Here is a 115,343-nt window from a genome sequence, read left to right as displayed (position 1 = left end):
GCGAACATCCAGGGCGTCTGGGCGGCGCTCGCCTCGATGGCGCCGAAGTAGACGTCCCACACGTACGGATTGAACTTGTCGAAGCCGTGCGCGAGTTTCGCGCCGTGCGAGACGAATTGGTTCGGCCTGCCCATGCCGGACGGATCCGCGTAGGCGATATCACCGGCCAAGATGTGGAAATCCGGTTGGGCGGCGACGATTTGGCGCAGCACGTTGCTGGCGTGCGGGGTGTTCGGATCGTTGTCGGCCGCGTAGTACTTGTCGTCGTAATCGCCGGGCGCGACACCCGCGGGCAGCGCCGGTGTTTCGTCGGTGCCCTGGTCGCCCATCATGGTGAAGCGGAACGGTACGAGCGCCGCCCGGGTGGTCGGCATCGCGGTCGCGGCGGCGCGGATGTCGCCGACGAATCCGTCGCCGGTGCGCCAGCGATAGAAATGCCGCACCCGGCCTGGCAGCCCGTCCACCGGCGCGTGCACATAGAACTGTTCGGCCGAAAGCACGCCGCCGCCGCTGCTCGGCACCTGGGTCAGCAGATTGCGCACCTCGCCCTCCACCGTCGCGCCGAGCGCGGGGGTCGGGCCATGATCGAGAAACACCTTGGTGCCCGCGGGCCGCCTGGACAACTGCGCCGCGAACCGCAGCTGACTGGTCGAATCGGGACCGAACCCCACATGCCGCCCGCCGACCGCGAGCTGCGCGTCCTGGGCATACGCGCGCCGACCGAACGGCGAGGTACCCACCGCAGCCACGGCCGCCGCAGCCGCGGCCCCGCGCAAAACGTTGCGCCGCGACACCGCATGCCCCCGCAAATAGTCGCGATGCCAATCATGCTGTTCAGCTATGGTCATGTCGGCCGAAAGACCACCCGGAATTCCGGTATCCGGAACATCGCCTGCGGGATTCAGCGGATTGGACGACATACCGCCCGATGCTGTACGACCCGAGCACCCCCACCCCCTCAACCTCGCAAGCCGAATACGAACACTGAATGAACACTGTCGATACAACCCCCATCGATCCGGTCAACCCCGGCAAACCACCCACCGCAAGCTAGCATTTCGCTTTACATTGATCGAACATATTTTCGAATCTCGAGGTACCGTCGTCGGCATGGTCGGTTCCCAGCACGAGGCGATGCACCGGATCTTCCAGCACGACCCAGGGATGTTCGCGCGCGCGTTCCGCGCGTTGCACGTGCCACTGGAGGACCCGCTCGAAGTGGCTTTGCTGCCAACCGATCTCACCGAAGTCAGGCCGCTGGAGCGGCGCGTGGACACTCTGCTGCGGATCACCACGGCGGCGGGCCGGTTCCTGCTGCTGGTCGAGGCACAAGGTGAGGACGATCCGGACAAGCCATCGGCGTGGGCGTACTACCTGGCGCACGCGCACGCGAAGTATCGGCTGCCCGCGCTGCTGCTGATCGTGTGTCACGACCGCGTCACCGCGCTGTGGGCGGCCCGGCCCGCCGCCATCGGTCAACCGTTCTGGCCCAGTCTCACCATGCGGCCCCTTGTCCTCGGCCCGCACAACGTGCCTGCGGTGACCGATCCCGATACCGCCGCCGCAGACATTCCCTTGGCTGCTCTCTCCGCGATCACCCACGCCAAGGACCCGCGCATCGGTGCGATACTGAAGACACTCGCCACCGTGTTGCAAGAGATCGACGAGAAAGACGCCCATATCGTCGCCGAACTCACCGAACTCGGCTTGGGCAACAGCCCGGCCGCCCAGACCTGGAGGCACCTGATGTCGATCGATCTGTCGTTCTTCCGCTCCGAGACCTCGCAGCGGTTACGGGCTGAGGGAGTGATCGACAGCATCCTTCGAATCCTGGACCGACGTGGAATCGTTGTTGGAGAGGATGTTCGAGATCGGGTCACATCGTGCACCGATCGTCGTGTGCTCGAAGGGTGGCTCGATCGATCGCTCACAATAACTACTGCCGCTGAGCTTTTCGTTGACGAGTCCGCGCCATGAATCGGCCGGGGGCCGGAGCCGCCTACGAGGCGGCGCGGAACCGTTTCGAGCTCGGCTTCGAGGTCTTTGACCTGGACTTGATGGTTCTTACGGAACCGATCGGGCACGATCGGGGGCATGGATCAGCTGGTGAGCGAGATTGTGGGGGACGAGCCGATGGTGGCGCGGGTGGTGGAGTGGGCTCGGGGGCGGGCGGACATTCGGGTGGTGCTGCGGACGGGGTCGCGGGCTCGGGGTGATGGTGCGGTCGACGCGTTGTCGGACCATGACATCGAGCTGTACACGACGGAGCCGGATAAGTATTCGGGGGACGACGAGTGGGTGCACGAGCTCGGGGCGGTGTGGGTGAATGTGGAGTTGGAGGGGCCTTATGACAATCCGGCGCATCTGGTGTTCTTCGAAGGTGGGGTGAAGGTCGACTTCCAGGTTGTTTCGGTGGACCGGTTGGCGGAGATGGTCGAGGACGGTCTGGACGAGTTGCATGAGCGTGGGTATCAGGTGCTGTTCGATCGCGAGGGGGTGGCGGCGCGGCTGCCTGTTGCGGGCGGGTCCGCACCCGTTGCCGAGCTGCCCGATCAGGAGGAGTTCCGGGCGCATTGCGCGGAGTTCTGGTTCGAAATCGCGCATCTGCCACGGTATTTGGCGCGCGGCGAGCTGTGGGTGGTCAAGTCTCGGGACTGGGAGACCAAGGAACTACTCCTGACGATGATCGAATGGCATGCGCTCGCGCGGCACGGCTCCGGCCACGACGTCTGGCATGGCGGCACCAAGATGCGGGAGTGGGCGGCGGCGGGGGTGTGGGAGCGCATCGAACGGATCTTCGCGATCGGCGATCCGTTGCGGCAGGCGCAGGCGACGGCCGATCTGTTCGCGGAACTGGCCAGGGAGGTCGCCGCGGCCCGGGGTCTCGACTACCCGGAGGACGCCGAGAAGGCGATCCGCCCGTACCTCGACCAGCTGCCTCATCGCTGAAATCCCTGGTCAGCCCGGTTACGAAAAATTCTTCCAGAAATTCTGGGAGATAGGTCGAAGTGGTGACGGCGGCTCCGACCAGAGGGTGACAGCAACTCACCCACCATCGGCAAGGAGCACATCATGTCCGTCAACACCTTCTTCTGGTTCGACAACAAGGCCGAGGAGGCCGCCACCTTCTACACCTCGGTGGTACCGAACTCGCGGATCGTCGACGTCACCCGCAACTCCGACGGGGCGGCGTTCATCGTCTCGATCGACCTCGACGGCCAGGCCGTCACGCTGATGAACGGCGGCCCCGGCCACCCGCTCACCGACGCGGCCTCGCTGCAGGTGGTCGTCGAGACCCAGGACGAGGTGGACCAGCTGTGGGCCGCCCTCACCGACGGCGGCGAACCGGGCCCGTGCGGCTGGCTGACCGACCGCTACGGCCTGTCCTGGCAGGTTGTGCCCGCCGCGCTGCTGCAGCTGATGGACGGAAGCAACCCCGCCAAGACCATCGCCGTCGGCACCGCCCTGCGCAGCATGTCCAAGCTCGACATCAAGACCCTCCAGGACGCATACGACAACGCCTGAGCACCCCGACCGACACCCGCCTCCACCTCGAGGCGGGTGTTTTTGCTCGTCAGTATCCGCCGGCGACAGCCGGGACCATGCGGCCTGCCGCCTGGGTGCGACGGCGATGGACTCGCGCGAGCAGGCAGGCAAGCAACGCCGTTCCGAACAGGACGAACAGCCCGGTATCACCTGCCAGGTACTCCCCGAACACCACCGGATGGGTGGTCGTGACGATCCCGGTCACCACCGCGAAGGCCCAGTTGTGCGCGAAGTGCGCCAGCACCGCGGGCCATACGCTGCCCGACTCGAGCCGCAGATATCCGAGAAAGAAGGAGAACGCGAGAACACTGCCGGTGAACAGCGGCAGCGTCAGCCAGCGGTTGCCTTCGTCGTGATAGTAGGGCGTGAGCAGGATGTACGGCAGATGCCAAGCCGCCCACACCACGCCGACGACCAGCATCGCCCGCCGCTCACCGAGCCAGCTCAGGCGCGGGAGAAGGTAACCGCGCCAACCGATTTCCTCGGTGAACGCGAGGATAGGCCCGGTGATCGCGAGCACCAGCGCATTTGCCCAGAAGTCACTGCCAGGCAGGGTGAACGCGGCGTAGCCGAGGAACACCACCAGCGCCGTGGCTACCGCGGACACCGCGACACTCCCGCCGACGGCCACCGGCCACTGCCGAATCCCGCTGCGGGACAGTCCAACTCGGGCCAAGCCCGCGCGACCCTCCCCGGTCAGCACCAGCAGCAGCACCGTGACCAGCATCGGCGACAACGCGAGAATCAGCCCACCCGCGACACCGGCCGTCGTCACCGCGATCGCCAGTACCAGCACGATGAAGACGCCCGCCGCGGACCGATCCGAAAGCTGACGCCGCACATTTCCTCCACCGTTGACCGACCGGTGCTCACCGTAGGCCGAACCCGGACGGCCCTGGTATCGGGGAACACCCTGAAACTCGAGGTAGGCGCAGCTCAGGCGGTTCAGGGGTGGGGTTAAGGTCGGACCATGCGGCGATTCGAAGCGAGGATCGAGTCCGGCGCCGGTGGCGGCGCGTACGTCGCGGTGCCCGCCGAGGTGGTGGCGGCGCTGGGCGGCGGTGGCCGTGTCCCGGTCGAGGCCCGTTTCGATGGCATCGAGTACCGAGGTTCCATCGTCGACATGGGTTCCGGGCCGTGTCTCGGCGTCTTGAAGTCGATCCGCACCGAGCTGGGTAAGGGACCCGGCGACCGGGTCTCGGTCACGGTGGCCCGCGACGACGCCGAGCGAACTGTCGAGGTCCCGGACGACTTGGCCGCCGCACTGCGAAACGCCGACCTCCGCGCCACTTTCGACGCGCTGTCCTTCTCCCGGCGGCGCGAACATGTCACCGCCGTCACTGGAGCCAAGCGTCCGGATACCCGTGCTCGGCGGATAGCGAAGGTTGTCGAGTCGTTGCGCTGAGGCTGCTTACTCGGCCTTAGGGTCGATGTCGGCGAACGTATCGACCCAACGGTGCGGTGGGCGCGGCGGATTGGGCTCACCGGGTCTAGCGAGCCCGATGGCGTGCCAGCCCGCCGCCACGGCCGCGTCGAGCTCGTCCGGGTGGTCGGACAGGAACAGGATCCCGTCGGCGGGGATGCCGATCGCGCCCGCGATCTTCTCGTACGACGCGGGTTCGCGTTTGCCACCTGCGGTGGACAGGTCGAAGTATCCGCTGATCACCGAGGACAATTCACCGCCACGCGCGAACGCGAACCAATCCTGTTGATTACGAACAGATCCAGACGAGTACACGTACAGCGCGAGACCGTCCGTGTGCCAAGCCCGCAGTGCCGGTGGGACATCGGCGAAGAACTCGCCGTGCAGCGCGCCATTGCGAAAGCCCTCCGCGCAGATCAGGCCCTGGGCCGCTTTGAGCGGTTCCGCCTTGACGTCGGAGTCCAGCCAGCCGCGCAGGATCGCCGCGATCTCGTCGGTGCCCGCATCGGGCCGCTCGGCTTGCTCCCGGGTGGCCGCGATGACGGGAGCGGCCGCGTCCGTGCGGTTTTCGGCCAACCATGCCGGAAGACGTTCGCGGGTATAGCCATAGAGATCTTCGCGCACCGAACTGGTCGGGCTGGTGGTTCCCTCGATATCGACGACTACTGCCGTGATCATGAGGCGGCGAGCAGTTCGTCCAGGGTCGGAAACCCTTCGCTGATCCGGTCGCCGGTGAAATCGCCGATCCAGCCGTCTTCCTCCTCGAAGAAGCGGATGGCGATGAAGTCCGGCCTGCTGCCCATGTCGAACCAGTGCAGGGTGCCCGCGGGCACCGAGAGCAGGTCGCCGCCCTCGCACACCACGGCCAGCACTTCGTGCCCGAGGTGCAAATAGAAGCAGCCGCGCCCGGCGGCGAAGTAGCGGACCTCGTCCTCGGCGTGCCGATGTTCGGCGAGGAACTTCTCCCGCGCCCCCTTGGCGATCTTCGGCCACTCCGGGTTGGTGTCGTCCGGGTGGATGCGGGCGATGTCGATGTGCTTATAGCGCCCGGACTCGTTCAGTTCGGCGACATTGTCGGTGTAGTGCGCGAGCAACTCGTCCGAGCCGATCGCCGCGGCGTTGTCCACCACCGGCCAGCGGCCGAAAGTGATGCCGTGCTTGGCCAATTCGGTGCCGATCACCTCGTCGTCGGTGGTCCGCACCCGCACGTCGGCCGCGTTGTCGGCGGCCATCACCTGGAGCAGGGTCATGTCAATCCAATCTCGAGAGTCTCCTCGCGCGGACCGAAGGCCTGGCGGCGGCCGGTGCGGGCCACCAGCTCGCACAGCGCCTCCAGACATTCGGCGCGATCGCGCGCCTGGGAAAGATTGTCCCCCCATGCGGTGATCCCGTGGCCCGCGATGCACAGGACCGGGGGCGCGGCGGGGTGGTCGGCGAGATAGCGCTCGATGTCGGCGCCGATGCGCGGCACGTCGGGCCAGTTGGGGAACACCGGGATGTCGATGGCCGCGGGGTCGGCGCCGCCGAGGCCCTTGATGAGCTCGTAGTCGGTGAGGCGCAGCGTGGTCAGCTCGCCCGGTGCACCGGAGCGCGTCGCCAGCGCGGTGGCGTAGGGCGGGTGGATGTGCACGACGGCCTGTGCCGCGGTTGCTCGATAGGCGGCGGTGTGAATCGTGGTCTCCGCCGAGGGTTTCCGGCCGTCGGCCGCGACCGGCGCCGAATCCGTCACCCGGACGGTCACCATGTCGTGTTCGGTGAGTTCACCTTTGGACAAGCCGCTTCCGGTGATCACGGCGGTGTCGCCGGTCCGCACCGAAATATTGCCCGCCGTCCCCGGCATCCAGCCGCGCTGATACAGCTCGCGGGCGATACCGGCAATTGCCTTGCCCGGCAGTGGATTCGCGTCGGCCTCGACACCGCCGGTCGATACCTGCGGCGTGAACGTGACCGGCGGCGTGAACGCGCCACCGCCAGATCGGTTCGACACCGGGTTTCCCGTGCTCTGGTCCGCGCGGTGCACCACGCCGAACTCCGTGACCACCGCCGTCACCAGCTCACCGGGCGTCACATCGAACGCCGGGTTGAACACCTCGGTCCCGTCGGGAGCTGTTGCGACGCCGCCGAATCCGGTCACCTCGGCGGCGGCGCGCTCCTCTACCACGATGTCGCGCCCGGTGGCCATCCTCGGGTCGCGGGTGGATTCCGGCGCGACCACGATGAACGGGATGCCGTGCTGGCGGGCCGCCAGGGCGAGCGAATACGTGCCGATCTTGTTGGCGACGTCGCCGTTCACGGTGACCCGGTCGGCCCCGACCAGCACGCAGTCGACCTGCCCGGTCGCCATGGCCCATGCCGCCGCGGCATCGACGGTGAGCCGATGCGGGATACCCGCCTCGGCCAGTTCCCAGGTGGTCAGTCGCGCGCCCTGCAACAGCGGGCGGGTCTCGTCGACCAGGACGTTCTCGATCGCGCCGCGCTCGGCCAGCACCCGCAGCGCGCCGATCGCGGTGCCGAACGCGCTCGTCGCGAGCCGTCCGGTGTTGCAGTGGGTGAGCACCCGCAGCGGCCGGTCCGGGCAGAGTTCCCGGACCAGGTCGGCGGCGTGCGTCGCCGCGGCCCGATTGGTCCGGCCGTCCTCGGCGAGCATGTCGAGGGTCTCGGCGAGCACGGCATCGGCACCCTGCGCGACCTTGGCGCGCACCCGCTGCACCGCCCACGCCAGGTTGACCGCGGTCGGCCGGGCGGCCGCGATGCGATCCGCGTCGTCCTGCACCCGAGCCTCGTCGACCACGCCGTCGACGGTGTGCGCGGCGGTCGCGATGACCACGCCGAACGCCCCCGCGATGCCGATGGCCGGTGCGCCACGAATGGCGAGCGCCCGGATGGCGTCGATGACTTCGTCGACCGTGCGGAGCCGCAGTTCGCGGACTTCGTGCGGCAGTCCACGCTGGTCGATGGTGACCAACGCACCGTCGTCCCAGCTCAGGGAACTGTCGTCCATCAGGCGCATCCTTCGTCGCGGCGACCATGTTGTGCCTGGTCAACGGTATCGGACGGGAGCTGCCTGAAGAAAGCCGACCGTGCCCGCGCGCAACCGCGTGCCGCCGGTTCGGCACTGAACCGGCGGCACGCGGTGCAGATCAGTTAGTTGTGGCCCATCCTGCGCTGCTCGTCATCGCGCCGGTCGTTCATATCCGACTGGCGCTGGTTCGGCATGCGCTGGCCTTCTGAATTTCCGCCGCGGTTCATGCCTTGCTGGCTCTGATCCTGGCGCTGTTGCTGTTGCTGCCGATCCATCTGCCTCGGCATTTTTTTAGGCGTTTTCTTCGACTTTTCAGCCATCTCCACTCGGTCCTTTCCGGGGATTGTTATTCGCCTAACAGCACTCACGATAGCGAGCTCGCAGCAATTCCGGAAGGGAAAGTGAAAAATGCGGGTTATACCGGCGATCCGAGGCATATCCCCTGGTGAGAGCGCTTTAGGCGGGTTAAGGCTTGCGTGCTTCGATTAGGAATCGGGTCGAGTGGGCGACGAACGGACCATTTGCTTCGATCTCCTCGTGCAGCGCCGAGAGCCGGTCGCGGTACCGGTCGACCGTGAAGTCCGGAACCATCCACTGCACCTTCCGCAGGAAGTACACGACCGCGCCGATATCCCCGAACTCGATGCGCAACCGTTCGTATCGAAGATCGACGATGTCGAGTCCGGCGGCTTCCGCCGCGGCTCGATCGTCATTCGGATTGCGGCGCTTACGTATTTCCTCGGGCTGCGCGCCGAGGAAATACTCGACGAGTTCGAAAACGCTTGCCTCGCCGACATGTTGAGCCAGATAAGTGCCGGACGGCCGCAGCACCCTGGCGATCTCCGCCCACCAGACGGTCACCGGATGCCTGCTGACCACCAGATCGAACGCATTGTCCCCGAACGGCAATGGCGGTTCATCCGGGTCCGCGACCAGCACCACCCCGAGCGGATGCAGCAATCGCGTCGCCTCGGCGATGTTCGGCGGCCACGACTCGGTCGCCGCCATCAGCGGCGGAAAGTTCCCCGCACCGGCCAGCACCTCGCCGCCGCCGGTCTGGATATCCAGTGCCGCGGCCACTTTTCCGAGCCGCTCGCCGAGCAGCCGCTGATATCCCCAGGACGGCCGCTGCTCACTGGCTCGCCCGTCGAGCCAGCCGAAATCCCAACCGGCCACCGACACCGCGTCGGCTTCGGTCACCAGGTCCTCGAAGCTGCGTCCCATGCCGCGATTGTTGCCGAGCGGTTGCTTGACCGGCAACCGGTTTTGCCTGCCTAGCCAAGCAGCGGCAGGAACTCGACCGTCGCGCCGTCGGTGGCATCGGCCGGGACGATGACCAGGCCGTCCCTATCGACGAGACCGCCGAGGTGGGCGGTGCGGATGTGCGGGTCGCCGAGCCAGCCGCCCGGCGGGGCGTAGCGCGCGGGGACGATGCGGGGGACCGGGCCGGAAATCTCGGCGGCGTTGTGCAGTGGGCCGAGCAGCGTGCGGCGGGCAGAACTGCCGGTGCGGCCTTCGACCACGGCGGGTGCCAGCGCCATGAGGGTGGCGACGGCGGCGAACGGATTGCCGGGTAGCCCGAGAACGGTTGTGCCGGTTACCAGTTCGGCGACAATCGTGGAACCGCCGGGCCGTAGCCGTAGCCGCCGCACCAGGATTCGTGCGGAGGTGCGGGCCACCGCGGCGCGCAACTGGTCGGCCGCGCCGCCGCCGGTCGCGCCGACGATCACCAGCAGATCGCACTCGGTCGCCGCGGTGAGTACTTCATCGAAGCCGTTCGGCGTGTCCCGTAGATGCACCCGGTCGGCGGTGCGAATCCCGTACCAGGACAGCAGGTCCGGCAGGATCGGCCCGATCGAGTCGCGGGTCTGGCCCGCGTGCAGCGGCCCCTCGCTGCGGATCTCGTCGCCGGTCATGACGATGCGGGCCCGCACCGGCCCGCGCACTGAGCCCGCGGTCACCTCTACGCTCGCCGCTGCGGAAATCAACGCGGCGGTCACCGGAGCCCCCTGCGGCGCAACGAGATCGCCGGGGTTGCGATCTTCGCCGCGGCGCCGTACATCATCCCGGATCGGGGTGTCCGGCAGGCGGTGCAGGATGTCATCCGGTGCCACCCGGACGAATTCGTCGCGGACCACGCTGGTGGTGCCGTCCGGCACGTGCGCGCCGGTGGCGATGCGCACCGCCTCGCCGGGCAGCAACCCGACCGGGCGCTGGCCGCCCGCGAACCCGATATCGCGGCGCAACCGCCACGGCCCGTCGCCCGCCACCGCGTAACCGTCCATCGCCGAGACATCGAAGCGCGGCAGCGGCCCGACGGCCGCCAACGGCGCAGCGAGCGCCGCGCCCCGCACCAACCGCAGGTCCGCCTCGTAGGACGTGAGCCGGGAGAGGTTGTCGCGCAGAATCTTCCGTGCCTCGTCCAGGGCAAGCGCGGGCGCCGGGTCGGCGGCAACCGACTCGCGCGCCTTGCGCACCTCCTCCTCGGTATCGCAGTCGGCGACACCGGGCAGCGCGATGATCGCGGAATCGGCGGGGATCAGCGCCTTCATCGGCTGATTGATCAGTGAATCCAGATTGTCGAGCGCCGCCGCCAACGCGGTGCGCCGCCACACCCCGATCAGGTACTGCGGTCGTCCCGATTCGTCCGCCGCGAATACCGCGTCGGCACCGGATTCACAGATATGCCTGGTCAATTCGGTGACCGACCAGGCGGACAGGAACGGCAGGTCGGCCGCGAGCACCACCACGAGCGGCGCCGCCGAGCCGAGCGCGCCCAGCCCGGCGCCGATCGCCGCCACCGGCCCTGACCCCGGCGGCACCTCACGTACCTGCTTTATCTCCGGCGCCAGCTCGGGCCGATGGGGTCCGACCACGACCGTGTGCGCACACGAGGCGACGGCGGCCAAGGCCGCGTCGAGCATGGACCGACCACCGATGACGATCGCGGGTTTGTCGACACCGCCCATGCGGCTGGCCCGCCCGCCCGCGAGCACGATCGCGTCCGCGGCGGTCAATCAGCACAACCTTGAACGAGGTACAACATGGCGGACATGCTAATTCGTCGCCGCCGGGAAGCCGGGAGGCGAGCACCGATGATTACACCGTCGAACAGTCGCGGGCGGGTCGCAGCAGGCAGAACTCATTGGTTTCGGGGTCGGCCAGGGTGAGGCCGAGCGCCTTTCCCGGATTCACGTCGGCCTGATCGATCGGGGTGGCACCGGCGGCACGCAGCCGGGCCACCTCGGCCGCCTGGTCGTCGAACGAGGCCACATTCAGATGCAGCAGGTTGCGGCCCGACTTCTCGTCGGGGGTGCGCACGAACTCAAGCCACGAGCCGAGTCCGGTCGCCGATCGCAGCCCGGCGATCTGCTCGCCGCCGTGCGCGACCGGCCAGCCGGAGGCGGTCGACCAGAATTCGGCCAGCCGCACCGGATCTCGGGTGTCCACCACAATGGCCGCGACGGCGCCGGTGTCCACGTACTCTTCCCGCGGCTCCAGCACACAGAATTCGTTGCCCTCGGGATCGGCGAGCACCACCCACGGCACCGCGCCCTGTCCGATGTCGATGCGGCGGGCACCGAGCGACAGCGCACGATCGACCTGCACGCGTTGATGGTCGATCGAGCGGCTGGCCAGGTCGAGGTGAATGCGGTTCTTGCCGTTCTTCGCTCGCGCCGCGGGCAGGAAGGTGAGGGCGAGATCGACGCCGTCGGGGTCGGGCGCCGCCACGTCGACTTCATCGGGACGGTCGATGGTCACACCCCAGCCGAGCAGCTCGGCCCAGAAGTCCGCGATGAACCGCGGCCGGTCTGCATCGAACACGACACACGCCAGGCGGGTGGACATGTTTCAACGGTAGCCGTCGAACAGCTCGCTCCGGGCGCGTTTACCGATTCGGGTCCGGCTTTATCGATGCGAGGGTCAAGAAAGCGGAAAACGCGCTGCCCGCAGGTGTACTCGACCCTCGCGGATCGGCACCCCCTCGGCGGCGAGCAGGCGCAGCTGGCGGTCGGCCAGATGCGCGGCTGGCTTGCCGCCCGCGCCGATCACCCGATGCCATGGCAGGTCGGCAGCGTCGGTGCGCATGATCCAGCCGACCGTGCGCGGCGTGGACAGTCCGGCGGCCGCGGCGATGTCACCGTAGGTCGCCACCCGGCCGGGTGGGATGGACGCCACCAGCGCGCGCACCCGCTCGACCTGAGCGTCCGAGGTAGCCATCGGGCTCAGAGCACCGATCGGATGAGCGCGGCCGTCTCGGCCGGAAGAGCCTGCGGGACCATGTGATCGCATTCCCAGTCGTGCACGGTGAGCTGGTCGCCGAGATGTTCGGTCAGCGCCGCGCGGAACGCGGGCATGACGAACGGCGGCTGCACCTTCATCGCCTGCACCAGCACCGTCGGCAGGTTCGCTGGCGGCAGCACGAAGGGCCGCGCCAGCTGCCCCCAATAGGAAGTGATGGCGGGCAGGCTCATCCGCCAGCCGACGCGGCCGTGCGCGGTGGGCACCAGGTGCTCGGTGAGTTCGGCCTCGATCAGCTCCGGTGCCACGTCACCCCATGCGGAGGCCAGCTTGTCTTCGCGCGCTCTGGCAACGGACTCGTAGTCGGGGGCGGCCAGCAGCGATTCGGCGATGGCGTCGATCCGCTCCGGGTCGACCGCGATGGCCGGATCGATCAGCATCAGCCTGCGCACCAAGTCCGGGTGGCGGTTGGCGAGATGAAGCGCACACGCGCCGCCGAACGAGTGCCCGACCACCGTGACCGGTGCCGCTGACTCCGCGGCGAGCAGTTCGACCAGATCCTCGACGACGGACTCGAAGGTCCACGGCGGCAACGAGCTCGACCGCCCGTGTCCGCGCAGGTCAGGTGCGATAACTCGGACATCGGGGAGATGGTTGGTTGCCAGGTGTTCCCAGCGTTTGCCGTGGCCGGTCACGCCGTGCAAGGCGAGCACGGTCGGTCCGGCGGCAGGGCCGAATCGGTAGACATGGAGAGCAGACACTGGTCCATTTTGACTTGTGCCTTCGACCGCCGCTGGGCGAGTCGCGCGAGGGGCGCGTCGGCGTGTCGGTCGTGTCTGTTGCAATAGCCCGCGTGGTGCGATCGGATAGCGCGGTGCGACTTGTTCGCCGGAACGTGGCGGCGCCCCGGCCGCGGGCCTGGGGTGCCGACGTTCGCGCGCTGTTGGATGCCGCGGCCGCGGCCGGACCGACGCGCCCGGGGTGGCGACCCTGGCAGGTGCTCGGCGGACCCGGCACGGGCAAGACGGCCCTGCTCGTCGATCTTGCCGCCGAGCGCATCGCGGCCGGGGCCGATCCGGAATCCGTGCTGGTCCTTGCCCATTCGAAGCAGGCGGCGAGCGCGGTACGCGACGCCATCACCGCCCGCCTGGCCGGCCCCGACGCCGAGGGTGGGGTGCCCGGCGCCACCAGGGAGCCGCTGGCTCGTACGTTGCACTCCTACGCCTTCTCGGTGCTGCGTAGACACGCCGCCACCCACGGCAACCCACCGCCACGTTTGCTGACCGGTGCCGAGCAGGATGCGGTGCTGCGCGAGATGCTGCGCGGCGACCTGACCGACATCGCCCAGGGTGCGGACGGGCTGTGGCCGGAACGCCTGCAGCCCGCGCTCGCGCTCGGCGGGTTCGCTGAACAGTTGCGCGATCTGATGTTGCGGGCCACCGAGCGCGGTCTCGGCCCGGAGGATCTGGTGCGCCTCGGACGCGAGCACAGTAAACCGGAGTGGGTGGCAGCGGGCAAGTTCGCGGTGCGCTATGAGCAGACAATGCTGTTGCGCTGGTCGGTAGGCGTGGAGGCACCGGAGGCGACGGCGCCCGCATTGGACGCCGCCGAACTGATCGGCGCCGCGCTGGACGCGCTGGCCGGCGACGCGAATCTGCTTGCCGCCGAACGGGCGCGCATTCGATACCTGCTGGTCGACGACGCCCAGCAGCTCGATCCGCAAGCCGCGATCCTGGTCAAGGCGATCGGGCACAGCGCGCACACCACCGTCATCGCGGGCGACCCGGATCAGGCGATCTTCGCCTTCCGTGGCGCGGACGCGCGGTTCGTCGCCGATCTGGCCGCACCGGACGGACAGCGAATCGTCTTGCGCGACAACCATCGTTCCGGCGGGCCGGTGCACCTGGCCGTCGCCAGGGTCGCGGCCAAGTTGCCGGGCAGTGCGCCGCAACGCTTTTCGCTGCCGAAGCGGGCCGATCAACCGGCCGACGACGGCACCGAGGTGCGGGTGCGGGTACTCGCCACCCCGGCGAAGGAAGCCGCGCTCATCGCCGATCACCTGCGGCGAGCGCACCTGACCGGGGGAGTGCCGTGGTCGCGGATGGCGGTGATCGTCCGATCGGTGCCGCTGTCACTGCCGCCGCTGCGTCGCGCGTTACTGGCGGCGGGCGTACCGGTGCAGCAGCCCGCGCTCGATACGCCGCTGGCCCGGCGGCGGGGCGCGGCCTGGATGTTGCTGTCATTGCGGGCAGTGCTCGCAGGCGAGAAGAAGGACAAGGAGTCGGCCTTCACGCCGGAGGACGCGTTGGATTTGCTCGCGGGTCCGCTCGGCGGCGCCGATCAGATCACGTTGCGGCGGTTGCGCCGTGGTGTGCGGCGCAGCGTGCTGGAGTCCGAGCGCAATCGGGCCAGGTCGGCCCGGGGCGCGGAGGGGGCCGAGGATTCGGCAGCGGAGTACTCCGAGGGGAGCAGCGGGGATCCTGATCGGACGATAGAAAGCTCGGAACGGAACTCAGGGCTTCCGGAACCAACTCCTGGAAACCTCGAGCGGGCTGCCGACGACGCCGATTGGTACGGCGTAGATCCTGAATGGAATCCAGAAGACTCCGAATGGCATGGTAGCGAGGTCGAACAGCCGGAGGAGAGCGCCGAGCGGGCCGTTGCGGATTCGAGCGAGCCGGGGCCCGACAGCGCCGAACGGGGTGCTGCGAACCAGTCCGGGGAATCCTCGGAGAGCCCCGCGGAGACCGGCGAGATCCTGCGGCATGGCATCGATCAATCATCCGCGGAGGTACTGCGTGATCTGCTGATCGGTGTCGGCGACCCCCGGATCCTGGACCGGTTGACCGACGTCGAGGCCGCGCCGCTGCGGCGGGTGCTCGACGCGCTGGAACGGGCCCGCAAGGCGCGCCGTCGCGGAGCGGGCCTGGAGGACGTGCTGTGGGCGCTGTGGACCGGCTCGCGACTGGAGCGGCGCTGGGTCGCGCAGTCCGAACGCGGCGGCGCGGTCGGCATGCAGGCCGATCGAGATCTCGACGCCGCCGTCGGGTTGTTCGACGCGGCCGCGGGCTATGTGGACCGGCTGCCCCGCGCGAGCATCGAAGGCTTCGTGGAATACCTACTGCAACAGGAGATTCCGAACGGGTCGGGACCGCGCACCGCACCCAAGGAGGCCGTCGCGCTGCTCAGTGCGCACGCCGCCGCGGGGCGCGAGTGGGACGTCGTCGCGGTCGCCGCTGTGCAGGAAGGGATTTGGCCCAACCCGCGTCCGCGCGGCACCCTGCTGAACACCGAGGACCTGGTGGACTTGACCGCGGGTGTCATCGATGGCGGCGAACAGGTGAGCCGTGCGGCGCCGATCCTCGCCGAGGAGCGCAGACTGCTGCTGGTCGCGTGCAGCAGGGCCCGGCGTTCGCTGCTGGTCACCGCGGTGGAATCGGTGTCGGGGGAACGGGATCTGGTTCCGTCGCGATTCCTTGCCGAGCTGCTCGGACACGACGAGGACGGTGAACCCGGCGCACTGCCGATCGCCGACCCGGGCCGTGCCCTGGTCATGCACTCGCTGGTGGCCGAATTGCGGGGCGTGGTCTGCGATCCCGAGTCCGACCCGGACCGCAGGCAACGGGCGGCGCACCAGCTGGCTCGGCTGGCTCGTGCGGGCGTGCCTGGCACGCATCCCGACGACTGGTACGGCACAGCGGAATTGAGCTCACAACGCTCGCTGTGGGACGAGGACGAGATCGGCCTCTCGCCGTCCACCGTCGAGCTGCTGCGCACCTGCCCGCTGCGCTGGGCTCTGGAACGGCACGGCGGCACCGACGGCGACAACCCGCACGCCGTCAAGGGCAACCTGGTGCACACGCTGGTGCAGGCGCTGGCCGGCAAGGTGCCAGAGGCACAGGTGCGGGCCGCGCTCGACAAGGCTTGGCAGTCGGTCGATCCCGGCTCCGGCTGGCATTCCCGGCAGGAACTGCGCCGCACCGAGGCCATGCTGGAAACCTTCATGGCGTGGGTGCGCAACACCCGCGGCGAACTCACCCAGGCCGGTGTCGAGGTGCCGGTCGACTGTGTGCTGCCGCCGCGGACCGAAGACGAACGGCCGGTGCGGATTCGCGGCCGGGTGGACCGGCTGGAGCGGGACGCGCAGGGCCGCTTCGTGATCGTGGACGTGAAGACCGGAAAGTCGCCGGTCACCAAGCAGGCGGCGGTCGATCACGCGCAGCTGGCGACGTACCAGGTGGCGGCGGCGATGGGTGCGCTCGACGCGACCGCCGAGGAAGCGCGCGCGGAGGCAGGCGAATCAGCTGCTGCCGAAGGCACATCCGACGACTCCGGAGCAGCTCCCGGTGCGATGGGTGAGCCGGGTGGCGCGCGGCTGGTGTACGTCGCCAAGCCGAGCAGCAAGGAGGGCGCCACCCAGCGCATGCAACCGCCGCTGGACCCCGAGGCACTCGACAAGTGGCGCAACACCATTCACGATGCCGCAGCCGCCACCGAGGGGCCGAGCTACCTCGCCATGCGTAATGACGGCTGTCGCCACTGCCCCGTCGCGGGCAGCTGCCCCGTCCAGGACACCGGGAGGCAGGTGACCGACGAGTGAGCGAAAAACGCATCCGAGCACCGCTGCCGATCTGTGGTGTCGAATGTCCTTGCTGCACGGTCACCCCGGTGTGTCAGCACCGACCGGCCCATGTCACGTCGCTATCCAAGGCCAGCGGCAGGCGTCGCCGCGACGTAGCCACCGGTGGCCGCCGTGCGCGAAACGTCGGGCCCGTGCCCCCGGCGTGTGACACCGATGCGGGCCAGCCGTGACCGGCGGACGGGTAACGCCGCATCAGTTGGCCGACGCGCTCGGCCTGCCGCCGCCGACCGAGGAACAGGCGGCGGTGATCGCCGCACCGCCGGGGCCGACGCTGGTGGTGGCCGGTGCCGGGGCGGGCAAGACCGAGACGATGGCCGCGCGGGTGGTGTGGATGGTGGCCAATCGGCTCGTGCTACCCGACGAGGTGCTCGGGCTGACCTTCACCCGAAAAGCCGCGCAGCAGTTGACCGCTCGCATCCGGACCCGGCTGGCCCGGTTGGCCGGTGCGCCGCTGTTGCGGGAGCTGGATCCGTCCGGGCAGTTGCGGGCGCAGCTGTCCGGGGCCGAGCCGGAGATCAGCACCTACCACTCGTACGCGGGCAGGCTGCTCACCGAACACGGGCTGTTGCTGCCCGTGGAGCCCTCCGCGACGCTGCTCACCCAGACCCAGCTCTGGCAGCTCGCGCATCAGGTGGTGCGCACCTGGGACGGCGACCTGGACACCGATCGCACGCCGGTCTCGGTGACCGAGGCGATCCTCGCGCTGTCCGGGCAGCTCGCCGAGCATCTGGTCGAGCCGGAACAGCTGGCCGAGGCGCACACCGAGCTGGAAAAGCTGGTGCACACCCTGCCGCCGGGCCCGCGTCAGCGCGGCGGACCCAGCCAGACGCTGCTGAGCATCCTCCAGGTCCAGCGCGAACGCGTCGCCTTGCTGCCACTCGTGCAGCAGCTGGCCGACGCGTTACGCCGTCGTGGCGCACTGGATTTCGGTGCCCAGATGTCGCTGGCCGCTCGGCTCGCCGCCGAACATCCCGAGGTCGCCGCCGCCGAACGCACTCGCTTCCGCCTGGTCCTGCTCGACGAGTACCAGGACACCGGCCACGCCCAACGAGTTCTGCTCGCCGCACTGTTCGGCGGTGCTCAATACGCCGAATCGCCTCCTAGTACGCGATCGACGGAACCCGAGCAGCGGCAACCGAGTAGGCAGCAGGGTTCCGGACGGCGGTCGGTTACCGAGGAGCAGCGCGAGTCACCTGGTGCCGGACAACGGTTGGCGGTGACCGCCGTCGGTGACCCGATGCAATCCATCTACGGGTGGCGCGGTGCCTCCGCCGCGAACCTGCCCCGCTTCGCCACCGACTTCCCCAGCGCGCCCGGCGTTCCCGCACCGACGCTGCCGCTGCTGACCAGCTGGCGCAATCCGCCGGAAGCGTTGGCGCTGGCGAATCTGGTCGCGGAACCGTTGCGCCGCAAGGCCATCGAGGGCGGCGGCGTGACGGTCGATGCCTTGCGTGCGAAGCCCGACGCGGGGCCGGGCGTGGTGGCGCTCGCGTTGACCGAGACCGTCGCCGAGGAACGCGAATGGCTGGCCGCCCGGATCGCCGAGGAATGGGCGGCCCGTCGTGCCGCGGGCGAGCCACCGCCCACCTCCGCGGTGCTGGTGCGCCGCAACGCCGATGCGTCGCCGCTCGCGGAAGCCCTTCGCGCGCAAGGCTTGCCGGTCGAGATCGTCGGGCTCGGCGGCCTGCTCGCCACGCCCGAGGTCGCCGATATCGTCGCCACCCTGCGGCTGATCGCCGAACCCGGTTCGGGTAGCGCCGCGATGCGCGTGCTCACCGGCGCGCGCTGGCGCATCGGGGTCGCCGACATCGCCGCCCTGGCCCGTCGTGCGCGCACGCTGTCGATCAGCCGTTTCCACAGTGGTGACGCGCCGGAGATCACCGACGGGAGCACGCTGGCCGCCGCATTGCGTGAGGTGGCACCGGAGCCCGCCGAGCAGGCGGGGCTGGCCGACGCCATCGCCGATCCTGGTCCGCGCGAACAGTATTCGGAATCGGGCTTCGCCCGTATCGAGGCATTGAGCCGCGAGCTCGCCGCACTGCGCGAACGCAGCGGGCAGTTGCTGACCGAGTTGGTCGCCGATGTAGAGCGCACCATCGGCGTCGGCGTGGAGACACAGGCGCGCCGGGCCATGTCGGGTGCGGGCGCGGGGCGGGAGCACCTGGACGCGTTCGCCGAGGTGGTCGCCGGGTATGCCGCCGACTCCGGCGCGTCGCTCGGCGGCTTGCTGTCCTTCCTCGCCGCCGCCGAGTCGGTCGAAAACGGTTTGGAGCCGGGCGAAGTCGAGGTCGCGAAGGACCGCGTGCAGGTGTTGACCGTGCACGCGGCGAAGGGCCTGGAGTGGGAGATCGTCGCCGTGCCGCACGTGGTGCGCGGTGTGTTCCCGTCGGGGACCGCGTCGGGCACCTGGCTCGGCGCCCTCGCCGAACTCCCGACAAAGCTGCGTGGTGACCGCCGACAGGACGACGCGGCCGAAGGCGTCCCCGTCCTCGACCTGGCCGACCTGTACGACCGCGCCGACCTGGAACGCGCCATCAAGTCACACAAGGAGGCGCTGGAGCGCCGCCGGATCGACGAGGAGCGCCGCCTCTTCTACGTCGCTCTCACCAGAACCGAACGCGTCCTGCTTGTTTCGTCGCACCACTGGGCCGAGACCGGAAGCTCGCCCAAGGGACCGTCCGACTTTCTGCTCGAACTGAAGCACGCCAGCGAATCCCCCGACAGTCCCGCCAACGGCGTCGTCGACATCGCCCGCTGGGACGATCCACCCGCGCACGACGCGGTGAACCCATTCACCGACAACCCGGCCACCGCCGAATGGCCCCGCGACCCCCTCGGCAACCGCCGCGATCCGATCGAACAGGGTGCCGCGCTGGTCCGCGCCGCGCTGGACGAACTCCGCGCCCAACCCGCCGCGCCGCGCGAGACGGCGAACGTGCCAGAGCCGGACGCCACCCCGCCCACGGTGCCAGAGGCAGACACACTTTTCGAGGTCGGTGAGCCATACCCTGTCGAGGCGCCCGACGACATCGACATGCTGCCGCCGGACCCGATGGACGACCTCGCGTCGTCGGTCGACCGCACGGGCGCCGCAGCCGAACTCGCCGACGCCACAGCCGGATCGCGGGCGGGCGACATTCCGCCCGATCCGCTGGACGAGCTCATCTCGGCCGACGATATCGCTTTCGCCGCAGCGGAATTCGATCAGGAATACCCATTCGACCCGACGGGCCCGGTCGGCCCGCTGCCCGACCAGGACGACCCCGACGGCTGGGCCGCCGACGTCGACGCGCTACTCGCCGAATTCGAGGCCGAGCAGGCCGCCGCCGAGGAGGTCGAACTCCCCGGCCAGATCGCCGCGACCGCCCTGGTGGAAATGCGGGCCGACCCCGCGAAACTCGCTGCGCGCCTGCGCCGCCCGCTCCCGTTCCCGCCGAACCCGCTGGCCCGCCGCGGCACCGCGTTCCACGCCTGGGTGCAGCGCTGGTTCGGCTCGACCCGCCTGCTCGGTCTCGACGAACTGCCCGGTGCCGCCGACAGCGCCGCCGCCGACGCGGCCGTCGACGACGAGCTGACCGCGATGCAGGACGCGTTCCTCAATTCCTCGTGGGCCAACCGCAGCCCACTCGATGTGGAGGTCCCGTTCGAAACCTCCATTGCGGGCACCGTGATTCGCGGCCGGATGGACGCGGTGTTCGCCGAGCCCGGCGGCGGCTGGATCGTGGTCGACTGGAAGACCGGCGCCGAGCCGACTCCCACCGAGGAACCCGCGGTCGCCATGCAGCTGGCCGTCTATCGGCTGGCCTGGGCCAGACTGATGGCATCCAGGGAAGGCAGACCCGAGCAGGAGATGCTCGAACGGATCAGCGCCGCTTTCCACTACGTGCGCACTGGGCGCACCATCGCGCCCGCGACGCTGGCCGGTCCCGACGAACTGGCCGAGCTGATCAGGAATTCCGCGCCGACCGGCTCACCTTCAGCGCCTGGATGATCAGCGGGACCTGCAGCGGCAGGCGCAGCACGGTCCCGATCTTGACCAGCTGCGACGCCTTCTTGTTGCCGAGCATGTCGACGGCCATCTGCACGTTGGCCGGGAAAACCGCGATGAACAGCAGCGCGGCCAGCCGCCCGCCGAGGCTGCGGGTCCGGGGGATGGCCAGCGCGGTGGCGACGCCGAGCTCGGCGACTCCCGAGGCGTAGGTGTAAGTGCGCGCCTCGCCCGGCAATGACTTGGGCACGATCGCATCGAAGGGCTTCGGCATGACGAAGTGCAGCACCCCCATCGGGAACAGCAGGGCGGCGAGGGCCAGTGCGGGCCGTCGCCCGGCATTGCGGACGGGCGCGAGAGCGTTATCTGCCATGAGGCAGCTTTACATTCATCAGGTGTTCGCGTCGAGACCGGGTGGTATCGCGGACAACGGGTAGGCTCCCGTGCTGTGCCGGAGGGACAAGCAATGCCGGAGACATCCGACGCGATGATTACCAGGGCGGGTGAGTCCGGTGTTCGGTGATCGAGCGCGCACGCTCGGGCTGTCGAATCGCCCACATTTCGCCCTGGTCGGTGTGCTGCGTATCCCGGAAGTCCAGACGAGTCCGTGGATTTCACTGACCCGCAGGGTGCTGTTCGCGATCGGGCTGCTTTTCACCGCGGCCCTGGTGGTGTTCATCGGCCGGGACGGCTATCGCGACAATTCGGGTGACGCGCTGTCGTTCCTCGACGCGTTCTATTACGCCACGGTGTCCCTGTCGACCACCGGCTACGGCGATATCGCCCCGATCACCCCCCAGGCGCGGCTGGCCAACATCATCATCATCACGCCGCTGCGCGTCCTCTTCCTCATCGTCCTCGTCGGAACCACCCTCGGCGTGCTGACGGAACGGTCCCGGCAGGCTTTCAAGATTCAGCGATGGAGGCACAGCGTGCGCAATCACACCGTGGTCGTCGGTTACGGCACGAAGGGACGCACCGCGATCGATGCCATGCTCGGCGACGGAATACAGCCCGCCGACATCGTCGTGGTGGACACCGACGTCATCGCACTGGAGGCGGCCGCGAACGCGGGCCTGGTGACGGTGCACGGCTCGGCGACCCAGTCCGATGTGCAGCGGCTGGCCGGCGTGCAGAACGCGTCCTCGGTGATCGTCGCGACCAATCGGGACGACACCGCGGTGCTGGTCACGCTGACCGCCAGGGAGCTCACTAAGAGCGCCAAGATCGTGGTCGCGATCCGGGAGGCGGAGAACACCCACCTGGTCCGGCAGTCCGGGGCCGACTCGGTGGTGGTGTCCTCGGAGACGGCGGGCCGGTTGCTCGGCGTCGCGACGACTACGCCGTCGGTGGTCGAGATGATGGAAGACCTGCTCACCCCCGAGGAGGGTTTCGCGATCGCCGAGCGCGAGGTGGAGCCCTCGGAGATCGGCGGCTCGCCGCGGCACCTGAGCGACATCGTGCTCGGGGTGGTGCGCGCGGGCGTCCTTTCCCGGGTGGGTGAGCCGGAAGTGGACTCGCTCGAGATGGGCGACAAGCTGCTCTACATCCGGCGCACGGCCAAGTAAGGCCGCGCCGGGGCGGCGGGCGTTCGGCGCGATAGTCTCGATGGGTGCCGGTCTTTCAACTCAATGGTGTTCCGCTGCTCTCCCGTTCCGTGCTCGATCGCGCCGAGGAGACGCGCGCCGATGAGCAGGCATTGAAGGAGGGGTGGCGCGACGCCAAGCTGCTGCGGGTGAATGCCCGCGGCCAGGTCCGGTTCGAGAACGGCGCGCTCGTGCTGGACAAGGCGATCGATCTGTCGGCCGAGCCGAGTCCCGCGGCGGTGTTCCTCGGCATCGATGGCGGCATCCATTTGTGGGCCGTGCGTGATCCGAGCCTGCAAGGGTCGCTGACCGACCTGCGCGGCATGTCCAACACCGTCGACGATCTCACCGCCGGGGTGCTCTCCACCGCGGTGGCCCTGCTGAACTGGCATGACAAGGCCGGATTCAACGGTGCCGACGGCACGGTGACCACGTCGAGCAAGGGCGGCTGGTCCCGGATCACCGAGAGCGGTTACGAGGAGTTCCCGCGGATCGACCCCGCGGTCATCTGCCTGATCCACGACGGCGCCGACCAGGTGCTGCTCGCGCGCCAGCACAGCTGGCCGCAATCGCTGTTCTCGCTGCTCGCCGGGTTCGTCGAGGCGGGCGAGTCGCTGGAGCGGTGCGTCGAGCGGGAGGTGAAGGAGGAGGTCGGCGTCGATGTCCACGACATCCACTACCTTGGCAGCCAGCCGTGGCCGTTCCCTCGGTCGCTGATGCTCGGGTTCGCCGCGGTCGGTGACCCCGCGCAGCCGCTGGTCTTCTCCGACGGCGAGATCGCCGAGGCACACTGGTTCACCCGCGCCGAGGTGCGCGAGGCATTGGCCGTCGGCGATTGGTCGGCGCAGGGCACCGGCGCGCGGCTGCTGCTGCCGGGGTCGATCTCCATCGCCCGCACCATCATGGAATCCTGGGCCGCGCTCGACTGACCAGGGAAAATCCGCGACGGGCCGGTGCGGCCCGCGCGGATGCGGTGCTCGAGACCGCGTATGCGGTACTCAGGACAGGGTGGCGAGGGCCTGCTTGACGGCGGCCAGCGAGGGATTGGTCGCGGTCGAGCCGTCCGCGAACTTCACCGTCGGAACCACATGGTTGCCGCCGTTGACGCTGCCGACGAACTCGGCCGACGCCGGATCTTGCTCGATGTCGATCTCGAGATAGCTGATACCGGCCTCTTCCAGCTGCTTCTTCAGCCTGCGGCAGTAGCCGCACCACGTGGTCGAGTACATCGTCAGGTCGGGAGTCGCATCAGTCACGGACGGTTCAACGCCGCTCGGGCCGTCCCTGTTCCACCCAGCCGCACAGGCGGCGCTCCGGTCCGCGCGTTCACCGCGATACCGGACCGGGGAGAAGGAGGTGGGCGATCGACCAGCTGCGCGGCGAACTGGATCTCACCAGCGTGCCGAACTGGGGAATCATGTTGCGGCGCGGCCTGATAGAACTCACCACACACGACCACGCGTGATCGCGAAGGCCATGGCGGGTGAGTGAAGGAGTCCGATGATCGAACATGACGGGCTACGCAACGAGTTCGAGCACGCCGACGAGAGTCCCGGCTTGCTGCTCTGGCAGGTGACCAACCGATGGCAGGCGGCGCAGCGGGCGGCACTCGCGCCGTTCGACCTGACCCACGTGCAGTTCGTGCTGCTGGCCTCGCTCACCTACCTGGCGGTCACCGACGATCCGGTCCGGCAGCGCGACCTCGCCGCACACGCCGCCACCGACCCGATGATGACCTCCCAGGTGCTGCGCGCGCTCGAACAGAAGGGGCTGATCGAGCGCCGCGACCATCCGAGCGATCGGCGAGCGAAGTCGCTGGTGGCGACGGAAGCCGGTGCGGCACTGGCGAATCGGGCGGTGGTCGCGGTGGAAGCCTGTGACCGCGAGTTCTTCGGCCCGCTCGATGGCCGGACCCGGCAGTTCGCTGGCGAACTGCGCAGCTTGCGCGACCGCCTATAAGACCTCATCGATGCCAAGGCCATGGTCCGGCCGCCGCCACGGCTTCCGGCGCGGGCGGTCGGGGCCCGATCCGGTGCGCCACTTGCCCGAGGCGTAGGTCTGGAACAGCAGCGCAACGAGGAAAATGGCCACGACTCCATACACCAACCCGAGCGCACCGATGTGTGGACCGAACGCGCCGAGCAGCACCGCGAGCACCGCACAGGGCAGCGGCCAGGTCAGGATCCAGCGCCACCCCGCACCACTGCGCATCCCGCCGAGCCCGGTGATCACGAAATACGCCGCCGCACCGCCGCACAGCGACCAGCCGATGCCGGTGGACACATGCCCCTTCGCGTGTTCGACGGCCAGCCCGAGACCGGCCGCGATGGTGGCGATCGCGCCGGTGATCCAGCAGTGCATCGCCATCACGTACTGCCTCGGTATCGAACCTTCCGGATCCTCGCCCGCCATCAGGCGCGGTATGAAGCCGTACATCAGGGTCAGTGCCCACAGGACCGCGAGGACGACGAAGGCGCCGAAACCCAAGGCGAGCACCCGCGCGTTCCACGGCACGCCACCGACCGCGCCGATCACCGCGATGACGCCCTCGCCGAGCACGATGATCACGTACAGGCCGAGACGTTCGCCGAGGTGCGGCGAATCGGCGTGCACCGCACGGATTTTCGGCGGCTCGATGTCCTTGAAGCGGCGTGAGGTGCGGAACCTGCGATCGATCGCGTCCTGGGCGCCCGCCATCATCCGTTCGCCGGTCATCCCGAACATCAGCCACAGATCCAGTGCCAGGCCGAGCGCCCACAGCCAGTACTTCCACGGTTCGGGCACCCACAGCGAGACGATCCACGGCAGCACCCCGATGGACAGTTGCGCGATCGGCCAGTCGACCACCAGCGTGCCGCGGCCCCAGACCTGTGCCGCGACGGCGCGCACGAGCACATAGACCGCGGCGAACGTGGTCGCGTGCCGGTCCGGGATGCCCGCGACCGCACCCGCCATCAGTCCGAGGCCGAGCATCGTCGCGAGCATCAGCGGGATCCGGGTCTGGTCGCGAGCGATGTTCCCGTACAGCATCATGCACGCCCATGCCGTCCAGAAGGCCAGGTAGAGCAGCAGATACAGGCCGAAATCGGCGAGCGAGGGGCCACGGTGCAGCAGATGGGTGAGCTGGCCGATCCCGGCGACCGCGACGAGGTCGAAGAACAACTCCATCCACGTTGCGTGCCGGTCGGTCGGGCGGGCGTCAGCTGACGGCGTGTCGGGGGCCACGAGGCGACAGTATTGCGCGGGCGGCGTGAGTTGTCGGCGGTCACTGTCATGATGGGTGCCGTGTCGTCAACCAGTACACACCAACCAGCCGGCCTCGAGCTGGATGCGCTCGACCCCGAACAGGCCGCCGCGGTGCGCGCGCCGCGGGGTCCGGTGTGTGTACTCGCGGGGGCGGGTACCGGCAAGACCAGGACCATCACTCATCGCATCGCGCATCTGGTGTCCGCTGGCCACGTGAAGGCCGACCAGGTGCTCGCGGTGACCTTCACCGCGCGGGCGGCAGGGGAGCTGCGCAACCGGTTGCGCGCGCTCGGCCTCGGCGGCGACGCGAACCAGGTGCAGGCGCGCACCTTCCACGCTGCCGCGCTGCGCCAGCTCAAGTACTTCTGGCCGCAGATCGTCGGCGACGTGCCGTGGCGGCTGATCGACGGCAAGTTCCCGATCGTCGCGCAGGCGGCGAACCGGGCCGGGCTCTCCTCGGCCACCGACAGCGTCCGCGACCTGCTGAGCGAGATCGAATGGGCGAAGGCATCGCTCATCGCGCCCGAGGACTATCCGGCGGCGGTGGCCAAGCAGCGCCGCGAGACGCCGTACGACGCGCTGCGGGTGGCCGAGGTCTACGCGGGCTACGAGAAACTCAAGGCCACCCCGGACGGCCTGCTGCTGGACTTCGACGATCTGCTGCTGCACACCGCGGCGGCACTGGAGGACTATCCGGCGGTCGCCGACGAATTCCGCGGTCGCTATCGCAGCTTCGTGGTCGACGAGTACCAGGACGTCACCCCGTTGCAGCAGCGGGTGCTCGATGCCTGGCTCGGCGACCGCGACGACCTGACCGTGGTCGGCGACGCCAACCAGACGATCTACTCGTTCACCGGGGCGACCCCCGGCTACCTGCTCGACTTCTCCCGCCGCTTCCCCGACGCCACCGTGGTCCGGCTGGAACGCGACTATCGCTCGACCCCGCAGGTCGTCTCGCTGGCCAACCGGGTGATCGGCGTCGCGCGCGGTCGCATCGCCGGCACCCGGCTGCAGCTCATCGGCCAGCGGCCGGACGGCCCGGAGCCGGTCTTCGCCGAATACGACGACGGCCCGGCCGAGGCCGCCGCGGTCGCCAAGTCGATCAAGCGGCTGATCGATGCGGGCACGCCCGCCGCCGAGATCGCCGTGCTGTACCGGATCAACGCGCAGTCCGAGAGCTACGAGCAGGCGCTGACCGAGCGTGGCATCGCCTATCAGGTGCGTGGTGGCGAGGGGTTCTTCTCGCGCCCCGAGGTCCGGCAGGCCGTGTCGGCGTTGCGTCAGGCCGCCTCGCGCGAGGACCTGCCCGGCGCGGCGCGTAGCGGCCCCGCGCTGGTCACGTTGGTCCGGGCGGTGCTGGCGCCGGTCGGCCTGACCACGGCCGAACCCGTCGGCGCCCAGGCGCGGGAGAAATGGGCCTCGCTGGTCGCGCTGGTCAACCTCACCGAGGAATTGGTCGCGCACGACGAGGAACTCGACCTGCCCGGTCTGCTGCGCGAGCTGGCCGCGCGCACCGAGGCGCGGCACCCACCGACCGTGCAGGGCGTCACGCTTGCCTCGCTGCATGCCGCCAAGGGCCTGGAGTGGGACGCGGTCTTCCTGGTCGGGCTGACTGACGGCACGCTGCCGATCGCGCACGTGCTCGCCGACGACGGCTCGGTCGGTGACGAGGCGAAGCTGGAGGAGGAGCGGCGGCTGCTCTACGTCGGCGTGACCAGGGCGCGCGAACATCTGCAGCTGTCCTGGGCGCTGGCGCGCGGCGAGGGCAAGCGGCGCACGCGACGACGCTCCCGGTTCCTCAATGGCCTGGTACCGGACGACTCGCCCGCCTCCAGGATCGCGGCACCGGTCACGGAGGCCAAGGGTGTCCGTCCCACCTGCCGAGTGTGTGCCAAACCACTGATCGGCACCTATGCGACTATGCTTGGCCGCTGTCGTCGCTGCCCGGCGGAGCTCGACGCCGAACTGCTGGTGGCTCTGCAGGAGTGGCGCGCGGAGAAGGCACAGGCACTACAGGTGCGCGAGTTCGTGGTGTTCACCGACACCACGCTCACCGCCATCGCCGAACAACTCCCAGGTGACGACGCCGCGCTGGCCGCGATCGCGGGGATCGGCGCGAAGAAGCTCGACCAGTACGGCGCCGAGGTGCTTGCGATCATCGCTTCGCGGCTGCGCGCAAGACCCCAAAACCGCAGGTAGAAAATAGGTTGTACGGTTCGGCGAACTTGCCTATGGTTGGATTCACGCACCGGGAGGTCATCCCGGCGCGCACAGTCGTCAGACAGATAACGAGTAAGGAGGGAGGCAGACCGATGAACACCACGTACTTCAACGCCATCGACGTTGCGGTGAACTCACCCATGTCGGCCTCCCGGGGGATCCTCGCCTTGCAGGGGATCGGTCTGTCCGAAATCGGTGCGTTCGGCACGCAAGCGCAACTCGCGCCCATGCATGCCCTGTGCACCGTCATGCAGGACAAGCCCAACGCGGGTAGCTGGCACCCGTCTGCCGTCAACACGGCAGACGACGTTGTCGTCATCGCAGCAGAAGCCGGTTATGAGCCGGCGGATCTGCAGGCAGCACGCCTCCGCCCCGCAAACCAAGCGATCGTGATCAGGACTCGACAGAGATGTCGAATACCTAGGTAGGGGAATCTCCCTCCCAGACCTCCTGGCCACGGATCGCACGAAGCGAAACCGTGGCCAATCTTTTTCGGCCCTTCAGCCAGCCGGCACCGGTTTCGCGGACAACGTAACGAACCGCTGCAACGAGCTGAAGGAGAACGACGTGTTCACCGCCCAGGAATGGCCGACGGCCACTACTGACGTGACATGCCGAACCGTGGCGCCGACTACCCGGCCCAGGGAGGTCAACAAGGTTCTGCCTTGCCGTGCCGGAGACCCCGATCTCTGGTTCGCCGAGAGCCCTAACCAGTTGGAGCAGGCCAAGGCGCTGTGCGCCAGCTGCCCCATCCGTAAGGGCTGCTTGAGCGCGGCCATGGATCGGCGTGAGCCGTGGGGTGTCTGGGGTGGTGAGATCTTCGAACAGGGGGTCGTCATCGCTCGCAAGCGCCCGCGCGGTCGCCCGCGCAAGGTCGCGGTCCCGGCATGAAACCGGGAGTGACTTCCCTCCCTCCGGTCGATGTGCTCGATTCGGTTGGTCCTGACACGGGCCGAGCCAACGAACGAGAAAGCAGACGAACCGCTCACCGTTGCCCGGTGGGCGGCTCGTTTGCGTTGTATCAGGTGCGCCGTGGCCGGTGGGGTGCCCGGCGGACGGTCCGCCCGTCGGCGACGGCGAGCACGAGTGTTGTGGTGTCGTCGGCGTGCGCCCACCAGCGGTGGCGCACGCCCGACGGGCAGTAATAGGAGTCTCCGGTGGACAAGGTCACTTCCTCGCCGTTGGCGACGACCGTGATCGTCCCGGTGACCACGTAGATCAATTCGTCATTGGGGTGGGTGAATTCGCGCTCGCCGCGTTCGGTTCCTCCGATGAACTCGAGTGCGCGCAGGTCCCTGCTGCCGTGGACCAGCGAGCGCACCGAGCCGTCGGTGTTCGGGTCTGCTTGATCGAGACGGCCTTCGTCCGCACGGACGACCACCGCACCGGGCGTGCTGTCGGCCGCCGCGAGTAATTCGGTCGCCGTGGTGTCGAGCGCGTCGGCGATGCGTTGCAGCGAGCGCAGACTCGTATTGGTTCGCCCGTTTTCCAATTGGCTCAGGAATGATTGCGACAGTTCGGTTTTCGCGGCCAGCGTGGCCAGCGTCAGCCGTGCCGCACGCCTGCGATCGTGCACAACGGCGCCGAGCCCGGGCCAGCGCGCCCGGTCGTCGCTGTCGTTCCGCACTTGCTCGGCCTTCCTTGTCTGCTCCGCACACTTTCAGCCGAATGGTGTGAAATCCCCGTATTTACATCACGGTGATCGGAACCCTTCCCACATAGTGGAGAAAAGCCACGGTAGGGGAACGGATCGCCGCGCAAGAAGCCGCCCACAATGCGGCGACCACGGGACCGACATCCTGGGAGCAGAGCGGCGGAATAGTGAAGTCGGCGAGCCCACCGATGCCGCCGTCGGCGGCAATCAGCGTCACCGGGCCGAGAATCACCGCGGGGCGCGAGCGCCCGGCGCGTCAGCTGACGGTGCGCTCCTCGCGGAACCCGGGCATCCAGGTGCGGACCAGTTCCATGAAGGGAAGTTCGGCGTCGAGTTGGGCGAGGATGCCCACCGAGCCGCCGAGTACTCGGAAGATCATCACGTATTCGGCCGGAAGTTGCAGGGCGCGTGCGGTTTTCATCTCCTGGCTGGTGATGTCGGAGGCTTTGCCCGCGACCCGCTGCATCCACTTGCGGGTGAAGTGGAACGAGTCGGACCGGATCGGGTCGGTGAAGGGGCGCAGGTAGTCGGCGATCTCTTTGTGGGTGACGGTGCGGCCGGGGATGACCCAGCCGTTGTCGTACATGAGCTCGGTGAGTTCCTCGAAGCGCTCCTCCACCGCGAGCGCGAGCATGCGGCCGAGCACGGGGGGAAACCCGTTCGGCATCGGCGCGCAGGCGCCGAAGTCGATCACCGCGAGCTTGCCGTCGGCGAGCATCATGAAATTGCCGGGATGCGGGTCGGCGTGCAGCAGGCCGACGGTTTCCGGGGAGGAGAAGTGAAAGCGGCCCATCAGGCCCGCGACGCGGTTGCGCAGGGCGCGGGTGCCCTCGGGGTCGGCGGCGCCCGCCTGGATGATCGAAGAGACCGCGGTGCCGTCGAGCCATTCGGTGACGATCACCTTCGGCGAGCTGGCCACCACCTTGGGCACCACGATCTCCGGGTGCCCGTCGAAACCCTTGGCGAAGGCGCGCTGGTTCGTCGCCTCGTTGCGGTAGTCGAGCTCTTCCTCGGTGCGTTCGGTGATCTCGGCGAGGATCGGCTTCACGTCGGCGCCGGGGATGACCGACGCGAGCAGCCCGGTCATCCGGTTCAGCGTCTTGAGGTCCGCGCGCAGCGCCTCGTCGGCACCGGGGTACTGCACCTTCACCGCGACGACGCGGCCGTCCGACCAGATCGCCTTGTGCACCTGACCGATGCTGGCCGATGCGGCGGGGACGTCGTCGAACTCCGTGAACCGCTGCCGCCACTGGGTGCCGAGCTGCTGGTCCAACACCCGGTGCACGGTCTCCGCAGGCATCGGCGGCGCGGCGGCCTGCAGCTTGGTCAGCGCCTCGCGGTAGTGCTCGCCGAACTCCTCGGGGACGGCGGCCTCCATCACACTGAGTGCCTGCCCGAACTTCATCGCACCGCCCTTGAGCTCACCGAGCACGGTGAACAGCTGCTCGGCGGCCTTCTGGTTCAGGTTCGCGTTGATTTCGGACTTGTCGCCCCCGGCCAGCTTCTTACCGAACCCCACAGCGGCCCGCCCGGCGATGCCGAGCGGAATCTTGGCCAACTTGGCGTTGCGGGACGAGCGACGGCGCACGATCTCAGACACGTACCCATCATGGCGGAAGGACCCGCTACTTAGCCATGGCAATCTTGATTCGATACCGTCGACGGCAGTGACCCCGATCACTCCGATGCCGCGTCGCCCGGTCGGCTCGCGTGTTCTCGACACCCGCTGAGGCCAGCGGGAATTCGGCGACACGAGCAGTCGGCATGGCGCGGCCAGCGCCGTCGGTCGAGCAGGTGCGAGTCCAGATCCAGTTCGAGTGTGGCGTCCAGGGTGGCCGGTGCGCGTCTGGTCGTCATGGCCAGCACGGCCTCGACTTCGCTGACCGCGAGGGCCGCGGTGGCCGCGATCCGGGCCGGGGACGCGTGCCCGACCCGGCCCAGCAACTGCGCGGCAAGATGCGGCCAGTCCGCGTCGTTGTCGGCGCGCAGGAGGTCGGCGCAGCGCAGGCAACTGGTCGCACCGGGCAGCACGAGCGGGCCGACCACCCCTCGGCCGTCCCGGATCCGCACCGGAAGGTGGGCGATCCGGTGCCGCACCAGATCCTCCACGAGACGCGGGTCGGCCACCAGGGTGTCGGTCAACACCACCAGGTCGACCCGCCAGGTGGACGCCGGGGCCGTGTGTGGCCGGTAGTCGCGCGAACGGCTCGGTCGCACACCGAGTTTGCGCAGGCCCGCGGCGACCGCGTCCGACACCGGCCCGAGCCCGTGCACGCGCACCGATCTGATCCGACCGCCGCGGTCTTCGGGATGCTCGAGCAGCCCGGCCTCGTCCAGCACGTCGAGCAGGGCCAGCGCGTGGTCGGGCTCGATACCGCATTCACCGGCGCGCCAGACGATTTGCGGCCGCGTCTGCATGCCGTCCAGCAGGCGTAGGAAGGCCAGCACCGTATCGGCGTCGAGCCCGGCGGCATCCAGTACCAGCGCGGTCTCCGGATGCCAGCCGAGTTGCACGACGCCGGACGGGCGCACCAGCACGGCGATCTGCGGGGGCAGCAGCGGACCACGACACAGTGATGTCATGCCGAGCAGTATGCGGATCCCGACAGACCCGCCTAGCCACGAAACCCGAAGTTATCCACAGGGATTCGTGGCTACCAACAGGGCACTCAAGCGGACGGGCCGCTGTCCTTACCCAGGTCAGGGCCGGACTCGCCGCCGTCCGCGCGCCGTTCGTCGTCGTCGGACTTCTGCCGTTCGGCCTTTTCCTTGGCCTCGGTCTCCGCCAACTGGGCAAGCGGATCGTCGAAGGCGGTGGTGCCGCCGCCGATCACCGAATCGATGAATCCAGCGGGGGAGTCCAGATCATTGGAGTCGGGCAGCAGGTCGGGGTGCGCCCAGACACCGTCTCGCTTCTCCATTCCCGCGTCGCTGGTCAGCCTGCGCCACAGGGCCGCGGCCTCGCGCAGCTTGCGTGGCCGCAGTTCCAGCCCGACCAGCGTCGCGAACGTCTGCTCGGCCGGACCACCGGTGGCCCGCCGCCTGCGCAGGGTCTCGGCCAGCGCGCCCGCGCCGGGCAGTCGATCGCCGACGGCATCGGTGACCACGACCTCGACCCAGCCCTCGATCAAGGCGAGCAAGGTCTCCAGCCGCTCCAGTGCCTGCTTCTGCTCCGGTGTGGTCTGCGGTTCGAAGGCGCCCTGCGACAGGATTTCCTCGAGCTTGGCGGGATCGGTCAACGCCATCGGGTCGATGCCCTGGGCGGCCTCCTCCAATGCGGAGAAGTCCATCCGGATGCCACGCGCGTAGTCCTCGACGGCGGCGAGCACCTGCTGCCGCAGCCACGGCACATGGCCGAAAAGCCGCTGATGCGCCGCTTCGCGTGCGGCGAGGAACACCATGATCTCGCTCTCCGGCTGCTCCAGGCCCGCGCTGAAGTCCGCGATGGCCGAGGGCAGCAGGGCGGCGGTACCGGTCGGGCCGAGCGGCAGACCGATGTCGGTCGAGGTCAGCACCTCCTTGGCGAGCTGGCCGAGGGCCTGGCCGAGCTGCGAGCCGAAGGCGAGGCCACCCATCTGACCGAGCATGCCGACCATCGGCGCCGCGAATTCCTTGGCCTCTTCCGGCAGCGAGGCGGTCCACATGCCGGAAATCTGCTGGGCCACCGGGTCGCACAGTCGCTGCCAGGTGGACAGCGTCTCCTCGATCCAGTCGTTGGCGGTCCAGGCAACAGTCTTGCTCGCGCCTGCGGGCAGCGTGGTCGCGCCGTCGAGCCACAGTTCGGCCAGGTGCGCGGCGTCGGCGATGGCGTTAGCGGTGCTCGCCGATACCGGGGTCACGTTCGAGCCGAGCTGCTGGCGAGCCAGTCGCTTGGCGACGTCGTAATTCACCGGGCCGGACTGCGCCGAGCCGGGCTGACCCATGCCGCTGAGCATCTGGCCGAGCGAGGTCAGCATCTGGCCGAGCTGCGACGGATCGAAACCGCCACCGGGTCCACCCACTCCGAACGGGTTGTTCGACTCGGGACCGCCCGGTTCGTCACCGCGGTTGCGGTCGTCGTCGTCGCGGTTCGAAAATCCGAAGGGGACGTCACTCATATGCCTAACGTTACGCGTGTAGTGCAGGCAGTTGACGTTCGCGCGGCGCGAAACCGGGGACGCGCGGCAACGCCGAATGTCCGCCTCTACCGTCCTTCGACGGCGGCGATCACTACTGTGGTCCAGGTGAATCGTCGGATCCTCACCCTGGTGGCCGCTCTGATCCCGGTGCTCGTGCTCGGCGCGCTCGGCACTGTGCTCACTGTGCCGTTCGTCGCACTCGGCCCCGGCCCCACCTTCAACACGCTCGGCAAGGTGGACGGCAAAGAGGTGGTCGACGTCCGCGGCACCGAGGTGGACCCGACCACCGGGCACCTCAACATGACCACGGTGTCGGTGCGCGACGGGCTGAGCATCTTCGAGGCGTTCGGCTTCTGGGCGAGCGGCAAGCACGGGCTGGTGCCGCGCGCGGAGGTCTACCCACCCGGGGTGTCGCGCGACGAGATCGACAAGTCCAACCAGCAGGACTTCAAGGATTCCGAGGGCAATGCCGAGGTGGCGGCCCTGCACTTCCTGAACCTGCCGACGGTGGTGCTGCTGCGCAAGGTGGCCGACGACGGCCCGGCCAAGGACGTGCTGCGAGCGGGCGACGAGATCGTCAGCATCAACGGCGCGCCGATGAACGAGCCGAAGGACGTGGTGGACGCGGTGTCGTCACAGCCGCCGGGCGCGCAACTGACCGTGCAGCTGCGCCGCGAGAACGCCGAGCAGACCGTCCAGGTGACCCTCGGCGCCCGCCCGGACGACAAGGACAAGGGCTACCTCGGCGTGACACCGGGGGAGGGCGCCCGCCCGCCGGTGCAGGTGGACTTCAACCTCGCCGACATCGGTGGCCCGTCGGCCGGACTGATGTTCAGTCTCGCGCTGATCGACAAGCTCACCCCCGGCGAGCTGGACGGCGGCAAGTTCGTCGCGGGCACCGGCACCATCGATCAGGACGGCAAGGTCGGCCCGATCGGCGGCATCCCGTACAAGATGATGGCCGCCCGCGACGCGGGCGCCGAGACCTTCCTGGTCCCCGCCGCGAACTGCAACGAGGCAAAGCAGCGAACACCCGACGGCCTACGCCTGGTCAAGGTCGAAACCCTGACCGGCGCAGTGCAATCCCTCAACGACCTGAACGCGGGCAAGACCACCGTCGGCTGTAGCTGAGCGGTCAGTCGAACGGCTCGTTCTCCATCGTGGCGTGCAGCGCGTCGATGAGGTTGGGCGCGAGGTTGGGGTAGGTGCGCAGGTCCATGTCGGCGAATTCGTCGGCGTCGTCCTCCGGACGCACCTGCAACAGGCACAGCGACGCGCCCTCGCGCAGCACCGCGGCGAACAGCCGGGCCTCCCTGCGGTCCGGATGCGCTTCGGCCGCGGCGCGCGCGGCGGCGTCGGCCGCCTCGTGGTCGGCGAGTAGCGGCACCAGCGCCTCGTCCAGCGTCGATTCGGCATCCGGCGGCAGCACCACGATTTCCTGAACCAGCACGCAGCCCTGCACGGCGGGCGGCCAGCTGGTGGTCGCGAGGAACTCGTCCAGAGCCATCGACCCGCCCGTCACGTCGTCCGGAAACGATTCCTGGGCAACGGGAGTGAGCTCGGCCGCCTCATCGACCTCGTCGAGCAGCTCCGGCTGCGCCGCGACCAGCTCAGCGGTAGGCACCAGGGCGAACATCTGCGGCGGTCTGCCCCAGCCTTCGGCGTCGACGAATTCGGCCACCTCCCGGACAGAGCGGGCGAGGAGCAGTTCGGCGTGCAGATCTGCGGGAGTCACGGGAACATCCAACCAAACCGACTGAAAAGGCAATCCACAAACCCGCAGGTTCACGCTCGATCGACCACCACGCGCGAGTTTTGCGAGCGCCGCGACAGATGCACTACGTGTGATCTGTGTCCGATTCCGTAGAGTAGGCCGAGACGGTCCGAAAGGACCACCCCGCAACATCGGACTGCGGCGTTTCGGCCTGCTGTATCGGCGCGAGCGCCGCCGGACCTTGGAGAGTGGCATCGTGGGCATGCGGCCCCCCACCGGCTTACCTTCGCTTTCCCGACGCAGCCGCGCGCTGCTGCTGGCGGCCATCGCCCTTGCGGCGTTGCTGTTGCTAGGTCCACGACTGACGGACACCTATACCAATTGGTTGTGGTTCGGCGAGGTCGGTTTCCGCAGTGTGTATCTCACCGTGCTGTGGACTCGGATCCTGCTGTTCGTCGGCGTCGCGCTGTTCGTCGGCCTGATCGTCTGGCTGGCATTGCTGCTGGCGTATCGATCCCGGCCGGTGTTCGTGCCGGTGGCCGGGCCGAACGATCCGATCGCGCGCTACCGCACCACCGTGATGAGCCGGCTGCGGCTGTTCGGCGTCGGCATCCCGGTGTTGCTCGGGCTGCTGTCCGGCCTGGTGGCGCAATCGAATTGGGTCACCGTGCAGCTGTTCCTGAACAGCAGCACGTTCAACCAGACGGACCCGCAGTTCCATCTCGACGTCAGCTTCTACGCCTTCGAGCTGCCGCTGTATCGGATGGTGCTGAACTGGTTGTTCGTCGCCGTGGTCATCGCGTTCTTTGCCAGCCTGGTGACGCACTACGTCTTCGGCGGCCTGCGGCTGAGCGGTCGCGAGGGCACGCTGACCCGTGCCGCGCGCATCCAATTGGCCGTGATCGCGGGCCTTTTCGTGCTGCTCAAGGCGATCGCGTACTGGTTCGATCGCTATGAGCTGCTGATGAGCAGTCGTAAGGAGCCCACCTTCACCGGTGGTTCCTTCACCGATATCAACGCGGTGCTGCCCGCCAAGCTGATCCTGTTGTCCATCGCGGTGATCTGCGCGCTCGCCTTCTTCGCCGGCATCGTGCTTCGCGATCTGCGGCTGCCCGCCATGGCGGCCGCGCTGCTGGTGCTGTCCTCGATCTTGGTCGGCGCGGTCTGGCCGCTGGTGGTCGAGCAGTTCTCGGTGCGCCCGAACGCCGCGGACAAGGAAAGCGAATACATCGAACGCAATATCGCCGCGACCAGGCAGGCGTTCGGCATTACCGACGACAAGATCGATTACATCGACTACAAGGGCGAGAGCAAGAAGACGCCAGGGGAGGTGCCGGTCGATGCCGCGACGATCGGTAATGCCCGGCTGCTCGATCCGAACATCTTGTCGCCCACCTTCACCCAGCTGCGGCAGCTGAAGAACTTCTACGGCTTCCCGGAGTCGCTGGACATCGACCGCTACAACCTCGACGGCGATGTGCAGGACTACATCGTCGCCGCGCGCGAGCTGTCCCCGGCGGCGTTGAGCGGTAACCAGAAGGACTGGATCAACCAGCACACCGTCTACACCCATGGCAACGGCTTCGTCGCCGCGCCGGCGAACCGGGTGAACAAGCCACAGTCCGAGGACCCGAACGCGACCGGCGGCAGCAGCGACAGCGGCTACCCGATCTTCATGGTCAGCGACCTGTTCACGCCGACGGACAAGCAGCGGATCAAGGTCGACCAGCCGCGCATCTACTACGGCGAGGTGATTTCGCAGGCCAGTCCGGACTACGCGATCGTCGGCGGGACCGACGGCCAGCGCGCCCGCGAATACGATTCCGACACCGCGCAATTCACTTATGACGGCAAGGGTGGGGTGCCGATCGGCAACTGGTTCAACCGGCTTGCCTTCGCCGCCAAGTACGCCGAGCGCAATATTCTCTTCTCCTCGGCCATCGGCGACGACTCCAAGATCATCTTCAACCGCGCGCCGCGCGAGCGGGTGCAGAAGGTGGCGCCATGGCTGACCACCGACGGCAACGCCTACCCGGCGGTCGTCGGCGGCCGGATCCAGTGGATCGTCGACGCTTACACCACCCTCGACAACTACCCCTACGCACAGACCACCTCGCTGGACGGTGCGCTCGAGGACAGCATCGACAAGAAGACCGGCAGGCTGATTCCGCGCAAGGAGGTCAGCTACATCCGCAACTCGGTGAAGGCCACCGTCGACGCCTACGACGGCACGGTGACCCTGTACGAGACGGACTCGACCGATCCGGTGCTCAAGGCGTGGCGCGGTGTGTTCCCCGGCGCGGTGAAGCCGGAGAGCGAGATCTCGCCGGAACTGCGGGCGCACTTCCGGTATCCGGAGGACTTCTTCAAGGTGCAGCGCGAGATGCTGACCAAGTATCACGTGGACGACCCGCGAGAGTTCTTCACCAACAACGCGTTCTGGTCGGTGCCGAGCGATCCGACGATCGAGGGCGGCACGCTCAACCAGCCGCCGTACTACGTGCTGCTCGGCGATCAGCAGACGAACAAGCCGGTGTTCAACCTGACCAGCGCCATGGTCGGCTACAACCGGCAGTTCCTGTCCGCGTATATCTCGGTGCGCTCGGATCCGGACGGCTACGGCAAGTTCACGATTCGACGATTGCCGACCGATACGCAGACGCAGGGTCCGCAGCAGACGCAGAACACGATGACGACCGCACCCGAGGTCTCGCGTGAGCGGACCTTGCTGTCCAACTCGAACAAGATCAAATACGGCAATCTGCTGACGCTGCCGATCGCCGACGGCGGCATCTTGTATGTGGAGCCGTTCTACAACGAACGCAATACCGGGCCGAACACCTCGACCTTCCCGCAGTTGCTGCGCGTCCTCGTGAGTTATCGCGATGAGGCGGGCAGTGTGAAGGTCGGCTATGCGTCCACCTTGGCGGAGGCGCTGAACCAGGTGCTGCCGGGAGCAGGTTCGCTGGCGACACCGTTCGGTGGCGACCCGGCGACCAGGCCGAAACCCGGCACGCCACCGCCACCGGCCGAGAGCACTACGCCGCCGCCCAATACCGGTGGCACCCCGGCGCCGCCGCCGGGCGGGGCCACCCCGCCACCCGGCTCGTCGCCCGCGAAGGACGCCGCCGCCGCCGAGTTGAACAGGAAGATCGAGGCCGTGCGCAATGCCATGCGCACCGGGAACTTCCAGGACTTCGGCAAGGCGCTGGATGAGCTGGATGCCGCGGCGAAGGCGTACCAGGACGCCGGTCGCTGAGATAGGACCGAACACGAAGCGGCGCTGCCGTCCCCAGGGACGGCAGCGCCGCTTTCGTTATGCGGTACCGGTGCTCAGTTGCCGGCGATCGCCTGGATCAGCGAGCCGTTCTGCGCCAGGATCTGCTGGTATTGGGCCTCCAGGCCGTGCTGCTTGGCCAGGTCGCTGCCCACGGCCACGGCCTGGTCGACGAGGGCCTTTTGGCTGCCGGGCAGCGGGAGAGCGGGCGCGGCGGCCTCGGGGGCGGGCTCCGGCTCCACGACGGCCTCCGGCTCCGGCTCGGAGGTGCCGGGGCGCAGGTACTGGCCGCAGTGCGGCCAGGCGCCGACGCCCTGGGTGGCGAGCACGTTCTCCGCGACGCGGATCTGCTCTTCCTTGCTTGCGGTGTGGGCGGAGCCCTGGCCACCGTTGGCCGCCCAGGTGCTCGGCGAGAACTGCAGGCCGCCGTAGTAGCCGTTGCCGGTGGCGATCCCCCAGTTGCCACCGCTCTCGCACTGCGCGACGCCGTCCCAGTTGTGGGCAGGCGCGGCGGAGGCGGTCGCGGTGGAGAGTGCGAACGGGACGGCAACAAGGGCGCCGGTGACAGCGGCAAAGCCGAGGGCGCGGGCGTTGAACTTCCGGTTCTCAGTCATGTGTGTTTTTCCCTCCCTGCGCCTACCAACACGACGATCGAGCTGCCGTGTCCCTGCCCCCAGGTCGTCGGGGATCCTCGAACCGCGGGGCAGGGTCGCCGGTATTCGTCGGTTCGAGTTCGAGCCCATCACGGATGATCCGGGCCGTGAACGCACGGTAACGAAGAAATCTCGGCAGATCACGTCTTGATAACAGTCGAATTGCATGAAGCGAATAACCCGAATATCGTCCTTTGTGCAGGTGGGAAATAACATCAACACGCATTCTGGACGGTCTGTTATAGCACCGTTATGTGATCGAGATCACCACGATATAGTGAGCCAGATCACGTTTAACGAGTTGCCGCCGCCGGTGATAGCCCCATCCGCATTGTTCGCCGGGGTGTCGCGAGTTCGCGCGGCGGAGCCGTAAGGCGTGTGATCCCCGACTCTCCGGTCCGCTTCGTCGCCGCTCGGGTATGTCTCGCCACTCGCCCTTGGCCCGGCAAATACCCCCGCTGACCAGACGATTTGCTGTCTCCGTGAACCCGTGTGTAATGTTGTGTTTACCGACGCGGGGTGGAGCAGCTCGGTAGCTCGCTGGGCTCATAACCCAGAGGTCGCAGGTTCAAATCCTGTCCCCGCTACAAACGGCCCAGGCCAGAGAGATTTTGAATCTCTCTGGCCTGGGTCATTTTTCGGTCTTCTCGATCCTTACTCGACCTTTTGGTCGGGGAACAGCGCGTTCTGGATCGCAGCGGCCATCGCTCCGTTGGGACGGCGACGCCGCGAGGCGTAGGTGTTGAGGGTCTGAGTCGGGTTGACGTGACCCACCAGATCGGCCACCAGCGCTGCCGACAGCTTCGCATCGAGGCCGACGTCGACGACGAATTTGCGGAAGGAATGGCCGCTCATACGGTCCGGTAGACCGAGCGCTGCCCGGACCCTGCGCATCTGGTCGTTGAAGTTCGTCGGGTCACGCAACGTCCCCGCGGCCGACTGAAACAGCGGTGTCGTTCCGTCCTTCATCGGCCGCAGCGTCGGAATCCGCAGATCCAGCATCGCCATACCGTACGGTGCGAGCTGGATCGAGCGACGCAGGTTCTTGGGGTTGTCGGGGTCGTCCTCATTGGACACCCGGATCAGACCGACGCCCCGGACCCTGACCACGTGGCCAGTGACATCGATGATGCCCGTCTCCTGGTCGTAATCTTCGAGCAGGAACGCCAGCAGTTCCGAGATTCGCCCACCCGTGGTGGAGAACATGGTGAACGGGTCTGCGAGATCGCCCCGTTTGCAGAACTCGGCCACGGTCGGCACTCGATACTTCGGGTCAGGCGGGACGAGCACGCCGTTCTTCATCTTCGGTAGGGGTGGGCACGGCACTTGGCTTGTGCGGAGGTCGAGGAGCAGTTGCCGAACCTGTTCGGGCTCAAGGGCGATCGCGCCCTTCCCCTTCTTGCTTTTGATTGGCTCGGTCTCGCGCATCGGATTGTGGGTCCATACGTCGTACCGTGTCGCCAGTGCGCACATTCCGGTGAGAACGATGCGCACGCCTTTTGCGTCAGTTCCACCGCGCTGCTTGTATTCGGTGATGAAGCGCTCGAACCTTTGGGTGCTGCACTCTCGGAGGCGAACGAGGCGCAGCGCGTTGAGGATTGCGACGGCGACACGATCGTAACGGGCCAAGGTGTTGTCAGTGCGCTTCTTGACCTCGACCAGGTATTTCCGATAGGCGATCCACAGGGCTTCGACGGTCGTCTCGCGGTTGATTTCGTCGCTGCCCGAATGGGCGCGGTCTCGAAGGTGTTCGAGCAGACGGCGTTCGGCGACGGCTCCGGTACGGTCCGCGGTTCCTTCGGGTGTCCAGCGGTAGGCGCGGCGGGTTACTCCGTCGTGGTCACGGACCTTGCAATATGCGTACCAGTAGTTGGGTTTGATCTGTTTGCGGGTGATCTTGCCCCAGGTGCCGATGGGTAGCGGTGGACGCGCCATCAGCACACCCCAGCGATCAAGGCATGCGCGTATTTCATTGTTACTCCCGTGTTGTGCAATGACCGGTGCTAGCCGGTGTTGAACAACTCCAATTCTACGGGGGCAGAATAGATTTACGTGCCGCCGCTCGGAGTGAGTATCGAAATATGTTCTACAGCTTCTATTTCGACGCTTCACCGGACAGAACGACCACGCCGGTCGTCTGAATCTTCAACGGGGGCCGGGGATGTCGATTGTTGGCAGCCAGCGCACGGATGAGGTCCGATACGAGTTTGCGCTGATCGCGGTCAAGGATCGCGGCCTCCGGCGGCGGGTTGTAGGGCTCGTCGAGTTCGAGCGCGATACCCGACCAGTGCGCCACGTCGCGGATGTCGAGCTTGAGCGTGGCGGCAACGGCGCGGACGGTCTCCAGCGACGCCGGATGCTCGGGGTTGTCGATCAGGCGAGCGATGGTGGTGCCGTGCACGCCCGCTCGGTCGGCGAGCTGGTTGCGGCTGTTGATACCGACCGCGGACATTGCCGAGGCCCACGGTTCGGGTACCGGGCGGGTTCGTGCCATGTCCACAAGGGTAAGGCATATGTCCACACTCACTGTCCATACGATAGCGATTTCGTTGATTCAGTGCAGACAGAGGTCGGTCAATAGCACTTCTAGCTGCTACGACTATCTATACCGTGTTCAAGTTCAGTAGACACGTATGTCTTCTGTTGTTACTGTCTGTAGCAGGGGGAGGCAGCACAGAGGGAGGGAACTTTGATGGCGAACGGCACGCAGTTGAGCACCCGGACCGCCTTGCGAGATGCCATGACCGCCGAAGGCTTGTCGGTGCGGCAACTGGCCAAGCGAGCAGGGTGCGGCAAGAGCATCATCGGACTGCTGCGTTCAGGAGCCCGAAGGTCCTGTAGCCCGGAGCTGGCAGCGAAAATCGCTGCGGCGCTGGATATCCCGATTCACGAGCTGTTCCCCGACGAGAAGGACGGAGGTACGGACTGAGCGACGCTCAACAGATCTACGGGAGAGAAATAGTTGACCCGGTGGGCTAGCACTCCACCGGGTCGGTGCACATCTACGGGAGTAGTTATGCGAATCCAGTTTAACCCGTCGGCCGCCAAGCCGTCAGGCGGGCACATCGCGTTGCCGTTGAACAGGCGGTCATGATGGCGATCGAGTTCAAACCCGCCGTGCGACGCAAGTCTCCGGCACGGCTGGCGCTTGCTGGCCCTTCTGGTTCCGGCAAGACCTACACCGCATTGGCGATGGGCTGGGCGTGGGCCCAGCGCGAGAAGTCGGTGATCGGGATGGTCGACACCGAACACGGCCGCGCCAGCATGTACGAGGGACTCAACGGCTGGCACTGGGAAACCCTTCACCCCGACCGCTTCTCACCGCTGGGGTTGGTCGAGATCCTCGGGGCCGCTGCAGGGCGCGGGTTCAACCCGTTCATCATCGACTCGTGGTCGCACTATTGGTTCGGCCCGGACGGGATGATCGAACAGGCCGACCGCCGCAAATCAGGGTCCAACAGCTTCTCGGGCTGGAAGGAAGTCTCCGGCGACGAACGCAAGATGATAGAAGCGATGCTCACCTACCCAGGGCATCTGATCGTCACCTTGCGGACCAAGACCGAATACCTCGTCGAAGAAGACACCAAAGGCCGAGCGGTCCCACGCAAGGTCGGCACCAAACCGGTGCAACGTGACGGACTCGAGTACGAGTTCGACATCGTCGGCGACCTCGATCTGCGCAACAACCTGCACATCTCCAAGACTCGACTGCCATTTCTGGCAGGTGAGGTCATCGCCCAACCCGGAGCCGAACTCGCTACCCAGATCGCAGACTGGCTCGACGCCGGACACGCGGCACCGACGGTCGCGGAGTTCCGGCAGCGGATTCTCGATGTCGAACAGATGACGCAGTTGCGCGAGATCTACCTCGAGATCGACTCCTACCGGATGCTCGGCGCACCCACCGTCGACCACGAGGGAACACCTACCACGCTGCGCGAACTGATCGTGGCCATCAAAGAGGCCATGGAGGCCGTGGAAAGGCAGCAGGCCGCACAACGCGCCGCCGCCGAAGCGGCCGACAAGCAGGCAGAGGGAAGGGGGTGAGAACAGATGGCAATAAGGAAATGCGAAGCACCAGGCTGCACGCACGGACTGATCAACCGCACCGAGATCGCCGAACGGCTGCGTGTCACCGAGCAGTTGGTGTTGCAATGGCGATCCCAATCGAAACCACACCTGCTGGCCGACAAAGGGTTTCGACTCAACGGGGATTCCGGGCCGCTGCGGTGGGTCGAATGCGACTACTGGGCCTACCTGGCCGGGCTGGCTGAACCGAGGTCGGCGTGAGCAGCCGCGGGCGTCCTTCCCTCGACTCGGTCACGAGGTCGAAGGAGGACGCCAAGCGGGTGTTCGTGGCCGAGTACCGGTTCCTGCGCGAGGCGAACATGACCCACGATGCAATCGCGCAGCGCCTCGGCCTGACCGTGGCCACGCTGCGTACCCGCATCCTGCGCTACGACTGCCTGATCTTGTCCCAGGCCGAGCAACGGATCGCCGATCGACTCGACGGGCTCATCGACGCCGGTGAACCGTTCACCCTCGAACAGCTGCACACCCTCGACGACGGAATCGCGTCGATGCTGGTACAGATCGCGCTCAAACGCGGCCGCATCCGCTCGTCACAGTCACGGGCGCAGCGACCCAGACGTGCGCCGGTTTACACACCGGTCGGTGTCGAGTCGTGAGCACGGCCGACCCGTTCGGCGATGGCCAAGACTGGCTGGTCATCGACGAAATCAACGACGAGCTCCGTCATCTCACCCGCGTGCTGTGGGAGTGCCGCTACATCGTGGAAAGCGGTGGCGGGCGCGCGGCAGTGACCGAGCGCCGCTGGGATGACGGCCAACACGAGTCCCGTGAGGTCGAACCACTGACCTGACCAACCGCCATGTCGACCCCACGCCGCACCTAGCAGCTCGATGTCGCGCACTCGCGGCATCGAGCCATGCTGGCGCGCAACGACTTCGGAGTACCCGCATGCCCGTAGAAGCCCGCGAGGCCACCAGAGACACCCGCGGATACATCAAACTCGCCCTGGACTTCCTCGAGAACCCCAAGACCGGCCCGATGTCGCCGGTGACCAAACTCAAGCTGATCGAGCTGTGGATCTACTGTGCCCGCAACCGCACCGGCGGCACGGTTACCGCTACCCAGGCACGACGGCTGGTGCCGGGCCGCATCCGCGAGATCTTCACTCTCGCGCGCTGCTGGCATCACCACGACTGCACCGTGGCGACGCCGTGCCAGCACGGTGCGTGCACACCGTCGACGCCGTGCGGGCGCGACTTCTTCACGATGCACGACTACGAGCGCCACCAGACCTTCCACGGCCCGGCTTCGGCCAGGCGCAAGGACACACGCGGCTACCTCAAGCTCAGCGTCGACTTCCTGGAGAACCGCAAGACCGGTCCGCTGACGCCGGTCACGAAGCTGAAGCTGATCGAGCTGTGGATCTATTGCGCCCGCAACCGCACCAACGGTGTCATCGCCGCCAGCCAAGCGCGCAAGATCGCGCCACCACGCATCCGTGAGGCACTCACCACGGCCGGATCATGGAAGCACCACGCATGCACCACGGCGACACCGTGTCGGCACGGTGCATGCACAGCGAACGCGCCATGCGGTCACGGTTTCTTCACCATGCACGACTATCAACGCCACCAAAACCACTACCTCGAACCGACCACAAGGACCGAACAGGCCAGGTCAGCCGGTAGAAAAGGTGGGCTCGCCAAAGCCGCGAACCGGCGAGAAGCGGCTAGCGAAACCACTAGCGTGCCTGCCCGAGCTCCTTCTACCAACGCGGGCGCGTCTCACAATTCACAAGTCATAAATACCTCTACTCCAGTAAGTCCCCTCCCTTACGACAGTGACGCGTGGGAGGAAAAACCGCTCCCACCACCACGACCCGCGCCGCGTCCACGCCACGGCGGCGACGACGTCGCTGATCGGCTCAACGCCGCCGCACCCGAAATCCCGGCAACCTCGGCGATGCGCCGCCGCGTCCTGGCCCGCCTGGCCCCCGATGCCATCGCAGTGCTGGCCGACCCGGATGCCGGCGCGATCCGCCACGCCCAAGCCCAAGCCGAACTCGACCGCGCCGAGGCGGTGATCGACGCCAGAGCCGAATACCTTGCCACCACCAACGTGGCCGAAAACCCCGACATCGACAGGCTTTTCGACCCGCACGGCCCCCACGGCTACGCCCGCCGCATGGCGGCCGCGCACACCCCGCTGCCCATACCGGACCCGGTGAGCCCTGGCGAGGTCCGGGCGATGGCCTACCGGCTCGCCCGCGACCACATCGACGCCATCGGCCGCCAGGGTGGCACCCCGCCAGGCCCGGCCCGCGAAGCCCTGCGCGCAGAACTGGAAACCCTGCTCGGTGAGGGAATCCACCAAGACCGGCTGCGCACCGAGCTGCGCGCCATGCGCGAGACCGGGATGTGGGCGGCGTCCAAATTGCGTGAGCGCCTGGCGAAGGTCCCAGCGTGAACGGCCCGGAGTGGGAGCAGCCGGAGATGTGCGACATCGAAGCCGAACAACAGATCCTCGGCGCGGCGCTCTACACCGAGGACAACGCCGAGGTCGCGGCGATGGTCGCAGACGTCCCGACCGAGGCGTTCTACCGGCCTGCCCATCAGCTGCTGCACAGCACGCTGGTCGAGCTGGTGCGTGCCGGACAACCCGCCGACCCCGTCGTCGTCTTGGAAAAGGCCTCCAGCCGAGGCGAACTCGGAGCCGACACCGGCCGCCTGCGCATAATCACCCTCGAACTCCTCGGCAAAGGCGTGCCTGGATCGGTGCCGTACTTCGCTGACCGCATCATCACGCTGTGGCACGCGCGCACCGCAGTCGGTGAAGCCACCCGCCTGATCCAGAAACTGCACGTCTTGGCCCGCAACGGCGACTTGGCGTTAACTGGTCAGGTCGTCGCCCGCGCGCGCGAGGCTCTTGACATGGATTTCACCGACCCTGTCTCACCCGGCGAGGTGGCGCTGCCGCCCTCGGTCGCCGAACTGCTGGCCGGAAGCGACTCCTACGACTGGCTGATCCCGCAGTTGTTCGAGTACGGCGACCGGATGATCCTCACCGGTATCGAAGGTCTCGGGAAGTCGACGCTGCTGGCTCAGATCGCGTGCGCTGTCACCGCGGGCTTGCACCCGTTCCTCGCCGCTCCGATCATCGGCGCCGGAGCGCCACGCACGAGCTCTCATCGGGTGCTGGTCATCGACGCGGAGAACCTGCCCGGTCAGCTGCGCCGCCGTTACCGCGATCTCGTCGATCGCGTCGACGTGGTCTGCGCCCAACAGAATCACCCGCGCCCGGACTGGAACGACGAACTGCGCATCGAGGCGCGCCCGGACGGTGTGCGGCTGGAAGATCCGCGCGAGCTGCGCCGCATCGAAGCCGCGATCGCCGCGCACCGGCCCGCGCTCGTCGTCGCAGGCCCGCTGTACCGGCTCAACGCCCTGGACACCGAAGCCGCCGACGGTGCACGAGAACTGGTGCGAATCCTGGACCGGCTGCGGGTGAAATACCGGTTCGCGCTGCTGCTGGAAGGCCACATCCCGCACGCGGCAGACGGGCGTTCCCGCTCGGTGCGCCCGATCGGGTCCTCACTGCTGCTGCGCTGGCCCGAGTTCGGCTACGGCATCGTCCCGGCCCGCGGGCACGAGGATGACGAACATCCGAACGTGGTGAACCTGCGCCAATGGCGTTACGCACGCGACGAACGACTGTTCCCGCACGAGCTCTACCACTCCACCTTCGGGCTGCCCTGGACCCCGGCCGACGCCTATTTCCGGGTATGCCGAAGCCGGGGCATATTCGCGTGATCGATCGGTGAAAATTGTTGTAAATCAATCGAATTGAGGTATTGAGTCTGAATTTTCGATGAAATAGTATGGAGTGCAGGGGATTTCATGTGGCTAGCACCACTTATCCCCTGGGAATTGAATACCGCATCTACGGGAGAAGCGATGAAAATCGTCATGGAATTGCACTGCCCGGACAAGCACGACAGTGCTGAAACCCGGCATACGCCAGCGCGACCGAACAGGGCGCGTCTCGCAGGACAACCTGTCGAGCACTACTGCCCGGTCTGCGCGCCGATGACCCTGGAACCGGGCCTGACCATCGTCGGCGGCGCATCCACCCCCACGGGCTATTGCCCGTGCTGCCACGCCACCTGGCTATCAGGCCAGCCTATTGAGCTCCTGGCGGCCGGACGGCTCGTAGGCGTCGAAGCTGCTGCCGGAGAAGAGGTTCGGTCATGATCCGTCGCGCGGTCCCAGATCTAGGTTTCGCGCGCCGCGTCATCGACACCATCGTGGCCCTGCCCGACCAGGCCCGCCACCCTGGCCTCGAATGGAACCAGGACGTCTACCGAGCCGTCGACATCGACGCCGTCATCTACGCCGACACCGGCACACCGGTCTGCCGGACCGCACTGTGTGTCGCCGGATGGGTCGTTCAACTCGACCCCGATGTGGCATGGGCCTATGACTCGATGACCTTGCGCACCGCCGGTCTCACCGATGACACGACTCAGCCTCCGGTGCAGTTAGCGGCCGATCTGACCACCGCGCGGGATCTGACCACCGGTGAGCAGCTGCCTGCACGCGAGTACGCCAAACGACGTCTCGGGCTCACCGAACTTCAGGCAGGTCAGCTTTTCTTGGGAACCAACACCCTCGACGACCTCACCGAGATCATCGAGGCCATCGACAAGGGGCGACTGTGAACACCGCCATCACCGCGACCGCACTGGTCGGCAAGGTCCGGGAACTGGTCACCGCCAATCCCGACGCCATCACACCCACCGCCACCAACCACCCGCACGGCAACCGCTACGTCGTGCGTGCCACTGACGGCCGATGGCGTGGTTCACGCCTGATCGGTCGCGCACTGCTCGAACTAGGTGCCGATCCCGACGCGCTCGCCGAACACGACGCAGGGGCGTTGAGCGCCGCGAGCACCGTCATGCACTTCGTGCGCTTCGGTGTATGGGGCCAAGAGCTGTTGTGGCTCAACATCGTTCAATCCGAAGAAGGCAAGGGTCACCCCTGGCAGTGGGCCCTCACCTTCGCCGACCTGCGCATCAAGGGTGTCACCGGGAGCCCGCGATGAATCACCAGTCCTCGCCGATGGTTCCGAACCGCATCACCGTGACCCGGCTGCCAGCCCGCAACGGCAGGCCCGATTTGTGGAGAGTCCGAGTCGATTACCGCGACGCTGACGGGCGACGCTGCCGCAAATCGGCCATACGCCGCAACCAAGACGACGCCATCGAAGCAATGATCGACTGGCTCGAAAATTGGGGCGTGGCAGGCGCTGTCGTCGACCGGTTGCTCAGCGAGCTGGAGATCCGGGAATGAACCATCGAACCCCCGACCGCAAAGTTGTCGATGATATCGACGCCCTGGTTGACGAACAACTAGCCCAAAGACCGGACAGCGGCACCGCCGAAGGCTGTCCCCACTGTCCCAGCGAATGGCACGCACTGCCGATCCGTATGCAACTGCTGGTCCTCCGGCTGCGGTACTGCGGGTGCGAAGACTGCGAGGCAGCCCTAGACGCCTACGACTATGCCAGTGACGACAGTCCCGTGTTCTGTCCCGGTTCCCAGTTCTATGGCCCCTTGCAGCCGCTACACCAGCGCCTTCGGGGCTTGCGAGGACTTATTCCCATCCGGATCGAGATCATCGATGTGGCCGACATCGACGCAGCCCAGGCCGATCCGCCGCCTGGCCCCGTGCCACCCGACGGCTGCGCCTACCGCATCCCGTTTCCCGCGAGTGCGGACTACCGCGCCCAGGTCTGGGCTTACCGGCTCTCACGGCCGTGGCGAGAGGCGAACTACGTGTTCGTGTCCCACGCCAAGCGCAGCTTCGACGACGACGGGCCGGAGTTCGAGACCGCCATCTTCCGCTACCACCCGCCCGGAACCCCTCAACCCCGCGTCACCGAACGTTTCTACGTCGACGGGCACTGGCACGGCGTCCTCGCGGGCGAGGACATCAGCCACTACCAGGCGGCGATTGACCACAACGGTGTCATCGTCGAAGTCGACCCCAGCCTCCGAGCCCGCTTCCACGCAGACGGACGCGTCGATCCAGACCTGTTCGTCCAGCAGGTCACCGGGCAGATGGTCGTGGCGATAGTCGAATGAGGCGATAGCCAGGCGATTGTGGCTCCGGCTCCGGTGCGTCTGGTGGCCTTGCCGGTGCACGGTTGGCCGGACAAGGAAGGTTCACCACTGCACTGGGGACGGCCTGTTTATCAGCTCAGGATCGGAATCGAGCGGCAGTTGATCCATCTGGTCGCCAGGTACCGGGCGACCGGATGCTGCTGAATAGCTCAACGGTTCCGCGTCGAATCCCACTGCGTGGGTTGCGCTTCGGGGATGAAGCCGTCGATACACAAGTTCACCCTTCTGCGTTAGCGTGAGCTGTATGCATGGGGAGTGGCTATTAATCGAGTGCATCCGTGAGGAACCGACCGTGATGGCGATCGGTCGCAAGCCGGTCGACCTCAAGCCCTTCGACAAAGTCTTGCGTCTGCAAGCGCTGCGTACCGCTCGGCGTGCGGTGGCGCATGTTCGTGAGACCGGTCAACGGTGGGAGGAGTTCTCGCGTACCCGCGACGAGCATGTCATCGCCGAGCCGATTTTGAACGTGCTCAAGATGGTCCACGGCGTACGCCTGTGGATAGGCCACCTGGAGCAGGATGTGCCGCTGCGGACCCGCTCCGGTGCCTGGGATTGGGATCTGGACAAGATGACCGCGTTGGCGACCTCTGAGATGCACGACATCTACGCTGTTCCCCTGGAGCGTCGGATGCCGGAGATCTCGCGGGTGTCCTCGCTTCGGCATGTCTCTTCCGCCGACGATCAAGCCGAAGCGCTGGCCAAGGCCCTTGTCGCCGACGAATCCACCGTCTTCCATACGACCACTTGGCAAATCACTCGCGATGACGGAGTGCGTCGCGACATCAACTGGTGTGCGCGCGGTGCCCTGGTCGAGGGTCGCCGGTTCATTCACGGCATCACCCACGACATCACCGAGGGTGATGACGAGCACGCACCGTTGCCTCCGCATACCTTCGCCCAAGCGTTGATCGATGCCGAACTGAACGCCGAGCCCGGCGTCTACCACGCACTGGTCGACCTGAAGACTCTCACGGCCTACCGGTGGCTCACCCGTGAAATGCCCGGTGTCGCCTGGGAACTCACCGGCAACCCCGAGCGGGATCCGGCCCTGCATCCCGACGACGTGGTCCTTGCCCGTCAGATCGCGCGCGCTCTGCGTTTCGGCCCCGCTACAGGTTCCCTGCGGGTTCGCGACACCAAGGGGGAGTGGACGGTGGTCAATGTGGATGCCAAGCGAGTCCTGCTCACTCGGGAGTCCGAAGTGGCTGCTGCGCTGGTGAAAGTGTCCCACGCCACGCACGCGGATTCCCCGGAAAACGTTCCTCTGTAATGGATTCCACGTTTATACTTCAATGTTTGGGGTAAGGCCCCGCCATTCGCGCATCTGGCCTCACCCCCCGCGGCATTCGTTTGGAAGTTCCGAATAGTGCTCGCGGTGCCGACTCGGGGGGCGCCGACGGGTCAACTGACCACGGCCGACCCGACTCGGCCAGTTGGAGGTTCACGATGTCGTCAGCCCGGAGGTGCCGGTGCCTGCCCTGCTGAATTTGCCCCTCGCAGCACTGGTCCTGCACACCTTGCGCACCAAACCTCACCTGCACGACCACACCGTCTGGGCCGATGCGCGCCCAGAAGGCGTGGCCCACAGCGTTGCTGGATGGACTGTCACCCTCGTGGGCGCGGCGTGGGTCCCCGTCTGCGGATTCGTCTCCTGGCGAGGCAAGCTGCGTTCGGTCCCAGTCCTCGCCCGCGAGCTGCTGGGACTCAGTCCGGCCGATGCGCAGATGCTCATCTATCACTGCAACGAAGAACAAGCGGTCAGCCTCCTCGCCCAGTGGGTCGATGACGCCTGCGCCCAGCAATACCATCGACTTGCCGCCATGGAAGCCGAACTCGAAAAAGCAAGCTGAGCAAGCCAATCGCTGTTGGGGACTGCTCTTCGGTCGGCCGGGTCCACCGCGAAGGATCAATGACGATCGCTTCGCGGTACGCCCCCGCCCTGCATTCGCTGCCCTCCGAAACGAACGCTCTGTCTCTACCGAAGCGCGATACAGTAGAGACATGGTGACCGCCGCTGCGACACAACAGGATTCACGACCATGACCACCACCGCTCCACGAACGGCCGTATCCAACGAGCTCGATGACGCGGTCCACGCCCTCATCGGCCATCGGCTGCGTAGCCACACCGACACCGACGGGGAAACCCGCAGCGGCTATAGCGAATCGGTCTACGACGAAATTCGCGCCGAGCTTGCCGCCCGCCAAGGCGGCGGCGGAACACTGCGGCCACGCAGCCTTCCCCCCGCTTGGGTCGAAGGACTCGACTGGCTCACGGACATCGACACCACCGTCGCCGTTTGGCGCCCCGATGCCGGCCACGACAACGGACAAACCGAGACCGTGCGCCGCCTCAACCTCCTCGCCGCGGCCGCCTGGGCGCCGGAGTATCACGGACTCGTGGGCGAGTGGATCGCCCAGCTGTGGCGGTGGGCCGAAGCCGGAAAGGGACTGCTCGAACCTGTGCACCGGTGGGAGCTGGTCGCAGCCTGCCCGGCCTGCGAGGTCCGCACCGTCCACCGCCCCGACGCCGCCGGAGAGCTTGTTCGCCAAGCCGCCCTCCAGATCACCGCCGACGGCTGCATCTGCCAAGCCTGCCGCACCAGCTGGGCACCCACCCACTACCGGCTCCTGGCTGCCGCGCTTGGATGCCAACTTCCGCACGGGGTCCTGGAATAACCGGCCCGTCACCGCGATCCTGGTGGAAGCATTGCTGCTCATGAACGACGACCCCAAACCTGAGCCTCAATCCCTGCCGCACGCCTCAGGCCGGACTACCTGGTACTGCCAGTGCGGGGGCAAGGCGAGCACGAACGGTCCTAGCCCGGCACGCCTCACATGCCGCCGTTGCGGTGCCATTTTCTACCTCAACGACCCGGCGCATCGAGGCATGTGGGCTTAAGAACGGCAAAGTCTTGCGCTCAGACCCGTCGTTCGCGGACAGCGTTGAGTCGCGGCCGCCGTAGACCGCCTCCGCCCTCGCCTGCGCAATTACCGGCTACGCGCCGAACCCTCAGACTGTCGATGATCTAGGCGTCGACGGCCGATACTGATCTACTAATGAAGTCTGACGGTATCCGGACGCGGCGATGTGGCGGCGATGATATGTTCCCCGGCATGTCTCGCCGCGATGAGAAGTCCGTCGGCCTGGTCCTGGTTACTTACGGAAGTGCCGAGGATCTGCCGCCGTTTCTGGAGTCGTTGCCCGCGGCGGTCGAGCCGTTAGCACTCGAGGTGGTCGGCGTCGACAATGCATCCACCGATGAGAGTGTGGAGATTCTCGAAAAGTTCGGTGCGCGGGTGGTGCGCAACCGGGAGAATGTGGGGCTCACCCGGGCGATCAATCAGGGTGCGGCCGAGCTGGATACAGAGTGGCTGTTGATCGCGAATCCGGACACGCGGCTGGATCCGGGTGCAATTGCCGCTCTGGTGGAGACGGCGCGATCCGAGGACCGGATCGGGTTGATCGGGCCTAGGGTGTCTCGACTGGATGGCTCTCCCTACCCGACGGGGCGTCGATTCCCGTCGATCGGCATCGGCATCGCACACGCCGTCCTCGGCTCGGTGTGGCCGTCCAACCCGGCGACGCGTGCCTACTTTGGCAATCCGGTGACCTCGGTGAGCGATGTGGACTGGATCTCTGGATGTTGCATGTTGTTCCGCCGCACGGCTTTTGATGCTGTGGGTGGATACGACGAGCGGTACTTTATGTACTTCGAGGAAACGAAGATCGCTCTGGACATGCACCGTGCCGGGTACCGAGTGGTGCTCGACCCCGCGGTCGAGATTCGGCATCGGGAGGGCGGCAGTACTCGGCACGCGCCGTTCCGGAAGCTTCGTAACCACCATCGCAGTGCCCTGCGGTTCTATATCGACTACAACCGCAGGACACCGTGGATCTTGTTCACGCCGCTGGTTGCGGCCGGTCTAGTCGTGCGCGGTGCGCTGTCAGTGCTGCGCCCCGCGCTGGCGCGTAATCGCTAGTCAAACGGTGGGCTACGACGCGACCGCTATAGGGAGGAGTGTCTGCGGCACAACACCACGCCACAGGTCCGGATCCCCTAGAGAACACCGAGCTATTGGGGCAGGTTCCTCGATGCGATGGGCGTGTCCTCAGGTTGTCCGCTTTGGCACAAACCACGCCGAAGCCAGGCTGCGGTGAATGATGACCAGTTCGTCCACGCCGCGCACCCAGTCGTGGGACATGGTCGAAGGCCGACTCCGTGTCGGAGGAGGCGCTGCTGGCCTCGATGATGGTGAGCCCGTCAGTTCGCCGTAGCCGCGCGTACCCTGCGACCCCACCGTGCGCGCCCGCCGCCCCGTGGGTCGGCACGCGCCTCGGCGAAAGTTACGGCGTGGCGCTGCTGCTCGCTACCGCTGCTGGTGGACATTGCTACCTTCGACTTGTGAGCCGAACCCAGTGGACTATTCATGGCGAACGCCTGGTTGATGAGAACCGACACATCCGACTGTCCACCGTTGATGTCGAACTGCCCGACGGCGTGAGATTCACACAGTACGTCGCCCGAATGCCACGATGTGCTATGACCCTCGTGCTCAACGAGAGCCGTGAGGCGCTGCTGATGTACCGGCATCGGTTCATCATCGACCGATGGGTGTGGGAACTACCCGGAGGCTATGTCGATGGCGCCGAGGACATTTCGCTCGCTGCCGCCCGTGAGGTCGAGGAAGAGACCGGCTGGCGTCCGCGCACAATCGAACACCTCGTCACGTATCAGCCAGCGATCGGAACGCTCGACCAGCCGCAAGAAATTTATCTGGCCCGCGGTGCCGATCTGACCGATACCCCGCCCGACATTAACGAGGCTGAACAGCTCGGCTGGTTCGCGTTGCCCGAGGCGGTCGCGATGATAGACCGTGGTGAGATAGTCGGCGCAGCAACGGTCGTCGCACTGTATCGAGCTCTCAGTCTGTCCCTTTAGTCGCTGCGAGCACGCGCCGCCGGAATTCTCCGACGTCGGCGAGTTGGTCGTACGGCGCGAGCCGGAAACGGACCTCGCGAAGGTACGAGTAGCTGCGTCGCGACTCGAGACCGGCCGCCAGTTCGAGTGCCTCACCGCCGATGCGCACCGCCTCGTGCGGATCGGCATCCGCGACAGCGGACGCGAGCAGGCACAGGTTGAAGGCTCGACCACGCAGGTAACCGTCGGACATGTCGAGGGATTGCTCGGCGTAGCGAGCTGCCCGAGGAAGGTCTCCCAGATCCCGGAAGCAGTGAGCGGTCTTGGCCGACAGATAGGCTTCGTCGAAGTAGTCGAGCCATTCCGGTCGACCGGAGTCGCTGCGGCTGTACGCGCGTTGGGCTGCGTTCAGCGATGTTGCGCAAGCTGATTCGTCCTGCCGTGCGGCGTGGCCGTGCGCCTCGACCATCAGGCACTCGGATTCGAGGGCGGGCAAGCCAGCGTTTCGGGCTGCGATCTGGGCGGCGCGGGCGAGGTCGACGGCGTCACCTGGGCGGCCGACGTAGGTCGCCTGGTGGCTCATGGCTGCGAGGATTTCCGCTCCGAGACCGGCGTCGCCTGCGGCGCGTGACATCCTCAACGCCTGTATCAGGTAGCGCTGCGCGAGGCCGTGCTCCTCGAGATCGTAGGCGGCCCAGCCCGCCAGCTTCGTGAGTTCGGCAGTGGTGGCGAACAGTTGCCGCCCGACGCGCTCGTTGTAGCTACCGCGAAGTAGCGGGGCGACAGAACTGTGTAGATAGTGCACGACCGTCGACCGAACCTTGCCTCCGCCGACACGGTTGTCGAGGTCTCGAAAGGCGGTCGTCATCGTCCGCACGGCGTCGACATCGCTTTGCCCGATACGCCGGAAACCAGCGGAGACCGGGTGCTCGGGGCCGGGCAGGGTCAGCCACCGCATCGACGCGGCGGGGTAGACCGCAACCGCGTACGACGCGCCGACTAGGAACCGCCTGCGCTCCACATCGCTCCTCCACAACGCTGTTGCCGAGGCGGTCGCCTCAGCCAGACTCAACGAGAACTCCAACCCGAGATCGGCGGCCTCGCCCCCACCGGTCATTCCGCACTCGGCAGATGTAACCCGGCGACCCGCGACTTCGGTAAGGCACTCCGCCACCAGCTCAGGACCGGGTGGGTTAGGTTGTTCGCCCGCCAGCCACCGCCCTACCGAGGTGTGGTCATAGCGCAACTCGACACCTACAGCGCGTCCGCGCTCGACCACTCGGCGGGCAAGAGCCTTATTCGGTAGGCCCGTCTCGGCGAGCAGCTCGGCGAGCTGCGTGTTGGGCTGCTTGGGCTGCCGTCCCATCTCAGCAGTGTGGCACGCGAAATACCTGCTACGCCATGACTTCACTACCGTGCACACCCCCTCTGCACACACCCGCCCGGCGTGCACGCCTTACGCCGGAGCAACCACTCGGCGTGTCCTTGATCTAGGCATCCGACGCCGGGCGATCAGTTCATCAGCAGCATTGAGCCGCCCATTGATAGCGAAGGCACCGGCGTCGGGTGCAAGCCAATCGAGCGACCAGGAGGCGCAGGCGATGGGTTTGAACGACGACGAGGGCGACGACGCGACGCCACAGCAGATCTATTTCGGACAGCTGTTTCACCTTGAGCAATTCGGTACCCCGGAGCAGGTCGCCCAGTTCTCGGCCGACGGGCCACCGCCGCCCAGGCTGGCAGACGGGGTAACCGGCAAGATCCTGTTCTACGAGGCGAACACGCCCACACTCGAAGAGTTCGCCGGACTACTCGTGGAGATGGAAAACGGCGGCTGGATCACCAGCGAAGTCCGGGAGAAGATCGCGGAACTGCCGCGCGTGGATGGCCTTGCTGAGCTGAAAGCTCGCATGGTCGAACCGGATTCCGGCCCGCGACAACCAACGGCCGGGACCGAGTGATCCGGCATGGAGAACACCGAACTCCTCCCTCACAAGCGCGCCGCTGCCTTGGAGTCGCAGCGCAGGTTCTATCAAGTCACGTGCGGGTTGCCTGCCCGTGTGCGGCCCGAGTTCGCACGGATCGAGTTCACGGTGGGAAGCGTCGGCGCGATCACGATGCCCGCGCACCTCGGTGCACTGGTCAAGGCGCACATGCTGGCGCAACCCAATGGCCGGGTTGGGCCGATCGTTTCGCACCCACGCTCGAAAAGATGGACCTTTCTCGTGTGTCCGAACATCCCCGACGCCGTTGCGCTGTTCGCAGAGTTGTTCCGCCACAACGTCTCTGTCGTTCCCATCGGGGCCGATGTCGCGTTGCCTTCACCGTTCGATTCGCTGCTGGGCTACCGAGAGTGGGTGAACGAGCCCAGCGACGGATACCGGCCATCAGGCACCGAGGTCTTAGACGCGGTTCGTGCCTGCATATCGCCGCTGAGGCGGTGAACACATGACACGCATCGGGCGAAGCAGGGCGGATCGCGAGCTACGCGCGAAACAGGAGTCAGTCGTGCAGCACCTTGACGCGATCCTCGTCGTAGAGGGCGGGCTGGGTGAAATCGTCTCCCGCCGTCCGAACGAGATCGCGCCGTCAGTGCGCCGCCTCCTGGCCGAATTCAACGACGACACCCTGACCAAGCTCCGCATCGCGCCGCTGGACGGTCGCCCGAAAACCCACTTGTCAGATGGGTCGCTCTGCGTGGTGGACGAGGACGGCTGGGTTTGCAGACCGGGCGAGGAAGACACGCCCCCAACGATCGAGGTCGACCCGATCAGCGTGAGCGACACCCCCGAGCACACACAACTCCCCCGCCCGCAGACTCCCTCCTGGCACGTCCGATTGTGGCGAGCATCGTTCGTACTGGCGTGCGTGCTGACACTGGTCCCCGCAGGCACGCTGATTATGACCGCCACCGGCCACAATGACGGCAGCGTTCTGGCCGCGGCTATCGTCACCGCAGTTTCCGCGCTGGGGGCGATCCTGGTGGGGTTTATGTACCGCTCCAACCTCCCGCGCCCATGACACGGACGCGCACAGGCAACGGCGCGCGGGCACCGCCTGCCAATTAGCCGCCATACCAACGTATCTCGGACGGCCTTCCCCGACCGGCGGGAACACATTCAAGTCGCGCCAGGGAGCAGCGCAGCCACCTGGCGTTATCCGAGCAGACGGACACCAACGTGTCTGAACACGCCGAGATTCCTTTGGGGGGAATCATGCGAAACACACTCACCTGCACACGTTCGACCACTGCCATCATCGCGACGGCCATCGCCTTCGCTGGTGGTTCCGCCGGAGCGATCGCTCCGGCATACGCAAGTCCACCAGCAACGTTCGTCTCCGCCAAGTCTTGCGGGTTCGAGTTCACCTACAGTCGGCCCTCGGTGTACCCGCCGAAGATCACGGGTAACGGCGTCGCGCAGTGCGATGTACCGCCCGACGAGCACATCCTGACCCTCGCGCTGGAATACCAGCAGGGCGGTAAGTGGGTGAACGCCGCCTACATCACCGATCCGGCGATCCCGCCGGGGCCGCCGAACTTCCGGTCGTATGAGGTGAGCGCAGCCTGTTACGCGGGAACCTGGCGTGTCACTATGAGCGTGGCGGGCAAGCTGGGCGGAAACCCGTTCGTGTTCAGCGACCGCTCTGGGACGCGCGAAGTATCGACCAGCCAATGCCCGAGCCGATGAAAGGAACTCTGGTGCCGGACCCTATCGACGTGAGCAAGTCCAGAGAACTGCGGGACAAGATCCAACCGATCTACGAGGAAGCAGCCGCTCTGCTCGGTGCCGAGCATCCGGCGGCGGTGTCGCTGCAAAAGGCGGCAACCGAACTAGCCGCCGCGGCGTCCGGTCCGCGACGCTATGGCGACCATTGAACCGAACTGAAATGCCAAGTGCGCCCCGGCCTGTCATAGGGTCGGGGCGTTCGTGTCCCTGGTGCTGGTCAACACCTCGGCCGCGCGGTGTTTACCGCGTCGACCACCGTCCAACGAGGGCCTGCTGTTCGGCGGTCATCCGTCGGTGCACCTCGCCTCAAACGCGGTCGTCCATATCGGTCGGCGGCCCGCCCCATGGTCAGCGGCTGACAGCACAGCGCGCTGTCGCGCCCAGGCTGACCGGATCGACGCCCCCGCCCGGGGCCCGAGATACGGGTGTGTCGCCGACAAAACAACCCGCACCCCGAGACGGCCCACCAACACTCCTACGAGGTAATTTTCGGAATCGTCACCGGCTCCGGACCCCCGAAAGCCTTCTTCGACGTTTTCACAGCCTTCTCCTCAGCCTCGGCCGCCTTATTGGCCAGCGCCCTATCCGTAGGCTTCTTCCCAGCGGCCTCAGCAGCGGCCTCAGCAGCGGCAGCGGCGTCGTGGACGCCCTCGTCGACGTCCGCGTCGATCAGGACGGCCAAGCGAACGGCGCGGGCGGCGTCGTAGGTGGCGATGGTGTCGGCGTCGGCGGCGGCATCGGCGTAGGCGGCGTCAGCGCGGGTGGCGGCATCGGCGGCGCCGTCGGCGGCTTCGGCGGCGGCGTCGGGGGCGGCTTCGGCGGCGGCGCCAGCGCGAGCGGCGGCGCTGAAGGCGCGTTGGCAGGCTTGAATGATAAACGGCTTCTCCGCCGCCACCTCGGCGTTCTCACCAGTACATTTGCCGCTCCACGGCGACTTGGGCTGGGCATACGCGGGAGCCGCCGCCCCAGCCCCAGCACACACCATCACCACAGCCACCAGCGACCCCACCACTCGCAAACGACCTTCCATACCGACCTCCCACGACAAGGACCAAGGACGAGGACTCCGGCCGATCACACCAGCAACACAACCGGCCCACCGACATATTCGTCACCACAGCCGCCACGGATCGGTCACACCGGACAGATCCGAACAGCCACCGTGGCAGGTCGGCGGTTGGTTTGGTCACTGCCCCGCACGGCGGATAGAAGCCAACTCGGAGGGCTGGATGTCGCGCCGCGTTCGAACGGCGGACCGAACATTTGCATCTGACCGCTTCCGGCTTGTCGTGGATGCCGGCTGGCCCATCCATAGGGCGGTCGGCACCGAATTGTGTCGTGTTACGCGGTGACGTCCGATCACGGTGTGCCGGTTCGGATACGAGCTGCCGAGGAGGTGCCGGGTAGGTCACCTTCTCGGCAGCGCCGATTCTGTGTCCTGGCGAACGTCCGCATCTGCCGCTGCGAGGGCGTTCTGTTCGGGCGAGATCGACTGCACCGCAGAACGTCCGGTATTGCCGAGTATGTGTCGTTGCATCGGTATAACCGAACCGACTTGTGGCCGGACGACTGGACGGTGTCGTCCTCAGCCCGGCGGTCTCGGGCCGAACGAGGCCGTGGTGAAGCGCGCGGCCACTGCGGCGGCGGACCCGCCGGACGACCCGCCGGGCATCTTGCTCGGACCCCACGGGGTTGGCTGTTTGCTGTTGGTTTGCTCGGTGAGAGGGCCGATCGCCATCTGATAGCAGTGCACATGACCGCGCAGCAGGGTGCCCACCGCCTTCATCCGGCTGTACGCTGTCGAGTCACCGGCCGCGACCTTGTTCACGCATACATGTCCTTGAACCCCCTGGAACACAACGCGGGTGCATGACCGGATGTGGGTCGGCGGTCGGCCTCGCGGGCCTGCTCCCGATCGACGGAGCGACCGGCGGCCGGTGTAGTACTCGCGCAGCAGCGGCCCGGTGGGTCCAGACTGTCGTACCCAGCGCAGGGGGCTGGCCGGGCACAGCAGATTCCCAGCGTGTATTCGCGACCACTCACCGTGGATGTGCTGTCGATCGTGTGATCGACCAGACCGTCGATGATTAGGAAATAGACCATGAACGGCTCGCAGTCGGCGATCAGAAAACTGTCGACCAACAACTGACTTACTTATTGCTGCACCCAGGTACTTCTTTCTCGCAGTTGTTGGGCGAATTGTCGGTGATCTCACTGTCGCCTTGGATGGTGAGGGCTGCCTCACGGTTGTCGATGCCGCCACCGAAGGTACTTTCGATCCCTTGGCTCGCGTTCGCGTCGTTGCCGGTGACCTTGCTGTCGGTCAATGTCAACTTCCCACTGCCCATACTGATGCCGCCACCCTTGCTCCTCTTGATACTGCGAACGACGTTATCACTTACCGTGCTGTTCTCCATCGCAATATCGGCTTGGAACGCACTGATCCCTCCGCCGTAGGCCGCCTCCGCGGTCGGTGAACCTGCGGTGTTCTTACTTATCGTCGAGTTCGTCATCTTCATATCGCTGGCTTTGAGCATCACTCCGCCACCGTCTCCCTTTGGATTCGTGTTGTTGCTGATTTCACTGTCCGTGACAGTAAGAGCGCCCACACCATCTCCCATTTGTATCCCGCCAGCATTCCCTGATACAGTGCTGCCTTTCAGTGTAATGACGTCGCGATCGTTTCCCCTGACGCCCTTTTTCTGATTATTGATTATCGCGGTATCGTCAACGGTGAGTTTCGTGCGACTGACCTGGATGCCGTGTTCACCGTTTTCTTTGATTATGGAGTTGCTTACGGTCACTGAACCCTCTAAACTGAATATTGCCGATTCTACGCTCTTGGTCAAGATGAAATTGGAAAGATGGAGATCGCCACCTTTTTCCAAAACGAAAATGCCTTTAGCTCCGGATCCTGAACCGGGGGACTCGCTGGCGTCAATGGTCAGTGGACCGGATGTGGCGGTCAAGCTCAGCTTTCCGGTAAGGATCGGCCACGCTGCGGTGAGGTGGATCGTGCACCCGGCTTCCGGAGTTTGCAGGGACGTTTCGACGTTGTCCCCACCTTCGTTCGCCTTGTTGATCAAATCGCTGATTCCAGCTTCGGTCAGCGGTGTGCCGCCATCGGCAGGGGCATCAGTGGGACAAGGCGATGACGATGAATCGGTGGGGATCGCAGATGCTGGATGGGACCCCGCTGTAACCAGCGTGGCCCCCAACGCCGCGATGCAACCTACCATCAGCAAACGACCTGCTGGATTCCTCGCCACAAAACTCTCCTTCGATACTGGATTGTGTCCCTGGCGTCCCGCGCGCTAGGCACCCGACTAAGAGGTATTCGGCACGGCGACCGAGAAGGATCGAGACAACCTTCAGGGGGCGGTGTGATCACAGCTCAGGGGGCTGTACCGGTGACCAGTCCTGAACTAACCGGTCTTAGCCCAGCAGGCGTAGCCCGAACCGCTCGGCTGGCGTCCGCGAACCTTGCCTCCGCGCCACCGAGCCCGCCGTAGGCGGCAGCAGCGGCGGTCTGGGGGGCGTAGGTGTAGGCGAAGGAGGGGTCGGCGAAGTTGGCGCCGGTGGCGAAGGTGGCGGCGGGGGGAGTCGGTAGCCGGGCGCGTCGCCGAAGCACGCAGGAGCGGGTGTCCCCGTGCTTCGGCGACGCTCGTATCCGACCTAGTACACCCTGGGTTGCTCAGCGAAATGATGTACCACAAGGGGATTCGGAATCGGGACGTGGTTGGATTGCCCTGCATCGCGGATGGATCGGCCTGCTTCATCGGCGCGCCAGCAGAGCCGCTCACGCGTCCGCGAGTCGTGTTTTCAATCGGATCAGTCCTTGCCGGATGCGGGACTTGACGGTCGGTAACCCTATGCCGAGGTAGTGCGCTACCTCGGCATAGGTGCGCCCGTCGTAGTAGGCCAGGGTGATGGCTTGGCGCTGCACCAGGGTCAAGCTGGCCAGACCGGCGAGCACGGCCTGTTGTTCGAGCTGGTGCTCGACCTGCTCGGCGACTTCATCGAATTCACGTCCGAGGACCCTGATGCCGTAGTCGAATTCGCGTTGAAGACACGCGCGTTCGGTGCGGACCCGGTCGACCGCACGCCGGTGCGCCAGCATCATCAACCACGTCAACGCCGACCCTTTCCCCGGGTCGAAACCCGCCGCGGTCCGCCACACTTGCAGGTACACCTCTTGGGTGATGTCCTCGGCGTATCCGCGGTCACACACCACACGCAGCACCAGTCCGAACACACGCGCGCACGTCCGGTCATAGAACTCGGCGAAGGCCTGCGGGTTCGACTGGCCGCACTGCTCCAATAGCGTGGCGAGTTCGGCGCTTTCGGTGCAGCGAGCAGTAACCTCACCATCGGTGCTCGGCGCAAAACCCTCTCGGTTGAAGAAGTCTCGGTGTGTGGTCGGCGGCCCCATCCTCACCGCCCGATGTCCTCAGTCATGTGGCCGCCGACAGTAGCGGCCCGCTACGACCGCATGCAAGGAAGCGGCTGCTCACCCCCGACGACACCCGGCCCATCGACTCCCTATCGGATACTGCGCCTGGCAGCGACCGGCGTCCAAGACGCGGCACCCTATCCAGCGGATGCAGACAAATCCTCGTTGAGACTCCATTGCGGATCGGCCGGTACCCATCCAACGCCGTGGCAGCAACGAATCAGGTTCGACGTTGCGGCAACCGCCAGAGCTGCCGCGCGGCGTTGCAGAGCAACCTCACACGCTCGGTCCGACCCGCATATCGACTCACGTTGAAGGAGAGAACCATTCCGCGCATTGGGAAAAGGTACAAAGTAGCGGTTGTCGTGGTGAATATCGGTGCCGCGCTGACGCTACTGGCCGGCATCGCGCACGCGGAGCCACCGGGGCCACCGGAGAACCAGGACAAAGCAGCAGCACAGACCGACGCCGCAGCAGAAGACGATCAGTTCAACGAAGACTTCGAAACCTGGAAGAAGATCGCCGACACTTTCTGCAAGACCGACGGATCCACACCCGTTGACCCGAGGGATACAGAGGCCGCGCGGAAGCAGTTCAGCGACAAGGGAATCATCGAGTGGTATGACAAGTGGTTCGACCTCTCTCCGCTCAACTTTTCGACAAACCCACGAAAGGCGGAGATGGAGGTAATCTTCGACCCAACGAAAGGGTTCGCACCACTCGCGCTCGAAACATATGCCGACAAGTTGCGCACGGTCCGATATCACTACTGTGAGAACGCCGACTTCCGACGCGAATGGAACACTGGCATAAAGCAGCTTAAAGAGTGGTATGCGACGGGGTTCAAACCAGACATGCTCGACGAGGGGACGGTCAGCGAGGAAAAGATCAAGGAGCTGTACAAGAAAAAAATGGACGGGATGCAAGAATTGCTGCGCAAAGAACAACAGCGCCAAGGCGTCAAGCCCACCGTGTAGCCACGTTCGGACCGCTGACATTTCCCCATACATCGAGCTCTTCCCGAGTGCGCCGAGTCTTTAGCGACGACGAGCCTCGCTGGCCAAATGCTGGCTTCGAGGAGCCGATAGGTGACCCGAACGCGAAGTCTGAGCAATAGGCGCGCGGCCTTACCGGTCGGAGACGGCCCGGAGCGGGCCTGTGGTGCTGGCCCATCCGTAGCGGCTGCGGTGTCGAATATCTCGGTAGGCCGGTTGCGGCGCTGATGCAGAACGCATCCGACGCCTGCTACGACGCGTGGGCCAGTGGGGCCGCGACCGCCTCGCCGAGATCGTGGCGAATCTGCGCGACCGCATCGCCGAGGCTAAAGCCAATGGCTGGACCGGTGAGGTCGAAGGCCTGCAAGTCAACCTGAACGCGGCCCGCCGCCAAACTAGTGAGCCTCGAACGACTCCGCGAACAGGCTGCCCACGCGACCCCACTGTGCTGGAAATCGATGCCGACCCAGACCGGCCCCATGCACGTGTCGAGGCCGTCGGCGAACCGAGACCTGGCATCTACCCGTTCTGGACTGACTTCGCACCCTTGGTTCCCGCCGACGAAGCGGAGTAGCGCGCGGCCTTCGAGTGCGCAACCGAGGACGGACCATCGCGCCGTGGTGTTGACCGTGTTGGCGTTGTCCGCGAACTGTGGCGTCGGTCGTTAGTGAATCACGGTGGGACGCCGCAGCGCGTTGGCCTGGCGAGTGGGTAGCAAGATCGGTATCCATCCTTCCTGCCAGCTGGAACGAATGCTTGTCGAGGCTGCGGTGCAGCCGGTGTCCGAATCCCTCGACGGCAAGGAGCAGGATGAAAGTCCGAAATTACACGCGCGGAGCACTCGCGGCATTCGCGATAGCGGTCTCGGCTGGCCTTATCACCGCTGGCCCGGCCGGCGCCGCCACCGGGGACGTCATCGAATGTTCCCAAAAGGAAAGTTATGACGAATTCAAAACCTGCATGGGTGAGGCAAAAAAGAAGCAACAAGAATCTGCCGATAAACAACGGCAAGCTGCAGAAGAAGAAGAGAAATTCAAAAAGGAGCAAGCAGAATTGTATAAGCCACTTTGCGAGCAGGATATAAAATCCGGCGATATCGATTCTTCTGCTTGTCAGGTGCTCCAGGAGTCCGATTTCAGAATCTACATGGAGCTGGTCAAGAAGGCTCCGAGTGGCACCCCGTCCTAAGGTTTAAACAGGACCGTTGGTGGCGGGGAGGATTCTCCGCTCCGCCCCAACGCTGGCCAAACAGAGGACGGCACGACGCTCCGCTGTCATCATTCGTGAGCATCGCCTCGCCGCGGAACGCGAGTGCTGTGCGTATTACTGAACAACTGCGGTCAGGATGGACGAACAGAGTCACCGCGTCGACTACCGGCCAACACTGGAGGCTGTGCTGGCCGGTAGTCGGTTAGTCGGATCGGTCCCGTCCTTCGGGTGTGGTCAACGCCTTGTCGTAGGCGGCTACCGCGGCGCGGATCCTGGCTGCCAGGAGTGGCCAAGGCTGGAAGTGTTAGCCAGCCGCGCGGCAGGTCGCCGCTGCCCCTCGGACAGATCCGCCCAGTCAAAGCGTCCGTCACGACAATCACCAGTCCGTCCTCCCTGCCCCGGGCAGTGACCGTCAAGCCAGCCGCTCAATGCACGAATCGTAGGTGTACGGGCACAACACGCCCGCAGCTAATCCATCTGGTGGACAACCAGATTCGGGGCTATTGCGCAGAGTGATTGTGGACAGCTAGCGTCAATTTCGCGCCAGTAGTGTGCCAACCCCCTTCCACCACTGGCGTTTTCACAACAGAACCCCCGAGGACCTCTATCGCCCCCTGATAGATCTCGGGGGTTCTGTCGTTCCTACATTCAGCTACTCCTCATTCGGAGGTTCCTCATGAGTTATGGCCCCCACCTCGTCATTTGGCTTCAGATCCTCGACTTCCTCGGCCGCGTCCCCGGGTCGCTCTCCGCCGCCACGCCGTGGTGATCGACATCCGCAGACGCACACGCATGGTGTCCGCTGGGGGACCAGCAGCCACCGCCGCGTCCAGGCCAAGCCGGTGCATTCCTCGTGCCGGTTGAGCGCACACATCACGCTCAGCCTTTCGGGCCTGGCTTCCCGCACGAAATCTAGTGCGACACCACCGATCTCGACGCCTCTATCGAGGAAGTAGGAGGTCAGCCAGCCCCTGTGGATCAACTGCTTGATCGCTATCAGGGAGTAGGTTGCCCAAATCGGGTCGTGACTCTGATCGAGATAGGCGGGGATGTGCGGGTCCTCGGGGTATTCCAGCGGTGTCGAACTGACTCCCAGGCCCGCGACCATCTTCAATTCGCGCTGACGGCAGATCTCTTGCAGGCCGAGGCGCGGTGACATTGGCATCCCGACCCCCGATGGCGGATACCAGGTCATAGACCTGATCGCGGCGGTGATGTTGATGCGAAACGCACCTGGCTCGCTGTAGCCGCGATATTCGGTCACCCAGTACCGCCAGCCGCCGGTGATCCGATCGCGCCTCCACACCCCGCCCGGCAACCGCTGTCCGATCATGCCCGCCCCCACACAGTGGCGACATGTCCGGTAGCGGGCGCTCCGGGCCGGGTGTCCCACCAGTGGATATCCCCGCCCGCAGCATCGATGAAATACGCCCATCCGATCAGCGGATGGACGCGGGCATTGTTGAGTGTCAACCCGTGCACAAGCGGCCCGATGGTGTAGCAGAACCCGTATCCGGGAATCACCTTGCCCTTGTAGAGCGGCAGATCGAGGTTGGTTTCGGCGTCGCCTTCATCGAACTCGGGCCACAGGTAGGCCCATCCGTAGTGTCGGCGCGCGAGCGTGGTCAGGACCTTTTCGGTTCCGTCACGGGCTAGCAGTTGCCCGAGGCGGGGAAGCATCGCTTGCGGGGCGCCATCGATGTGGATGTAGACGCCGGTGGCTTTCTCGCCGCCGAGCCTGCCCACGATGCAGGGGTCACTCATTGTTGTGTCTCCCGTAGATGGTTGGTGAACCAGAAACCGAGGCCCGGCCAGGTGCTAGCTGGCCGGGACCCGGCCCACACACCCGTAGGTGTGTGGAACCTGCTGCGGTGCAGCAGGAATCGAAAACGCCACCCGAACACGGATGGCACGGGCTGGCTGGAGCTCGAGACTCCGATGAATCCGTCGCCCGACGTCGTGCGCGGGGGCAACCCTCACTACCTTCAGGAGGCGTGGATGGCTGCTCCAGCGGGGCTCGACTGGGCGTGGGCGCAGAACACCTGCGGGAAACTGACTACCGCGCAACGCGTTCGGCTGATGTGGGTGATGCTCGGCAAGCTGCCGGATCTAGTCATCGACGTGGTCCGGGCACGCACTGGCCACCACGGGCCAGCCCAACTCGAACTCGCCGACGCCCGACTACCTGACACCGCGCTCGCCCGACGGGCCGAACACGAGGCACGGGCGGTGCTCTCAGCGCCGATGCTCGAACACGCCTATCGCAGCTACTGGTTTGCCCGCGTACTCGCGTCGGTGGACGGCGCGGACTACGACGACGAATTGGCCTACGTGTCATGTCTGCTGCACGGCATCACGCTCGAACACCCCAGTGCAGGATGCTGTTTCGCTGTCACCAGCGCTCGACGCGCTATTGAGATCGCCTTGGAGGCCGGTGAGACTGTCGAGCGGACGCAAGATCTCGCGGCGGGCATCGCTGGACACCTGAGCTTCGGAGTGAGCGCCGATTTGTCAGACCCCGCGGGATTCGTCGCCGCTGGGACACTGCTGGATACGTTCGGTATCCGGCTGTCGGAATTCGACCCCGCCTGGGTACGTGAGCTGCTGTTGTTACATCCGCGATCGGGGTTCGAGCAGACCATGGTCACGGCGCTGCGGGCCGAAGCGGCCGCAGTGCCAGCGGGGCGCACTGAGTGGTTGACCTCGTGGGGATTCACGCTGCTCATTGGTGCGAGCGGATTTCCCAGCAAGATGTAGAGACAGCGAGAGCGCCGACCCGTGCTAGCGAGGTCGGCGCTCTCGTGTCACACGATCACGCAGTTCAGCGTGCTACGCGTACCCAGCTCGCTGGGTTGTCGATCACATACTGGGCGAGTTGGCTGGTGGGAGCTGCTTCGAACTGCCCGCTGCCGGTCGGCCGGTAGCCGGTGGCGCTCTTGCGGTTTGTCCATCCCGTGGGTCGGCGTCTCCAGATCCCGATCACCTCGTGTTTGTTGAAGCGTCGGTGCCCGTGTTGATCGATCGGAGTGCCTGTTAAGAAGACATGGGGATTTCCGTCGATGACGCGTGGTTCGATCTTGAGCTCCCAGCTCGACAGCATCAGTGCCGAGACCAGATCACCGAAGCCGAAGGTGTTGTTAGCGATCAACTCGGTGATGATCGAGGTGTGGTCGTGGCCATCGCAGGACACGACCTGCCCACAACGGGCGCAGCTCAGCTCGATGCTTTCCCGGCACCCGGTGCGTTGTTCACTCATTTCATACTCCATTTCTTCTCTACAAGCGCCTGCGGCGAACTGCCGCAGGCATTTTCGCGTGACGCGGATGACCGTCCGTGTCGTACAGAACGGAGCGCCGACCCGTGCTAGCGAGGTCGGCGCTCCGTATCGGTTCGGTCGAAGAGGGTCAGTGGTCTGTGTGCGCCCAGCTCGCCGGGGCGTTGGCTACCATGTCGACGAGCTCGTCGGTGGTGGCGGGTAAGAACAGCCCGCCGCCGATCGCCTGGGAGCCGGTCCCGTAGTCGCCGACCGCCCAAGCGCCGGAGCGGTATTCCCACACCGCGCTGATCTCCCGCTGACCCAAGCGGGCCCGCCCGTATTCGGTCACCGGGACGCCACGCAGATTGACCCGCGGGTTGCCGTCCACGACGAGTTGACAGACGGTGAACTCCCACCCCGCGATCGACATCACGGTCACCAGTTCGGTGTATCGCAACGTCTTGTCCACGTACAGCTCTCGGATAACCCATCCGGAGCAGTAGTTCGCGGGTCCGCTGTCACAATCGGGCATAGGTTCCTCCCTCATTGCGTGTTCCATTCTTTCGGGGATGCCTGCGGCGTTGGGCCGCAGGCTGATCCGTCCGACTGTTATCCGGACATCTCAGTAGCTCGCCACGCACTCGGGGGCTGCCCGCCAGCGCCGAGCCACTTGTCCAATTCGGTGAAGGCATCGACGAACTCGGACCGTATGTCGGCGGACTTGTCCGCGACGTATATCTCGTCCAGTTCGTCTTCGCTTTTGCACAGCGCGATCAGTTCGCGCAGGCCAACCAAGACAAAGCCGGGGTTCACTACCGCACTCCTGTTGTTTGATGGGAATAGCTCCGGCCACCACCCGGGGGTGGTCGCCGGAGCTGGGGTGGTTATGAGCCGATGGCCTTGCGGCCTCCGCCGACGCGGGTGTGCCCGACATCGGCGGCATTGCCGCTGCGGACTCCGGCCTTGAAACCCGCGCCGCTATGAGTGTGCGCGAGAGACGTTTTGGTCGTCTTCGGCCACTTCTTGACGAACGCGGTGTTGGTGCGGTCCAGGTCTTCTTGGATCGCCACGGCCGCAGCCTCACCCGCCTCGTGGACAGCGTTGGATTCGGCTTCGGAGAGCCGCAGGTAAACCATGTCCGCGAAACCGTTCATGAACGACTGGCGTTCACGCACGACTGCGGCGTGATCGAACGGGTCATCTGGCACGTACTTGCTTGTCGCAGAAAGCATCTGCGGCGTCAGCAAGCTGTACAGAAACCTGGCCCGTTCGACGTTGCGGCGCACCCCGATGATCCGCTGAACCCCATTACCGCAGTCGACGCCGCGGTTGCGCAGGGCACCGGCTACCGACGCGAGCAGCATGATGCGCTCGTTGCGGTACCGAAGCGGAATATCGAAACGCACGACGATGATCTGATTGTCACGCGCTGAGGCCACGTTGTGCTGGCCGGAGGCACGTACCCGCATCTCGTCGAGGTTGTGCTTGGCCAGCAGCTCATAGGCTTTCGCCCGGAACGTGTCGGCCTCGGCCTGATTGTCGGTACCGTCCGCCTTGGCGAAAAGCCCTCGAACCCGCCGCATGACCTTCTCGGTGGATGTCGAATCCTGGTCGGATTCCATGGTGTTCCTCTCCCGGAGCTGATTGGATGAGTGAGGCCCGGTTCGAGGCAGGTAAGGACTGTCTCGAACCGGGCCGTCGACCGGCATGGCCGGATTTTCAGGCGGCCTCACCTTCGTCGATCACTTCTTCCTCCACGCCTGCGGCAGCCTCCTCCGCCGGGAGGTCGCTGTCGCCGGGATCGGTACCCTCCACTTCGGGCTCCGGTTCCTGATCTGTACCGGGGATCGGATCGTCCTGCGGGGGTGTCGAACCCGCTGGCAGCCCTTTGGCTTCCGGGTCGATGGTGGGTTCCGGGGCGGCCATGTCCGGCTTGTCCTCGGTGCCCTCCGTCGGTGTCGGCTTGGCCTGCGCTTTCGCGCGGGTCTTGCCAGCACTGCGGGTTCCCGCTGCCTTGGGTTTGGGTCGTTGCTCTTCCTCGATGGGGGCGAGCACCCATTGAGCAGTGTTGCGACCGACGTACTCGGTCAACTGCTCAGCGGTGCGGGTCTGGAAGCCGGTACCGTCCGGGCGGCTGTAGCCACACAGCGAAGCAAACTGCACCCATCCATCACCGACAAAGTGATGCCATGTCGCGGTGACGATCTTGCGATTCTTCAGCGCGTTGCCCTCGGTGTCGACGGGAGTCCCGACGACGATGACAGCAGGTCGGCCAGCGACGACCTTCTGCAAGGTCTGTGACTGCCAGCCACACAGGAACATCGCCCCCATCAGGTTCGCGTATCCCGGATCGTCGTAGAGCAGAGCCGATCCCAAAAACGGGTCGTTCTCCTCCGGCGCGGTCCGGGCCCCGCACGTGCCGCAAAACGGCTTCTGCTCGTTCTTGGCCGGTTCCGGTGCAGGGTCGGGCTTCCTCGGCTCGGCCTTGGTGGGCTGAGCTTTCGTCGGCGCGGCCTTGCGCTGGCCGGTGGTGCGCGTGCGGGTGCTCTTGCGAGTGGACATGAATTCTCCCAGTTGAACAACTGCGGCCGTAGGAATGGGCCGCAGAAACGGAAAGACAGAAATATCCTGCCTTGCATGAGTTTCACTGTGGAGTTATCAAACGGCATGCGGAGGCCACGCGAGCGGGTAAAACTGCGTGCGACTTCCCCCGTAATGTGGCATAGCTCCGCTGTCACCGGAATGCCGAATTCACCCAGAAAACGATATGAGTGAGCCGTACCAATAGGCTGATTGTTGGGGCGACCCTGCCATTGGTCCAAGGCAGGTACCCAGTGGTGATTGGGAGCCTGTGAAAGCACTTCCAGCCCCAAGTAATCCACACTCATTGCAGTTATGCAAGCCCTGAATTCAAATTACCTGAAAATGGCTCCACAATGGCCTGTGAAGCCCTGGGTAACTCAGGTGGCCCACCATTACCCCAGGGGTTTCTGAGCCCTGAGAAGGGCCCTCAGAGCTTCCTGTGGGGGCTGTGCTGGGACTGTTTGGGTGCCCTCTAACCTGCCCCCTGAGCCCTACCTGTAGGGGCTGCACAGTGAAGGTTGCACAGTGAGGAATTGCCCTTGAATTCAGTACCACTCTGCCCAAATGCCGGCCGGAGACCGGACCAACCCGGAGCCGGGAGATGCCGGTGATCAGCCTGCCCGGATATCCCACCTCCACCCAGCTGCTGGACGGGCTGGCCGAGGCCGGGAAACCGGTGATCCTCAACTTCTCCCGCGGCAAGGATTCGCTCGCGGTGTGGCTTGAGCTGGCCGCGCGCGGGATCGAGGTGATCCCCATCCACAAGTCCATCGTTCCCGGTCTGAAGTTCATCCGCGCCGACCTCGACCGCTACGAGCAGTATTTCGGCACCCGCATCATCGACCTGCCAGCCGACTCGTTCTGGCGGATGCTGTCCAACTTGGTATTTCAGCCTCCGGAGCGGTGCGCGATCATCGAGGCTGCCGAGCTGTGGGTGCCCACTCGGGAGGAATGGGACGAGCTCATGCGGGAGGCGTTCGCCGCCCCCGATACCTGGATCCTCGACGGTGTCCGGGCCGCCGACTCGGCCACCCGCATGCTGGCGATCAAACGGTGGGGAGCGGTCAAACACCGCACCCGACGCCAGTCCCCGCTGTGGGACTGGGAAACCCGCGAGGTCTGGGCACGAATCAAAAACTCTGGGCTCGAACCCAGCCCGGACTACCGGATGTTCAAACGTTCCATCGACGGCATCCGCTACGACTATCTCGGTCCGCTGCGCACCCACTACCCCGACGACTACCAAACGATACTGAAATGGTTCCCACTCGCCGATCTCGAAATCTTCCGCGCGGAGGTCATGCATGCCGCTCCCTGACGAAGTCCTCGCCATCCTCAAAACCGGAAAATCCAAAGTCAAAGCCTCCCGCGAAGATATCGCCGAAGCATTGCGCCGCCAACCCCACCCCGACCCGCTCGCCGAGGTCCGTGACTCGTCAACCGGCGATCTCGAAGCCGATGTAAAAGCCGAGCTCAACGCTCTCGGCAAAGGCTTGTCCGGCGCGAGCAAGCAATGGGCCGAGAAGTTCGCGGCGATGAACGACTCCGAATTCTGGATCGCGATCTGCTTCCGCTCCCGCGAACAGAAGGATGAATTCCTCCGCAAGGCCGAACTGATCGAGCTCGGCGATAAATATCTCGACGGTGAGAAGGTCGCCCGCATCCTCGGTATCGAACTCGACAACCAATAGTCTGACCTAGACCGTGAGCCCCGGCAGAGCCTCTGCCGGGGCTTTCTTATGTCCGTCATCGATGTGCGAGGAAAGGAGGAAAGAGAATGAATCGTTTCGCAGCAGCAGGCCGCCGCCTGGGCACCGTCATCCGGGCGGCCGGAGCGCGTGCCCGCAGCCGTATCGCCGGATCACGCGGTGCGGCCTCGACATCCGGCTCCCCCTGACCCACCGCCCGGTGGCCCCCTCTATGTCGGGGCCACCGGCGCCACATCTCATCGAGGAGGCGTAGAAGCCCATGACCGCCGCCCAGGACTACCCGGTGGTCCCTTTGCGCCGGACGGCTCAGCCGGTGTCGGTGTCGGCGTGGAAAACCGATCCACCTTCGTGGCTGACCGAGCAGGCCCGGCTGCTGTGGGAACAACTCGCGCCCCACACCGAGCTCAATCCCGCCAATGTCGGCGAATTCGCCTGCTATGTCGAGGCATTGGCCGAGTTCCAGGAGGCCACTGTCATCCTCGGCGAGACCGGCCTGCTGGTCATTGACGCCGCCTCTGGTGCACCGGTGCCCAATCCGATGAGTGCGGTCCGTGATCGCGCTGACCGCAAGATCGCGGCCTGGGCGGCCCGGTTCCGGCTCTGATGGCTCGACCGAAGAAGACCGCCCCGCCCCGCTCGCAGGCGGCTGCACGTGATGGCGGATCGCGGCCCGGCAAGATCACCGCCGACGATCAGCAACGCATCATCGAGCTACACGCGCAAGGCAAGGGCCGCAACGAGATCGCCGAGCACCTCGGCGTCACCCGCGCCACGATCACCTACTGGGCCCGCAAACTCGAGCTGCGCTTCGATGAATCCCAAACCGCGGAAGCGACTGCCGCGCGGCTCGAACAGCTCAAACGCCGCCGCCTCGATCTCGCCGAGATGATCGAAGCCCAGATCCCCGCTTTGCATCAACGGCTGTGGAGTCCGGTCACCACCTACGAACGCGGCCTGGACTCCCTGGTCCCGGTCACCGTCCCGTTGCCGCCGTTGCGTGATGTCCGCGACGGCTACACCGCGCTGTCGCTGGCGTTGCGCAGCTTGTCGGAGTTGCTGACCAGCCAAAGCAACGACACCGTCGCAAGCGACCGGTCGATGCTCTCGGATCTGTTCGGCAAACTCAAAGCCGCCGTCGACGCCGACACCCAGGCCCCTAGCGAACCAAATGCCGAGGACCTGGTCGGCGCGCTGGGTGCGGACGACGAGCTGGAGCGGCCACTGTGAGCTTTCTGGATGAATTGCCGATCTCCCGCAAACAAGCGGTGTCGATCGTGCAAGCGGTTGCCCGCTGCAATATCTGGGAAGGCGCGATCCGCTCCGGCAAGACCATCGCCTCTATCCTGTGCTGGCTGATCTTCCTGTCCGACCCACCGGCCGGTGGCCAGTTCGTCATGGTCGGTCGCACCCGAGAATCCCTGGCCCGCAACGTCATCGAACCCATGCGCGATCCAGCGTTGTTCGGGCGTCTGGCCGGACGAGTGTCCTACACGATGGGTGCGCCGACCGCGACAATCCTTGGTCGGCGTGTCTACATGCTCGGCGCGTCCGACGCCAAAGCCGAAATGTCGCTACGCGGGTTGACCGTCGCCGGGGCCTACGTCGATGAGATCACCGTCATCCGCCCCGACTTCTTCCGCCAGCTGCTGGGCCGGATGAGCCTGGATGACGCCCGCCTGTTCGGTTCCACCAACCCCGACAACCCCGTGCACTGGCTCAAACGCGAATTCCTCGACCGCATCGGCAAGACCGACGCCGACAGTGAGCTGCTGCTACCGGACTGGCGGACATGGCATTTCGAGCTCGACGACAATCCCGCCCTCTCGGAGAAGCGCAAGCTCCAGTACAAGCGCGAGTACTCCGGGTTGTGGTACCGCCGCTTCATCCTCGGACACTGGGTTGCCGCGGACGGCAGCGTGTTCGACTCGTGGGCCGAGCACCTCGTCGTCGAATGGGCCGCATTGCCGTTGATGCGGAAGTTGATCGCGGTCGGCATCGATTACGGCACCACCAACCCCACTCACGCCGTGCTGCTGGGCCTCGGCGTGGACGGTGTGCTCTACGCGGTAGACGAATACCGCTACGAGCCCTCCACGATGAGCCAACGCAAGACCGACGCCGAATTATCCACCGACCTGTGCGCCTGGCTCGACCAGCCCCACCTACCGGATCTCCGCCAAGTCCGGATGCGCGCTGAGCACATCATCGCCGACCCTTCTGCAGCGTCGCTGCGAGTGCAGCTGCGCTCCGACGGCATCGACACCGCGGCCGCCGACAACGACGTCCTCTACGGACTACGCGTACTGGCGATGCTGTTCGCCCGCAACCTACTTCGCATCTCCACCCGCTGCCCAGCACTGCTGCTCGAGATCCCCGGCTACTCCTGGTCGACCACCGCCACCGAGGAAGGCCAGGACGCACCCATCAAAGTCAACGACCACGGCATCGACGCCCTGCGGTATGCGGTCATCACCACCGAACGCCTCTGGCGTCCGCTGATCGGATTCGATGAGGTACCCGATGCTGCCTGAAGACAACACCCCCTGGCCGCCACCACCGTTCGACGGCTCCCAGAAGGCCATGAAGGTGTGGGATGCCTGGTACGCCGGGGACACCGACCGCCTCGCCGACATCTACCAGCGCTACCCGGCCTACCGGCCCGCGCAGTTCTCCGGCGGGCTCGTCGGCCGCATCGCTCGCTTCTTCTGGGGCCGACCGAATCCCCAAGCCACCAAACGCCTCCACATCCCCCTCGCCGCGGACCTGGCACGGGGTTCCTCGGCGCTGCTGTTCTCCCAGCCCCCACGGTTCGTCATCGGTGAAGACGACGCACGCGGAGACCGCAAACCCGCCCAAGCCCGCCTCGAGTTGCTGCTCGGTGGAGCCGATACCGCCGCCATCTTGCTCGAGGCCGGCGAGCTGGCCTCCGCGTTGGGCGGGGTGTATCTGCGGGCCTGGTGGGATCGCTCGATCAGCGACCACGTCAACTTCGCCACCATGGCCGCGGACTGCGCCATTCCACGCTGGCGTTATGGCCGGTTGGCCGGTGTGACGTTCTGGCAAGTCGTCGCCGAAGACACCACCAGCGGCGAAGTCTGGCGACACCTCGAACACCACGCCCCCGGCCGGATCCACCACGGCCTCTACCGAGGCGGACACGACCAGCTCGGACAGCGCCGCCAGCTCATCGAACATCCCGACACCGCCTGGGCCGCACCGCTGGTCAATTCGAGCGCCGCCATCGCCACCGGCGTCGACACTCTCACCGCCCGGTATGTGCCCAACGTGCGACCCAACCGGGGATGGCGCCACACACCCGGCCTGGCCCAGCTGGGGCGTTCGGATCTCGACGGCCAAGAACCACTCCTGGACGCCCTCGATGAGACCTGGTCGGCGTGGATGCGCGATATCGACCACGGACGCAGCCGACTATTCGTGGACAAGCAGCTCACCCACACGCGAGGCCCAGGCACAGGCGCGACGTTCGATTCCGAACAGGCGATCTTCACCCCGCTGCCCGGAGCGAGCCTGGGCAGCCTCAAAGACGGTGCGCCACCGATCGTTCCGCAGCAATTCGCCATCCGCTGGCAAGAACACAGCGAAACAGCCACCGAGATCACCGAACTCATCCTGCGCGGCGCGGGCCTGTCGGCCTCCACCTTCGGTGACCCCCGCACCGCCGGGCTGGTAACCGCCACCGAAGTCAACTCCCGCGACAAACTCTCTGAAACCACCCGCGACCAGAAGATCAACTACTGGAAAGCCGAACTCGCGCCCTTCGCACGCACCCTCACCGAACTCGACCGCGTCCACTTCGGCAGCCGTATCGAACTCAAAGCCAACCCCGAAGTGCGCTGGCCCGTTCGCGCCCAACTTCCGCCGTTCGAGACCGCCCAACGGCTCGCCGCACTCAAAGCCGCGGACCTGATATCGCTGGAACAGGCTGTGCGAGAACGCAACCCGAACTGGTCCGGCGACGACATCAACGACGAAGTCGACCGCATCCGCAGCGAAGTCGAGCAACGGACCCGCAGTCAGGCAGTCCAACCTCATCTGTCCGGCAGCGCTGCAATCCACGACCGATTCGCGCACTGATCGCGAAGAGCTGCCAGCCCGAAATCCGGTGGGCACATCGCCATTTCGGAACCCGCGCCATCATTCCCTGAGGAAGGAACCCATGTCCGACGACCCGACCCCACCCGCCGAGCCCGCGGAACCGCCTATCGAACCGGATAAGCCTCCGGCCGCCATACCCACCCCGACGCCACCGGCACCGGAGGAAGCCGAGGGACAGGACCCGATCCAGCTGGGGGCGGTGATCGCCGAGCTGCGACGTGACCTGGAAAGCGCACGCACCGATGCCTCGACCGCCCTCGACCAAGCGGCCCAGCAAGCACGCGACACCATGGTGCAGGAGATCGGACGCGCTCTTGGCCTGGTCGCGGACGAGAACACCGACCCCGAGCAGGTCATCGCCGAACTCACCGACCGTGCCAGCACCTCGGATCGCAGGCTGCGCGACTACCGGATCAAAGACGCCATCGCCGCTGCCGCCGACACCCACCGTGGCGATAACAAGCTGCTCGTGCCGTACCTGCGCGGGCTCGGTGCCCTCGACGAACTCGACCCGGACGCAACCGATTTCACCACCCGCGTCGACGCCTTGGTCGCCGACGCCATCGCCACCAACCCGAAACTCGCCAACACCCCACCGGTCGAGCGCTCTGGCGGGGAGTTCAGCGCAGGCAACTCCACCCCACCCGCACCTGCCGTCGAGGACGACATCGAGGCCATCCGCCGCAAAGTCCGTGACTCGATCGCCGACTCGCGCACCTAGGAGATCATCGTGCCCAACATCTTCCTCACTCCAGACGTTCTCGCACGCCGTAGCTTGGCTAACCTCTACGAGCTCACGGTCATGCTCCCGCTGGTCTACCGCGACATCTCCAGCGACTTCGGCCCGCAGAAGGTCGGCAACACTGTCAACGTCAAACGACCCCCGCGATTTGTGGCTAACGAATTCGACCGTGCCCGTGGCATCGTCATCCAAGACACCGCCGAATCCAAGATCCCCGTCGTGCTCGACACCATCGCCGACGTCTCGGTCGAAGTCACCTCCGAAGAACTCACCCTCGACATCGAGAACTTCGACGAGCAGATCCTGCGCCCCGCCATGGAGGCCATCTCCCAGAAGGTCGACCGTGACCTGCTCTCGTTGCGCGCCCAGGTCACCCAGCACTGCGGAGCAGACGTTATGGAGGGCGGCGCCGGCCGTCTGTGGGAGAACCCGGAGAACCTCATCGAGGCCGGTCGCCAGCTCGACATCAACAGTGTCCCCGCGCCGGGACGACGCGCGGTGGTCGGACCGACCACCAAGGCCCGTTGGCTCGGTAAACCGCTGCTGCTGCACGCGGACAAGAGCGACTCCACCGCAGCACTGCGGCAGGGTTCGATCGGGCAGCAGCTCGTCGGGTTCGATACCTTCTGGAGCCAGAACGTCGGCCAGCCGCCCCCGACTCCGGTACCGGGCCAGCCGAGCACAGAAGTCGGAGTCGCCTTCCACTCCACCGCGTTCGCGTTCGCCTCAGCTCCTATGGAACTGCCGCCTGGCGCCGAGGTCTTCACCGTCCAGTACAAGGGCCTGTCGATGCGAGTGGCCATGGACTACGACATCCGCCACAAGACCACCGTGATCTCCGTCGACACCCTCTACGGCATCAAGTGCCTCGACCCCAACCGCGCCGTCCTGCTCAAAGGCCCCGATGCCACCGCTGCTCCCGCATCAGCACCAGACGCCGGAACGGGTGCGCCCGCGGAAACCGGGACCACGGCCAGCAAGCGCACCGCAGCCAAGGACGCGACCAAGACAGGAGCTGCGGCCGCGTGATGCTCGTCTACGCAAAGCCCGCCGACCTCACCAACCGGCTGGATCCGATCCCGTCCAACGCCGTCGCGTTGATCGAGGCCGCCTCTAGCAGGGTCCGCGACATCACCAGCAACGACCTCTACGACATCACCCCGCCCGGACTACCCGCCGACGACGACCTGCGCGACGCACTCCGCGAAGCAACCTGCCTCCAGGTCATCGCCTGGACCGAAGCCGGAGTCAACCCCGCCACCGCCGGGCTGAAAGCCGAGATCGCCAGCCAAAGCGCTGACGGAGGATCAGTCTCCTACATCCGGCCGGACCCGGCTGCGCTGCGCCGGGCATCCGAATACCTGTGCCACGAAGCGGTTCTCGTCCTGCGCAACGCGGGCCTGGCCAGCGGTCGACCACTCATCTGCTGATGAACACACCCGACTATCCGCACGGAGTGATGCTCGAGATCTACCGCGAAGGCGAACCCGACGCCTACGGCGACCTCCGCGACGCCGACGGCCAACTACTCGACCGCTACGCCCGCCTCAGCCACACCATCGGCCCGTGCGCTATCTCCTGGACCACCAGCGAGGAATACATCGACGGCGAAACCATCACTGTCGCAGGACAAGTCACCGCTCCGCTCGGAAGTGATGTGCGGGCTACTGACCGAGCGAAGATCGCCGGAGATCCGTTCCGGATAGTCGGGGCCATAGTTACCCCGCGCAACCCCATCACCAGCTGGTCGCCAGGCACACGGTTCCGCATAGCGCGTGGATTCTGAATTCATGCGAGTCCTGTTGTGGAGCTAGCTAAGTCCAGAGATCGCCGTCTGTGCCCACTCCTGAGCTCCCTCCGCGGCACCAGCCACGACGCCATTGGCGACGGGCGCGAGTACACCCCGGAGCATGGTCACGGCGCGGCGCAGCCTTCCCGGCTCCGGTTCAGGTTGGGTGATCTCGGTCAGAACGTCCTGCGCGGCCGATTCGGCGTCCTCGCGGTCCTCATCGCTGAGTCCTACCTCGGGAAGCTGGCGCAGCAGATCGGTGACGAACCTCGCCAGATCCTCGAATCCTGCGGTGACCGTGCTCTCATGCTGCTGGTTCTGGGTGACGGTGTCGTTGCCCCAGGCAATCTGCGCGCCGGAAACGTCCCCGTTGAACACCGGGCCGTTGTAGTTGTTGACCGTCGTCCCGGACCCGAGCGGGGGCAGCTCGGGCATCGAGGTATGTACCGGTACGCGTATCGGGCCCTGCCGGTCAAATTCACGTTGCAGATCTCGCATCAACTTGGCGATACCCTGCCTGTTGATCCCGCTGTTCGCCACGGTCCTCCGATCGCCGATGTGTCGGCTCGACGGTACGCCGAGACGCCGACGCCAAGCATGGATAGCCGCCTTGACTGGCCCTTCGAACCACATCGACACCGAGCAGGACCCTCGTCTGCCCGGTTGACGAACCCGGCACAGGAGGATTCGTGGACTACGACGCAACTGACAACGAACTCGACCTTGCCGTTGACATCGGCGAGGACACCCATCAGATGCTGCAACAGATCGTCGAACTCGGCGCAGACTACTGGCGCACCCGGTCCCACCGCCGCACCGGCCACAACGCCAGCTCAGTGATCGGATACGTAGATCCCGGCCACGGCCACCAGTTCGGCGTCGTCTACGCCTACAGCCGATACGCCCGCTATCGCGAACAAGGCACCCACAACGACGCGGCCGAGCACGTCATGGCCGATCTCGTGCACATCATCGAGGGCACGTGATGCCCGTGTACCCGAACGTCCACGAAGTCCTCATAGCGTTGCTCTCCCCGATCGCAACCACGGTCAAAGCCAAACGCCAGGGCCAGCCGCTGCCCTACAACGTGGTCCGTCGCATCGGCGGCGCCGAGGACACCATCACCGACCGGCCAATCGTCCGTGTTGACACCTACGCCCACACCGACGAGCAGGCCGAGCAAATCAAAGAATCTTGCCGTCAACGCATTACCGATTCCGGCTGCACTCTTGTCGACGGTGTCCTTATCGACACTGTTCGCGAGATCACTGGCGGCCAAGACGCCCCCGCACCGGACCCCGCAGACCGGAAACAGACAGCGGTATATCAACTATCGTTTCGCTCTATCTGAGAAGCCTCCTCCACAAGAATCGCAGTTGGCGGGGGCTGAAACCCGTCCGGCCACTGGGTATCTGACGAGTACTCAGTACCATCTAGCACGATTCCCTCAAGGTTCGCGAATCGAAGATCAGTGCCCTGAAGTCGTCCATTCGACAGATTCGTGCGTCGAAGATCCGCGTATCGAAGGCTTGCCCAATCCAACTCTATGTCTTGCAGATCGAGAAACGGAATCGATGCCCTATCGAGGCTCGTGTCATCATTTCCCCAAGCACCGTGTTGACGGTAAGCGATCGTCTCGACTATTAGAGTGCGGATCGCGATCTCTCCGACCTCTTCCGAGATGGGAACTTCCCGCTCGTTCGTCGACGGCGTCTCAGGCATCGGAACCCGCAGGTATGCACGAAGCAAGTCGACGCAGACTTCGCGTTCGCTGCCCCGACCGACCGCGTCCCAGTCGTCGGCCAGCGCAATCAACGCATATACCCCTGCGAGCCGGATCGCGGGAGAGCTATCCGCGATCTGACTCGCGATTGTGTTGAACCGATCGCGCAGGGCGACGTCTCTGTCGTGGTCGGCCCGCTCGCGGTGACGCGCGTTTTCGTCGTCGCGGCCTTCCTTGCCATTGATGTATACGATGCTGGCTGCTGCGACAGCTGCAATTCCAGTCAGTCCTGTGGCGATAGGTTGCGCGGCGATATCCCAGAACTCGCGCGAAAGGTAATGGGAATAGACGTCGTTGGCGGCCCAGCCAAGGATGACGCCTATGGCAAGCGTAGCTGGCAGAGCCACGGCCTTCATAAGCCGTGTAGGTCCATGCCTCGGCGGAGCTCCGTTGCCACCCATTGCATTTGTCTACCATGCTCTACTGCACGATTGCGCTGATATTGCTTGATTCGTGACCACGTCATGGTCCGCCGATTGACGCATCGAGGCCCTGATCTCCCGGTAGCGGCCCATATGTCCACGCGCCTATTTCTTTGCGGCGCGAAAACCGCAAGGGCGTTACAGGAGGTGGCGATGCCCGGTGCATCTGACCCGGCAACATCGATGGCGCAGCTTCCCGACTCGCCGGGTGATGAAAGAGCACGGCCGATCTTCAGAGAGGAATTTTCATGGCGGTAGCAACATTCGAGCAGATAGCCAGCGCGAACAAGGATCTGCTGCTCAAACCACTCAAGGGCGCGGTCTTGGTCGCACCGATGACCGCCGATGTGCCGATCAAGTTCACCGCGGGCGCAGACGCGAAATTCCAGTCGCTGGAGGGGTATTCGTCGCTGGGGTTGATCGACAAGGCCGGTGGCCCGCAGTTCCGTCCCGAGCAGCAGCTCTCGGAGACCGAGAGCTGGGGTTGGCTCGAACCGACTCGTTCCGACATCGTCAAGCGCGACATGAGCGTCGGGTTCACCGCTCAAGAGTTCAAACGTACTGTGCTGGAGCTTGTTTCGGGCCGCAGCCTGGCGGATGTGCAGGCGGACGCGGTAACCAAGGAGCTGTCGTGGAACGAGCCGGTCGCCCCGGACACCATCCACTATCGGGTGATCTTCTTGTTCGTCGACGGTGTCGGTGCACGCGAGAAGTGGGTGCTGCGGATCATGCCGCGCGCGTCGGTGACCGAGGTCGGTCAGCAGCAGTGGAACTCGGAGAACATCGCGGCGTGGCCGATCACCGTCAAAGCCACCGCCGATGACAAGCTCGGCTACTCCATGCGCAACGTCCTATGTGGCCCCGGGGTCGGGAACCTGGTCATCCCCATGGGCTTCACCGTCGCCACACCAGCGGCGACCCCACCTGCAGCCGACAAGGAAGACACTGCGAGCACACCGAAGAAGGTGGCATAGGTGCCGAACTCCTCCAAGCGCCGCAAACCACGCCGCCGCCATCCCGACTCCACCGCGCCACAGAAATCGACGTGGCTCCAGATGCGCGACGAAGCCCGCGCGACCAGGAACCAGAAACGCAAGCGCCCCTACATGTTCGACGGCACCAGCCCGCCGACCCCGATCCATGAACCCGACACAGTGTGGCAGGTGCTGACCCTCGCGGCGCTGCTCGACGGCCAGGACATGCCCGCCGGCCGAATCCGGGAATTGTTCGAGGCCATGTGCGGCGACGGATTCGACGACGTATGGGCGGTCGTCCGTAGCGAGCCCGTCGAGGTCTTGTGGCCGTTGTTCGACGCCATCAACCGCCACTTCAGCTCACTACCCGACCCAGAGCAGCCAGGTGAGCTGCCGGGGGGCTGACGGGCCTCGTGCTGCTCATCGAGGACTTCGGTGAGCACATCGAGGCCGACCTGTTCACCCGCGGCTGGGACCTGCTCGACTACATGCGTGGCAAACGCCCCTGGACTCAGCTGATCCGGCTGCTACGACGGCAACCAATATGGTCGCACTACCAGGCCGCGCTACTGATGGACCCCGAACTGGGCGAGCGTCGCGCCGCCGAACCAGAGCCCGAAGACGCTGAGCCGCAGCCGCTTTCGCCGCTGCATTACGACCTCCCGGCACTGTTGGCGTTGCGGCATATCGACGTCACCAAGGAACTCATCCGCGTCGTCGCCTCGGTGTTCGCCGACTCGCCCGCCGCGCCGTTGCCGCCCGAGCCGCGCCCGATGACCGCCGAAGCGCACGCGCGTGCCCGCGCGGATCGTGACCAGGTTCTGGGGGTTCTGTCCCGGCTGGGGGTCCAACTGTAGAACGGCGGTGAGCTGGTGGCGCAGCCCTATTCCGCCGGTTCGGCCCGCATGACCGTTGTACCGGAGCTGGCCCGCGACTTCGTCGACCGGTTGCGTGGTCAGCTGTTACGGATCCGGGAGAACCTCTCGGTGCGGATCGTGCCGAACCTGGGTGAGTTCGCTACTGAGCTGCGCACCAGGTTGGCCAGGTTGCGGAACTTCTCGGTGCGCGTGCGGCCGGTCCCGGACCTGGACGGGTTCGCTGCCCGGTTCAACGCGGCACTGGCGCCATTTCGGGGCCGGGTGATCCGGATTCGGATCGAGATCGACAACTCCCAGCTGCTGTTGCTGTTGCAGTTGCTGGCGCAACTGACTCGGGCCGGTGGCCCGGCAGGGATGTCGATGGCGCGGCTCGGATCAGTGCTGAGCCTGGCCTCGGTCGCGGCCGGAGTGTTGAAAGCGGCACTGATGGGCCTAGTTCTGGCGTCGCTGTTCCCGCTGGTCGCGGTCGCCGCACAGGCCGCTGGCACCTTGGGGTTGCTGCCCGCGGCCGCCGCCGCAGCCGCGGCGGGTATCGCGACGATCGCGGTCGGGGTGTCCGGGGTCAAGGACGCCTTCGCGGCGGCCAAGCAGATGTCGGAGACCACGGGCAAGGACGCCGAAACCCATTCCCGCGCTATCGCTTCCGCCCAGCGGGGAGAGCAGCAGGCCACCCGCGCGGTCACGTGGGCCCGCACCGACCTCAACCGCGCCTACGCCGACGCGGCGAAACGCTTGCGCGACCTCGAGCTCCAAGCGCGCGGCGCGGCGTTGAACGAGAGCGACGCTCTGCTCTCGATCGCCGAGGCCCGCCGTGACCTGGCGCAGCTGCAATCCACCGACCCGCTGGAATACGTGCGCGCAAACCAGCGCGTCGCCGAAGCCGAGCAGCAACTGCTCGAGGTGCGAGCACGCCGCGCCGACATCGATGAACAAGCGGCTGATGCCCAGCGCAAAGGCATCGGCGATGCCGATGAAGTCGTAGCCGCCCGCGAACACCTCGCCGACGCCGAAACCCAGCTCGCCGATGCCCGCACCGCCGTGGCCGAGGCGAGCGCCCAAATGTCGCCTGCAGTCGAGGTGTTCGAGAGGGCCGTGGCCAAATTGGCCCCAGCGGCACAGGATTTCGTTACCCAGATCCGCGGACTCGGCTCGGAATGGACCCGATTCCGGATGGCGGTGCAGCAGCCGTTGTTCAACGGCCTGGGCGACTCGGTCGTGCGCCTGGCCGATGCCCAATTGGAGCGTGTGCGTGAGGGATTAGCCGGGATCGCCGCCGCGATCAACGCCGGTGTCCGCCGCGTTCTCGATGACCTGGCGACACCGGCGACCGGAGACAAGCTCGAGAAGATCTTCACCAACGCCCAAGCAGCGATCGGGCCGCTGATCGACGGCGTCAACGACCTCCTCCAGGGCCTGCTGAGCTTGGCGGGAGTCGGTTCAGAGTTCCTGCCCGATACCAGCCGCACCTTCGCCGATACCATGGCCAGCTTCCGAGCCTGGGCCGAAAGCCCGGCCGGGCAACAGAAATTCCGGGACTTCCTCACCGATTCCCTCGACGCGCTCGACCGCATCTGGGAGCTCGCCAAATCCATCGGCAAAGCCCTGGCCGGGTTGATCATGACGGCTGAGCCTTCGGGTGAGTCGATGATCGAGTCGCTGGTGCGCAACCTCGACCGATTCTCCGCTTGGTTGAACTCACCCGAGGGCCGCCAGGCGATGCGCGACTTCTGGGAAGACGTCCGCACCACCGTCACCAACCTCGCCAGCCTCGCGGTATGGATCGGGCAAGCGGCCGAGAAGGTGTATGAGTTCCTCGACGCGATCCGAGACCTCAGCGGTATCAACATCTTTCAGGGTGCGCTGTTCACTCTGATCGAGCAGCTCGAGAAGGTGCCAGAGCGTTTCGACAAGATCCGCGAATGGCTCAACGAGCATCTGCCTAGCGCTCTGGGTGGAGCGGCGTTGAGCCTGACCGGGTTCGGCGACTCCCTCGACGGGCTACGCGGGCGGGTGTCGAGCATCGTGTCCGGGATCGGCGACGCCTGGGATGGATTGCGCGAGCGCACGGCTGCGCCGATCAACTGGGTCATCGAGCACGTCGTCAACGGCGGCTTCCGTGCGGCCTGGAACGCCATCCGCACCGTGGTGCCCGTGCTCACCGAATGGAACGGTGAGGTCCCGCTCATTCCGATCACCGGACGCGCACGCGGCGGCCCCGCGAGCAAGGGCCGCGTCACCGGGCCGGGTTCGCGGACCTCGGATTCGGTGCCCGCCTTGTTGTCTCGGGACGAGCACGTCTGGACCGGCGCCGAAGTCGACGCCGTCGGCGGGCACGGCGCGATGCTACTGCTGCGCCGCTCCGCTCTAGCGGGACAGCTGCCTGGATTCCGCGATGGCGGTGGACTGTTCGGGTCGGTCACCGACTGGGTAGGCGACCGATTCGCCTCCGTCGCCGCCGGAGTACGCGCCAAGATCGCAGATTTGTTCCTCACCCCGGTCCAGGCCCTGGCCGACACTGTTCCCGACTTCGGCGGTGGTATCGGGGAACTGCCCCGCGCCGCCTTGGCGCAAGTCACCGATTCCGCCGCCGAGGTGATCGCCGGCCGAACCGCTGGCCTGCGCGCCGCAGCCGATGCCCGCGCGGCGCTGCCGCCAGGTGAGGGGGTGCAGCGGTGGCGGGCGATGGCCATCGAGGCGCTCAAACGTGTGGGCTTCGACCCAGCGCAGGTCGACATCATGCTCTCCCAGATCGAGTCCGAGTCCGGGGGAGACCCGGATATCGCTCAGCAGATCGTCGACATCAACGGCACCGGCGAATCCGCAGGCGTCGGGTTGTTGCAGATCATTCCGGGAACCTTCGCCGCACACCGCGATCCAGAACTACCCAACGATCGCCGCGACCCGTTCGCCAACATGGTCGCCGCCCTGCGCTACTACAAATCCCGCTACGGCATGGATTTGTCGCAGATGTGGGGCCACGGGCACGGCTACGACTCCGGCGGACTGTGGGAGCCGGGGACGCTGGGCTGGAACACCAGCGGCAAGACCGAAGCGGTCCTGACCAACGACGAGTGGCGCTGGCTGCGGGAACTCATCGACTCGCGTGTCCCGCTCGTGCCGGGACAGCAGAAACCGGGTTTGGACGACCCTGCTCGCAAAGGGCTGGGGCTGGACACGTGGGAGAGCCTGGGACAGAAGGCCACCGAGACCTTCAGCAAGGCGGGCATGGAATTCCTCAGCGGCCAGCTCGATGACGCCCTGTCGGTGGTCGGTACCCCGAACCCGTTGAACTCCGAGCGAGTCCGTGCACTCCAGGCCTATCAGCGCTCCTATGAGGTGTTCGAGGCCACCAAAGCCGCTCGCGCGGCCGGGGCCGCGGACTACCAGTCGCTGATGAACCAGGCCGCACCGCCACCGGTCCCCACCGTCACCTCGCCAGCGGGCCCGATGTCAAACATCGACAACTCGACCCACATCACCGTCCAAACCCGCGACGTCGACGAAGGCTACCGCCGCGCCCAGCAGATCGCAGATCTGCGCGCACTCCAATACACCGCGAGGGGGTGAAACCACTGCTGATGCAACCAGATTCAGTCACCGTCGAAGTCTTCGGTGTCGATGACTCGCACTGGATCATCAACGGCCCCAACGCCGACCGCGATGTGATCACCCTGGCCACCAACCCCAAGGGCATCGGGGATGCTCCGGTCACCACCAGCTACAAGTCCTCGGTCTACCAGCGCGGCGCGACCTATCAGGGCAAACGCTATCTCAAGCGCGACATCACCTTCGCGGTCAACATCCACGGCACCGACGACGAGGAATGGGAACAACGGGATTCAGCGTGGCGCAACGCCTGGGACTACGAACTCGACGCCTGGGATCCCGACGCCACGCTGACGAAAATGCAGATCAGCACCGACCGCTCCACCCGCTGGCTCTGGCTCGCGTTGGACCGCAGCATCGAGTTCGAGTCCGAACGCGACCCGCACCTGCTACGCAAATCCGTTGTCCCCATGGCCGTTACGGCCGCACAGCCGATGTGGGAAGAACCCATGAAGATCACCGTCTGGGAGAGCGGGCAGGGCTCGGGGGAGGGGTTCATCGAGGTCTCCAATCCCACCGACCTCGAGATGGCCCAGAAATGGGTGCTCACCCGCGGACGGTGGCGGATCCCGGATGTGTCGTGGATCGGCAAGAAATACCAGCGCACTCCGGGCGGCCGGTACGGCAACCGGAAGATCACCCTGCCGATGCTCGGCGACCGCGAAGGCGGAGCCCGCATCGACCTGGACCCAGCGAAGCTCTACGTGCGAGACCTAGGCGGCACCAACCTCATCGGCCGACTCGGCGGGCTGCACTTCATGCACCGCATCCCGCCGCGCACACCACCGACGCTGCTGCCGATCAGCGTCACCGACGCCCCGGCCGGTGGAGCGCGCGCCGAGCTACGCCAGCCCCGGCTGTGGACGAGGGCCTGGGGGCTGCGATGAGCATCGACCTCGACGCGATGAGCCTGGCCGAGCAGTGCGAAGCGATCTGGGACGCCACCCTTGCTGCAGAACGTGCCGACGATCTCGAACGCCTCGCCCAACCATTGATGCGGTTATGGGACGGGCACTGGCGCCTGGCCGGGATCATCTGCTCGGAATACCGCGCAGAGTTCACCTGGGTCGACAACGACACCGGCACCGCCCTGGTCGAAATCCCGCTCGACGACCCATTGGCGAAATGGGTGTGGCGCACCCGCGCCCGCATCGAAGCCAATGAAGGCCGCAACATCCACATCACCTGTGACAAGCCCGACGGCACCCGCTGGTCCGGGCATCTGCACGACCACTCAGTCGAGCGCCGCGCCGACGGCAGCCAAGTGCTGACCCTACGGTTCGTCCACGATTTTCAGCACACCAAGTCATATCTGATCTGGTCAAACCCGTTCTTCGGCCCTGACGTCCAGATACCGCGCACCTTCGGCCCCGTCCCCGGCCCGGCGCGGTGGGCGCTGAAACTGCCACTGCTGTTGAACGTGATGCGCGAGCAGATGCAACAGCACGGCTGGCGCCTGCCCGACGATCCGCTCGACCCCGCCTCCTGGCTGGGTGCTGTTGGCCTGGACATGTCGACCTGGTCGGTGGTCGTCGCCCCGACCAGCTTCGCCGAAGACCTCGCCGCCGGAACCCTTTGGGCCGTACCGCATTCACGGTTCAGATACTGGTTCGACATGGCCCTCGACATTCTCGAAGACGCCGAGCTGTCGGTGCGGTGCCGTCGCTGGCTCGAAGGCGACCCGCCACCCTGGCCAGGCGCCCCGAGGTTGCGCCACGGAGTGCTCGTCATCGACATCGTGAATTCCTCGGGCTTCTACAGCGACACCTCCAATGGCGGCAACCCCTTCGACGGGCTGGTCCGCACCGTCGCACGGTTCTCCGAGGATTTCATCGACACCATCGAAGAACCAATCTTCGATCCGGTCATCCCCGACGACTACTCAGTCCCCGGCCATCGGCGCACCGACGTCACCACACCGTTTGTGGTGTATTTCGACGGCCCCGAGACCGGCATCGAGACCTCCAAATTCACCGAGACCGCCGCTACCGCAGTGCAAGTCGTGACCGGAGGGCATTCGATGCCGGGGGTTGTGGGTGCCCCACCCCTGAACCAGGGTGGGGCACCCACAACCCGACTCAGCCGACGAAGGTCTGTCTGCCGCAATACAAATGGCAGGCGATCTCCTGGCCGCCGCAATCGTGCTCCCGCCAGTGGGCGGAGCCACCGACGCTTTGTTACGCCCCTTGTATCAAGGAACGCTGCTGGCCTGGCACGCCGTCAAATCCAATGCACGAGAACAGAACTCAGGCTGGTCAAGACTGTTCGAGTACCTGGTCGGCTCGCCGGGGCGAGCGTACACCATCGCGGCAATGATGGCCCTACGCAAGGGCTTTCATGACACACGAGCGTGGTTCTCCCACGAGATCACCGTGCGCGACGGCGCACCGTACGTAATCGGCGAGGGCGGGCACTGGTTCATCGGTGACCGCATCGGAGCCACCGCACCCGGCGATGACACCTACACCATCCGCGTCGACCGCGTCCGTGAACTCACCTTGGCCTGGGACCGCGACCAATTCCCCGAATGGCGGCCCGTCATCGGCGATCCCACCGGCAACAAAGACCGCGGCCAACGCACCCTCGACATGGTCTCCGACCTCGTCGCTGGTGTGCATGAACTAGGCGTGCTTGCCTAGGGCAAACCATCCGCGTCATCGTCACCGATGAACTGTGCGTATCGCTGGACCTTCCTGTCGAGCGCACGCCTCTCCAGGTCGTTCTCCCGCTGCTGATCTTTGGCGAACGCGACGAGCTGCTCGTCGGTGACCGGTTTGTACGTGAATTCAGCTTGCAGTGCTCGTAGTGTTACGCCTTTTGCATCCCGGACTACCACCCTCAAGACGGAAACCGGTTTAGGCTCCGGCTTGCCATCCAATATCGCCCGCAATCTTGCGAGTTCGTATTCGCCAGGGACTTCGAAGAACTGCTCGGAATATATCGCCAGTGCCAATTCTTCGTATGAGAAGAATGTGTCCCGGTGGATATGAAGCTTGATGAGGTGGCTGTCAGGTTTGCCGAGTGCCCCCGTTCCAACCCAGACCGACATGCCATCGTGAAACACCTCCCAACTGTAACCTTTTGAATCCGTACTGCCGCTGCTGGTCCCTGCATCGCTCGAGTCTTCGGTATCCACCCCGATGGCAATCCGGTGGCGACGGTTCAACCACAGCTGCCTATCGAAACGCCCGCCATCACCACCCGCCTTATTCTCGAGTGCGGCGATCCTGCACGCATCTACTATCGCCGTCAGCGTTCCGGGCTCCGGAAAATGCTTGCCGCCAAGGGCTTGGTAAATCGTTGACCGCGAAGGGGCGCGGCCTGCGGTGCGTTTAACAATTCTCGCGACATCGCCGCCGTTCGCGCTGGCCGACGACACTAGTCTTCTCAGGTCTCCGGCAAAGGCCTCAACAGCATGTCGTTTCGGCGCAACCACGTTTCAGTAACCTTATTCTGTGATCTGCTCAAATCGTAGCCACATGTATGAGTATGGCAGCTCCCAAAACTATCACTCCAACGCAGGCGCACATGCGGGCCGTTGACGCCCACCCAGACATCGCCATTCGGACAGTCATCCCGATTTCTTTCCACACGCTGGCTCCTAAGGGCAGTGAATTGCAGTAGCAAGTGCACCAGATCGCGGGGCAGTTGTCACCGGGACGGGACGAAACCGTACGAGTACGGACAAATCCAGACACAGGTCGGACGCATGGTTCTGGCCACTCCCGCGATCCGGCTTCGTGGGCGCGGATGTGCGGTCGGCCCCGGGCCGCGCCACTTAGTGCACGTCCAGGTCAGGCTTGGGAGGCGACAGATCCATGTCATTAGACGGACAGTTCCCCATCCGCGACAACTGCGATCCCGCCGACCCAGAGGAAGCGTTCCTGTGGATGCTCGTTGGGCTGCCAGGGCTCAAGGGCGCGCCGTTGCTGTTGCCGATCCAGCACCTGCGCGCAGTCTCGCGCCGACTGTGGGACTGCGGGGCACGACCAGCCGAGGCGCCGGTCATCAAGTACCGGCCACCACGCGCCGGTGACCCGCACTGGCTGCTGTCGCCAGGCACGTGGGCCGACATCAATGACCCCGACCCCGAAGACGTCTTCGACGTCCGGAAATTCGTGGCCGAGCTTCCGCTACGCCAGCGCCAGCAACTCGCCGCCGCCCTCGGGCTGACCGGCACCGTCCCCGACGAAGCACCGCCCGCGCCGATGCTTCCGGTCACCCAGCCCGTCACCACCGAAGCCTCGGCGTCGAATGATGCACCGCCGCAGTTCGATCCGACCCGACGCAGCGTCAAAGCCGTGCTGGCCTACCTGCGCACCGCCGACCCCGACGAACGCGAACGAGTGCTGGCCATCGAGGCGCACTTCGGCAAAGCCCGTCCAGCGATTCTGTCGCGCTTCCAGCGCGCCTGATCGAAACCAGCTCCGACAGAAGGAGTTCCGTATGCATGCACGATACTGGCCGCTGCCGCGAGGTCACCTCGTGACCTCACCCTTCGGGCCACGCGAAGACGGTTGGCATTTCGGTGCCGACTTCGGCTGGCCCGGCGGTTCCGCCGGGCTGACGGTCTACGCCTGCCAGGGCGGCACCGTCGTCCGCGCCGGTCCGGCCCGAGGATTCGGCCACTGGGTGGTGATCGACCATCCCGATGCTGACGGGGCCGGGACCACCGTCTACGGCCACGTCCGCCCCCACGTCGAGCTAAGCCAGCGCGTCGAGGCCGGGCAACCAATCGCGGCGATAGAACCCGACCGCACCCGCAACGGCAACGTCGCCCCCCACCTGCACCTCGAATGGCACCGCAGCGTCCTCAGCCCCCCAGGCCCCGACCGCCTCGACCCGCTGCCGCAGCTCGACGGCGCGACCTACCCAACCACGCAAGGAGACCTATTGACCGAGTTCGGCATCGACATCAGCAACCACCAAGGCGAGTTCGACTTCGCCCGCGCGGCCGCCGAAGGCATGACCTACGCAACCCACAAGATCTCCGAAGGCACCTGGCAAGACCCCTACTGGCCACGAGCCCGCGAGCAAATGCCCACCCACTTCCAGTACTGGGGTGGCTACGTCTACTGCCGCCTCGACACCCACCCCGACACCGAGGCCGACGCCCTAACCTCCTACGCCGACACGACGGTGCCAATCCAGATCGACTACGAAGACCTCACCGGCACCCCATCTCTGGCTGACCTGCTCGCACGTGTCGAGGCCATCACCGCCCGCGGATTCGAGCTGCTGCCGATCTATCTGCCCCGCTGGTACTGGCGCGACAACATGGGCTGTCCGGATCTGTCCGGACTGCCGGTGCCGATCTGGAACAGCCACTACGTCACCGGCACCGCCACCCCCGCCCAGCTCTACCCCGGCGACAACCATCCCGGCTGGGAACCGATGGGCGGCAAGGACATCGCCATCCTCCAGTTCTCCTCCACCGCCGCGATCAGCGGCCAACTCATCGACGTCAACGCCATCCGCGGCGGCCGCGATCAGCTCAAACGCCTGTTCAGAAAGGACCCCGATATGCAGCTCACCGACATCATCATCAACAAAGACGGCAACCCCGTCACCCTCGCCGACCTACTCGCCTCCCTCGACATGCACGCCTCCTGGGTCGTCGACCAGCTCGCCGGCCCCGACTCCCGTCACCAGCCCGGCCCTGGCCTGGACCCCACCGGCTGGCCCCAACTCGACGGCAAGTCCGTAGTCGACTCCGTCGCAGCCGCGCACGACAAGATCGACGCCGTCACCACCGTGCTCGGCCAGGTCCAGAACAAGATCCAGACGATCCTCGAACACCTCGACTCCGACCCCTACGCAGGCCGTCACCGCGCCCAGGAGACGGAGTAGGCGATGGGATGGCTCAACGCCGAGGTCGTCCAAGCATTCGGAGTCGCGCTGGCCACCGTCATCGGCGCCTTCACCGCCCGCCAAGCCGGACAAGTCCGAAAACTCCGCGACCGCGTCACCGAACTGGAAACCCAAGACCGCACCGACATCGAACGCTTCCGCACCATGGTGCGCCTCATCCGGACCCTGCTCCATCACCGGGACGAACTCAACGGCCTGCTCGCACAGCGCGCTCCGGACGTGAAACCGCCTGAGGCACCGGCTATCCCGGATTGGCTCACTGCCGAACTGTGACCACACCGAACAAGCCCATCCCCGACGGATCCTGGAACCTCGGTGCCTTCCGCAGGTTCCAGGACCAATCACCCGAGGACGCAAAAGCCGCCATCCGCTCCGGCGTCATCGGTGCCTACACCGGCGCACAGAACACCCACCGCCGCGAAGTCCGCCAACCCATCCAGGCCCGTCCCACCTACGACGAGATCCCCACCGACATCCCGCTGTGGGCCAACCTCACCGCCACCGACGACACCACCTTCCCCCTCGCCCTGCTCGCCCGCCAGCCCAACGAAGACGGAAAGCTGAACCAACCGCCGTTCTACCAACCCGCCACCGGCGCATTGGAAATCGGCATGATACGCGCAACCCGAGACCGCGAATACCGCCAAGTCGGACTCATCATCGGCCCCGCCGGATGGTCATTCATCAACAACGCCTTCGTCGCCGTCTACAGCCTCAACCAAGACAACGGCGACCTGTCGCTGATCTGGGACAGCGGCGACATCAAAACCGTCCTCAACTACGCCTCCACCCAATACCGGTGGGACATACCCACCATCAACGCCCGCCAAGGCGACATCTACGGCGTCGGGTTCCTGGCCAACTACTTCGGCATCGGCTACAAACTGGCCTCCGTAGCGCGCTGGATCATCAACCAGCCCTGGGGCACCCAACCCACCCACCCCTACTACTGGACCCGCGGCTACAACGGCGGCGGCAACGGCCCCGGCCTCCCATTCCCGCCACCGTTCATCACCGCAGCCCACCTCGGAACCAACCACTGGTGGCCCTGGTTCCTCCTCGGCTGACCACCCCGCACCCGCGCACTCGACAGGACATCCATGCCCGAAACACCCTGCCCGACACACGATGACACCGAACGGCTCCGCCAGCCACCACGGCTGCGCACCATCCGCTTCGGCTGCTTCCGGCTCACCTACATCCCTGACGGCCACGTCGGCCTCAAACCCCGCGGCTGGCTGCCCGACACCACCGACCACGACTGGACTGCCAACGCCGAATACCTCGACGCGAACGGCAATCTCGTCGCCGGGCTCGGTGGCCTGCTCGTGCAGCGTGGCCGCCGCGCGCTGCTCATCGACACTGGAGCCGGGCCGATCATCCTGCCTGACAACCCCGCCAACCCGATGACCGGCGCCATGATCTCGGGCCGTCTGCTGGACAATCTCGCCCGCGTCGACGGCCTGGGCCGCATCGACTCCATCGCCATCACTCACCTGCACTTCGACCACCTCGGCTGGACACTGTGCTCAGCCCCCGGAAACGATCGGCCTCCATTTCATGGCGCGCGCATCCATATCGGTGAATACGAATGGAACTGGTGGCGCTCGCTGACCCCAGCGATGATCGCTACGTTCCCCGGCTGGGCGAAAGGCAGCGTCCTGAACCGGCAGGTCCTCGATACCATCGCAGGCCAAGTCCACCCGATTACCCACGGTGCCAGGATCTTCCCCGGTGTACACGCGATGATGATTCCTGGTCACTCCACCGGTCACACCGCATACGTGATCCGGTCTCGGGGTCGCCGCATGATCGTTTTCGGCGATGCCCTGCACTCGCCGGTCCAAGTCGCCCACCCGGATTGGGTGTCCGGCTCCGACTACGACCAGCACGAAGCTGTGTTCCATCGACGTCGGCTGGTAGACCGGCTCGCTGACAGCGGCGACCTTGCCTTCGGCATCCACTTCGCCGACGTCCCCTTCGGGCGCGTACGACGCGACGACACCGGCCGAACCTGCTGGGTCTCCTACGACTGAAATGTCCCGTCAGCCTGGAGGTCCCATGGCCGACTACCTCGGGTATCGCCCCAACAAGTACACGCTCGTCCTCACCCGCGGCGCGGCGTTCACCCAGCGGTTTGAGGTCGCCGACAATCCGTTGCCGTACGGGACGACCTCATGGATCGATATCTACGACACCGATGACGAGCTGCTCACCACATGGCACGCCACCACCATCACCGCACTGGCCGTCGAATACCTCATAGAACCCGATCACAGCCGGGTCATCGGACGAGAAACCCACACCACCTACTACCTGTATGTCAACTGTCCAGGCACACGACTGCCGTACTGCTGGTTTCGTGGACCGGTCATCCACGACAGGTAGCCGCAGCTGCGCGGTGATCTCGACGCTGCTCGCCCACGAAACCCCGATCCAGATTCTGGGTGGCCAGTTGAAATTTCCCCCTGGCGGCCACCTAGCGGGGACCTATGGCTGACCGGGCAATCCGACAGCAAACGATCGCGCTGTGGAGGGATGCTTGGTACGCGGCATTACCGCTCGTTCCCGCGGTGTGCCTCGTCCGGATGGTTGCTGCGTTTATCGCGCTTGGCGGGGGTGGGCGTGAGACGTGAGCGTTTCGTTCCGGCCTGCCGGTGTGATGGACCCGCCATACTGGTGTCCCCATCGTCCGACGGAGAGAGGGAACACCTCATGGGTCGTGGTATCGCGGTCCTTGCCACAGTCGGCCTGGTGCTGGCTGGTTCGGTCATCTGGGGCGCGGACGTCCGTGCCGACCCGGTCACGGCGCCCTCGCAGTCTCCTGCGCCGCACGACATTCCGGAAGGTCTTACGGGGTCGTTCACCGGCTTCCCCGCCATCACCGCACCCCCTGTCACCACCCCAGCACGTGCCATCTCCGGCGAAGGGCCGGTCTCGCACACCGACTTCACCCCTGCGTCGAACGGCTCGGGGTACTGCATGATCGCCGGTCCGTACACCCGAGATTCCCGGGTAGCCGCCATAGGACACCTCAACGGCAAGGACTGCGGGACCAAACTGCGCGTCACCAGCAAGCGTGATCCAAGCAAGTCAGTGATCGTCACCATCATCGATGAGTGCGGCTGCCATCTCGATCTCAACGAAGGTGTCTACCAGAAGTTGTTCGGCACTTCAGTCTCCGGCCAGCAAGCCACCTGGGTGACTGTTCCCTAGCCTTTTGAGGGTACGACTGACCCCGACGGACGTTGAGCGGCGGTCCGAACATCGGCATTTGCGTGCATTGGGAAGCCTTGTCGACCAACGTATCTGGACGATCGACCAACGCGCGCTCCGCGGCATGAGCGTACGTTGCTTCTGGCCGGGTGAAGGTCGTCGCGACCAGCGATCATGTTTTCCGCGTGACGGTCACCCCCGCCAACATCTTGACCTTGTCTTCGAGGCCAGCTTTGTTGGGGCCCATCAGGTCGTCCGACTTATTTCCGTTTTTGAACATCATGAAGGTTGGCGTGGTGCGGCAGCCGTACTTCTGCGCGACCGGTGCGACCTTGTCGACATCGACGCTCACGAACACGATGTTCTGGTACTGCTCGAACACAGGGCTGATGAGCCTGCTGGGACCACGCCATGTCGCCGTGAAATGGGTAGCGACCTTGTCGTTCGTGCGAAATATCTCCTCGAACTGCTCCGGGCTGGTGATCTCGATGACATCCATGGCCCCTCTTCTCAGTTGGTATTAGGGCATCTTCGCGAACACTCCAGATGTGGCACGCCACGCCGAACACGGAGTCCCTTCTCGCGCAGTTGATCAGTTGCCGGACAAGCATCCGGAGTAGTGGCTTGTCCCGGGTCTGCACAGTCGTGGAGATCCTCGCGGCGCGGGCGGCGGTCCACGCGGGCCGCCGCCCGCAGATTCGAGGCGCATCGGCATTCGGTCACCAGTCGCATGGACCGGTTCACCGTGGTGACCGGACTTCAGCGGCCGGCTACCCCGGCGGAAATCTTCGAAGCCGCCGACCTGGTCAGATGGGTGTCGATCTCTTGGAATATCGACAAGGCGGAGAAGCCTTTCCATCCGCCTTTCCAGGCTTCCTCCGGCAGCGCCCAGCTGGAGAGTTTCACCCCGACCGTTCCGGTGGCCTTGTTGATGTAGAGCATCTGGCCGTGGATACCGATGCCGATCACCACATTACGATCGCTGGAGGGTGACCAGAACATGTTGTGGAACTTGCCACCTGGCATGTCGAGTTCGTTGTACCGCGGACCGTCCGCGAAAGCCTGTGCGTCGCCGCCTTTGAAGACGTCGTCCACCCATCTCTGCGACACCACTCGGTGTCCGCGTAGTGATTTACCGCCACCGCAGATCATCGCCCCGTACCGGGCCAGGTCACGCAAGGTGGCGCAGATGCCGCCGTCGAACCCCCCGGTGTCTTCTTCATCGACGGTGATGTAGGCATCGTGCTGGGCCCCGAGTTTCGACCAGAGCAGCTGAGACGCTATCTGCGCGAAGGACATATCCGTCCCGCGGGCAATTTTGTAGGCCGCCTCGCAGACCCAGCCGATCACGTAGGTTTCGCAACTGCGGTACTCGAAGCAACCCGGTATCCGCTTCGGGTCCGAGGCCAGCTTCATGTTGCTGAGAAACTGCTTGACCGCTGTCGGTGACTGATCACTTGGCCGCGGTGCCCACCCGGACGCGCCGTCCATCTCCCGCACCTCGGAGGTGGGGTCGAGGTAGTCCTCGGAGAATTTTACGGCGCTACGCATATCGAGCACTGTCTGGACGGTGGCGCCCTTGTAGCCTGAGTTCGGACCACCCAATTCCGGCACGTAGTCGTTCACCTTCTTGTCGGGCTCGAGCATGTATTCGCCGCGGGTCGTCATCTTCTCTTGCTCCATCAGGATCCCGGCGACGGTCGCGGTCAGCGGTTTGGTCACCGACATCAGGATATGTCTCGTATCCTCTGCCATCGTCCCGAAGTACTGCTCGATGACCACCTTGTTGTCACGCAGCACGATCCAGCCGTCGGTGTCGGTGGCGTCGATGATTTTCCGTACCGTGTAGCGCTCGTTGTTCTTCAGCGTCACCTCGAGATCGAGGATCTCGTCACGATCCACCCAGTCCGCATCCGGTAGCGACGCCACGTCGCTGTCATCGTGGATCCGGGGAATGGGTTCGGTGCTGAGAATTTTATCCATGTTCTGGTACGACCAGCTTCCCACCGATTTCTGCCAATTGCCGTTGGTCACCTCCATGCACGGGGTGGGGGGCTTGGGAAACTTCCTCGACATTGGATCTCCTTCGAATATGGAGGATTCTGAGTCCAATGCTGTGACAGAACCCTCAGGAAACGGATGTTGCAGTGCAGACCGGCCCCGCGCACTCCGTGACCGGCGCGGTGGCGGGTCTCGATGAGCGCGACAGATTTCCCTGCAACCATGAGACCCGGTACTACCTATGGTGTGCGGAACCACCTGCCCTGCATATAGATTCGTTGCGCTACACGGGCGCGGGCCGTGTCGGCCTATCACAGGCACGCAGCCTCACGGCGGAGGAAGCGCCCGAAAGTGGTTGTCCGCTTTATGCTCCCGCCCGGCGAGACCCCATCGGTCGCCTCAGCGACGACAGCGCGAACGTGTCGTCGAAGTGCTGAAAGGGCCCGCAGAACGCAGGAGAGGGCTCTGCGCGAACAAGTGTCCTGCGCGCTACTCCGGAGCCGGATCCGTCAATTGACGAATGCCACCTGGAACTCGTTGGCGCCGACGGGAGTTGGCTGTGCGGTCACGATCGATCACCTCCTGCTGGTTGTCGTTGGACCGACACTCGAACAGCCACGAATGCGGCTGCCGGAGCTGGAGTTCGATGATGAAGCTGTAGCGAATTGCCTTGGCTACCAACACCCACTCTCCCATCATGACTACTACTGCGCCACCTATCTGCCGAAAACCGACATAGGGACTGTTTGGGTACAGTTCGCCGTTCCCGAGTTCGGCTCTGCCCGTGTATCACCGTCCGGCATCAGCCCGACAGGTGCGCGGGCGGGTGGATGAAGCCTGTCCCGCAACTGCTGTTCGAGCTCCCCGCAGCGTTCGGAGAAGGCTTCGCGGACCTCGCTCGGAGCCCTAAGGGATGCACTCAACTCGACAGGAACGGACGTTGAGAAGCGTTGTCATCCAACCAAATTGGACGGCCTGGCCAACGCGCGCCATGCGGCAGTAGCGGACGTTCGTCGGACGCGGCCGAACGTGGCTGTTCGGGCTGGGGTTGCCATCAGTGGGCATCTCAATGGGGTGGCCGGTAGCCAGGCGAACAAGCTCTACCTCGGCGCGGGGCAATGATGCTGAACCTGGACGGATAGACCAGTTCACGCGCCGTGCTGTCCGGTCGGCGGATCGTCTGACGAAGCAGCGAGCAGTATTGGCCTGGACTTGGCTGGGCACTCTGCTAACGCAACCTCGCTCGAATCCGCTCGATGAGAGGAGTAGCTGATGTTCACGGCAGTCATCAAGGGTCTGTATCCCGCAATGGTCCAGGAAAGCGGCGGGGAGAAGGTCACTGTGACCGGCTTCGGCTTCACCGGGGCCAGCAGGGTGTTCTTCCGCAATCATCATTACCCGAAAAGGCCGGAACACGACGTCCAGGACTACACGGTGGACGACGATTGGCATATCACCCTGACCACTCCCAAAACCCCCGACCGCGGCCCCTACGACGTCTATGTCGTCGTGGACAACCAGGAATCCACGACTCCGCTCGTCGAGACCACGGCCTCGGACGGGGACTCCATGCGCAACACAGGAACAGGCGGGATCACACGGGTCACCGTGCCCAGCGCCGCCAACCAGATACACGTGGGAGCGACCCCAGGCCGCGGGGGCATCGGGCACGAGTACTGGAACGTGGACTGGTCCCAGGAACCCGATGTGGTCAGTTTCGATCGCTGAGTTCAGGCGGCGGATCCGCGGTCGTGGGCTGCTTGGCTCTGGCTGCCAAGCACTCGCGTCGAAGAAGTTGATGCTCTCGCGGCAGGCGGGCGCGATGGTCATGCCGTGAGCTGTAAACACCGACGGAAAGGAAAGCACCATGACGACAGGGACAGTGAAGTGGTTCAACCCGGAAAAGGGCATCGGCATGATCAGCCCGGACGACGGAGGCCCGGACACCTTCGTCCACCACTCGGACGTCAACGCCTCGGGATACATGACGCTGGAAGAGGGCCAGTTGGTCACTTTCGACGCCGTCGCGGGTCCGAAGGGTCCACAGGCCAAGAACGTCACCATGCAGTGAGCTGATTCGCCGTTGCCGTGATCACGCCGCTGGTGATGGCAGACATAGCAGAGCCGGTCACGGCGTCGCGGGCCGGTTCCACGGTGACGGCACACCAGCATTGAGATGACCTCGGAGGCGTAACAGGCGACCGCGTCCCTTCCGGGGCGAGTGTATCGCTGCAGCGTGTGGACGGATGCGTGCTGAGAACGGGCGGCATGGGTGTGCTGGCCCGTTCTCCGTGTCGAGAGGGGCAGCGCGCAGTGCCGCCAGCGGTGCAGCGTCCGCTCACAACCCGGCAGTCGAATACGCGAGCGTCGACCGGCGACAAGATCCGGATGTTCCGATGACAGGCCAGCTGAACGCACTCAACTCGGCAGTAGCGGATCTTCTCAGGGTGTTCGACCGGCCGCTTGATCAGGACCGATCGAACACTCGCACATCGGCATGTGCGGATATTCGCGGTAGTTGCTGGCGATGAGCCACACTGTGCCAACTGGCCGCCTACGGGATACGTAGCTGGCCGTCGGTGGGAATTTTCACTGGCCGTTGTCACCAGATCCGGAAATTCACAGCGGGGCACGTGCGCAGCGCTGACTCAGCCTCCTCGAGCTCACGGAGAGTGGATTGTTCGGCGCGCTCCCAGGGGGATACGAGATGCTGTCGTTCGACCCCAGGGCACGGCTGGGTGTCGGCGGTCGTTACCTGGGAGCCGATGGAACCAGCGGCTCACGGAGGGATTCCCGGCCACTGGATAACCGCTCGCTCAGGGACCTGAGCGGACGGGCTGCATGCAGCGTTTCACACGTTCGAGGAGCGCCGACCGTCTAGCGCACCTTGCCCGAGAAGTAACGACTGACGCTCGGTGAGTCTCTCGTCAGTTCCCGTACACCGATTATCGCCTCGCGAGGAGAAAGACGGAAGCCAATGCGCAACATCAAGACTGCCCGCGCCGACGCACCGACTGTCGGCACGATCACCGCACGCGCTCCCCGAAACCCGGTGCAGACCATGACCATTCCCCACGTCCCACCAGCGCGTATGGCCATCGGCGGATCCGTGCCGAACAACCTAGACCGATCCGGAGAGGCTCAGTGCCCGTCATCGGCACTAGGCAGTCAAGGTCAACCGAGCTAGCCTCGCACGGGTGGAGGTGGAGATCTATACCGATGGGGCGTGCAGCCCCAATCCCGGACCTGGCGGGTGGGGTGCGGTGCTCCGATGCGGTCAGCACGAGCGAGATATCTATGGCGGCGATCCAGGGCCGACGACAAACAATCGAATGGAGTTGATGGCACCGATTCAAGCGTTGGAGGCTTTGAAGCGACCATCGACAGTCCGGATTTATACCGACAGCATGTACGTCCGGGACGGCATCACTTCGTGGCTGCCGAAATGGCAAGTCAACGGGTGGGTTACGACGAAGAAGGAGCCGGTCAAGAACGCGGACCTCTGGCAGCGCCTTGCTGACGCCTGCGCGAGTCACAAGATCGAATGGGAGTGGGTAAAAGGGCATGCCGGGCATCCGGAGAACGAGCGTGCTGACCGCCTAGCTGTCCGCGGTGTGCTGGAAGTCGGCGGATCGGAGAAACGGCCTGGTACGCCCGCACCTCGTCCTGCGAAGCCTGATCGTGAACAGACTTCGCGGGGCGGCGAGCAGTGCAGCGCGTTCACCAAAGCCGCAGAGCGCTGCCGGACAGCTGCCGGGCGATCGGGGCTTTGCCATGTGCACGACCCAGCGTTGCAGTGTGGCTCGATCACAAAGAAGGGCAAGCCATGCGGCGTCGCGACCGGCGGAGGTCGATGCAAGGCGCACCGAGATATCGGAGACCGGCCTGCCAGCGCTGGACAATCTGAGCTCAACTTGCTCGACCAGTAACCTTTTTCGGGACTCCTCCATCAGCCGCTATTCGAGATATTCCTTTTGTTCGTGGCACGGTTGTCGGGTTTCGTGCGTGCGAGGTCGTTGATCGTCCCGACCACTATGGGCCAGTACATCTCAAGGGTGTCAGCGTCTGGGACCTCGCCGACTAGTTCGAGTTGCTGTCGAGGGTGGACAATGTTACGGAATTTGCGCAGCGCTCCGATTACTTCGCCGACGTCACTGTCGATCCATTGGAGACGCCGTGCCACAAAAGCGAGGGGGTGTAGCCCCCAGTCTCCTGGGCCACGCGGCCTGCTCACGTTGAGCTTCTTGGCTTCTGGCTCGTCGAAGATTTCGGGGGGCACGGGCCGGTGCTGGGCAGCGTCGTGCAATATGCCTTCGAGGAGGCTGCCCGCCAGGATGACAGCGGCGAGGTAGCTGCCGGTCTCCCGGCAAGCATGGAACTCACGGATCCGCTGGTTAAGCAGGGGTATAAGCCGTCTGTCGGTGACGACATCTTCGACTCTGTACAGCAGTTCGCGTCTGCTGGGATCCTCCGGCGGATGGTCGGGTTGGGCTCTACCAGGGCGCAGGTGTGGGCGTAGGTCGTTATCGAGCTCGATATGGACGAGCTCTGGCTCGAGGAGCCGGTTCAGATCTGCACGAATGGCGTCGGTAAGTTCGGGCCTGCCGGGGTATTCGCGGCGGTCGACCAGTCGGCACAGGACGCGTTCCATCGCGTCTGTGTCGTGGCGTTTCCGGGCGAGCTGCTCGTAGGTCCATGATCGGCGCGATTCGCCGTCGTAGTCAGTGATTTCATCCCACCCGGCGCTCCGGAAGAAGTCAACGAGGTCTACCGCGCGGCGATAGTGGAGTGTGTCGTCGCCGCAGATCAGATCGGCCAGCGACGACAGTGTCTTCTCATCCAGGGGCTCCATCTCAAACCTCCGAGGTCTCGATCGAGCGGACATCGTGCTGAGCAAGCATCTGCCACAGGGGTGCCAACGCCGATTCTTGGTCGAGAAGGAACTGGCTGTGGACGATTCGGTGAAAAGGCCACCCGGCGCGGTGTAGCTCGCGCAGCGATTCAGCGTCTCGTTCAGTGTCCTCAGCGCTGGCACCGGTGTGGTGGTCGCACACCACCGCGACGGCGCCGCTGGTGCCGTATACGACGATGTCGAGCTCGCGCTTGCCCACCGTGACATGCGGGCTGGCGTGATAGCCGCGTTCGAGGAGCGCACGGTAAACGCGTTGCGGGAACAGGGAAGTGAAGGGCGGGCGAAGCGAGTCCGCCGGATACTCGACCGCGCTCGGCCGCGGGGCCAGATTTCGCGTGTTCTGATAGTGGGAAAACATCCTGCGTCGGATGTCATCTGGGTCGAGATCATCGTCGACCAATGAGGTGGTGATGCGGAGCTGGTCTCGAGCGCGGCTGACCGCGACGTTGAGATCGCGGAGATAACGAGTGTCCTTGCGCATCTGCCTTGTCCTGCCGGAGGAGACAGTAGAGACGATCATGACGTCGCGTTCGTCGCCTTGGAACTCCGCCGCCGAACCGACAGCGAGTTCGCGGCGGTCGATCTCCTCCGGAGAGATGCGTTGGAGTAGCAGATGCTGGATCAGTTGGCGCTGGGCGCGGCTGCGCAGTGCGATTACTCCGAACGTCTTGCCCGCGTAGGCAGGGTCGCTGAAGCAGGCAACGAGTGTCGCGACAATATGCTCTGCTTCGAACTGGTTGACCATCTTCTCGTTCGCCCCTTGGGCCAGCCCGTTTGGGACGCGATCGATCACGACGGGTTCCAGCCGACTCGCACCGTACTGCCGAAGCGGCACCAGGCGGCCACCGTAGAACTCCTGCGACGGCCAGTCGATGATCTCGGGCATGCACCGGAAGTGCTCGCGCAGTGTGACGGTGTTAGGGAAGGCGCAGCCGAGGATGTTGTAGAGGTTGCCGTTGGGTAGGAGCTGTATGCGCTTGTACTCGTCAATGTGGGGGAAGTCGGTGTGCAGCCGCTGTTGCATCTTCTCGAGGTTCTGGATGCTGGACTGTGGAGCGCACTGCCTGTCGTCGCCGACGACGACGATCCGTGGCGCGAGCCAGAGCAGGAAGATCGATGTCATCGCGGCTTGGCTGGCTTCGTCCACGATTACCACGTCGAAGGAGTTCGGCTGCGCCAAAATCAGTTCGGCGACTTTGGGAATGGGCATCACCCAAGCGGGTACCGCCTCTCGTGCCGCCCGCATCGCGGCCTTTGCAGCTCGGCGATAGTCCGCGGTGTAGTTGCCGCGCCCCGGCCCCTGTTTCTGTGCCAGCACCTCGAAGTGCTTGAGTGCTCGGTGTTGGCTTGGCGTCATCTTTTTCAGGCAGTGGTCCCACGCCAGTTCGGTTGCTAGCTCCGCGGTGACCTTCCGGAGCAAGGCTTTGGCTGCGACCAGGTCCGCCTCCCGCCTCCCGACCAGATCAGGGCGGTGGGAACCCCGCAGGAACCGATGGGCCACTGCCCACGACCACGCCTCGCGGACATGTCCGATCCGCCCATCCCAAGCAGTGTCGCAACAGGTTCGATCGATCTCGTTTGCCAACTGTGGATGAGCGGTTGTGAGGATCTCCAGCAAGTCTCGATAGCGACGGTGATCGGCTATCGACCGCCGCACCGAGGCCAGGCCGTCACAAGCAACGCGATAGTCGTCTGGGTCTCGGGCTTCCAATGCCTCAGCGACCGCTTTACACTCTGGGGCCGAATCCGGTTGGTCGGCAATGGCTTTCCATTGCGACAACCATTCGGCGTAGATCCTTCGAGCAGCCTCGCCTTGATGCCGAGTGAGGGCTGCACCAGCGGCATCAGCAAAAGCTCGCCAGGTGCCCATATCGGACAGGATCGCCAAAACCCCAGTTGATGAAAGGCCGCTACGTATTATGGCAGTCTTTTCTGCAAGCTCTTTCAGGACAACCAGCTGAGGTTCGATCTCCCGTCGTTGCGCAAGGCGCCGGAAATCGTCGGAATCCCAGTCCCAAGGATCGGTGACGTACTGCCACACGTGATCCAGGGCTGACATTCCCACCAGAACCTTTAAGTACTCAGCTACCGCGCTCGCAGCCTCGGGTGTTGTCGGTTCGACGCCATGAAACGTGAAACCCTGCCGCACGACGGCGGTCGCCTTGCCGAACGCGGTCGAGGTCTTGAGGACCTTGTTGCGCAGAAGCTCGCCGCTCTCCAATCCTGCCTTTAGATGTTCGGCTGATTGGAGCAGCACCTTTGCCTGGCCGCGAACAGCTGCCCACTGCTCAGGGAGCAGAGCCGTGCACCGCACATCACGCACCGCGGGCGCACGCAGACGTCGATCGAGATCGGTCGCCACCCCGACCTCGCCGAGGACATCGTTCCACGCCTCTACGGCGACACCTGCGAGGACTGCGTTGGTTCCGGTCTCCACCGATGAAATGCGGTGCAAAGCAACCCGGTACAGATGTTCAGCCAGTTCGAGCACGCGCCGTGCAGTGTCTCGCCAGGCAAGAACGGTATCGGTAGGCAGAGCGGCCAGCCGATCTGTGAGTTGGCCGATCTCTCCATCCTGCGGTGGCAGTGCCATCGTATGGATCGCTTCAGCAACAGCCGACGGCGCTGGCGTCGATTCCGCATCCGGTATGTACTGTGCAGCACGGGCGGGGTCGTTCAGGCCGGCGCGACCCAACACCACCAACTCGTGCAGGTCCGATGAGGGCATCGGGCATTGAGTAGGTGCTGCTGGGGGCAGCGGCGGAAACCACGCGAACCGCTCAGCGTGGTCTGCGACGGTTTCTGCGATATCGGCGAGTAGACCGCCGTATCCCTCTGCTACTGGCGGATGCTCGGTATGTTCGACCCGCAGGAGCTCGGTGAGGTCATCGGTCAGCGCTTGGACCTTAGCTTGTACAGCATGGCGCTGTGCGCCAAGCCTTTTCACCTCTGCATCTATGGCCTCGCTGGTGGTCCGCGACAGTCGCGCCGACATATCTCGAACGCTCGTTTCGAGGCCGTTGTCGCTACCGCGTTTGCTAGCCATCGACACACAGAGAGATCGCATGTCGTCGGGCAGCTTGTCGCGCAGTACCCGCAACGGCTGCTCGCGTTGGCTGACCACCAGCACGCGAAGTCCATCAGCGAGCATCGCTCCGAGCAGATTCGCGATGGTATGGGTTTTGCCGGTACCAGGCGGTCCTTGTACGACCGCGCCGTTGAACCGCCGCACCCTTTCGAGAACTTCGCGTTGCTCGGCGTTTGTTTCTTTGTGGAACAACGGGTCATCACTGAGCAGGTTGTCCGGGATCGTCCCGGTCGCAGCCTGCCAAGCGCGCTGCTGGCCCTCATCAGGTGTATGTAGCAACTGAAACAGCCCCAGCGGGACGGCGGCTTGTCCCGAACGGAGATGTTCGAGGATTTGTTCGTAGAACGCGGCGACACTGGAGCGGTCGCGTAGACGCAGGATCAGCGCTGGTGAGGCACTTACCGCGGAAGTCTTGTCCACCCGAGATTGTGGTGGCGCCAGCGCGGTGCTGTAGGCGGGACTGTCCGGCAGCATCTGGTGGCTCCAATCAGTGAGCCACTTCGCTGGTTCCTCGGGATTGTGTGGGAGCAGATCCGATTCCGCGACTTCGTCGCGGAGTTCGGAGGCGTGCTTGAGTCGTTCACCAAGCACTCCCATCAGGAACCGCCGGTCTTCGAGCTGCATTGGTACGTCCTGATCAGGCCCGACCAGCACCGCCGACGACTTCTTGTCCACCCGCACCCAACAGCGTTTGACCAGCAAGTGCCGGCGGATGGTCCCTGCTTTTGGGCCAGTACCTGCGAAAAGCCCTGAACACAGAACCAGCTCGAACTCGTCGTCCCGGGTGTCGAGTTTGTGCGCAGCCTCGCGAAGATTTTCGTAGAACGTTCGATAGGGGCGGTCGGCAGCAAGTTGATCAATCCAGCCCTGCCGCAACCCAAGCGCGCTTTGAAGTGTTGTCGCCCGGACATCTCCGCCGTCTACCGCTGGCTTGAGCTGCTCAGAAATCTCGGAGTTGGAGACTTGTGGATCGGTCCACGTACCTTCACTGAGGCATTTGCGGAGTGGTTCCGGCACCGTGGGGCAGGGCGGAGGCTTGCGATACGGCACTTTGAGAACCGACCCGTCGGTTGCGGGGGTTGCTCGAAACTCCAGTCCTCCTGGTAGCTCGCTGAGCCACCAGCACGCGAGGTAGCCCTCAACATCCAATACTTCACTCCGGCTGGATATCGCGGCCTCGCGCGCGTACTCCGCGAGCTTGATCACATCCCGCCGTACTGCATGGTCGTCGGGCAAGAGTCGGTCGTCGGTGTCATCCACGGTAGAACCCCCTCGCGAATAGGCAGCCTTGCAGTATCCGCTGCGGGCCGACGTGCGGTCAAGAAGTCGAAGCGCGCGGATACGCCCTCGACAGGTGAGCGCAGAATAAAATGATCGGCCCGGCGCAGTCGGCAAGCTGGCAGCGACCCATCAGGATGAAAGCGGCATCGACCCCTGGATAGCTCCCACCGCCGATCAAACCGGCTTCAAGCGACGGGTCGGAAAGGTGACGCCGAGCTTGTTCGCTTCTTCCCTCGCATCCGCATCCAACGACCATGACACCGTCAGGTCATCGTTGGGCCACTCCTGGGCGATCGCCCCGAGAACCTCGGCTACCAACAGCTCAAGGTCGTCGCCATCCATGTAGCTGGTTACCTGAACCAGATCGTTGATGTCTCGACCGTTAGGAAGGGGCGCAGGTTCCGGCTCCACCTCCTCCCAGGTGGCATGCCATATAGCCTCGGGCGCGTAGTCGGGATCATCCGACCAGACCACTCGCGCGTTTATCGTCACTGGGCGATTCGGAGGTTCCGTATGCACAAAACGCGGGTTCGGGCCGAGGCCACTGGCCGCTTTCTGCTCAGCACGCTCACGGGCACGACGCTGCTGACGAGACTCAGTCATCACTCGATAGTGCCCCGGAACAGACTGCCGAACAACCGTTTCCAACATCCCCACCGGCGTCGCGGGGCGCTCCTTCCTCATGACCAATCGTCTCGCTGCAGCCGAACGGGGCAAGGACCACCTTTGTGTCCACTACACGGTGCCTATCGGCATCTTGACACGCCCGACCTCCGCATAGGCGGCTGGTATGAGGACGGGACCGGGGAAGAACAGTCGTCGCTCTGCGGAGCAGAAGGCCACGAGTGCTTCGGCTGGCTGGCCGCCGGGAGGCGAACCTGCCCGTGCGCACGCCGCCGCGCCGGCCGCCACATTGCCCGACCATAAGCGAACTCTACGCTCTCGGATCACGGTCGCAACTCTTCTGCTCGACCCTTACTGGACCTTTTTGCCCGAATACAGTTGAATACCAACATATTTCGACGCATTCCCTCGACCTGCATACGTGCTGGTAAAGCTAGGTATCCGAACATGTCCGAAGTTGGCCGTAGAGGGATCTGTGATAACCCAGAGGTCGCAGGTTCAAATCCTGTCCCCGCTACAAACGGCCCAGGCCAGAAGGTTTTCGAACCTTCTGGCCTGGGCCATTTTTCGGCCTTCTGGATGTTTACTGGATGTTTTGACCAGGAAGCACGGCGTCCTGGATGACATCGGCCATCTGCCTGCTCGGACGGCCGCGGGTCGGGTAGGTGTTCAGTCTGGACAACCCACGCCGGCCACCTCGACGACAACGGCCACCTCGTCGCCCGGCCTGGGCGGAGCTACTCAACGAAGTGTTGCGATGACCGCCTGAATCCGCACCGATGTGCGTGCGTTGCGGGAAATCTGTTCGTACTCCAGCGACCAGGTCCGGTCGCATGGTCGATGCTTCCCGTCGCGCGAGGTGGATGGAGGCCGTGAGGTTCGCCGCGATCGACCGCTCCACCTGGTTATCGCTGAGACCCGCCAGTCGCTGCTGGATCGTGGTGACCGGGTCGGTCGAGGTGATCGTGGCGATCATTTCCCGCGCCTGGCGGGAGGACAAGAATTTCTTGGCGCCGCCGGGGATCAGTTCCAGCAGGATCCTACGGCGGGGAGTTGATGAGATCCTTTGTTAGTCTTTCGGTTTCATGAGGACGGAGATGATGCTCGTCCACGTCTGCCAACGTGCAGGACAGGGTGGAAGTCCGACCGTGGTGGCCGATGAGATGACATCGCTGAGCGACGCCGAGCGCTGTGCATTACCGGGTGTGGTGGGCGCATCGCACGGTGTGTTTGTCCGGCCCGGCCGCGCGGCTGTCTCATTGCGCTTCTTCACTGCCGCTGGCGAACTGCCGGCCTGTGGGCACGGCACTGTCGCGGCACTGGCGGTTCTGGCCCACCGTGCACAGATACAGGAGTACGAGGCCGTGCTGCGGTCCGGCGGCCGCACTTTTCGCGGTCGGGCCACCGGCGACGGCACCCGGTACGAGGCTTTTTTCGATCCGGGGCCCGTTGAGCTGAGCACTCCCACCATGGCAGAGAGCGAGCCGGTGCTGACCGCCGTTGGCATCGATCCCGCCGAGACGTGCGCACCATGCCGTATCGCTTCGGTCGGTCGGCCCCGAATGCTGGTGCAAGTTCCCGACCGTGCAATCCTGCGCGGTCTGGCACCGGACATGACCCTGCTACGCGACGCGTGCGACCAGCTAGGACTGCTGGGCTGCTATGTCTACAGCACACCGACACCGGACGGGCGCGCCGCGGCTCGGATGTTCGCCCCAGGGATCGGTGTGCCAGAAGACATCGCCAACGCCAACAGCACCGCCTGCCTGGCAGCACATCTCGCCGATCACGGCTTCTCCGCTCTGGAAGTCGACATGGGCGACTCGCTCGACCAACCGTCCACCATCACAGCCACAACTCGCCCCGGACCGCGCGGCCCAGTGGTCCGCGTCGGCGGCACCGCAACAATCCCCAGGCCCGTCGAGCCCCGCTCACGCAATTGAGCGCCCCCGCTGTAGGAGTCGTGAACACACTCAAATGCCGCGTGGCGCGCGGTTCGAACTAATCACGCAGCACGCCCGAAGGTCAACGGGCTAAGACCATCTCGGTCGGCAACGCACTGAAATGCCGAGAAGCGTGTCAATCAACTCCTCGCACGTCTCCGCCCGCCTCTTGATGAACTTCATTGAGTCGGTGCTAGCCCGTGAAGACCTTCGCAGTGCATCGGTGTCGCTGAGCCCGCCGACGAGAACCTGCACATGATCTTCTACCGGAACCTGTACGGCGCGGCGCTGGACCTCGCCCCGGACCAGGCCATGGAGGCGGTCAGTGTCATGCTGATGAACTTCCAGATGCCCGGCGCCGGCAATCCCAACTTCCGCCGTTACGGCGTGCTGATGGCCAAACACGGCATCTACGACATGCGCCAGCACCTCGACGAGGTCATCATGCCCGTGCTGCGGCTACGGAAAGTGTTCGAGCGCAACGACTTCACCGCCCGTGGCGAACAGGCCCGCGAGCGACTCGATGCATTTCTGACGAATACCAGCAACGCACCCTAAATTCGAGGAACGGCGCGACCGGATAGCCGCTCGCAACGCGAATAGGCGGGAAGCGATGGTGCCCTCATGATCCGGACACGTACTCAGCCGGTAGCGTGGCACGATCGTCTTCTCGCGGAGAAACCGCGCCGCCTGCTGCCGCCGCCAACCATCCAGCATCGCTGTGAGCACCGCCGGAGCCGGATCCAGATGACGACGTTGTCCGCCAACATCATATGCGCCGAACCAGGAGCAAACCGAGTCACGAACCCGTTGCATCCAACGCAATCGATTGATCAGGGTTTCTGTCACCATCGCCCTGCCGATCGGGTTCGACGCAATTGCACCGAACCCGGAATCAGCGGCGGTATAGCGAGGCTCGGTCGACTTCCGCCGATCAGGAAGAGAGCCTGACCTTTTCGGCGGGATCGGCGTTATTCACGCATTCCTTATACGGGTTGACCTGGCCCTGCTGCTCCTGACAGGTCCACGAAGCGCCATCGACGGAGACCGTCAGCACGCCGTGGCGCGAGGTGGCAGGTTGCTCGCCGTAGGCATTGGTCACCGCAAGGGCGGTGGCACATGCGGCGCTGCCCTTGGTGGTGACGGCGAAGATCGCTAGACCGAAGACGCCCGTGCCGCAGGAGATGGCGACAGGGTCCGCTGAGGGGGCATGGAAGGGCGGAGGTTCCGTGGTGCTCGACTGCACGGTCGGCGTGACCGGCGCCGCGGATGTCGCGGTTGCCGGGGTTGTCGTCGTCGAGGCGGTATCGCTCGACGTGTCGCTACATGCGCCCACACTCAACGTGAGGGCGACAGTGGCCGCGACGAGGGGGATCGAACCGGCGATTCGCAAGGGGGCTCTCCTGGCTGGGTCTTGGCATCGAGCAGGTTTCGCTCGCGACAGCCGCCCCGAGCGAATCCGAGGTGAGGCCAATACTTTCGCACCGACGCCGATCCCTGCGAGACCGTAGTTTTTGGTCCGGCACGTCAGCGTGTCGACACAGTGCGAACACGCCGATCAGAAGCCCCGTGCCCGAGGAAATGTTCCTGCGGGCCACTTTTCTATGCTCAGCCCGCGGGCGTGCGCGGGATCATCAGGGCCTCACTCCGCGTCCAGCGCGCGTCGGCCGGTTAGTGGGCCCCATACGCCGACCAGGACGACCATGGTGACCAGGGCGAGGGTGATCACCGAGAAGACCAGCCCGGGGCCGTTGGGGCGGTCGAGCAGGGGGAGTAGGAGGAACGGCAGGAGTGCGGTGCTGATCTTCGACAACGAATAGGTCGCACCGGATGCGGTGCCGCGCACCGCGGTCGCGAAGGACTCCGGTAGGTAGGCGTGCAGCGCGTCGGAGAACACGTTGCTGGTCACGGTGAACAGCCCACCGGACAGCAGAATGAGCGGCACGCTGGTGGCGAAGCCGAAGGTCAGGCCGAACACCGCCATCATGGCGGCGGTCCCCATGACCAGATGCTTGCGTTCGATCCGCTCCATCAACGGGATCGCCAGCAGCGAGCCGAGCGGGTAGCCGAGATAGGTGACGGCCAGGTAGCTCAGCGAGGTCACCACCTCGAAACCCTTGCGGTCCAACACCAGCACCGCCAAGGTGCCGAAACCGTAGTAGCCGAAGACCTGCAGGATCATCACCGCCGAAAACAGCGTTGTCCTGGCGCGGTACGGCGGCCGGACAATCGCGCTGAAGGGCGTGACGGCGGACTTCTGCTGCTGCCTGGCGATCCACTGTGGTGACTCGGGCATGTTCCGCCGCGCCACGACCACCACGGCGGCGCCAAGCCCGCCGATCACGAACAGCCAGCGCCAGCCCTCGACACCCAAGGGCCGCAACGGAACCAGCCATTGGGCGAGGAACCCGACGATCGGCACCGCGCAGAAACCGATTGTGTAGGCGGTGGCGATCAAACGGCCACGCACCTGTGGCGGAACGACTTCCGAGAGATAGGTGTCGGACACGGTCATCTCGGCGCCGATACCCAGCCCCGCAAGGAATCGCGTCGCCATCAGAAAGGTGATGTTCGGGCTGAACGCACCGAGCAGCGTGAACCCGGAATACAGCGCGATATTGACCATGAACATGCGGCGCCGCCCGAACACATCCGACAACCGGCCGATCACCAGCGCCCCCAGGAACTGACCCGCGAACGCCGACCCGACGATGCCGCTGAGCTGAAAGGTGGACAGGTGCATCTCTTGTTTCAGCACCCCGGTAATGGTCCCGGCGAGGAACAACTCGTACAGATCGAAGAACAGTCCCGCACCGACAAGAACGACCAATTTGCGATGAATGGGACGAACCGGAAGTTCATCCAGCCGGAGATGCTCGCGGCCGACCTCGGAGGCTGTGGTCATCCCGCCATACTCCTGATCAAGCCCCCTTTCGGCAACAATTGATCGTGTTCTGTCCGGTTCGCGAAGTTGCTGGTCCGCAGCGCGAAAAGGGCCCTGCCGGAACCGCGATTCCGGTGCTGCCCTGGCCGACTCGGTGCTTGACTTGGTTGGTGCAGGCCGCGTCCGGCCGCACTTCAGCTAACCGAGGTCAGGAGGCCACGGAGATGCCAACACATGACGGAAGCTGGCCGCAGGGGACACCGTGCTGGGTCGACAGTCAGGTCGACGACACCACCCGGGCCCGCGAGTTCTACGGGGAACTGTTCGGCTGGGAAATCCTGGATAGCCCGCCGGACGCGGGCGGCTATCTGATGGCGCTACGCAACGGCAGACCCGCCGCGGGCATCGGCCCCAAGCCCGTCGGCGTGCCGATGCCCTCGGCGTGGACCACTTACTTTGCCGCGGACAGTGCCGACGCGATTGCCGAAAAGGTCACGGCGGCAGGCGGTTCGGTGATTATGTCGCCGTTCGACGTGCTCGACGTCGGCCGGATGTTCGTCGCCGCCGACCCGACGGGCGCGGTCTTCGGGGTGTGGGAAGCCAAGGCGCACACCGGCGCCGGGATCTACAACGAGCACGGCGCCTACTGCTGGAACGAGTTGAACACCGATCGGTACAAGCTGGCGCAGGAGTTCTACGCAGCGGTATTCGGTTGGCATTACCACGAAATCGGGGACGGCGAGAACTTCACCTACTCGACCTTCAGCCTCTCCCCGGCGGGCGAGGAGGTGGGCGGTGTCTTCGATACCTCGACCGAACCGGGCGAAACCCCGCCCTTCTGGCAGATCTGGTTCCAGGTTGACGACACCGACGCGGCCGTCGCCAAGGCCGCGCAGCTGGGCGCCACCGTCCTGATGGATCCCCACGACAGCGCGTTCGGTCGGATGGGAGTCCTGCAAGGGCCGCAAGGTGAGGCGTTCGGCGTCATCGACGTCAACACGACAGTGGGTGAACCGCCGACAGGTGGATAGGCCACGCCGTTAGGTATGGACAAAGGGCCTGCGTTTCGGCGCAGGCCCTCGCCGGTTCACGGCTTGCGGATCGGGTGGATCGGGTGGATCGGCGCCTTGGTCATTCGGGCAGTCGCCCTGGCGGCCCTGTTCTCCGCCGCGGCGGCGGCATTGGCGAGCTCGACATCGTCGGGAGCGGCGGCCGCCTCCTCGGCCGCACGGGCGGCCATCTCGGCTTCGAGAATGCTGAGGAAGCCGTCAGCGGCCTCTTCGGTGGCGAGGACCGCCGCCAGCGCGGCACGTGCGGCGTCGGCCGCGGCACGGGCGGCGGCCGCGGTATTCGCCGCGGCTTCGGCGGCCTTTGCCGCGCTGTCGAGGCCGGTGCGAATGGTGTCGCGCTGGGCCGGCCTCTGCTTCGCCTTTTCTGGCGCGGCCGGGCACGCGTTATCGCTGGGTTGCACCGAATCGCTGGGTTGCACTGAATCGCTGGGTTGCACTGAATCGCTGGGTTGCACTGAATCGCTGGGTTGCACTGAATCGCTGGGTTGCACTGAATCGCCGGGTTGCACTGAATCGCCGGGCCGCACCGAATCGCCGGGCCGCACCGAATCGCCGGGCCGCACCGAATCGCCGGGCCGCACCGAATCGCCGGGCTGCACCGAATCGCCGGGCCGCACCGATTCGGCACGGTCGCGCGCGCTCGCCGAGCGCTGCCGGGCCCGTTCGATCAGCGCCTGCTGGGTGGGCGTTTGGACGGCTACCGGCTGCCCATCCGGCACCGTGCCGGTGGCAACTTGCGCGGACGCGATACCGACTCCGGACAGGACCAGGCCGGAACACGCGACGACCGTGACAACGAGGCGGGTGTGATCACTACGCATAGTGCTCCATCCATCGAAGAAGACCAGCCAGTCTCGTCAACGGTACTTCCACCTGCTCGAGCTTGGGGACAATTCGGACGGGCGCGCCGGTTCCGTCCGGTGCTCAATGACCGCGTGCGGCCTCGAGCAGCAGCTCGAGCGCATGGTTCACGGTCTGCTCGAGCACTTCCTCCGGACTGCCGTCGAACTGGCGATGCGAGGCCGTCACGTCCTTACCCGCGACCGAGAACCACACCGAGCCCGCGGGCTCCCCGTCCTGCGGACCCGGCCCGCCGACCCCGGTGACGGCCACCGACAGCGTCGACCCCATCAGCGACGTGACGCCCTCTGCCATCGCCTTGGCCGCCGTCTCCGACACCACCGGCACCTCGGGCACACCGAGCACGCTGCGCTTGACCTGCGCCGAGTAGGCCACGACACCGCCGCGGAACCACTCGGCGGACTCGGGCGCCGCGCCTAGCGCGGCCGCGATCTGACCGGCGGTCAGCGACTCCGCGACCGCCACCGTCAGATCGCCGCGCTGTACCACCTCGGCAAGTTCTTCCGCCAGGCCGTTGGCTGTCAAGGGTTCGTCCTTTCTTTCGACACCACATCCATCATGCGCATCGCCGCGATGATCAGCGAGGACCGGGTGGAGTGTGCGAGACCAAACCGTGCTGATGGGCGTAGACCACCGCGTGAATGCGATCCCGCACACCGAGTTTGGCCAGGACACGGGAGACGTGGGTCTTCACCGTTTCCTCGCCGACGCCGAGCAGGGCCGCGATTTCGGCATTGCTGCGCGCGTCCGCGAGCAGGAGCAGCACCTCCAATTCGCGGGCAGTGAGCTGGCCGACCTCGGGAGGGATGCGCGGCGGGGCGAGCGTGGTGGCGAATCGGGTGGCCAGGCGGCGGGTCATCGAGGGATCGATCAGCGCGTCA

The 115,343-nt window shown here is 65.5% G+C and carries 118 protein-coding genes, 1 tRNA gene and 3 pseudogenes (2 of these 122 cut by a window edge); 73 read left to right on the top strand and 49 right to left on the bottom strand.

Translation table 11 applies throughout. The features are described 5' to 3' along the window. Positions 1–920 carry the 5' portion of a metallophosphoesterase gene (locus KV110_RS33830; protein WP_218471219.1) on the bottom strand. Its footprint begins 784 nt before the window's first position, so 920 of the gene's 1,704 nt are visible here — the first part of the coding sequence; it begins with the start codon at positions 918–920; its stop codon lies beyond the left edge, outside the window. Between the two features lie 190 nt (positions 921–1,110). Between KV110_RS33830 and KV110_RS33825 the strand changes: the two genes are divergently transcribed. The 3 genes from KV110_RS33825 to KV110_RS33815 all read left to right on the top strand — a co-directional run bounded on the left by KV110_RS33825 (position 1,111) and on the right by KV110_RS33815 (position 3,525). Further along, positions 1,111–1,977 (top strand): hypothetical protein, encoded by an 867-nt coding sequence (locus KV110_RS33825; RefSeq protein ID WP_246634146.1) that lies wholly within the window; start codon positions 1,111–1,113, stop codon positions 1,975–1,977. 129 nt (positions 1,978–2,106) lie between these two features. After that, a complete protein-coding gene (locus KV110_RS33820) occupies positions 2,107–2,949 on the top strand; it encodes an aminoglycoside 6-adenylyltransferase (RefSeq protein WP_218471218.1) in 843 nt (280 codons plus the stop codon). Between the two features lie 123 nt (positions 2,950–3,072). Continuing rightward, positions 3,073–3,525 (top strand): VOC family protein, encoded by a 453-nt coding sequence (locus KV110_RS33815; protein WP_218471217.1) that lies wholly within the window; start codon positions 3,073–3,075, stop codon positions 3,523–3,525. A gap of 49 nt (positions 3,526–3,574) precedes the next feature. On the opposite strand, the gene KV110_RS33810 is transcribed toward KV110_RS33815, so the two are convergent. Next, positions 3,575–4,387, bottom strand: coding sequence for a CPBP family intramembrane glutamic endopeptidase (locus KV110_RS33810; protein ID WP_218471216.1), 813 nt, complete (start codon positions 4,385–4,387; stop codon positions 3,575–3,577). A 129-nt stretch (positions 4,388–4,516) separates the two neighbouring features. On the opposite strand from KV110_RS33810, the gene KV110_RS33805 reads away from it, so the two are divergent. Next, the gene (locus tag KV110_RS33805) at positions 4,517–4,951 is read left to right on the top strand and encodes a YdeI/OmpD-associated family protein (RefSeq protein WP_218471215.1); all 435 of its coding nucleotides are present in this window, start codon (positions 4,517–4,519) and stop codon (positions 4,949–4,951) included. Between the two features lie 6 nt (positions 4,952–4,957). Here the strand turns inward: KV110_RS33805 and mtnC are convergent, their stop codons facing one another. From mtnC to KV110_RS33760, 9 genes are all read right to left on the bottom strand, one after another. Beyond that, complete coding sequence (gene mtnC / locus KV110_RS33800) at positions 4,958–5,647, bottom strand: acireductone synthase (RefSeq protein ID WP_218471214.1); 690 nt, start codon at positions 5,645–5,647, stop codon at positions 4,958–4,960. After that, a complete protein-coding gene (locus tag KV110_RS33795; RefSeq protein WP_218471213.1) occupies positions 5,644–6,219 on the bottom strand; it encodes a 1,2-dihydroxy-3-keto-5-methylthiopentene dioxygenase in 576 nt (191 codons plus the stop codon). The genes mtnC and KV110_RS33795 overlap by 4 nt, the downstream gene beginning before the upstream one ends. Next, entirely contained in the window at positions 6,216–7,970 is a 1,755-nt protein-coding gene (mtnA, locus tag KV110_RS33790) for an S-methyl-5-thioribose-1-phosphate isomerase (protein ID WP_218471212.1), read from the bottom strand. Before mtnA ends, KV110_RS33795 begins: the two co-directional genes overlap by 4 nt. Positions 7,971–8,113: 143 nt before the next feature. Further along, the gene (locus KV110_RS33785; protein ID WP_218471211.1) at positions 8,114–8,311 is read right to left on the bottom strand and encodes a hypothetical protein; all 198 of its coding nucleotides are present in this window, start codon (positions 8,309–8,311) and stop codon (positions 8,114–8,116) included. Between the two features lie 145 nt (positions 8,312–8,456). Further along, a complete protein-coding gene (locus tag KV110_RS33780) occupies positions 8,457–9,215 on the bottom strand; it encodes a methyltransferase domain-containing protein (protein ID WP_218471210.1) in 759 nt (252 codons plus the stop codon). A 50-nt stretch (positions 9,216–9,265) separates the two neighbouring features. Further along, positions 9,266–11,008 carry an NTP transferase domain-containing protein gene (locus KV110_RS33775; RefSeq protein ID WP_218471209.1) on the bottom strand — a complete coding sequence of 581 codons (1,743 nt, stop codon included), beginning with the start codon at positions 11,006–11,008 and terminating at the stop codon, positions 9,266–9,268. A gap of 82 nt (positions 11,009–11,090) precedes the next feature. Beyond that, a complete protein-coding gene (locus KV110_RS33770; RefSeq protein WP_218471208.1) occupies positions 11,091–11,840 on the bottom strand; it encodes a VOC family protein in 750 nt (249 codons plus the stop codon). A gap of 75 nt (positions 11,841–11,915) precedes the next feature. Further along, positions 11,916–12,212, bottom strand: a complete 297-nt coding sequence (locus tag KV110_RS33765; protein WP_218471207.1) for an MGMT family protein — start codon at positions 12,210–12,212, stop codon at positions 11,916–11,918. 5 nt (positions 12,213–12,217) lie between these two features. Beyond that, a complete protein-coding gene (locus KV110_RS33760; RefSeq protein WP_218471206.1) occupies positions 12,218–12,994 on the bottom strand; it encodes an alpha/beta fold hydrolase in 777 nt (258 codons plus the stop codon). A 95-nt stretch (positions 12,995–13,089) separates the two neighbouring features. On the opposite strand from KV110_RS33760, the gene KV110_RS33755 reads away from it, so the two are divergent. After that, positions 13,090–16,833: a PD-(D/E)XK nuclease family protein gene (locus KV110_RS33755; protein WP_218479216.1), complete on the top strand. Its 3,744-nt coding sequence runs from the start codon at positions 13,090–13,092 to the stop codon at positions 16,831–16,833. Between the two features lie 208 nt (positions 16,834–17,041). Then, positions 17,042–20,866, top strand: a complete 3,825-nt coding sequence (locus tag KV110_RS33750) for an ATP-dependent helicase (protein WP_218471205.1) — start codon at positions 17,042–17,044, stop codon at positions 20,864–20,866. Here KV110_RS33750 and KV110_RS33745 read toward each other — a convergent pair. Continuing rightward, complete coding sequence (locus KV110_RS33745) at positions 20,823–21,236, bottom strand: DoxX family protein (protein ID WP_218471204.1); 414 nt, start codon at positions 21,234–21,236, stop codon at positions 20,823–20,825. The genes KV110_RS33750 and KV110_RS33745 overlap by 44 nt on opposite strands. 139 nt (positions 21,237–21,375) lie before the next feature. Between KV110_RS33745 and KV110_RS33740 the strand changes: the two genes are divergently transcribed. Next, positions 21,376–22,431, top strand: coding sequence for a potassium channel family protein (locus KV110_RS33740; RefSeq protein WP_218471203.1), 1,056 nt, complete (start codon positions 21,376–21,378; stop codon positions 22,429–22,431). 44 nt (positions 22,432–22,475) lie between these two features. After that, positions 22,476–23,378, top strand: a complete 903-nt coding sequence (gene nudC / locus KV110_RS33735) for an NAD(+) diphosphatase (protein WP_218471202.1) — start codon at positions 22,476–22,478, stop codon at positions 23,376–23,378. A 69-nt stretch (positions 23,379–23,447) separates the two neighbouring features. On the opposite strand, the gene KV110_RS33730 is transcribed toward nudC, so the two are convergent. Then, positions 23,448–23,678 carry a mycoredoxin gene (locus tag KV110_RS33730; protein ID WP_218479215.1) on the bottom strand — a complete coding sequence of 77 codons (231 nt, stop codon included), beginning with the start codon at positions 23,676–23,678 and terminating at the stop codon, positions 23,448–23,450. Positions 23,679–23,949: 271 nt separating this feature from the next. Between KV110_RS33730 and KV110_RS33725 the strand changes: the two genes are divergently transcribed. Further along, complete coding sequence (locus tag KV110_RS33725) at positions 23,950–24,408, top strand: MarR family winged helix-turn-helix transcriptional regulator (RefSeq protein WP_218471201.1); 459 nt, start codon at positions 23,950–23,952, stop codon at positions 24,406–24,408. Here the strand turns inward: KV110_RS33725 and KV110_RS33720 are convergent. Beyond that, complete coding sequence (locus tag KV110_RS33720) at positions 24,403–25,674, bottom strand: low temperature requirement protein A (RefSeq protein ID WP_218471200.1); 1,272 nt, start codon at positions 25,672–25,674, stop codon at positions 24,403–24,405. The genes KV110_RS33725 and KV110_RS33720 overlap by 6 nt on opposite strands. Before the next feature lie 48 nt (positions 25,675–25,722). On the opposite strand from KV110_RS33720, the gene KV110_RS33715 reads away from it, so the two are divergent. The 3 genes from KV110_RS33715 (at position 25,723) to KV110_RS33705 (ending at position 28,806) form a co-directional block, all read left to right on the top strand. Further along, entirely contained in the window at positions 25,723–27,894 is a 2,172-nt protein-coding gene (locus tag KV110_RS33715; protein WP_393537879.1) for an ATP-dependent DNA helicase UvrD2, read from the top strand. Between the two features lie 113 nt (positions 27,895–28,007). Beyond that, entirely contained in the window at positions 28,008–28,343 is a 336-nt protein-coding gene (locus KV110_RS33710) for a hypothetical protein (protein WP_218471199.1), read from the top strand. Between the two features lie 139 nt (positions 28,344–28,482). Then, complete coding sequence (locus tag KV110_RS33705; RefSeq protein ID WP_378733482.1) at positions 28,483–28,806, top strand: WhiB family transcriptional regulator; 324 nt, start codon at positions 28,483–28,485, stop codon at positions 28,804–28,806. Positions 28,807–28,936: 130 nt separating this feature from the next. Here the strand turns inward: KV110_RS33705 and KV110_RS33700 are convergent, their stop codons facing one another. The 5 genes from KV110_RS33700 to KV110_RS33680 all read right to left on the bottom strand — a co-directional run bounded on the left by KV110_RS33700 (position 28,937) and on the right by KV110_RS33680 (position 33,666). Then, complete coding sequence (locus tag KV110_RS33700; protein WP_218471198.1) at positions 28,937–29,542, bottom strand: helix-turn-helix domain-containing protein; 606 nt, start codon at positions 29,540–29,542, stop codon at positions 28,937–28,939. A gap of 61 nt (positions 29,543–29,603) precedes the next feature. After that, positions 29,604–29,786: a hypothetical protein gene (locus KV110_RS33695; RefSeq protein ID WP_218471197.1), complete on the bottom strand. Its 183-nt coding sequence runs from the start codon at positions 29,784–29,786 to the stop codon at positions 29,604–29,606. 39 nt (positions 29,787–29,825) lie between these two features. Next, complete coding sequence (locus KV110_RS33690) at positions 29,826–31,169, bottom strand: ABC1 kinase family protein (RefSeq protein WP_218471196.1); 1,344 nt, start codon at positions 31,167–31,169, stop codon at positions 29,826–29,828. 77 nt (positions 31,170–31,246) lie between these two features. Beyond that, positions 31,247–32,152 carry a hypothetical protein gene (locus KV110_RS33685; protein ID WP_218471195.1) on the bottom strand — a complete coding sequence of 302 codons (906 nt, stop codon included), beginning with the start codon at positions 32,150–32,152 and terminating at the stop codon, positions 31,247–31,249. Between the two features lie 86 nt (positions 32,153–32,238). Then, on the bottom strand, positions 32,239–33,666 hold the full coding sequence (locus KV110_RS33680) for a zinc-dependent metalloprotease (protein ID WP_218471194.1): 1,428 nt from the start codon (positions 33,664–33,666) through the stop codon (positions 32,239–32,241). 126 nt (positions 33,667–33,792) lie between these two features. On the opposite strand from KV110_RS33680, the gene KV110_RS33675 reads away from it, so the two are divergent. Further along, on the top strand, positions 33,793–34,818 hold the full coding sequence (locus tag KV110_RS33675) for a YlbL family protein (RefSeq protein ID WP_218471193.1): 1,026 nt from the start codon (positions 33,793–33,795) through the stop codon (positions 34,816–34,818). A 4-nt stretch (positions 34,819–34,822) separates the two neighbouring features. On the opposite strand, the gene KV110_RS33670 is transcribed toward KV110_RS33675, so the two are convergent. After that, on the bottom strand, positions 34,823–35,422 hold the full coding sequence (locus KV110_RS33670) for a PPA1309 family protein (protein ID WP_218471192.1): 600 nt from the start codon (positions 35,420–35,422) through the stop codon (positions 34,823–34,825). Positions 35,423–35,657: 235 nt separating this feature from the next. On the opposite strand from KV110_RS33670, the gene KV110_RS33665 reads away from it, so the two are divergent. Next, positions 35,658–38,660, top strand: a complete 3,003-nt coding sequence (locus tag KV110_RS33665; protein WP_218471191.1) for a UPF0182 family protein — start codon at positions 35,658–35,660, stop codon at positions 38,658–38,660. Between the two features lie 74 nt (positions 38,661–38,734). On the opposite strand, the gene KV110_RS33660 is transcribed toward KV110_RS33665, so the two are convergent. After that, positions 38,735–39,292, bottom strand: a complete 558-nt coding sequence (locus KV110_RS33660) for a transglycosylase family protein (RefSeq protein WP_218471190.1) — start codon at positions 39,290–39,292, stop codon at positions 38,735–38,737. Positions 39,293–39,844: 552 nt separating this feature from the next. Between KV110_RS33660 and KV110_RS33655 the strand changes: the two genes are divergently transcribed. Further along, positions 39,845–39,918, top strand: a tRNA-Met gene (locus KV110_RS33655). Positions 39,919–39,985: 67 nt separating this feature from the next. On the opposite strand, the gene KV110_RS33650 is transcribed toward KV110_RS33655, so the two are convergent. Both KV110_RS33650 and KV110_RS33645 read right to left on the bottom strand, forming a co-directional pair. Next, on the bottom strand, positions 39,986–41,443 hold the full coding sequence (locus KV110_RS33650; RefSeq protein ID WP_218471189.1) for a site-specific integrase: 1,458 nt from the start codon (positions 41,441–41,443) through the stop codon (positions 39,986–39,988). Beyond that, positions 41,427–41,825, bottom strand: coding sequence for a helix-turn-helix domain-containing protein (locus tag KV110_RS33645; RefSeq protein ID WP_218471188.1), 399 nt, complete (start codon positions 41,823–41,825; stop codon positions 41,427–41,429). Before KV110_RS33645 ends, KV110_RS33650 begins: the two co-directional genes overlap by 17 nt. A 198-nt stretch (positions 41,826–42,023) precedes the next feature. Here KV110_RS33645 and KV110_RS33640 point away from each other — a divergent pair, with 198 nt between their 5' ends. The 17 genes from KV110_RS33640 to KV110_RS33560 all read left to right on the top strand — a co-directional run bounded on the left by KV110_RS33640 (position 42,024) and on the right by KV110_RS33560 (position 54,489). Further along, the gene (locus KV110_RS33640; protein WP_218471187.1) at positions 42,024–42,260 is read left to right on the top strand and encodes a helix-turn-helix transcriptional regulator; all 237 of its coding nucleotides are present in this window, start codon (positions 42,024–42,026) and stop codon (positions 42,258–42,260) included. Positions 42,261–42,421: 161 nt separating this feature from the next. Continuing rightward, positions 42,422–43,378 carry an AAA family ATPase gene (locus KV110_RS33635; RefSeq protein WP_246634145.1) on the top strand — a complete coding sequence of 319 codons (957 nt, stop codon included), beginning with the start codon at positions 42,422–42,424 and terminating at the stop codon, positions 43,376–43,378. A 6-nt stretch (positions 43,379–43,384) separates the two neighbouring features. Next, positions 43,385–43,621, top strand: coding sequence for a hypothetical protein (locus KV110_RS33630; RefSeq protein ID WP_218471186.1), 237 nt, complete (start codon positions 43,385–43,387; stop codon positions 43,619–43,621). After that, positions 43,618–44,019, top strand: a complete 402-nt coding sequence (locus tag KV110_RS33625; RefSeq protein WP_218471185.1) for a hypothetical protein — start codon at positions 43,618–43,620, stop codon at positions 44,017–44,019. The genes KV110_RS33630 and KV110_RS33625 overlap by 4 nt, the downstream gene beginning before the upstream one ends. Beyond that, positions 44,016–44,213, top strand: coding sequence for a hypothetical protein (locus tag KV110_RS33620; protein ID WP_218471184.1), 198 nt, complete (start codon positions 44,016–44,018; stop codon positions 44,211–44,213). Before KV110_RS33625 ends, KV110_RS33620 begins: the two co-directional genes overlap by 4 nt. Positions 44,214–44,311: 98 nt before the next feature. Beyond that, positions 44,312–45,829 (top strand): hypothetical protein, encoded by a 1,518-nt coding sequence (locus KV110_RS33615; protein WP_218471183.1) that lies wholly within the window; start codon positions 44,312–44,314, stop codon positions 45,827–45,829. Next, complete coding sequence (locus tag KV110_RS33610; protein WP_218471182.1) at positions 45,826–47,172, top strand: AAA family ATPase; 1,347 nt, start codon at positions 45,826–45,828, stop codon at positions 47,170–47,172. The genes KV110_RS33615 and KV110_RS33610 overlap by 4 nt, the downstream gene beginning before the upstream one ends. Before the next feature lie 144 nt (positions 47,173–47,316). Further along, the gene (locus tag KV110_RS33605) at positions 47,317–47,613 is read left to right on the top strand and encodes a hypothetical protein (RefSeq protein ID WP_218471181.1); all 297 of its coding nucleotides are present in this window, start codon (positions 47,317–47,319) and stop codon (positions 47,611–47,613) included. Beyond that, a complete protein-coding gene (locus tag KV110_RS33600; protein WP_218471180.1) occupies positions 47,610–48,080 on the top strand; it encodes a hypothetical protein in 471 nt (156 codons plus the stop codon). Before KV110_RS33605 ends, KV110_RS33600 begins: the two co-directional genes overlap by 4 nt. Beyond that, positions 48,077–48,466 (top strand): hypothetical protein, encoded by a 390-nt coding sequence (locus KV110_RS33595; protein WP_218471179.1) that lies wholly within the window; start codon positions 48,077–48,079, stop codon positions 48,464–48,466. The genes KV110_RS33600 and KV110_RS33595 overlap by 4 nt, the downstream gene beginning before the upstream one ends. After that, positions 48,463–48,714 carry a hypothetical protein gene (locus tag KV110_RS33590; RefSeq protein ID WP_218471178.1) on the top strand — a complete coding sequence of 84 codons (252 nt, stop codon included), beginning with the start codon at positions 48,463–48,465 and terminating at the stop codon, positions 48,712–48,714. Before KV110_RS33595 ends, KV110_RS33590 begins: the two co-directional genes overlap by 4 nt. Further along, positions 48,711–49,508, top strand: coding sequence for a hypothetical protein (locus KV110_RS33585; protein WP_218471177.1), 798 nt, complete (start codon positions 48,711–48,713; stop codon positions 49,506–49,508). Before KV110_RS33590 ends, KV110_RS33585 begins: the two co-directional genes overlap by 4 nt. 283 nt (positions 49,509–49,791) lie before the next feature. Next, a complete protein-coding gene (locus KV110_RS33580) occupies positions 49,792–50,817 on the top strand; it encodes a GAF domain-containing protein (RefSeq protein WP_218471176.1) in 1,026 nt (341 codons plus the stop codon). A 163-nt stretch (positions 50,818–50,980) separates the two neighbouring features. Next, on the top strand, positions 50,981–51,397 hold the full coding sequence (locus tag KV110_RS33575) for a hypothetical protein (RefSeq protein ID WP_218471175.1): 417 nt from the start codon (positions 50,981–50,983) through the stop codon (positions 51,395–51,397). Between the two features lie 189 nt (positions 51,398–51,586). After that, positions 51,587–52,225 (top strand): DUF7341 domain-containing protein, encoded by a 639-nt coding sequence (locus tag KV110_RS33570; protein ID WP_218471174.1) that lies wholly within the window; start codon positions 51,587–51,589, stop codon positions 52,223–52,225. Positions 52,226–52,651: 426 nt separating this feature from the next. Beyond that, positions 52,652–53,530 carry a glycosyltransferase family 2 protein gene (locus KV110_RS33565; protein ID WP_343224204.1) on the top strand — a complete coding sequence of 293 codons (879 nt, stop codon included), beginning with the start codon at positions 52,652–52,654 and terminating at the stop codon, positions 53,528–53,530. Positions 53,531–53,901: 371 nt separating this feature from the next. After that, positions 53,902–54,489, top strand: coding sequence for an NUDIX hydrolase (locus KV110_RS33560; protein WP_218471172.1), 588 nt, complete (start codon positions 53,902–53,904; stop codon positions 54,487–54,489). On the opposite strand, the gene KV110_RS33555 is transcribed toward KV110_RS33560, so the two are convergent. Further along, positions 54,473–55,834 carry an NsdA family TPR-like regulatory protein gene (locus KV110_RS33555; RefSeq protein WP_218471171.1) on the bottom strand — a complete coding sequence of 454 codons (1,362 nt, stop codon included), beginning with the start codon at positions 55,832–55,834 and terminating at the stop codon, positions 54,473–54,475. The genes KV110_RS33560 and KV110_RS33555 overlap by 17 nt on opposite strands. Positions 55,835–56,069: 235 nt before the next feature. On the opposite strand from KV110_RS33555, the gene KV110_RS33550 reads away from it, so the two are divergent. The 5 genes from KV110_RS33550 (at position 56,070) to KV110_RS33530 (ending at position 58,345) form a co-directional block, all read left to right on the top strand. Continuing rightward, complete coding sequence (locus tag KV110_RS33550) at positions 56,070–56,429, top strand: hypothetical protein (protein WP_218471170.1); 360 nt, start codon at positions 56,070–56,072, stop codon at positions 56,427–56,429. A gap of 6 nt (positions 56,430–56,435) precedes the next feature. Next, entirely contained in the window at positions 56,436–56,912 is a 477-nt protein-coding gene (locus KV110_RS33545; protein ID WP_218471169.1) for a DNA-directed RNA polymerase subunit beta, read from the top strand. Between the two features lie 64 nt (positions 56,913–56,976). Beyond that, positions 56,977–57,489, top strand: a complete 513-nt coding sequence (locus KV110_RS33540) for a hypothetical protein (protein WP_218471168.1) — start codon at positions 56,977–56,979, stop codon at positions 57,487–57,489. Positions 57,490–57,683: 194 nt separating this feature from the next. Beyond that, a complete protein-coding gene (locus tag KV110_RS33535) occupies positions 57,684–58,157 on the top strand; it encodes a hypothetical protein (RefSeq protein ID WP_218471167.1) in 474 nt (157 codons plus the stop codon). Between the two features lie 11 nt (positions 58,158–58,168). Further along, positions 58,169–58,345 (top strand): hypothetical protein, encoded by a 177-nt coding sequence (locus KV110_RS33530; protein WP_218471166.1) that lies wholly within the window; start codon positions 58,169–58,171, stop codon positions 58,343–58,345. A 326-nt stretch (positions 58,346–58,671) separates the two neighbouring features. On the opposite strand, the gene KV110_RS33525 is transcribed toward KV110_RS33530, so the two are convergent. The 4 genes from KV110_RS33525 to sigK all read right to left on the bottom strand — a co-directional run bounded on the left by KV110_RS33525 (position 58,672) and on the right by sigK (position 62,628). Continuing rightward, entirely contained in the window at positions 58,672–59,208 is a 537-nt protein-coding gene (locus KV110_RS33525) for a hypothetical protein (protein ID WP_218471165.1), read from the bottom strand. A 573-nt stretch (positions 59,209–59,781) separates the two neighbouring features. Beyond that, positions 59,782–60,024, bottom strand: coding sequence for an amidase family protein (locus KV110_RS33520; RefSeq protein ID WP_218471164.1), 243 nt, complete (start codon positions 60,022–60,024; stop codon positions 59,782–59,784). 322 nt (positions 60,025–60,346) lie between these two features. Continuing rightward, positions 60,347–61,465, bottom strand: coding sequence for a right-handed parallel beta-helix repeat-containing protein (locus tag KV110_RS33515; protein WP_218471163.1), 1,119 nt, complete (start codon positions 61,463–61,465; stop codon positions 60,347–60,349). A gap of 530 nt (positions 61,466–61,995) precedes the next feature. Continuing rightward, positions 61,996–62,628: an ECF RNA polymerase sigma factor SigK gene (gene sigK, locus KV110_RS33510; RefSeq protein WP_218479209.1), complete on the bottom strand. Its 633-nt coding sequence runs from the start codon at positions 62,626–62,628 to the stop codon at positions 61,996–61,998. 386 nt (positions 62,629–63,014) lie between these two features. On the opposite strand from sigK, the gene KV110_RS33505 reads away from it, so the two are divergent. The 3 genes from KV110_RS33505 (at position 63,015) to KV110_RS33495 (ending at position 64,832) form a co-directional block, all read left to right on the top strand. Then, positions 63,015–63,626, top strand: coding sequence for a hypothetical protein (locus tag KV110_RS33505; RefSeq protein WP_218471162.1), 612 nt, complete (start codon positions 63,015–63,017; stop codon positions 63,624–63,626). Positions 63,627–63,903: 277 nt separating this feature from the next. After that, complete coding sequence (locus KV110_RS41690; RefSeq protein WP_246634143.1) at positions 63,904–64,218, top strand: hypothetical protein; 315 nt, start codon at positions 63,904–63,906, stop codon at positions 64,216–64,218. A gap of 236 nt (positions 64,219–64,454) precedes the next feature. Further along, complete coding sequence (locus KV110_RS33495) at positions 64,455–64,832, top strand: hypothetical protein (RefSeq protein WP_218471161.1); 378 nt, start codon at positions 64,455–64,457, stop codon at positions 64,830–64,832. A 673-nt stretch (positions 64,833–65,505) separates the two neighbouring features. Here KV110_RS33495 and KV110_RS33490 read toward each other — a convergent pair. Then, positions 65,506–66,186 (bottom strand): hypothetical protein, encoded by a 681-nt coding sequence (locus KV110_RS33490; protein ID WP_218471160.1) that lies wholly within the window; start codon positions 66,184–66,186, stop codon positions 65,506–65,508. Then, on the bottom strand, positions 66,183–66,617 hold the full coding sequence (locus KV110_RS33485; protein ID WP_218471159.1) for a hypothetical protein: 435 nt from the start codon (positions 66,615–66,617) through the stop codon (positions 66,183–66,185). Before KV110_RS33485 ends, KV110_RS33490 begins: the two co-directional genes overlap by 4 nt. Positions 66,618–66,851: 234 nt before the next feature. Between KV110_RS33485 and KV110_RS33480 the strand changes: the two genes are divergently transcribed. After that, positions 66,852–67,610, top strand: a complete 759-nt coding sequence (locus KV110_RS33480) for an HD domain-containing protein (protein ID WP_218471158.1) — start codon at positions 66,852–66,854, stop codon at positions 67,608–67,610. 64 nt (positions 67,611–67,674) lie between these two features. On the opposite strand, the gene KV110_RS33475 is transcribed toward KV110_RS33480, so the two are convergent. The 5 genes from KV110_RS33475 to KV110_RS33455 form a co-directional block, all read right to left on the bottom strand. Next, the gene (locus KV110_RS33475; protein WP_218471157.1) at positions 67,675–68,109 is read right to left on the bottom strand and encodes a hypothetical protein; all 435 of its coding nucleotides are present in this window, start codon (positions 68,107–68,109) and stop codon (positions 67,675–67,677) included. 148 nt (positions 68,110–68,257) lie between these two features. Further along, entirely contained in the window at positions 68,258–68,641 is a 384-nt protein-coding gene (locus KV110_RS33470) for a hypothetical protein (protein WP_218471156.1), read from the bottom strand. Positions 68,642–68,718: 77 nt separating this feature from the next. After that, positions 68,719–68,922, bottom strand: a complete 204-nt coding sequence (locus KV110_RS33465; RefSeq protein WP_218471155.1) for a hypothetical protein — start codon at positions 68,920–68,922, stop codon at positions 68,719–68,721. A gap of 71 nt (positions 68,923–68,993) precedes the next feature. Beyond that, entirely contained in the window at positions 68,994–69,731 is a 738-nt protein-coding gene (locus KV110_RS33460) for a DUF2786 domain-containing protein (protein WP_218471154.1), read from the bottom strand. 97 nt (positions 69,732–69,828) lie between these two features. Then, positions 69,829–70,671 (bottom strand): hypothetical protein, encoded by an 843-nt coding sequence (locus KV110_RS33455; RefSeq protein WP_218471153.1) that lies wholly within the window; start codon positions 70,669–70,671, stop codon positions 69,829–69,831. 622 nt (positions 70,672–71,293) lie between these two features. On the opposite strand from KV110_RS33455, the gene KV110_RS33450 reads away from it, so the two are divergent. The 10 genes from KV110_RS33450 to KV110_RS33405 all read left to right on the top strand — a co-directional run bounded on the left by KV110_RS33450 (position 71,294) and on the right by KV110_RS33405 (position 79,045). Beyond that, the gene (locus KV110_RS33450) at positions 71,294–72,010 is read left to right on the top strand and encodes an adenine nucleotide alpha hydrolase family protein (RefSeq protein ID WP_218471152.1); all 717 of its coding nucleotides are present in this window, start codon (positions 71,294–71,296) and stop codon (positions 72,008–72,010) included. Continuing rightward, complete coding sequence (locus KV110_RS33445; RefSeq protein WP_218471151.1) at positions 71,997–72,383, top strand: hypothetical protein; 387 nt, start codon at positions 71,997–71,999, stop codon at positions 72,381–72,383. The genes KV110_RS33450 and KV110_RS33445 overlap by 14 nt, the downstream gene beginning before the upstream one ends. A gap of 277 nt (positions 72,384–72,660) precedes the next feature. Beyond that, entirely contained in the window at positions 72,661–73,005 is a 345-nt protein-coding gene (locus KV110_RS33440; RefSeq protein WP_218471150.1) for a P27 family phage terminase small subunit, read from the top strand. Then, complete coding sequence (locus tag KV110_RS33435; RefSeq protein WP_218471149.1) at positions 73,005–73,628, top strand: helix-turn-helix domain-containing protein; 624 nt, start codon at positions 73,005–73,007, stop codon at positions 73,626–73,628. The genes KV110_RS33440 and KV110_RS33435 overlap by 1 nt, the downstream gene beginning before the upstream one ends. Then, positions 73,625–74,932 carry a PBSX family phage terminase large subunit gene (locus tag KV110_RS33430; RefSeq protein WP_218471148.1) on the top strand — a complete coding sequence of 436 codons (1,308 nt, stop codon included), beginning with the start codon at positions 73,625–73,627 and terminating at the stop codon, positions 74,930–74,932. The genes KV110_RS33435 and KV110_RS33430 overlap by 4 nt, the downstream gene beginning before the upstream one ends. After that, a complete protein-coding gene (locus tag KV110_RS33425; RefSeq protein ID WP_218471147.1) occupies positions 74,922–76,496 on the top strand; it encodes a phage portal protein in 1,575 nt (524 codons plus the stop codon). Before KV110_RS33430 ends, KV110_RS33425 begins: the two co-directional genes overlap by 11 nt. A gap of 82 nt (positions 76,497–76,578) precedes the next feature. Beyond that, the gene (locus KV110_RS33420) at positions 76,579–77,238 is read left to right on the top strand and encodes a hypothetical protein (protein ID WP_218471146.1); all 660 of its coding nucleotides are present in this window, start codon (positions 76,579–76,581) and stop codon (positions 77,236–77,238) included. Positions 77,239–77,247: 9 nt separating this feature from the next. Beyond that, positions 77,248–78,288: a major capsid protein gene (locus tag KV110_RS33415; RefSeq protein ID WP_218471145.1), complete on the top strand. Its 1,041-nt coding sequence runs from the start codon at positions 77,248–77,250 to the stop codon at positions 78,286–78,288. Further along, on the top strand, positions 78,288–78,689 hold the full coding sequence (locus tag KV110_RS33410) for a hypothetical protein (protein WP_218471144.1): 402 nt from the start codon (positions 78,288–78,290) through the stop codon (positions 78,687–78,689). The genes KV110_RS33415 and KV110_RS33410 overlap by 1 nt, the downstream gene beginning before the upstream one ends. Next, on the top strand, positions 78,689–79,045 hold the full coding sequence (locus tag KV110_RS33405; RefSeq protein WP_218471143.1) for a hypothetical protein: 357 nt from the start codon (positions 78,689–78,691) through the stop codon (positions 79,043–79,045). The genes KV110_RS33410 and KV110_RS33405 overlap by 1 nt, the downstream gene beginning before the upstream one ends. A gap of 24 nt (positions 79,046–79,069) precedes the next feature. On the opposite strand, the gene KV110_RS33400 is transcribed toward KV110_RS33405, so the two are convergent. Beyond that, positions 79,070–79,588 carry a hypothetical protein gene (locus tag KV110_RS33400; RefSeq protein ID WP_218471142.1) on the bottom strand — a complete coding sequence of 173 codons (519 nt, stop codon included), beginning with the start codon at positions 79,586–79,588 and terminating at the stop codon, positions 79,070–79,072. 149 nt (positions 79,589–79,737) lie between these two features. On the opposite strand from KV110_RS33400, the gene KV110_RS33395 reads away from it, so the two are divergent. Further along, positions 79,738–80,034: a hypothetical protein gene (locus KV110_RS33395; RefSeq protein ID WP_218471141.1), complete on the top strand. Its 297-nt coding sequence runs from the start codon at positions 79,738–79,740 to the stop codon at positions 80,032–80,034. Positions 80,035–80,039: 5 nt separating this feature from the next. Further along, complete coding sequence (locus KV110_RS33390; RefSeq protein WP_218471140.1) at positions 80,040–80,399, top strand: hypothetical protein; 360 nt, start codon at positions 80,040–80,042, stop codon at positions 80,397–80,399. Here the strand turns inward: KV110_RS33390 and KV110_RS33385 are convergent. Then, entirely contained in the window at positions 80,375–81,187 is an 813-nt protein-coding gene (locus tag KV110_RS33385; protein WP_218471139.1) for a pentapeptide repeat-containing protein, read from the bottom strand. The genes KV110_RS33390 and KV110_RS33385 overlap by 25 nt on opposite strands. Before the next feature lie 314 nt (positions 81,188–81,501). On the opposite strand from KV110_RS33385, the gene KV110_RS33380 reads away from it, so the two are divergent. From KV110_RS33380 to KV110_RS42185, 7 genes and pseudogenes are all read left to right on the top strand, one after another. Then, the gene (locus KV110_RS33380; RefSeq protein ID WP_218471138.1) at positions 81,502–82,227 is read left to right on the top strand and encodes a phage tail tube protein; all 726 of its coding nucleotides are present in this window, start codon (positions 81,502–81,504) and stop codon (positions 82,225–82,227) included. Further along, entirely contained in the window at positions 82,228–82,632 is a 405-nt protein-coding gene (locus KV110_RS33375) for a hypothetical protein (protein ID WP_218471137.1), read from the top strand. An 8-nt stretch (positions 82,633–82,640) separates the two neighbouring features. Next, a complete protein-coding gene (locus KV110_RS33370) occupies positions 82,641–83,084 on the top strand; it encodes a hypothetical protein (protein ID WP_218471136.1) in 444 nt (147 codons plus the stop codon). 48 nt (positions 83,085–83,132) lie between these two features. After that, complete coding sequence (locus KV110_RS33365; protein ID WP_218471135.1) at positions 83,133–86,672, top strand: transglycosylase SLT domain-containing protein; 3,540 nt, start codon at positions 83,133–83,135, stop codon at positions 86,670–86,672. 11 nt (positions 86,673–86,683) lie between these two features. Next, positions 86,684–87,598, top strand: coding sequence for a hypothetical protein (locus KV110_RS33360; RefSeq protein WP_218471134.1), 915 nt, complete (start codon positions 86,684–86,686; stop codon positions 87,596–87,598). Further along, positions 87,595–88,731 (top strand): annotated as a pseudogene (locus tag KV110_RS33355) (Gp37-like protein); the annotation flags it as partial. The gene KV110_RS33360 and the pseudogene KV110_RS33355, both read left to right, overlap by 4 nt. 91 nt (positions 88,732–88,822) lie before the next feature. Then, on the top strand, positions 88,823–89,350 hold the full coding sequence (locus KV110_RS42185) for a Gp37-like protein (protein WP_454189642.1): 528 nt from the start codon (positions 88,823–88,825) through the stop codon (positions 89,348–89,350). Here KV110_RS42185 and KV110_RS33345 read toward each other — a convergent pair. Further along, on the bottom strand, positions 89,347–90,147 hold the full coding sequence (locus KV110_RS33345; RefSeq protein WP_218471131.1) for a hypothetical protein: 801 nt from the start codon (positions 90,145–90,147) through the stop codon (positions 89,347–89,349). The two genes, KV110_RS42185 and KV110_RS33345, sit on opposite strands and share 4 nt — an antisense overlap. A 382-nt stretch (positions 90,148–90,529) precedes the next feature. Between KV110_RS33345 and KV110_RS33340 the strand changes: the two genes are divergently transcribed. The 7 genes from KV110_RS33340 to KV110_RS33305 all read left to right on the top strand — a co-directional run bounded on the left by KV110_RS33340 (position 90,530) and on the right by KV110_RS33305 (position 95,798). After that, positions 90,530–91,126, top strand: coding sequence for a phage gene 29 protein family protein (locus KV110_RS33340; RefSeq protein WP_218471130.1), 597 nt, complete (start codon positions 90,530–90,532; stop codon positions 91,124–91,126). Positions 91,127–91,196: 70 nt separating this feature from the next. After that, positions 91,197–92,561 (top strand): peptidoglycan DD-metalloendopeptidase family protein, encoded by a 1,365-nt coding sequence (locus KV110_RS33330; RefSeq protein WP_246634142.1) that lies wholly within the window; start codon positions 91,197–91,199, stop codon positions 92,559–92,561. Between the two features lie 3 nt (positions 92,562–92,564). Further along, complete coding sequence (locus tag KV110_RS33325) at positions 92,565–92,855, top strand: hypothetical protein (RefSeq protein ID WP_218471129.1); 291 nt, start codon at positions 92,565–92,567, stop codon at positions 92,853–92,855. Further along, a complete protein-coding gene (locus KV110_RS33320; protein ID WP_218471128.1) occupies positions 92,852–93,649 on the top strand; it encodes a hypothetical protein in 798 nt (265 codons plus the stop codon). The genes KV110_RS33325 and KV110_RS33320 overlap by 4 nt, the downstream gene beginning before the upstream one ends. 33 nt (positions 93,650–93,682) lie before the next feature. Further along, positions 93,683–94,618 carry an MBL fold metallo-hydrolase gene (locus KV110_RS33315; RefSeq protein ID WP_218471127.1) on the top strand — a complete coding sequence of 312 codons (936 nt, stop codon included), beginning with the start codon at positions 93,683–93,685 and terminating at the stop codon, positions 94,616–94,618. 25 nt (positions 94,619–94,643) lie between these two features. Then, complete coding sequence (locus KV110_RS33310; protein ID WP_218471126.1) at positions 94,644–94,970, top strand: LtfC-like domain-containing protein; 327 nt, start codon at positions 94,644–94,646, stop codon at positions 94,968–94,970. A gap of 327 nt (positions 94,971–95,297) precedes the next feature. Continuing rightward, a complete protein-coding gene (locus KV110_RS33305; RefSeq protein ID WP_218471125.1) occupies positions 95,298–95,798 on the top strand; it encodes an RlpA-like double-psi beta-barrel domain-containing protein in 501 nt (166 codons plus the stop codon). 172 nt (positions 95,799–95,970) lie between these two features. Here KV110_RS33305 and KV110_RS33300 read toward each other — a convergent pair whose 3' ends face one another. Further along, positions 95,971–96,297: a thioredoxin domain-containing protein gene (locus tag KV110_RS33300; protein ID WP_218471124.1), complete on the bottom strand. Its 327-nt coding sequence runs from the start codon at positions 96,295–96,297 to the stop codon at positions 95,971–95,973. A gap of 260 nt (positions 96,298–96,557) precedes the next feature. Then, positions 96,558–97,874: a serine hydrolase domain-containing protein gene (locus KV110_RS33295; protein WP_218471123.1), complete on the bottom strand. Its 1,317-nt coding sequence runs from the start codon at positions 97,872–97,874 to the stop codon at positions 96,558–96,560. A gap of 1,197 nt (positions 97,875–99,071) precedes the next feature. Between KV110_RS33295 and KV110_RS33290 the strand changes: the two genes are divergently transcribed. The 3 genes and pseudogenes from KV110_RS33290 to rnhA all read left to right on the top strand — a co-directional run. Beyond that, positions 99,072–99,527: an IPT/TIG domain-containing protein gene (locus tag KV110_RS33290; RefSeq protein ID WP_218471122.1), complete on the top strand. Its 456-nt coding sequence runs from the start codon at positions 99,072–99,074 to the stop codon at positions 99,525–99,527. A gap of 139 nt (positions 99,528–99,666) precedes the next feature. Then, entirely contained in the window at positions 99,667–99,870 is a 204-nt protein-coding gene (locus KV110_RS33285; protein ID WP_218471121.1) for a cold-shock protein, read from the top strand. A gap of 1,126 nt (positions 99,871–100,996) precedes the next feature. Then, a pseudogene (gene rnhA, locus KV110_RS41685) lies at positions 100,997–101,422 on the top strand (ribonuclease HI); the annotation flags it as partial. 326 nt (positions 101,423–101,748) lie between these two features. On the opposite strand, the gene KV110_RS33275 reads toward rnhA, so the two are convergent. The 4 genes from KV110_RS33275 to KV110_RS33260 form a co-directional block, all read right to left on the bottom strand. Beyond that, entirely contained in the window at positions 101,749–102,651 is a 903-nt protein-coding gene (locus KV110_RS33275) for a hypothetical protein (RefSeq protein WP_218471119.1), read from the bottom strand. Position 102,652: 1 nt separating this feature from the next. Next, positions 102,653–107,059, bottom strand: a complete 4,407-nt coding sequence (locus KV110_RS33270) for an AAA domain-containing protein (RefSeq protein ID WP_218471118.1) — start codon at positions 107,057–107,059, stop codon at positions 102,653–102,655. A 195-nt stretch (positions 107,060–107,254) separates the two neighbouring features. Then, positions 107,255–107,683 carry a hypothetical protein gene (locus tag KV110_RS33265; RefSeq protein ID WP_218471117.1) on the bottom strand — a complete coding sequence of 143 codons (429 nt, stop codon included), beginning with the start codon at positions 107,681–107,683 and terminating at the stop codon, positions 107,255–107,257. 604 nt (positions 107,684–108,287) lie between these two features. Further along, positions 108,288–108,680 carry a hypothetical protein gene (locus KV110_RS33260; RefSeq protein ID WP_218471116.1) on the bottom strand — a complete coding sequence of 131 codons (393 nt, stop codon included), beginning with the start codon at positions 108,678–108,680 and terminating at the stop codon, positions 108,288–108,290. 109 nt (positions 108,681–108,789) lie between these two features. Here KV110_RS33260 and KV110_RS33255 point away from each other — a divergent pair, with 109 nt between their 5' ends. After that, positions 108,790–109,647, top strand: coding sequence for a PhzF family phenazine biosynthesis protein (locus tag KV110_RS33255; RefSeq protein WP_343224138.1), 858 nt, complete (start codon positions 108,790–108,792; stop codon positions 109,645–109,647). Between the two features lie 237 nt (positions 109,648–109,884). Beyond that, positions 109,885–110,275, top strand: a pseudogene (locus tag KV110_RS33250) (acyl-ACP desaturase); the annotation flags it as partial. Positions 110,276–110,581: 306 nt separating this feature from the next. Here the strand turns inward: KV110_RS33250 and KV110_RS33245 are convergent. Further along, positions 110,582–111,040, bottom strand: coding sequence for a hypothetical protein (locus KV110_RS33245; RefSeq protein WP_218471114.1), 459 nt, complete (start codon positions 111,038–111,040; stop codon positions 110,582–110,584). 249 nt (positions 111,041–111,289) lie between these two features. Continuing rightward, entirely contained in the window at positions 111,290–112,552 is a 1,263-nt protein-coding gene (locus tag KV110_RS33240; protein WP_218471113.1) for an MFS transporter, read from the bottom strand. 203 nt (positions 112,553–112,755) lie between these two features. On the opposite strand from KV110_RS33240, the gene KV110_RS33235 reads away from it, so the two are divergent. Beyond that, on the top strand, positions 112,756–113,562 hold the full coding sequence (locus tag KV110_RS33235) for a VOC family protein (RefSeq protein ID WP_218471112.1): 807 nt from the start codon (positions 112,756–112,758) through the stop codon (positions 113,560–113,562). A gap of 56 nt (positions 113,563–113,618) precedes the next feature. Here KV110_RS33235 and KV110_RS33230 read toward each other — a convergent pair whose 3' ends face one another. The 3 genes from KV110_RS33230 to KV110_RS33220 form a co-directional block, all read right to left on the bottom strand. Then, complete coding sequence (locus KV110_RS33230; RefSeq protein WP_218471111.1) at positions 113,619–114,422, bottom strand: MSCRAMM family adhesin SdrC; 804 nt, start codon at positions 114,420–114,422, stop codon at positions 113,619–113,621. Positions 114,423–114,525: 103 nt separating this feature from the next. After that, positions 114,526–114,987 (bottom strand): CinA family protein, encoded by a 462-nt coding sequence (locus KV110_RS33225; RefSeq protein WP_218471110.1) that lies wholly within the window; start codon positions 114,985–114,987, stop codon positions 114,526–114,528. A gap of 52 nt (positions 114,988–115,039) precedes the next feature. Beyond that, positions 115,040–115,343, bottom strand: partial view of a response regulator gene (locus tag KV110_RS33220; protein ID WP_393537911.1) — the end only. Its footprint extends 362 nt past the window's final position; the window shows 304 of its 666 coding nt (coding positions 363–666); its start codon lies beyond the right edge, outside the window — the gene reads right to left on this strand; the stop codon is at positions 115,040–115,042.

Source organism: Nocardia iowensis, assembly GCF_019222765.1.
In the GTDB taxonomy this organism is placed as follows: domain Bacteria; phylum Actinomycetota; class Actinomycetes; order Mycobacteriales; family Mycobacteriaceae; genus Nocardia; species Nocardia iowensis.
Note: the sequence above shows the minus strand (reverse complement) of the source record. Positions and strands in the feature narration are given on the sequence as shown.

Coding starts and splice junctions, on each gene's coding strand:
- KV110_RS33550 (WP_218471170.1), top strand. CDS start 56,070: ATGGGTTTGAACGACGACGAGGGCGACGACGCGACGCCACAGCAGATC.
- KV110_RS33590 (WP_218471178.1), top strand. CDS start 48,463: ATGAATCACCAGTCCTCGCCGATGGTTCCGAACCGCATCACCGTGACC.
- KV110_RS33340 (WP_218471130.1), top strand. CDS start 90,530: ATGTCATTAGACGGACAGTTCCCCATCCGCGACAACTGCGATCCCGCC.
- KV110_RS33535 (WP_218471167.1), top strand. CDS start 57,684: ATGCGAAACACACTCACCTGCACACGTTCGACCACTGCCATCATCGCG.
- KV110_RS33710 (WP_218471199.1), top strand. CDS start 28,008: ATGAACACCACGTACTTCAACGCCATCGACGTTGCGGTGAACTCACCC.
- KV110_RS33455 (WP_218471153.1), bottom strand. CDS start 70,671: ATGTCCACTCGCAAGAGCACCCGCACGCGCACCACCGGCCAGCGCAAG.
- KV110_RS33615 (WP_218471183.1), top strand. CDS start 44,312: ATGCCCGTAGAAGCCCGCGAGGCCACCAGAGACACCCGCGGATACATC.
- KV110_RS33770 (WP_218471208.1), bottom strand. CDS start 11,840: ATGTCCACCCGCCTGGCGTGTGTCGTGTTCGATGCAGACCGGCCGCGG.
- KV110_RS33600 (WP_218471180.1), top strand. CDS start 47,610: ATGATCCGTCGCGCGGTCCCAGATCTAGGTTTCGCGCGCCGCGTCATC.
- KV110_RS33265 (WP_218471117.1), bottom strand. CDS start 107,683: ATGACTGAGTCTCGTCAGCAGCGTCGTGCCCGTGAGCGTGCTGAGCAG.
- KV110_RS33420 (WP_218471146.1), top strand. CDS start 76,579: ATGTCCGACGACCCGACCCCACCCGCCGAGCCCGCGGAACCGCCTATC.
- mtnC (WP_218471214.1), bottom strand. CDS start 5,647: ATGATCACGGCAGTAGTCGTCGATATCGAGGGAACCACCAGCCCGACC.
- KV110_RS33235 (WP_218471112.1), top strand. CDS start 112,756: ATGCCAACACATGACGGAAGCTGGCCGCAGGGGACACCGTGCTGGGTC.
- KV110_RS33365 (WP_218471135.1), top strand. CDS start 83,133: ATGACCGTTGTACCGGAGCTGGCCCGCGACTTCGTCGACCGGTTGCGT.
- KV110_RS33290 (WP_218471122.1), top strand. CDS start 99,072: ATGTTCACGGCAGTCATCAAGGGTCTGTATCCCGCAATGGTCCAGGAA.
- KV110_RS33480 (WP_218471158.1), top strand. CDS start 66,852: ATGGCTGCTCCAGCGGGGCTCGACTGGGCGTGGGCGCAGAACACCTGC.
- KV110_RS33825 (WP_246634146.1), top strand. CDS start 1,111: ATGGTCGGTTCCCAGCACGAGGCGATGCACCGGATCTTCCAGCACGAC.
- KV110_RS33580 (WP_218471176.1), top strand. CDS start 49,792: ATGCATGGGGAGTGGCTATTAATCGAGTGCATCCGTGAGGAACCGACC.
- KV110_RS33765 (WP_218471207.1), bottom strand. CDS start 12,212: ATGGCTACCTCGGACGCTCAGGTCGAGCGGGTGCGCGCGCTGGTGGCG.
- KV110_RS33780 (WP_218471210.1), bottom strand. CDS start 9,215: ATGGGACGCAGCTTCGAGGACCTGGTGACCGAAGCCGACGCGGTGTCG.
- KV110_RS33630 (WP_218471186.1), top strand. CDS start 43,385: ATGGCAATAAGGAAATGCGAAGCACCAGGCTGCACGCACGGACTGATC.
- KV110_RS33805 (WP_218471215.1), top strand. CDS start 4,517: ATGCGGCGATTCGAAGCGAGGATCGAGTCCGGCGCCGGTGGCGGCGCG.
- KV110_RS42185 (WP_454189642.1), top strand. CDS start 88,823: ATGGCAGGCGATCTCCTGGCCGCCGCAATCGTGCTCCCGCCAGTGGGC.
- KV110_RS33585 (WP_218471177.1), top strand. CDS start 48,711: ATGAACCATCGAACCCCCGACCGCAAAGTTGTCGATGATATCGACGCC.
- KV110_RS33660 (WP_218471190.1), bottom strand. CDS start 39,292: ATGACTGAGAACCGGAAGTTCAACGCCCGCGCCCTCGGCTTTGCCGCT.
- KV110_RS33475 (WP_218471157.1), bottom strand. CDS start 68,109: ATGAGTGAACAACGCACCGGGTGCCGGGAAAGCATCGAGCTGAGCTGC.
- KV110_RS33645 (WP_218471188.1), bottom strand. CDS start 41,825: ATGGCACGAACCCGCCCGGTACCCGAACCGTGGGCCTCGGCAATGTCC.
- KV110_RS33745 (WP_218471204.1), bottom strand. CDS start 21,236: ATGGCAGATAACGCTCTCGCGCCCGTCCGCAATGCCGGGCGACGGCCC.
- KV110_RS33635 (WP_246634145.1), top strand. CDS start 42,422: ATGATGGCGATCGAGTTCAAACCCGCCGTGCGACGCAAGTCTCCGGCA.
- KV110_RS33725 (WP_218471201.1), top strand. CDS start 23,950: ATGATCGAACATGACGGGCTACGCAACGAGTTCGAGCACGCCGACGAG.
- KV110_RS33450 (WP_218471152.1), top strand. CDS start 71,294: ATGCCGGTGATCAGCCTGCCCGGATATCCCACCTCCACCCAGCTGCTG.
- KV110_RS33410 (WP_218471144.1), top strand. CDS start 78,288: ATGCTCGTCTACGCAAAGCCCGCCGACCTCACCAACCGGCTGGATCCG.
- KV110_RS33490 (WP_218471160.1), bottom strand. CDS start 66,186: ATGATCGGACAGCGGTTGCCGGGCGGGGTGTGGAGGCGCGATCGGATC.
- KV110_RS33240 (WP_218471113.1), bottom strand. CDS start 112,552: ATGACCACAGCCTCCGAGGTCGGCCGCGAGCATCTCCGGCTGGATGAA.
- KV110_RS33305 (WP_218471125.1), top strand. CDS start 95,298: ATGGGTCGTGGTATCGCGGTCCTTGCCACAGTCGGCCTGGTGCTGGCT.
- KV110_RS33565 (WP_343224204.1), top strand. CDS start 52,652: ATGTTCCCCGGCATGTCTCGCCGCGATGAGAAGTCCGTCGGCCTGGTC.
- KV110_RS33715 (WP_393537879.1), top strand. CDS start 25,723: ATGATGGGTGCCGTGTCGTCAACCAGTACACACCAACCAGCCGGCCTC.
- KV110_RS33325 (WP_218471129.1), top strand. CDS start 92,565: ATGGGATGGCTCAACGCCGAGGTCGTCCAAGCATTCGGAGTCGCGCTG.
- KV110_RS33605 (WP_218471181.1), top strand. CDS start 47,317: ATGAAAATCGTCATGGAATTGCACTGCCCGGACAAGCACGACAGTGCT.
- KV110_RS33445 (WP_218471151.1), top strand. CDS start 71,997: ATGCCGCTCCCTGACGAAGTCCTCGCCATCCTCAAAACCGGAAAATCC.
- KV110_RS33255 (WP_343224138.1), top strand. CDS start 108,790: ATGAGGACGGAGATGATGCTCGTCCACGTCTGCCAACGTGCAGGACAG.
- KV110_RS33425 (WP_218471147.1), top strand. CDS start 74,922: ATGCTGCCTGAAGACAACACCCCCTGGCCGCCACCACCGTTCGACGGC.
- KV110_RS33380 (WP_218471138.1), top strand. CDS start 81,502: ATGGCGGTAGCAACATTCGAGCAGATAGCCAGCGCGAACAAGGATCTG.
- KV110_RS33495 (WP_218471161.1), top strand. CDS start 64,455: ATGAAAGTCCGAAATTACACGCGCGGAGCACTCGCGGCATTCGCGATA.
- KV110_RS33460 (WP_218471154.1), bottom strand. CDS start 69,731: ATGGAATCCGACCAGGATTCGACATCCACCGAGAAGGTCATGCGGCGG.
- KV110_RS33315 (WP_218471127.1), top strand. CDS start 93,683: ATGCCCGAAACACCCTGCCCGACACACGATGACACCGAACGGCTCCGC.
- KV110_RS33795 (WP_218471213.1), bottom strand. CDS start 6,219: ATGACCCTGCTCCAGGTGATGGCCGCCGACAACGCGGCCGACGTGCGG.
- KV110_RS33295 (WP_218471123.1), bottom strand. CDS start 97,874: ATGTCGAGGAAGTTTCCCAAGCCCCCCACCCCGTGCATGGAGGTGACC.
- mtnA (WP_218471212.1), bottom strand. CDS start 7,970: ATGGACGACAGTTCCCTGAGCTGGGACGACGGTGCGTTGGTCACCATC.
- KV110_RS33300 (WP_218471124.1), bottom strand. CDS start 96,297: ATGGATGTCATCGAGATCACCAGCCCGGAGCAGTTCGAGGAGATATTT.
- KV110_RS33260 (WP_218471116.1), bottom strand. CDS start 108,680: ATGATCGCCACGATCACCTCGACCGACCCGGTCACCACGATCCAGCAG.
- KV110_RS33385 (WP_218471139.1), bottom strand. CDS start 81,187: ATGAAGGCCGTGGCTCTGCCAGCTACGCTTGCCATAGGCGTCATCCTT.
- KV110_RS33785 (WP_218471211.1), bottom strand. CDS start 8,311: ATGGCTGAAAAGTCGAAGAAAACGCCTAAAAAAATGCCGAGGCAGATG.
- KV110_RS33230 (WP_218471111.1), bottom strand. CDS start 114,422: ATGCGTAGTGATCACACCCGCCTCGTTGTCACGGTCGTCGCGTGTTCC.
- KV110_RS33360 (WP_218471134.1), top strand. CDS start 86,684: ATGCAACCAGATTCAGTCACCGTCGAAGTCTTCGGTGTCGATGACTCG.
- KV110_RS33570 (WP_218471174.1), top strand. CDS start 51,587: ATGACCACCACCGCTCCACGAACGGCCGTATCCAACGAGCTCGATGAC.
- KV110_RS33310 (WP_218471126.1), top strand. CDS start 94,644: ATGGCCGACTACCTCGGGTATCGCCCCAACAAGTACACGCTCGTCCTC.
- KV110_RS33440 (WP_218471150.1), top strand. CDS start 72,661: ATGACCGCCGCCCAGGACTACCCGGTGGTCCCTTTGCGCCGGACGGCT.
- KV110_RS33545 (WP_218471169.1), top strand. CDS start 56,436: ATGGAGAACACCGAACTCCTCCCTCACAAGCGCGCCGCTGCCTTGGAG.
- KV110_RS33680 (WP_218471194.1), bottom strand. CDS start 33,666: ATGAGTGACGTCCCCTTCGGATTTTCGAACCGCGACGACGACGACCGC.
- KV110_RS33405 (WP_218471143.1), top strand. CDS start 78,689: ATGAACACACCCGACTATCCGCACGGAGTGATGCTCGAGATCTACCGC.
- KV110_RS33485 (WP_218471159.1), bottom strand. CDS start 66,617: ATGAGTGACCCCTGCATCGTGGGCAGGCTCGGCGGCGAGAAAGCCACC.
- KV110_RS33685 (WP_218471195.1), bottom strand. CDS start 32,152: ATGACATCACTGTGTCGTGGTCCGCTGCTGCCCCCGCAGATCGCCGTG.
- KV110_RS33285 (WP_218471121.1), top strand. CDS start 99,667: ATGACGACAGGGACAGTGAAGTGGTTCAACCCGGAAAAGGGCATCGGC.
- KV110_RS33730 (WP_218479215.1), bottom strand. CDS start 23,678: ATGTACTCGACCACGTGGTGCGGCTACTGCCGCAGGCTGAAGAAGCAG.
- KV110_RS33435 (WP_218471149.1), top strand. CDS start 73,005: ATGGCTCGACCGAAGAAGACCGCCCCGCCCCGCTCGCAGGCGGCTGCA.
- KV110_RS33275 (WP_218471119.1), bottom strand. CDS start 102,651: ATGGAGCCCCTGGATGAGAAGACACTGTCGTCGCTGGCCGATCTGATC.
- KV110_RS33815 (WP_218471217.1), top strand. CDS start 3,073: ATGTCCGTCAACACCTTCTTCTGGTTCGACAACAAGGCCGAGGAGGCC.
- sigK (WP_218479209.1), bottom strand. CDS start 62,628: ATGGGGCCGCCGACCACACACCGAGACTTCTTCAACCGAGAGGGTTTT.
- KV110_RS33555 (WP_218471171.1), bottom strand. CDS start 55,834: ATGGGACGGCAGCCCAAGCAGCCCAACACGCAGCTCGCCGAGCTGCTC.
- KV110_RS33640 (WP_218471187.1), top strand. CDS start 42,024: ATGGCGAACGGCACGCAGTTGAGCACCCGGACCGCCTTGCGAGATGCC.
- KV110_RS33470 (WP_218471156.1), bottom strand. CDS start 68,641: ATGCCCGATTGTGACAGCGGACCCGCGAACTACTGCTCCGGATGGGTT.